This window comes from Streptomyces sp. NPDC048192, assembly GCF_043202415.1.
Classification (GTDB): domain Bacteria; phylum Actinomycetota; class Actinomycetes; order Streptomycetales; family Streptomycetaceae; genus Streptomyces.
In genome coordinates this window covers 111053-222378 of the sequence record NZ_JBIDAL010000007.1, presented here as the reverse complement: position 1 = coordinate 222378, position 111326 = coordinate 111053, and the positions used below count along the sequence as shown (strand labels likewise).

Annotated in this window: 103 protein-coding genes and 5 pseudogenes (2 of these 108 running past the window's edge); 47 read left to right on the top strand and 61 right to left on the bottom strand. The window is 73.4% G+C overall.

Going from position 1 to position 111326, the window contains the following annotated elements; all coding sequences use genetic code 11:
- The 7 genes from ACGFZN_RS16785 to betA form a co-directional block, all read right to left on the bottom strand.
- A protein-coding gene (locus ACGFZN_RS16785; protein WP_393859204.1) for an FAD-dependent oxidoreductase crosses the window boundary here: on the bottom strand, nucleotides 1-1966 show its 5' portion. 473 nt of this gene lie to the left of the window's left edge; the window shows 1966 of its 2439 coding nt (coding positions 1-1966); its start codon is at nucleotides 1964-1966; its stop codon lies beyond the left edge, outside the window.
- A 218-nt stretch (nucleotides 1967-2184) separates the two neighbouring features.
- On the bottom strand, nucleotides 2185-3153 hold the full coding sequence (locus tag ACGFZN_RS16780; protein WP_393859203.1) for an ABC transporter substrate-binding protein: 969 nt from the start codon (nucleotides 3151-3153) through the stop codon (nucleotides 2185-2187).
- Between the two features lie 13 nt (nucleotides 3154-3166).
- Entirely contained in the window at nucleotides 3167-5137 is a 1971-nt protein-coding gene (locus ACGFZN_RS16775; RefSeq protein ID WP_393859202.1) for an ABC transporter permease, read from the bottom strand.
- Entirely contained in the window at nucleotides 5137-6228 is a 1092-nt protein-coding gene (locus ACGFZN_RS16770) for a glycine betaine/L-proline ABC transporter ATP-binding protein (protein WP_393859201.1), read from the bottom strand. The genes ACGFZN_RS16775 and ACGFZN_RS16770 overlap by 1 nt, the downstream gene beginning before the upstream one ends.
- Before the next feature lie 21 nt (nucleotides 6229-6249).
- Nucleotides 6250-7719, bottom strand: coding sequence for an aldehyde dehydrogenase family protein (locus ACGFZN_RS16765; RefSeq protein WP_393859200.1), 1470 nt, complete (start codon nucleotides 7717-7719; stop codon nucleotides 6250-6252).
- 153 nt (nucleotides 7720-7872) lie between these two features.
- Nucleotides 7873-8709, bottom strand: coding sequence for a 5,10-methylenetetrahydrofolate reductase (locus ACGFZN_RS16760; protein ID WP_393859199.1), 837 nt, complete (start codon nucleotides 8707-8709; stop codon nucleotides 7873-7875).
- Between the two features lie 3 nt (nucleotides 8710-8712).
- Entirely contained in the window at nucleotides 8713-10383 is a 1671-nt protein-coding gene (betA, locus tag ACGFZN_RS16755; protein ID WP_393859198.1) for a choline dehydrogenase, read from the bottom strand.
- Nucleotides 10384-10535: 152 nt separating this feature from the next.
- Here betA and ACGFZN_RS16750 point away from each other — a divergent pair, with 152 nt between their 5' ends.
- Nucleotides 10536-11333: an IclR family transcriptional regulator gene (locus ACGFZN_RS16750; protein ID WP_393859197.1), complete on the top strand. Its 798-nt coding sequence runs from the start codon at nucleotides 10536-10538 to the stop codon at nucleotides 11331-11333.
- 81 nt (nucleotides 11334-11414) lie between these two features.
- On the opposite strand, the gene ACGFZN_RS16745 is transcribed toward ACGFZN_RS16750, so the two are convergent.
- The 9 genes from ACGFZN_RS16745 to ACGFZN_RS16705 form a co-directional block, all read right to left on the bottom strand.
- Nucleotides 11415-12548: an aromatic ring-hydroxylating dioxygenase subunit alpha gene (locus ACGFZN_RS16745; protein ID WP_393859196.1), complete on the bottom strand. Its 1134-nt coding sequence runs from the start codon at nucleotides 12546-12548 to the stop codon at nucleotides 11415-11417.
- Nucleotides 12549-12678: 130 nt separating this feature from the next.
- On the bottom strand, nucleotides 12679-13842 hold the full coding sequence (locus ACGFZN_RS16740) for an NAD(P)/FAD-dependent oxidoreductase (protein WP_393859195.1): 1164 nt from the start codon (nucleotides 13840-13842) through the stop codon (nucleotides 12679-12681).
- A complete protein-coding gene (locus ACGFZN_RS16735) occupies nucleotides 13839-14201 on the bottom strand; it encodes a bifunctional 3-phenylpropionate/cinnamic acid dioxygenase ferredoxin subunit (protein WP_393859194.1) in 363 nt (120 codons plus the stop codon). The genes ACGFZN_RS16740 and ACGFZN_RS16735 overlap by 4 nt, the downstream gene beginning before the upstream one ends.
- 254 nt (nucleotides 14202-14455) lie before the next feature.
- Nucleotides 14456-15088, bottom strand: coding sequence for an MBL fold metallo-hydrolase (locus tag ACGFZN_RS16730; RefSeq protein ID WP_393859193.1), 633 nt, complete (start codon nucleotides 15086-15088; stop codon nucleotides 14456-14458).
- Nucleotides 15088-16173, bottom strand: a complete 1086-nt coding sequence (locus ACGFZN_RS16725; protein WP_393859192.1) for an S-(hydroxymethyl)mycothiol dehydrogenase — start codon at nucleotides 16171-16173, stop codon at nucleotides 15088-15090. The genes ACGFZN_RS16730 and ACGFZN_RS16725 overlap by 1 nt, the downstream gene beginning before the upstream one ends.
- A gap of 194 nt (nucleotides 16174-16367) precedes the next feature.
- On the bottom strand, nucleotides 16368-16787 hold the full coding sequence (locus ACGFZN_RS16720; protein WP_393859191.1) for a CBS domain-containing protein: 420 nt from the start codon (nucleotides 16785-16787) through the stop codon (nucleotides 16368-16370).
- A 58-nt stretch (nucleotides 16788-16845) separates the two neighbouring features.
- Nucleotides 16846-17070 (bottom strand): DUF5133 domain-containing protein, encoded by a 225-nt coding sequence (locus tag ACGFZN_RS16715; RefSeq protein ID WP_393859190.1) that lies wholly within the window; start codon nucleotides 17068-17070, stop codon nucleotides 16846-16848.
- 202 nt (nucleotides 17071-17272) lie between these two features.
- Nucleotides 17273-17569, bottom strand: a complete 297-nt coding sequence (locus tag ACGFZN_RS16710) for a hypothetical protein (RefSeq protein WP_360569810.1) — start codon at nucleotides 17567-17569, stop codon at nucleotides 17273-17275.
- 88 nt (nucleotides 17570-17657) lie between these two features.
- Entirely contained in the window at nucleotides 17658-18779 is a 1122-nt protein-coding gene (locus tag ACGFZN_RS16705) for a CapA family protein (protein WP_393859189.1), read from the bottom strand.
- Between the two features lie 198 nt (nucleotides 18780-18977).
- Between ACGFZN_RS16705 and ACGFZN_RS16700 the strand changes: the two are divergent.
- A pseudogene (locus ACGFZN_RS16700) lies at nucleotides 18978-19794 on the top strand (SAM-dependent methyltransferase).
- Between the two features lie 76 nt (nucleotides 19795-19870).
- Here ACGFZN_RS16700 and ACGFZN_RS16695 read toward each other — a convergent pair.
- The 4 genes from ACGFZN_RS16695 to ACGFZN_RS16680 all read right to left on the bottom strand — a co-directional run bounded on the left by ACGFZN_RS16695 (nucleotide 19871) and on the right by ACGFZN_RS16680 (nucleotide 26202).
- Nucleotides 19871-22618 (bottom strand): bifunctional YncE family protein/alkaline phosphatase family protein, encoded by a 2748-nt coding sequence (locus tag ACGFZN_RS16695; protein ID WP_393859188.1) that lies wholly within the window; start codon nucleotides 22616-22618, stop codon nucleotides 19871-19873.
- 7 nt (nucleotides 22619-22625) lie between these two features.
- Complete coding sequence (locus ACGFZN_RS16690) at nucleotides 22626-23990, bottom strand: ABC transporter permease (RefSeq protein ID WP_393859187.1); 1365 nt, start codon at nucleotides 23988-23990, stop codon at nucleotides 22626-22628.
- Nucleotides 23987-25051 (bottom strand): ABC transporter ATP-binding protein, encoded by a 1065-nt coding sequence (locus tag ACGFZN_RS16685; RefSeq protein ID WP_393859186.1) that lies wholly within the window; start codon nucleotides 25049-25051, stop codon nucleotides 23987-23989. Before ACGFZN_RS16685 ends, ACGFZN_RS16690 begins: the two co-directional genes overlap by 4 nt.
- A 173-nt stretch (nucleotides 25052-25224) precedes the next feature.
- Nucleotides 25225-26202, bottom strand: a complete 978-nt coding sequence (locus ACGFZN_RS16680) for an asparaginase (RefSeq protein ID WP_393859185.1) — start codon at nucleotides 26200-26202, stop codon at nucleotides 25225-25227.
- 249 nt (nucleotides 26203-26451) lie between these two features.
- Between ACGFZN_RS16680 and ACGFZN_RS16675 the strand changes: the two genes are divergently transcribed.
- From ACGFZN_RS16675 to ACGFZN_RS16665, 3 genes are all read left to right on the top strand, one after another.
- Complete coding sequence (locus ACGFZN_RS16675) at nucleotides 26452-27678, top strand: glucuronyl hydrolase (protein ID WP_393859184.1); 1227 nt, start codon at nucleotides 26452-26454, stop codon at nucleotides 27676-27678.
- A 54-nt stretch (nucleotides 27679-27732) separates the two neighbouring features.
- A complete protein-coding gene (locus ACGFZN_RS16670; protein WP_393859183.1) occupies nucleotides 27733-28212 on the top strand; it encodes a diadenosine tetraphosphate hydrolase in 480 nt (159 codons plus the stop codon).
- 217 nt (nucleotides 28213-28429) lie between these two features.
- A complete protein-coding gene (locus ACGFZN_RS16665) occupies nucleotides 28430-29338 on the top strand; it encodes a hypothetical protein (RefSeq protein ID WP_393859182.1) in 909 nt (302 codons plus the stop codon).
- A 48-nt stretch (nucleotides 29339-29386) separates the two neighbouring features.
- On the opposite strand, the gene ACGFZN_RS16660 is transcribed toward ACGFZN_RS16665, so the two are convergent.
- Nucleotides 29387-29971 carry a hypothetical protein gene (locus ACGFZN_RS16660; RefSeq protein ID WP_393859181.1) on the bottom strand — a complete coding sequence of 195 codons (585 nt, stop codon included), beginning with the start codon at nucleotides 29969-29971 and terminating at the stop codon, nucleotides 29387-29389.
- Nucleotides 29972-30122: 151 nt separating this feature from the next.
- Between ACGFZN_RS16660 and ACGFZN_RS16655 the strand changes: the two are divergent.
- Together ACGFZN_RS16655 and ACGFZN_RS16650 are read left to right on the top strand one after the other, a co-directional pair.
- Nucleotides 30123-30233: pseudogene (locus ACGFZN_RS16655) on the top strand (alpha/beta hydrolase); the annotation flags it as partial.
- A gap of 78 nt (nucleotides 30234-30311) precedes the next feature.
- Nucleotides 30312-30593 (top strand): annotated as a pseudogene (locus ACGFZN_RS16650) (SDR family NAD(P)-dependent oxidoreductase); the annotation flags it as partial.
- A 140-nt stretch (nucleotides 30594-30733) separates the two neighbouring features.
- On the opposite strand, the gene ACGFZN_RS16645 reads toward ACGFZN_RS16650, so the two are convergent.
- Genes ACGFZN_RS16645 through ACGFZN_RS16630 form a run of 4 tightly spaced genes read right to left on the bottom strand, consistent with a single transcriptional unit; the run spans nucleotide 30734 to nucleotide 33543 of the window.
- Nucleotides 30734-31234, bottom strand: a complete 501-nt coding sequence (locus ACGFZN_RS16645; protein WP_393859180.1) for a hypothetical protein — start codon at nucleotides 31232-31234, stop codon at nucleotides 30734-30736.
- 58 nt (nucleotides 31235-31292) lie between these two features.
- Entirely contained in the window at nucleotides 31293-32150 is an 858-nt protein-coding gene (locus tag ACGFZN_RS16640; protein WP_393859179.1) for a biotin-dependent carboxyltransferase family protein, read from the bottom strand.
- Complete coding sequence (locus ACGFZN_RS16635) at nucleotides 32147-32794, bottom strand: allophanate hydrolase subunit 1 (RefSeq protein ID WP_393859178.1); 648 nt, start codon at nucleotides 32792-32794, stop codon at nucleotides 32147-32149. The genes ACGFZN_RS16640 and ACGFZN_RS16635 overlap by 4 nt, the downstream gene beginning before the upstream one ends.
- Nucleotides 32791-33543 carry a LamB/YcsF family protein gene (locus tag ACGFZN_RS16630; protein WP_393859177.1) on the bottom strand — a complete coding sequence of 251 codons (753 nt, stop codon included), beginning with the start codon at nucleotides 33541-33543 and terminating at the stop codon, nucleotides 32791-32793. The genes ACGFZN_RS16635 and ACGFZN_RS16630 overlap by 4 nt, the downstream gene beginning before the upstream one ends.
- Before the next feature lie 170 nt (nucleotides 33544-33713).
- Between ACGFZN_RS16630 and ACGFZN_RS16625 the strand changes: the two genes are divergently transcribed.
- The 4 genes from ACGFZN_RS16625 to ACGFZN_RS16610 are packed head-to-tail and all read left to right on the top strand — an operon-like array spanning nucleotide 33714 to nucleotide 37119.
- Nucleotides 33714-34433 carry a DUF969 domain-containing protein gene (locus ACGFZN_RS16625; protein WP_393859176.1) on the top strand — a complete coding sequence of 240 codons (720 nt, stop codon included), beginning with the start codon at nucleotides 33714-33716 and terminating at the stop codon, nucleotides 34431-34433.
- On the top strand, nucleotides 34430-35404 hold the full coding sequence (locus ACGFZN_RS16620) for a DUF979 domain-containing protein (protein ID WP_393859175.1): 975 nt from the start codon (nucleotides 34430-34432) through the stop codon (nucleotides 35402-35404). The genes ACGFZN_RS16625 and ACGFZN_RS16620 overlap by 4 nt, the downstream gene beginning before the upstream one ends.
- Before the next feature lie 36 nt (nucleotides 35405-35440).
- Nucleotides 35441-36091, top strand: coding sequence for a pyroglutamyl-peptidase I (pcp, locus tag ACGFZN_RS16615; RefSeq protein ID WP_393859174.1), 651 nt, complete (start codon nucleotides 35441-35443; stop codon nucleotides 36089-36091).
- Entirely contained in the window at nucleotides 36091-37119 is a 1029-nt protein-coding gene (locus tag ACGFZN_RS16610; protein WP_393859173.1) for a DUF2891 domain-containing protein, read from the top strand. The genes pcp and ACGFZN_RS16610 overlap by 1 nt, the downstream gene beginning before the upstream one ends.
- Before the next feature lie 21 nt (nucleotides 37120-37140).
- Here ACGFZN_RS16610 and ACGFZN_RS16605 read toward each other — a convergent pair whose 3' ends face one another.
- Nucleotides 37141-37812, bottom strand: coding sequence for a class I SAM-dependent methyltransferase (locus tag ACGFZN_RS16605; RefSeq protein WP_393859172.1), 672 nt, complete (start codon nucleotides 37810-37812; stop codon nucleotides 37141-37143).
- Between the two features lie 320 nt (nucleotides 37813-38132).
- On the opposite strand from ACGFZN_RS16605, the gene ACGFZN_RS16600 reads away from it, so the two are divergent.
- Both ACGFZN_RS16600 and ACGFZN_RS16595 read left to right on the top strand, forming a co-directional pair.
- Nucleotides 38133-39311 carry an MFS transporter gene (locus ACGFZN_RS16600; protein ID WP_393859171.1) on the top strand — a complete coding sequence of 393 codons (1179 nt, stop codon included), beginning with the start codon at nucleotides 38133-38135 and terminating at the stop codon, nucleotides 39309-39311.
- A gap of 105 nt (nucleotides 39312-39416) precedes the next feature.
- Nucleotides 39417-40286, top strand: coding sequence for a LysR family transcriptional regulator (locus tag ACGFZN_RS16595; protein ID WP_393859170.1), 870 nt, complete (start codon nucleotides 39417-39419; stop codon nucleotides 40284-40286).
- A gap of 52 nt (nucleotides 40287-40338) precedes the next feature.
- Here ACGFZN_RS16595 and ACGFZN_RS16590 read toward each other — a convergent pair whose 3' ends face one another.
- Both ACGFZN_RS16590 and ACGFZN_RS16585 read right to left on the bottom strand, forming a co-directional pair.
- A complete protein-coding gene (locus ACGFZN_RS16590) occupies nucleotides 40339-41331 on the bottom strand; it encodes an NADPH:quinone reductase (RefSeq protein WP_393859169.1) in 993 nt (330 codons plus the stop codon).
- A gap of 94 nt (nucleotides 41332-41425) precedes the next feature.
- A complete protein-coding gene (locus ACGFZN_RS16585) occupies nucleotides 41426-42622 on the bottom strand; it encodes an acyl-CoA dehydrogenase family protein (RefSeq protein ID WP_393859168.1) in 1197 nt (398 codons plus the stop codon).
- Between the two features lie 300 nt (nucleotides 42623-42922).
- Here ACGFZN_RS16585 and ACGFZN_RS16580 point away from each other — a divergent pair, with 300 nt between their 5' ends.
- On the top strand, nucleotides 42923-43309 hold the full coding sequence (locus tag ACGFZN_RS16580) for a DUF2267 domain-containing protein (protein WP_393859167.1): 387 nt from the start codon (nucleotides 42923-42925) through the stop codon (nucleotides 43307-43309).
- Nucleotides 43310-43388: 79 nt separating this feature from the next.
- On the opposite strand, the gene ACGFZN_RS16575 is transcribed toward ACGFZN_RS16580, so the two are convergent.
- Nucleotides 43389-44045, bottom strand: coding sequence for a dienelactone hydrolase family protein (locus ACGFZN_RS16575; RefSeq protein WP_393859166.1), 657 nt, complete (start codon nucleotides 44043-44045; stop codon nucleotides 43389-43391).
- 170 nt (nucleotides 44046-44215) lie between these two features.
- Between ACGFZN_RS16575 and ACGFZN_RS16570 the strand changes: the two genes are divergently transcribed.
- The 3 genes from ACGFZN_RS16570 (at nucleotide 44216) to ACGFZN_RS16560 (ending at nucleotide 47784) form a co-directional block, all read left to right on the top strand.
- On the top strand, nucleotides 44216-44674 hold the full coding sequence (locus ACGFZN_RS16570; protein WP_393859165.1) for a MarR family transcriptional regulator: 459 nt from the start codon (nucleotides 44216-44218) through the stop codon (nucleotides 44672-44674).
- Between the two features lie 51 nt (nucleotides 44675-44725).
- Nucleotides 44726-46447: an MFS transporter gene (locus ACGFZN_RS16565; RefSeq protein WP_393859164.1), complete on the top strand. Its 1722-nt coding sequence runs from the start codon at nucleotides 44726-44728 to the stop codon at nucleotides 46445-46447.
- A 155-nt stretch (nucleotides 46448-46602) separates the two neighbouring features.
- Nucleotides 46603-47784 carry a hypothetical protein gene (locus ACGFZN_RS16560; RefSeq protein WP_393859441.1) on the top strand — a complete coding sequence of 394 codons (1182 nt, stop codon included), beginning with the start codon at nucleotides 46603-46605 and terminating at the stop codon, nucleotides 47782-47784.
- A gap of 18 nt (nucleotides 47785-47802) precedes the next feature.
- Here the strand turns inward: ACGFZN_RS16560 and ACGFZN_RS16555 are convergent, their stop codons facing one another.
- The 4 genes from ACGFZN_RS16555 to ACGFZN_RS16540 form a co-directional block, all read right to left on the bottom strand.
- The gene (locus tag ACGFZN_RS16555; protein ID WP_393859163.1) at nucleotides 47803-48732 is read right to left on the bottom strand and encodes a carbohydrate ABC transporter permease; all 930 of its coding nucleotides are present in this window, start codon (nucleotides 48730-48732) and stop codon (nucleotides 47803-47805) included.
- Nucleotide 48733: 1 nt separating this feature from the next.
- Nucleotides 48734-49627 (bottom strand): carbohydrate ABC transporter permease, encoded by an 894-nt coding sequence (locus ACGFZN_RS16550; protein ID WP_393859162.1) that lies wholly within the window; start codon nucleotides 49625-49627, stop codon nucleotides 48734-48736.
- 34 nt (nucleotides 49628-49661) lie between these two features.
- Nucleotides 49662-51005, bottom strand: a complete 1344-nt coding sequence (locus ACGFZN_RS16545) for an ABC transporter substrate-binding protein (RefSeq protein ID WP_393859161.1) — start codon at nucleotides 51003-51005, stop codon at nucleotides 49662-49664.
- Nucleotides 51006-51136: 131 nt separating this feature from the next.
- Complete coding sequence (locus ACGFZN_RS16540) at nucleotides 51137-52966, bottom strand: glycoside hydrolase family 2 protein (RefSeq protein WP_393859160.1); 1830 nt, start codon at nucleotides 52964-52966, stop codon at nucleotides 51137-51139.
- Nucleotides 52967-53116: 150 nt separating this feature from the next.
- Here ACGFZN_RS16540 and ACGFZN_RS16535 point away from each other — a divergent pair, with 150 nt between their 5' ends.
- A complete protein-coding gene (locus tag ACGFZN_RS16535) occupies nucleotides 53117-54130 on the top strand; it encodes a LacI family DNA-binding transcriptional regulator (RefSeq protein ID WP_393859159.1) in 1014 nt (337 codons plus the stop codon).
- A gap of 15 nt (nucleotides 54131-54145) precedes the next feature.
- Here ACGFZN_RS16535 and ACGFZN_RS16530 read toward each other — a convergent pair whose 3' ends face one another.
- From ACGFZN_RS16530 to ACGFZN_RS16510, 5 genes are all read right to left on the bottom strand, one after another.
- Nucleotides 54146-55432 (bottom strand): phosphodiester glycosidase family protein, encoded by a 1287-nt coding sequence (locus ACGFZN_RS16530; protein WP_393859158.1) that lies wholly within the window; start codon nucleotides 55430-55432, stop codon nucleotides 54146-54148.
- Nucleotides 55433-55767: 335 nt separating this feature from the next.
- Nucleotides 55768-57948, bottom strand: coding sequence for an MMPL family transporter (locus ACGFZN_RS16525; protein WP_393859157.1), 2181 nt, complete (start codon nucleotides 57946-57948; stop codon nucleotides 55768-55770).
- A gap of 273 nt (nucleotides 57949-58221) precedes the next feature.
- Entirely contained in the window at nucleotides 58222-58881 is a 660-nt protein-coding gene (locus ACGFZN_RS16520; protein ID WP_393859156.1) for a maleylpyruvate isomerase N-terminal domain-containing protein, read from the bottom strand.
- Between the two features lie 10 nt (nucleotides 58882-58891).
- Nucleotides 58892-59323, bottom strand: a complete 432-nt coding sequence (locus ACGFZN_RS16515; protein WP_393859155.1) for a 5-carboxymethyl-2-hydroxymuconate Delta-isomerase — start codon at nucleotides 59321-59323, stop codon at nucleotides 58892-58894.
- A gap of 86 nt (nucleotides 59324-59409) precedes the next feature.
- Entirely contained in the window at nucleotides 59410-60261 is an 852-nt protein-coding gene (locus ACGFZN_RS16510; protein WP_393859154.1) for a helix-turn-helix transcriptional regulator, read from the bottom strand.
- Between the two features lie 87 nt (nucleotides 60262-60348).
- Here ACGFZN_RS16510 and ACGFZN_RS16505 point away from each other — a divergent pair, with 87 nt between their 5' ends.
- Complete coding sequence (locus ACGFZN_RS16505; RefSeq protein ID WP_393859153.1) at nucleotides 60349-61140, top strand: SDR family NAD(P)-dependent oxidoreductase; 792 nt, start codon at nucleotides 60349-60351, stop codon at nucleotides 61138-61140.
- An 18-nt stretch (nucleotides 61141-61158) separates the two neighbouring features.
- On the opposite strand, the gene ACGFZN_RS16500 is transcribed toward ACGFZN_RS16505, so the two are convergent.
- Nucleotides 61159-62031, bottom strand: coding sequence for an SGNH/GDSL hydrolase family protein (locus tag ACGFZN_RS16500; RefSeq protein ID WP_393859152.1), 873 nt, complete (start codon nucleotides 62029-62031; stop codon nucleotides 61159-61161).
- A gap of 369 nt (nucleotides 62032-62400) precedes the next feature.
- Here ACGFZN_RS16500 and ACGFZN_RS16495 point away from each other — a divergent pair, with 369 nt between their 5' ends.
- From ACGFZN_RS16495 to ACGFZN_RS16485, 3 genes are all read left to right on the top strand, one after another.
- The gene (locus ACGFZN_RS16495; protein WP_393859151.1) at nucleotides 62401-62850 is read left to right on the top strand and encodes an SPW repeat protein; all 450 of its coding nucleotides are present in this window, start codon (nucleotides 62401-62403) and stop codon (nucleotides 62848-62850) included.
- 109 nt (nucleotides 62851-62959) lie between these two features.
- On the top strand, nucleotides 62960-63418 hold the full coding sequence (locus ACGFZN_RS16490) for a hypothetical protein (protein ID WP_393859150.1): 459 nt from the start codon (nucleotides 62960-62962) through the stop codon (nucleotides 63416-63418).
- 110 nt (nucleotides 63419-63528) lie between these two features.
- Nucleotides 63529-64530: an NAD-dependent epimerase/dehydratase family protein gene (locus tag ACGFZN_RS16485; RefSeq protein WP_393859149.1), complete on the top strand. Its 1002-nt coding sequence runs from the start codon at nucleotides 63529-63531 to the stop codon at nucleotides 64528-64530.
- 53 nt (nucleotides 64531-64583) lie between these two features.
- On the opposite strand, the gene ACGFZN_RS16480 is transcribed toward ACGFZN_RS16485, so the two are convergent.
- Together ACGFZN_RS16480 and ACGFZN_RS16475 are read right to left on the bottom strand one after the other, a co-directional pair.
- Nucleotides 64584-65702, bottom strand: a complete 1119-nt coding sequence (locus ACGFZN_RS16480; protein WP_393859148.1) for a sensor histidine kinase — start codon at nucleotides 65700-65702, stop codon at nucleotides 64584-64586.
- 398 nt (nucleotides 65703-66100) lie between these two features.
- Nucleotides 66101-66832, bottom strand: a pseudogene (locus ACGFZN_RS16475) (response regulator transcription factor); the annotation flags it as partial.
- Nucleotides 66833-66943: 111 nt separating this feature from the next.
- Between ACGFZN_RS16475 and ACGFZN_RS16470 the strand changes: the two are divergent.
- Genes ACGFZN_RS16470 through ACGFZN_RS16460 form a run of 3 tightly spaced genes read left to right on the top strand, consistent with a single transcriptional unit; the run spans nucleotide 66944 to nucleotide 69011 of the window.
- Nucleotides 66944-67636: a glycosyltransferase family 2 protein gene (locus tag ACGFZN_RS16470; protein ID WP_393859147.1), complete on the top strand. Its 693-nt coding sequence runs from the start codon at nucleotides 66944-66946 to the stop codon at nucleotides 67634-67636.
- Complete coding sequence (locus tag ACGFZN_RS16465) at nucleotides 67633-68250, top strand: DUF2064 domain-containing protein (protein WP_393859146.1); 618 nt, start codon at nucleotides 67633-67635, stop codon at nucleotides 68248-68250. Before ACGFZN_RS16470 ends, ACGFZN_RS16465 begins: the two co-directional genes overlap by 4 nt.
- Nucleotides 68247-69011 carry a class I SAM-dependent methyltransferase gene (locus ACGFZN_RS16460; RefSeq protein WP_393859145.1) on the top strand — a complete coding sequence of 255 codons (765 nt, stop codon included), beginning with the start codon at nucleotides 68247-68249 and terminating at the stop codon, nucleotides 69009-69011. The genes ACGFZN_RS16465 and ACGFZN_RS16460 overlap by 4 nt, the downstream gene beginning before the upstream one ends.
- A gap of 313 nt (nucleotides 69012-69324) precedes the next feature.
- Here ACGFZN_RS16460 and ACGFZN_RS16455 read toward each other — a convergent pair whose 3' ends face one another.
- The gene (locus tag ACGFZN_RS16455; protein WP_393859144.1) at nucleotides 69325-70560 is read right to left on the bottom strand and encodes a molybdopterin-dependent oxidoreductase; all 1236 of its coding nucleotides are present in this window, start codon (nucleotides 70558-70560) and stop codon (nucleotides 69325-69327) included.
- 113 nt (nucleotides 70561-70673) lie between these two features.
- Here ACGFZN_RS16455 and ACGFZN_RS16450 point away from each other — a divergent pair, with 113 nt between their 5' ends.
- Together ACGFZN_RS16450 and ACGFZN_RS16445 are read left to right on the top strand one after the other, a co-directional pair.
- A complete protein-coding gene (locus ACGFZN_RS16450; RefSeq protein WP_393859143.1) occupies nucleotides 70674-72008 on the top strand; it encodes a hypothetical protein in 1335 nt (444 codons plus the stop codon).
- 162 nt (nucleotides 72009-72170) lie between these two features.
- Nucleotides 72171-75314, top strand: coding sequence for an amidohydrolase family protein (locus ACGFZN_RS16445; protein WP_393859142.1), 3144 nt, complete (start codon nucleotides 72171-72173; stop codon nucleotides 75312-75314).
- On the opposite strand, the gene ACGFZN_RS16440 is transcribed toward ACGFZN_RS16445, so the two are convergent.
- Entirely contained in the window at nucleotides 75311-76063 is a 753-nt protein-coding gene (locus tag ACGFZN_RS16440; RefSeq protein ID WP_393859141.1) for a class I SAM-dependent methyltransferase, read from the bottom strand. The two genes, ACGFZN_RS16445 and ACGFZN_RS16440, sit on opposite strands and share 4 nt — an antisense overlap.
- A 127-nt stretch (nucleotides 76064-76190) precedes the next feature.
- Here ACGFZN_RS16440 and ACGFZN_RS16435 point away from each other — a divergent pair, with 127 nt between their 5' ends.
- From ACGFZN_RS16435 to ACGFZN_RS16420, 4 genes are all read left to right on the top strand, one after another.
- The gene (locus ACGFZN_RS16435) at nucleotides 76191-77135 is read left to right on the top strand and encodes a TIGR01777 family oxidoreductase (RefSeq protein WP_393859140.1); all 945 of its coding nucleotides are present in this window, start codon (nucleotides 76191-76193) and stop codon (nucleotides 77133-77135) included.
- 88 nt (nucleotides 77136-77223) lie between these two features.
- Nucleotides 77224-78138, top strand: a complete 915-nt coding sequence (locus ACGFZN_RS16430; protein WP_393859139.1) for a TIGR01777 family oxidoreductase — start codon at nucleotides 77224-77226, stop codon at nucleotides 78136-78138.
- A gap of 148 nt (nucleotides 78139-78286) precedes the next feature.
- Nucleotides 78287-79156 carry a class II glutamine amidotransferase gene (locus ACGFZN_RS16425; protein ID WP_393859138.1) on the top strand — a complete coding sequence of 290 codons (870 nt, stop codon included), beginning with the start codon at nucleotides 78287-78289 and terminating at the stop codon, nucleotides 79154-79156.
- A gap of 84 nt (nucleotides 79157-79240) precedes the next feature.
- Nucleotides 79241-79474, top strand: coding sequence for a hypothetical protein (locus tag ACGFZN_RS16420; protein ID WP_393859137.1), 234 nt, complete (start codon nucleotides 79241-79243; stop codon nucleotides 79472-79474).
- 22 nt (nucleotides 79475-79496) lie between these two features.
- Here the strand turns inward: ACGFZN_RS16420 and ACGFZN_RS16415 are convergent, their stop codons facing one another.
- The 4 genes and pseudogenes from ACGFZN_RS16415 to ACGFZN_RS16400 form a co-directional block, all read right to left on the bottom strand.
- Nucleotides 79497-81194: an LCP family protein gene (locus tag ACGFZN_RS16415; RefSeq protein WP_393859136.1), complete on the bottom strand. Its 1698-nt coding sequence runs from the start codon at nucleotides 81192-81194 to the stop codon at nucleotides 79497-79499.
- 269 nt (nucleotides 81195-81463) lie between these two features.
- Nucleotides 81464-81826, bottom strand: a complete 363-nt coding sequence (locus ACGFZN_RS16410; protein ID WP_393859135.1) for an ArsR/SmtB family transcription factor — start codon at nucleotides 81824-81826, stop codon at nucleotides 81464-81466.
- A gap of 702 nt (nucleotides 81827-82528) precedes the next feature.
- Nucleotides 82529-83086 (bottom strand): annotated as a pseudogene (locus tag ACGFZN_RS16405) (TerD family protein); the annotation flags it as partial.
- 185 nt (nucleotides 83087-83271) lie between these two features.
- Entirely contained in the window at nucleotides 83272-84144 is an 873-nt protein-coding gene (locus tag ACGFZN_RS16400; protein ID WP_393859134.1) for a trypsin-like serine protease, read from the bottom strand.
- Between the two features lie 292 nt (nucleotides 84145-84436).
- Here ACGFZN_RS16400 and ACGFZN_RS16395 point away from each other — a divergent pair, with 292 nt between their 5' ends.
- Nucleotides 84437-84847: a hypothetical protein gene (locus ACGFZN_RS16395; protein WP_330341905.1), complete on the top strand. Its 411-nt coding sequence runs from the start codon at nucleotides 84437-84439 to the stop codon at nucleotides 84845-84847.
- Between the two features lie 65 nt (nucleotides 84848-84912).
- Here the strand turns inward: ACGFZN_RS16395 and ACGFZN_RS16390 are convergent, their stop codons facing one another.
- The 3 genes from ACGFZN_RS16390 to ACGFZN_RS16380 all read right to left on the bottom strand — a co-directional run bounded on the left by ACGFZN_RS16390 (nucleotide 84913) and on the right by ACGFZN_RS16380 (nucleotide 87972).
- Complete coding sequence (locus ACGFZN_RS16390; RefSeq protein WP_393859133.1) at nucleotides 84913-86163, bottom strand: hypothetical protein; 1251 nt, start codon at nucleotides 86161-86163, stop codon at nucleotides 84913-84915.
- Between the two features lie 117 nt (nucleotides 86164-86280).
- Nucleotides 86281-87036, bottom strand: coding sequence for a beta-glucanase (locus ACGFZN_RS16385; RefSeq protein ID WP_393859132.1), 756 nt, complete (start codon nucleotides 87034-87036; stop codon nucleotides 86281-86283).
- A 333-nt stretch (nucleotides 87037-87369) separates the two neighbouring features.
- Nucleotides 87370-87972, bottom strand: coding sequence for a hypothetical protein (locus tag ACGFZN_RS16380; protein ID WP_393859131.1), 603 nt, complete (start codon nucleotides 87970-87972; stop codon nucleotides 87370-87372).
- A gap of 315 nt (nucleotides 87973-88287) precedes the next feature.
- Between ACGFZN_RS16380 and ACGFZN_RS16375 the strand changes: the two genes are divergently transcribed.
- The 3 genes from ACGFZN_RS16375 (at nucleotide 88288) to ACGFZN_RS16365 (ending at nucleotide 90012) form a co-directional block, all read left to right on the top strand.
- Nucleotides 88288-89094: a serine hydrolase gene (locus ACGFZN_RS16375; protein WP_393859130.1), complete on the top strand. Its 807-nt coding sequence runs from the start codon at nucleotides 88288-88290 to the stop codon at nucleotides 89092-89094.
- A 242-nt stretch (nucleotides 89095-89336) separates the two neighbouring features.
- Nucleotides 89337-89750 (top strand): SRPBCC family protein, encoded by a 414-nt coding sequence (locus tag ACGFZN_RS16370; RefSeq protein WP_393859129.1) that lies wholly within the window; start codon nucleotides 89337-89339, stop codon nucleotides 89748-89750.
- 55 nt (nucleotides 89751-89805) lie between these two features.
- Entirely contained in the window at nucleotides 89806-90012 is a 207-nt protein-coding gene (locus tag ACGFZN_RS16365) for a hypothetical protein (protein WP_393859128.1), read from the top strand.
- 68 nt (nucleotides 90013-90080) lie between these two features.
- Here ACGFZN_RS16365 and ACGFZN_RS16360 read toward each other — a convergent pair whose 3' ends face one another.
- Nucleotides 90081-91598, bottom strand: coding sequence for a hypothetical protein (locus tag ACGFZN_RS16360; RefSeq protein WP_393859127.1), 1518 nt, complete (start codon nucleotides 91596-91598; stop codon nucleotides 90081-90083).
- A 328-nt stretch (nucleotides 91599-91926) separates the two neighbouring features.
- On the opposite strand from ACGFZN_RS16360, the gene ACGFZN_RS16355 reads away from it, so the two are divergent.
- From ACGFZN_RS16355 to hypA, 11 genes are all read left to right on the top strand, one after another.
- Nucleotides 91927-93030, top strand: a complete 1104-nt coding sequence (locus ACGFZN_RS16355; protein ID WP_393859126.1) for an FUSC family protein — start codon at nucleotides 91927-91929, stop codon at nucleotides 93028-93030.
- A complete protein-coding gene (locus tag ACGFZN_RS16350) occupies nucleotides 93027-94196 on the top strand; it encodes a PP2C family protein-serine/threonine phosphatase (protein WP_393859125.1) in 1170 nt (389 codons plus the stop codon). Before ACGFZN_RS16355 ends, ACGFZN_RS16350 begins: the two co-directional genes overlap by 4 nt.
- Before the next feature lie 183 nt (nucleotides 94197-94379).
- Entirely contained in the window at nucleotides 94380-95930 is a 1551-nt protein-coding gene (locus ACGFZN_RS16345) for a hypothetical protein (protein ID WP_393859124.1), read from the top strand.
- A complete protein-coding gene (locus ACGFZN_RS16340) occupies nucleotides 95917-96462 on the top strand; it encodes a hemerythrin domain-containing protein (RefSeq protein ID WP_393859123.1) in 546 nt (181 codons plus the stop codon). Before ACGFZN_RS16345 ends, ACGFZN_RS16340 begins: the two co-directional genes overlap by 14 nt.
- Nucleotides 96459-97550, top strand: a complete 1092-nt coding sequence (locus tag ACGFZN_RS16335) for a hydrogenase expression protein HypE (RefSeq protein WP_393859122.1) — start codon at nucleotides 96459-96461, stop codon at nucleotides 97548-97550. Before ACGFZN_RS16340 ends, ACGFZN_RS16335 begins: the two co-directional genes overlap by 4 nt.
- 52 nt (nucleotides 97551-97602) lie before the next feature.
- The gene (locus tag ACGFZN_RS16330; protein ID WP_393859121.1) at nucleotides 97603-99402 is read left to right on the top strand and encodes a nickel-dependent hydrogenase large subunit; all 1800 of its coding nucleotides are present in this window, start codon (nucleotides 97603-97605) and stop codon (nucleotides 99400-99402) included.
- The gene (locus ACGFZN_RS16325) at nucleotides 99395-99937 is read left to right on the top strand and encodes a NifU family protein (protein WP_393859120.1); all 543 of its coding nucleotides are present in this window, start codon (nucleotides 99395-99397) and stop codon (nucleotides 99935-99937) included. Before ACGFZN_RS16330 ends, ACGFZN_RS16325 begins: the two co-directional genes overlap by 8 nt.
- A complete protein-coding gene (locus tag ACGFZN_RS16320) occupies nucleotides 99934-100521 on the top strand; it encodes a DUF5947 family protein (RefSeq protein WP_393859119.1) in 588 nt (195 codons plus the stop codon). Before ACGFZN_RS16325 ends, ACGFZN_RS16320 begins: the two co-directional genes overlap by 4 nt.
- Nucleotides 100522-100542: 21 nt before the next feature.
- Nucleotides 100543-100749 carry a hypothetical protein gene (locus ACGFZN_RS16315; protein ID WP_393859118.1) on the top strand — a complete coding sequence of 69 codons (207 nt, stop codon included), beginning with the start codon at nucleotides 100543-100545 and terminating at the stop codon, nucleotides 100747-100749.
- A gap of 32 nt (nucleotides 100750-100781) precedes the next feature.
- The gene (locus ACGFZN_RS16310) at nucleotides 100782-100979 is read left to right on the top strand and encodes a hypothetical protein (protein ID WP_393859117.1); all 198 of its coding nucleotides are present in this window, start codon (nucleotides 100782-100784) and stop codon (nucleotides 100977-100979) included.
- 7 nt (nucleotides 100980-100986) lie between these two features.
- Complete coding sequence (hypA, locus tag ACGFZN_RS16305) at nucleotides 100987-101352, top strand: hydrogenase maturation nickel metallochaperone HypA (protein ID WP_393859116.1); 366 nt, start codon at nucleotides 100987-100989, stop codon at nucleotides 101350-101352.
- A gap of 20 nt (nucleotides 101353-101372) precedes the next feature.
- Here the strand turns inward: hypA and hypE are convergent, their stop codons facing one another.
- The 9 genes from hypE to ACGFZN_RS16260 all read right to left on the bottom strand — a co-directional run bounded on the left by hypE (nucleotide 101373) and on the right by ACGFZN_RS16260 (nucleotide 110405).
- Complete coding sequence (gene hypE, locus ACGFZN_RS16300) at nucleotides 101373-102452, bottom strand: hydrogenase expression/formation protein HypE (protein WP_393859115.1); 1080 nt, start codon at nucleotides 102450-102452, stop codon at nucleotides 101373-101375.
- A complete protein-coding gene (gene hypD, locus ACGFZN_RS16295; protein WP_393859114.1) occupies nucleotides 102445-103614 on the bottom strand; it encodes a hydrogenase formation protein HypD in 1170 nt (389 codons plus the stop codon). The genes hypE and hypD overlap by 8 nt, the downstream gene beginning before the upstream one ends.
- A complete protein-coding gene (locus tag ACGFZN_RS16290) occupies nucleotides 103611-103901 on the bottom strand; it encodes a HypC/HybG/HupF family hydrogenase formation chaperone (protein WP_076096141.1) in 291 nt (96 codons plus the stop codon). The genes hypD and ACGFZN_RS16290 overlap by 4 nt, the downstream gene beginning before the upstream one ends.
- Nucleotides 103902-103905: 4 nt before the next feature.
- On the bottom strand, nucleotides 103906-106251 hold the full coding sequence (gene hypF / locus ACGFZN_RS16285; protein ID WP_393859113.1) for a carbamoyltransferase HypF: 2346 nt from the start codon (nucleotides 106249-106251) through the stop codon (nucleotides 103906-103908).
- Nucleotides 106248-106970 carry a hydrogenase nickel incorporation protein HypB gene (gene hypB, locus ACGFZN_RS16280; protein ID WP_393859112.1) on the bottom strand — a complete coding sequence of 241 codons (723 nt, stop codon included), beginning with the start codon at nucleotides 106968-106970 and terminating at the stop codon, nucleotides 106248-106250. Before hypB ends, hypF begins: the two co-directional genes overlap by 4 nt.
- A 72-nt stretch (nucleotides 106971-107042) precedes the next feature.
- A complete protein-coding gene (locus ACGFZN_RS16275) occupies nucleotides 107043-107609 on the bottom strand; it encodes a hydrogenase maturation protease (protein ID WP_393859111.1) in 567 nt (188 codons plus the stop codon).
- Entirely contained in the window at nucleotides 107606-109312 is a 1707-nt protein-coding gene (locus tag ACGFZN_RS16270; protein ID WP_393859110.1) for a hydrogenase maturation protein, read from the bottom strand. The genes ACGFZN_RS16275 and ACGFZN_RS16270 overlap by 4 nt, the downstream gene beginning before the upstream one ends.
- Before the next feature lie 66 nt (nucleotides 109313-109378).
- Complete coding sequence (locus ACGFZN_RS16265; RefSeq protein WP_393859109.1) at nucleotides 109379-109747, bottom strand: low affinity iron permease family protein; 369 nt, start codon at nucleotides 109745-109747, stop codon at nucleotides 109379-109381.
- Nucleotides 109748-109874: 127 nt separating this feature from the next.
- On the bottom strand, nucleotides 109875-110405 hold the full coding sequence (locus tag ACGFZN_RS16260; protein WP_393859108.1) for a hypothetical protein: 531 nt from the start codon (nucleotides 110403-110405) through the stop codon (nucleotides 109875-109877).
- Nucleotides 110406-110639: 234 nt separating this feature from the next.
- Between ACGFZN_RS16260 and ACGFZN_RS16255 the strand changes: the two genes are divergently transcribed.
- Complete coding sequence (locus ACGFZN_RS16255) at nucleotides 110640-111131, top strand: DUF1360 domain-containing protein (protein ID WP_393859107.1); 492 nt, start codon at nucleotides 110640-110642, stop codon at nucleotides 111129-111131.
- A gap of 54 nt (nucleotides 111132-111185) precedes the next feature.
- Here ACGFZN_RS16255 and ACGFZN_RS16250 read toward each other — a convergent pair whose 3' ends face one another.
- Nucleotides 111186-111326 carry the final stretch of an MgtC/SapB family protein gene (locus ACGFZN_RS16250; RefSeq protein WP_393859106.1) on the bottom strand. It continues 597 nt past the right edge of the window, so 141 of the gene's 738 nt are visible here — the last part of the coding sequence; its start codon lies beyond the right edge, outside the window — the gene reads right to left on this strand; its stop codon occupies nucleotides 111186-111188.

Sequence of the window (111326 nt, the reverse complement as noted above, 5' to 3'; positions counted from 1 at the left end):
ACAGGGTGTCCCACAGCTTCAGGCCCTGGTCGGCGGTGGTGTACAGCTCCCAGCCCAGTTCGCCGACGTAGGACAGGCGCATCGCGGTGACGGGGACGGAGCCGATGTAGGCGCGCTTGGCGCGGAAGTACTTCAGGCCCTCGTTCGAGAAGTCCTCGTCGGTGAGCGGCTGCAGCGCCTCGCGGGCGAGCGGGCCCCACAGGCCGATGCAGCAGGTGCCGGCGGTGATGTCGCGGACCTGGACGCGGCCGTCGGCGGGCAGGTGGCGGGTGAACCAGTCGAGGTCCAGGTTGCCGTTGGCGCCGACCTGGAAGAGGTCGCGGCCAAGGCGGGCGACGGTGATGTCGCTGCGGATGCCGCCGTCGTGGTCAAGCAGCAGGGTGTACGTCACCGAGCCGACGGACTTGGCGACCTTGCCGGTGACCAGGCCCTCCAGGAAGTCCGCGGCGGCGGGGCCGCTGACCTCCAGGCGCTTGAGGGCGGTCATGTCGTAGAGGGCGACCGTCTCGCGGGTCACCTGGGCCTCGGCGCCGACGATCGGAGACCAGTACCGCGCCGCCCAGTCGTTGGGGGTGGGGATGTCACGGCCTTCGGTCAGGGAGGCGTTGGCCTCGTACCACTGGGGGCGCTCCCAGCCGTTCGCCTCCAGGAAGAACGCGCCGTGTTCCTGCTGGCGGGTGTAGAAGGGGCTGGTGCGGATCGGGCGCGGCTCACCCGACGGCTGGAGCGGGTGGAGGATGTCGTAGACCTCCGCGAAGTTCCGGCAGTCGCGGGCCAGGACGTACTCCGGGGAGAGCTGGTGCGGCTCGAAGCGGTTGACGTCGCACTCGTGCAGGTCGAAGGAGGAGCAGTAGCCGTCGACCAGCCATTCGGCGACGGCCCGGCCGACGCCCGCGGAGTGGGTGACCCACACGGCCTCGGCGACCCAGAAGCCCTTGACGTCGGGGGACTCGCCGAGCAGCGGGTAGCCGTCGGTGGTGAAGGAGAACAGGCCGTTGATACCCTCCTCGATCTTCGCCTCCCTGGCCGCCGGGAGCAGGGACTGCGTCTCGGTCCAGGCCGGCTCGAAGTCCTCCTCGGTGAACTTCAGCACCGAGGGCATCTGTTCGGCCGCGTCCACGGAGAGGATGTCGTCGGCGGAGACCGGCATGGGTCGGTGGCCGTAGTAGCCGATGCCGAGGCCGTCGAAGCGGTCGCGGTAGTACAGGTCGGCGTCCTGGTGGCGCAGGATCGGGCGGACCGCCTCCTCGGTCTGGCCGGCGAGGGCGGGGACCGGGCCGGTCCAGGCGAGCTGGTGGGCCAGCGGGGTCAGCGGCAGCGTCATCCCGGCCATGCGGGCGATCTTCGGGCCCCAGATGCCGGCGCAGCACACGACGATGTCGGCGTCGATCTCGCCGTGGTCGGTGACGACGCCGGTGACGCGGCCCTCGCTCTGCCGGATGTCGAGGACCTCGTGCCGGGCGAGGAAGCGCACGCCGCGCCCGGTGGCCCGGCGGATCTGCGCCTCGACGGCGAGGACGGCCTTGGCCAGGCCGTCGGTGGGGACGAAGAGACCGCCGAGGATCTTGTCGCGGTCGACCAGCGGGTGCCTGGCCACGCACTCGTCGGGGGTCAGCAGCTGCGCCTCGATGCCCCATGCGGTGATCCAGCCGTGCCGGCGCCGGATCTCCGCGAGCCGCTCGGGGCTGGTCGCGACCTCGAGGCCGCCGACCTGGAGGAAGCAGGGCTTGCCGTCGACGTCGAGGGAGCAGAACTTCTCGACGGTGTAGCGGGCCAGCTCCGTCATCGTCTTCGAGGCGTTCGTCTGGAAGACCAGGCCGGGGGCGTGCGAGCTGGATCCCCCGGTGGCCGGGAGGGGGCCCTGGTCGACCACGGTCACTTCGGTCCAGCCGCGCGCGGAGATCTCGTCCGCCAGGGCCGCCCCCACGACACCCGCTCCGATGATCACCACTCGGGGTCCCGCCATCGCCCAACCTCCGAACTTGAGACCGGCTCAGTTGCTGTCTACGCAACGTGATTCAGGTTACGCAACTCAATGTGCCTGTCGCCGCATGAGGGTGTCAAGGGGTCGGTGACGTCGGAAAACAGCCCGGAGAACGGCCCCGGGAACGGCAACGCCCGGCGGGCGGTGCGCACCTGCGCGCACCGCCCGCCGGGCGTCGTCGGCCGGTCTCTTCCGGTCCCCTACCGCTTCAGCCAGGCGTCGACCTTGTCGCGGTTCGCGTCGACCCACTTCTTGGCCGCCGCGTCGTCCGACATCTTGTCCACCGCGATGTACCGGGCCACGGTGTTCTGGTCGTCGTTGGTCCAGTGGAAGTTCTTCACCAGCTTGTAGGCGGGGCTGCCCGACTTGGCGAACCGCGCGCTGACGATCTTGTCCAGGTCGTAGACGGGATAGTCGCAGGCGATCTTCGCGGCGTCGGCGTCACAGCCGGCCGTGTACTTCGGCAGGTCGACCTTGACCAGCGGCACCTCGGACATGAACCACTGCGGTTCGTAGAAGTAGCCGATCACCCACTGCTTGTTCTTCTCGGCCGTACGGTAGGCCTGGATGAGCGCCGTCTCGCTGCCCGCGTACACCACCTTGAAGTCCAGCTTCAGGTTCTTCACCAGCGCCGCGTCGTTGGTGACGTACGACGGGTCGCCGTCGAGGAGCTGGCCCTTGCCGCCCGACTCCGAGGTCCTGAACTTGTCGGCGTACTTGTCGAGGTTCTTCCAGTCGGTGATGTCCGGGTGGGCCTTGGCGAGCCACGGCGGCACGAACCAGCCGATCACCCCCTTGTTGCCGGTCGATCCCGCCTCCACGGCGGTCTTCTGCTCGGTGATGTACTTCTTCTTCAGATCGTCGTGGCCCCAGTTCTCCAGGACGGCGTCCACCTCACCGGTCCCGAAGCCCTGCCAGGCGATCTCCTCCTTCAGGTCCTTCTTGTTGACCGTGCAACCGAGGTCGTGCTGCGCCACGTACGCGACGACCGCCGCGTCCGCCTCGTAGCCGACCCACGGGTTGACGGCCAGGTTGAAGGCGCCGCACTTGCCGTCCGAGGACGTGGCGCCGGCCGAGGTGCTGTCGCCGACCTTCGCCCCCGAGCAGGCCGTGAGGGTCAGGCCGAGGACGGCCGCAGCGGCCGCGCCGGCCCGCCAGTGATGTGCCATGGTGTCGTGCTCCTTATGCCCTGGTGCGTCGTGCCGCAGCCTGCGTGATCCGGTCGAACATGACTCCGAGCAGTACGATGGCGAGCCCCGCCGCCAGCCCCTTGCCGTACAGCTCTCCCTGCGAGAACCCGGCCACGACGTCGTAGCCGAGGGCGCCCGCCCCCACCAGGCCGCCCACCACGACCATCGACAGCACGTAGATCAGACCCTGGTTGGTGGCGAGGGTCAGCGCGCTGCGTGCCATCGGCAGCTGGACCTTGGTGATGATCTGCCAGGTGTTGCACCCGGAGGAGGTGGCGGCCTCCACGGTGGACTCGGGCACGTTCCGCACCCCGTCCGCGATGATCTTGATGGCGACGGGCGCCGCGTACACGACGGCCGCGACGATCGCGGTGAACCGGGTGGCGCCGAACAGGGCCAGGAACGGCACGAGGTAGACGAACGGCGGCATGACCTGGGCGGCGTCCAGGGTGGGCCGCACCAGCCGGTCCACCATCCGGCTGCGGCCCATCCACACGCCGAAGACGACGCCGAACAGCATCACCAGGACCGTGGCGACGGCGGTGGAGGCCAGCGTCGTCATGCCGTCGGACCACACACCCGTGCCGACCAGCAGCCCGACGCACACCGCGGCCGTCGCCGCGGCGCGCCGGCCGCCGAGCACCGCGCCGAGCGCGACCAGGGTGATGCCGACCAGCCACCACGGGGAGTCGGTGAGCAGCGTCTGGAACGGGTTGAGCAGACCGTTGGTGATGATGTTCCGCAGACCGTTGGTGATCCCGGACAGATGGTCCTGCAGCCAGGTGGTCGTGGTGTCGGCCGCGCTCGCGATGTGGCTGCCCGTGGCGCCGTCGCCCGGGAACTCGGCCGCCCAGACGTAGGTGTGGGACAGGTAGACCAGGACGGCGGCCCCGGCGCCGCCCGCCACCAGCAGCGGGCGGCGCCACCGCGACAGGCGGCCGCCGGTTCGGCGGGTCTCGGTGCGCGCGGCCGCCGCGGTGGTGACCCGGTCGAGCACGATGGCCATGACGACGATGGCGAGCCCGGCGTTGAACGCCGTGCCGACGTCGAGCGACTGCAGGGCCTGGACCACGGTCTTGCCGAGGCCGGGGGCGTCGATCAGGGCGGCGATGGTCACCATGGCCAGCGCGGCCATGATGGTCTGGTTGACGCCCATGACCACCGTGCGCCGGGACATCGGCAGCAGCACCTTCAGCAGTTGCTGCGACCGTGTGGTGCCGAGCGAGTCGGCCGCCTCGACGGTGGTCTTGGGTACCGAGCGGATGGCGTGCGCGGTGATGCGGATGGCGGGCGGCGCCGCGTAGATGACGGTGGTGATCACGGCGGAGGCGCCGCCGATGAGGAAGATCAGGGTCAGCGGGGCGAGGTAGACGAAGGTCGGCATCGTCTGCATGAAGTCCAGGAACGGCGTCATGATCCGGTTGAACCGGTCGGACAGGCCGGCCCACACGCCCAGCGGGATGCCGATGAGCAGCGCCACGAGGACCGCCGACAGGGTCAGCGCGAGGGTGTCCATGCTCTGCTGCCACAGGCCCTGGAGCCCGAAGAAGGTGAAGCCCGCTACCGCCAGCAGCGCGACCCGCCAGTTGGCCACGGCCCAGGAGACGTAGCCGGTGAGTCCGACGACGCCGAGCCAGCCGATCTGCGGCACCGGGCGGGTGCCGGTGGGCTGGGAGATCAGCGACTGGACGAAGGTGACCAGGTTGTCGATGACCAGCCGGATCTCGTTGAAGAAGTACAGGAAGAGCGGGTTGGAGTTGCGGTTGGCCCCGATGCTGTCGTTGAGGTCGTTCAGCCACCGGTGCAGTCCGGTGAGGTCGGCCGCGGCGAGGGCCAGGGTCTGCCAGCCGCGCAGTACGGCGAACAGCACCAGCCAGGCGAGCAGGATCGCGGCCACCACCATGGGGCGGCTGACCTTGTGGCGCATCGCCGCGACCGGCGCGGTCGCGTCGGCGGCGGCCATCAGGCACCGCCTTCCCGCCCGGCGACGACGGAGAGGATCTCCTCGTCGCCGACGATGCCGAGCAGCTTGCCGTTCTCCACGACCTTGACGGGCTTCTCGGCGGCGAGCACCGCGCGGGTGGCCTCGCGCACCACCACGTCCGGCCCCAGCTCGGGTCCGTCCAGGGCGTCGCCGGGCTCGGCGGGGCGCATGATCCAGCGCAGGGTGAGGACGTCACCGCGCGGCACGTCCTTGACGAAGTCCCGTACGTAGTCGTCGGCGGGGGCGCCCACGAGTTCGTCGCCGGTGCCGCACTGGACCGTCTTTCCGTCCCGCATGATCAGGATGCGGTCGCCCAGCTTCAGCGCCTCGGACAGGTCGTGGGTGATGAACACCATGGTCTTGCCGACCTCGTGGTGCAGCCGCACGACCTCGCTCTGCATGTCGCGGCGGATCAGCGGGTCCAGCGCGGAGAACGGCTCGTCGAAGAAGAGGACGTCGGGATCGCCGGCGAGGGCGCGGGCGAGGCCGACGCGCTGCTGCATGCCGCCGGAGAGCTGATCGGGGTAGGAGTTCTCGTATCCGGCCAGGCCCACCAGTTCGACGACCTCCAGGGCCTTGCGGGTGCGCTCGGCCTTGCCCATGCCCCGGATCTCCAGGCCGAACGCCACGTTGTCGACGACCCTGCGGTGCGGCAGCAGGCCGAAGTGCTGGAAGACCATGGAGAACTTGCTGCGCCGCAGCTCGCGCAGCCGCCTGGCGTCGGCGCCGCGGATGTCCTCGCCCTCGAAGACGACCTCTCCGGCGGTGGGTTCGATCAGCCGGGTGAGGCATCGCACCAGGGTGGACTTGCCGGAGCCGGACAGGCCCATGACGACGAAGACCTCGCCGGGCGACACGTCGAAACTCACATCCCGTACGGCGGCGGTGCAGCCGGTGCGGTCCATCAGCTCGCGGCGGCTGAGCCCGCACAGCTCCTCGGAGCCCGGCACCTCGTCGGCCTTGGGTCCGAACACCTTCCACAGCCGGCGCACGGAGATGACCGGCGTTCGCGCCTGGGGCTCCTGGGACGTGTCGCTGGGCGGCGACACCTCGGTCTGGGCTGGGGTCATGATCGGGCCTCTCTCGGGCGGTCAGCCGCGGAACCAGTGCTGCGGCCGGGGTTGGATGTTCTGCCAGACGTGCTTGGGCTCCCGGTACTCGTCGAGGCCGGCCGGTCCCAGCTCACGGCCCACGCCCGAGTGTCCGAAGCCGCCCCATTCCGCCTGCGGTACATAGGGGTGGTAGTCGTTGATCCACACGGTGCCGTGGCGCAGCCTCCGGGCCACCCGCTGAGCCTTGCCCGCGTCCTGGGTCCAGACGGCCCCGGCGAGGCCGTACTCCGTGTCGTTGGCGATGCGGACGGCGTCGTCCTCGTCGTGGAAGCGCTCGACGGTGAGCACGGGTCCGAAGGATTCCTCGTGCACCACGCGCATGTCCTGCCGGCACTCGTCCAGGACGGTCGGCGGGTAGTAGAAGCCGTGTGCCAGCGCGGGGTCGTCGGGGCGGGCGCCGCCGCAGCGCAGGACGGCGCCCTCGGCGAGGCCGGCGGCGACGTACGCCTCGACCTTCTCCCGGTGCTGTGCGGAGATCAGCGGCCCGGTCTCGGCCTCCGCGTCGAAGGGGCCGCCGAGCCGGATGCGCCGGGCGCGGCGTACGACCTCGTCGACGAAGGCGTCGTGCACCACGTCCTCGACGATCAGCCGGGCGCCGGCCGAGCAGACCTGCCCGGAGTGCAGGAAGACGGCGGTGAGCGCGAAGTCGACGGCCGTCTCGAAGTCCGCGTCGGCGAAGACCACATTGGGGTTCTTGCCGCCGAGTTCGAGGGCGACCTTCTTCACCGTCGCCGCGGCGGTGGCCATGATGCGCCGCCCGGTGTGCAGTCCTCCGGTGAACGACACCATGTCGACGGCCGGGTGCTCGGCGAGCGGCGCGCCCGCCTCGGCCCCGGCGCCGAGCACCAGGTTGGCCGCGCCGGCCGGGAGCCCCGCCTCCTGGAGGGCCTTCATCAGCAGGACGGAGGTGGAGGGCGTCAGCTCGCTGGGCTTGAGGACGACCGTGTTCCCCGCGAGCAGTGCCGGTGCGATCTTCCAACTCGCCTGTAGCAGCGGGTAGTTCCACGGGGTGATCAGTCCGCAGACACCGACCGGCTCATAGGTGACGCGGCTGAGTGCGTCGTCGCGTCCGGTGTCGACCACCCGGCCGGCGCTGGTGCCCGCGATGCCGCCGTAGTAGCGGAAGCAGGAGACGACGTCGGCGATGTCGTACTCGCTCTCCACCAGCCGCTTGCCGGTGTCGAGGGACTCGGCGCGGGCGAATTCCTTGGCGTCGCGCTCGATGACGTCTGCGGTGCGCAGCAGCAGTGCGCCGCGCTCACGCTCGGGGGTCCGCGGCCAGGGGCCGTCGTCGAAGGCCCGCCGGGCCGCGCCGATCGCCGCCTCGGTGTCGGGGCGGGTCGCCTCCGAGACCGTCGCGACCAGGGTGCCGTCGGCCGGACAGCGGATCTCCCGGTGGCCGCCGGCCACTGGAGCGCGCCATTCTCCGTCCACATACAGATCTGCCACGCGCTGCGCCCTTCGAGCGGAATTCGTTGCGCATCGTGCATCGAATTGCTTGTGGTGGAACACCATTGCGGAACGGGGTGACGCCGTCAAGAGGTCGGCATGTCTCGATTTCGCGCCCCCGGTCCGTTCCCGGGCCCGCCTGCCCGGACCGTGTCAGCCGGCCAGGCGGTCCAGTGCCGCACGGCGCCAACGCTCCGTCTCGGCAATCTGGTTGAAGGTGAACAGGTGCAGGCCTGCCACCGCGGTGGCGGGCGCGGTGAACGCCGGTGCGCCGCGGGTGAGCAGGCGCTCGGGGGCGTATCCCCCGGGCGCCGCGAACCGCAGGAACCAGGAGGGGTGCCGGGTGAGGAAGCGCGTCGACTCCCCCACCCCGATCTTCGCCGCCATCGACAGCAGCTTCGCCCGCTGCACGGGTCCGGCGACGCCCAGGTGCACGGGCAGCGCGACGCCGCGGCGCCGGACCCGGGCGAGCCAGTCGCCGAGCACGCGCGGGTCGAAGCACAGGTTGCTGACGATGTAGGTGGCGTACTCCCGCTTGTCCCACATCGACTGGATGGTGACGTCGTCGTGGATGAGCGGATGGCTCTCCGGATAACCGGTGATGCCGAGGTCGGCGAAGGGGCCGCCCGGGCCGGCGAGCGCACGCAGCACCGGCAGGGCGCCGTGGTACGGCCCGGCCGGCGGATCGGCGTCACCGGCCGGGACGAAGACGTCCGCCACGCCTGCCGTGCGCAGCCGTTCGGCGACGTCCTTCAGGTGTGTGTCGTCCCGCAGCAGCCGCGCGGGGACGTGCGGGACGACGCGGTACCCGTGCGCCGCGAGCCGCTCGGTGAGCAGCAGCGTCGGCTCCAGCCCCTTGACCGGCGAGGCCGTCACCGTGACCACGACGTCGCGGGGCACGTGTGCGAGGACCTTCTCCTCGGTCGCCTTCGCCGGCAGCACCTCGTAACGGACGCGGGTGAGCAGCCTCCGCAGGGTCTGGGCGCCCATGGTTCAGCCGGCCTGCTGCTGGGCGTCGCGGTGCCGGTAGTAGGCGACCTTGGACGGGGGCAGCGGCTCGTTGCCCAGGATGAGGTCGGCGGCCTTCTCGGCGATCATCATCACCGGTGCGTAGATGTTGCCGTTGGTGACATAGGGCATCACCGACGCGTCCACCACGCGCAGGCCGTCCAGTCCGTGCACCCGCATGGTCAGCGGGTCGACGACGGACATCTCGTCGGTGCCCATCTTGCAGGTGCAGGACGGGTGCAGGGCGGTCTCGCCCTCCCTGGCGACCCAGGCGAGGATCTCCTCGTCGGTCTCGACGGAGGGTCCGGGCGAGATCTCGCCGCCGTTGTAGGGGGCGAGGGCGGGCTGGTTGAGGATCCTGCGTGCCACCCGGATCGCCTCCACCCACTCCCGGCGGTCCTGCTCGGTGGACAGGTAGTTGAAGCGCAGGGCGGGCTTGACCCGCGGGTCCCGGCTCTTGATCTTCACCGATCCGATCGCGTCCGAGTACATCGGCCCGACGTGCACCTGATAGCCGTGGCCGCCGGCCGGCGAGGAGCCGTCGTAGCGGACGGCGACCGGCAGGAAGTGGAACATCAGGTTGGGGTACTCCACGTCCTCGTTGCTGCGGGCGAAGCCGCCGGCCTCGAAGTGGTTGGTGGCCGCGGGGCCCTTGCGGAACAGCCACTGCAGCCCGATGAGGGGGGCGCGCCACTTCGCCATGTACGGCTGCATGGAGACCGGCTGCGTGCAGGCGTACTGGACGTACACCTCCAGGTGGTCCTGCATGTTCTCGCCGACGCCCGGCAGGTCGTGCACGGCGTCGATGCCGAGGGCGGAAAGCTCGGCGGCGTTGCCCACGCCGGAGAGCTGCAGCAGCTGCGGGGAGTTGATGGCGCCGCCGCACAGGATGACCTCGCCGGCGCGGACCTGCCGGACGGCGCCCCTGCCGCGCCGGTACTCGACGCCGACGGCCCGCTTGCCCTCGAAGAGCACCCGGGTGACCAGGGTGCGCGTCTTCACGGTGAGGTTCGGCCGCTTCATCGCGGGGTGGAGGTACGCCTTGGAGGCGGACAGCCGGCGCCCGCGGTGGACGTTGCGGTCGAACTTGGCGAACCCTTCCTGCCGGTAGCCGTTGACGTCGTCGGTCGGCGCGTAGCCCGCCTCCCGGGTGGCCTCGAGGAAGGCGGTGAACAGCGGGTTGGTGGCGGGGCCGCGCTCCAGGACGAGGGGGCCGTCGTGGCCGCGGAACTCGTCGTCGGGGTCGGCGGCCAGGCAGTTCTCCATGCGGCGGAAGTACGGCAGGCAGTGGGCGTAGTCCCAGGTCTCCATGCCGGGCCCGGACGCCCAGCGCTCGTAGTCCATGGGGTTGCCGCGCTGGAAGATCATGCCGTTGATGCTGCTGGAGCCGCCGAGCACCTTGCCGCGGGCGTGGTAGATGCGCCGGCCGCCCATGTGGGGCTCGGGCTCGGACTCGTACTTCCAGTCGTAGAAGCGGCTGCCTATGGGGTAGGTCAGCGCGGCGGGCATGTGGATGAAGACGTCCCAGGGATAGTCGGAGCGGCCCGCCTCCAGGACCAGCACCCGGTTGGCGGGGTCGGCCGAGAGCCGGTTGGCCAGCGCGCTGCCGGCCGATCCACCGCCGACGATGACGAAGTCGTACTGCAAGTCAGCCATGGTGCCTCGTCTCGCTCGCGCCTTGTGATGTGCGGGGCATGCTATTACGGGTGCCGCTATACGCACCAGGTTGCGAACAACGCAACTTGTAAGATCTTTGTGCACGCCGCGTTACTTGCAGAGGTGTTGTTTACTCCGCGTATAGTTCCGCTATGAGCAACTACAGTCCGGATACCGAAACGCAGGGTTCACCGCCCGGCGGAGTGCAGTCCGTCGACCGGGCCATCAGCGTGCTGGAGATCCTGGCCCAGCGCGGCGAGGCCGGTGTCAGCGAGGTGGCCGCCGAGATCGATGTGCACAAGTCGACCGCCTTCCGCCTGCTCGGCGCCCTGGAGGCGCGCGGCCTGGTGGAGCAGTCGGGCGAGCGGGGGAAGTACTCGCTCGGCTTCGGCATCGTACGCCTGGCGGGCGCCGTCACGGGACGCATCGACATCACCCAGCAGGGCCGCGCGGTGTGCGAGCGGCTCGCGGAGGAGATCGGTGAGACGGTCAACATCGCCGTGATGCAGGAGCACTATGCGATCAACCTCTACCAGGTGCGCGGCCAGTCCGCCATCACCGCGCACAACTGGGTCGGCCAGCTGACCCCGCTGCACGCCACCTCCAGCGGCAAGATCATGCTGGCCCACCTGCCGGCCAGGGAACGCGCCGCGCTGCTCTCGGAGGCCGGCCTGAAGAAGCTGACCCCGCACACGATCACCGCGAAGACGAAACTGGAGAAGAACCTCTCCGAGGCCCGGGAGCGCGGTTACGCCTGGACGCTGGAGGAGCTGGAGATCGGCCTGCACGCCATGGCCGCCCCGATCCGGGACCGGGAGGGCCGGGTCATCGCGTCGATCAGCGCCTCCGGACCCGCGTACCGGTTCACCGAGGAGCGCATGCACGAGCTGGCTCCGCTGCTGGTCAAGGGCGCGGAGGAGATCAGCCACCGGATGGGATACCTCGGCTGACCGCCCCGTGGGCGACCGCCGTACGACCGCCCGAAGGCCCGCGTACGCCCCCCGCGCGGGCCACGGTCGCCCGCCGCCGCGTCACCGCGGCCGCGGCGTGCCGAGACGCTCGTTCACCCAGTCGTGGAAGGCGCCGATGTGGTGCTCACTGGGCACGAGCACACCGCCCTTGGCGTACATCCGCGAGCTCATCCCGGGCTGGGTGCGTTCGCAGGCGTCGAAGTCCTGGCGGTTGACCCGGTCGAACAGCTCCACCGAGCGGCTGACGTCCTTGCCGCTCTCCACGACGTGCGGCAGGTAGAGCCAGTCGCACTCGACGACCGTGCGGTCGACGGCCACCGGGTACATCCGGTGGAAGATCACATGGTCGGGCACCAGGTTGATGAACACCTGCGGCTTGACCGTGATGGCGTAGTAGCGGCGGTCCTGGTCCGCGGAGACCCCGGGGATGCGGTCGAGGCCCTCGGAGCCGTCCACGGTGAAGCCCTGGATCTCCTCGCCGAACTCCGCGCCGTGCCCGACGTAGTACTGGGCCGCGTAGCCGTCGGCGAACTCCGGGAGCACCTCGGTGAGTTCGGGGTGGATCGTGGCGCAGTGGTAGCACTCCATGAAGTTCTCGATGATGAGCTTCCAGTTGGCCTTCACGTCGTAGACGATCCGCCTGCCCACCGACAGGTTCGCGATGTCGTAGCGCTCGATCGACTCGGTGTCGCCCAGCCGCTCGACCACCGCCCCGATCACGTCCTCCTCGAAGGAGGGCGGGTTCTCCGCCAGGCACACCCAGACGTAGCCGAGCCATTCGCGGACGGCCACGCTCACCAGGCCGTACTCCGTGCGGCCCACGTCGGGCATCTTGGTCAGGTTGGGCGCCGCGACGAGCTTGCCGTCCAGGTCGTAGGTCCAGGCGTGGTAGGGGCACTGGAAGGCGCGCCTCACCTCGCCCGTCTCCTCGGTGCACAGCTTGGCGCCGCGGTGCCGGCAGACGTTGAAGTAGGCGCGGACGGAGTGGTCCCGGGCCCGGGTGAGGAGGATGCTCTCGCGGCCCACGTCCACGGTGCGGAAGGCGCCGGGCCTGGCCAGTTCGGAGGCGCGCGCGACGCAGAACCACATGGCCTCGAAGACGCGCTCCTGTTCCTGGGCGAAGACGGCGGGGTCCGTGTAGGCGGAGCCGGGGAGGGTGGCGATCAGGCTGTCCGGCAGGCTGGTCGAGGTCACGGTGCACTCCTCGGGGGAACGTCGTGGATCGGCAGGTCACGCGCCGGGAAGAGCGACTCCGGTCAGCGTTGTGTATGAAGCAACACTGCGTTCGATGTGCAACGCAGCATGAGGTGGCGCCGGGGTGGTGTCAAGACGCGGCGGCGGCGAACTGCTTGCGCCGGCGGGTGAACAGCCGCGGCTGGTTCATGCCGAGCACGGCGACCTCCCGGCCGTCCTTGCGGTAGACGGCCAGAAAGCTGCGGTCGTCGACCGAGCCCTCCTCGACCGTCACGCTGTCGGCGCCGGCGGCGTGCCCGACGAACTGGATCTTCACGCCGTACTGGTCGGACCAGAAGTACGGCGGCCGGGGCGCGGCCGGTTCGATCGCGCCGTGCGCGAGCAGCGCGGCGACGGCGGCGTCCGGGCGTTCCAGGGCGCCGGTCCAGTGCTCGACCCGGCGGTGGAGCCCGGTGTGCGGGTCGTACCAGTTGGCGCAGTCGCCCACGGCGACCACCCCGGCCACGCTGGTCCGGCCGTCGGCGCCGCACTTCACGCCGTTGTCGAGGGCGACGCCGGATCCCTCGAGCCACTCGACGCAGGGGCGTGCGCCGACGCCGACGACGACGGTGTCCGCGGGGACGGTGCGTCCGTCCTCCAGCAGCACGGCCTCGACCCGGCGCTCTCCGTTCAGCCCCTTGACCCCGACGCCGCACAGCAGGCGCACACCGTGGTCCGCGTGCAGGGCGGAGACGACCGCGCCCATGGTCTCGCCGAGCGGTCCGGCCAGCGGTGTGCGGGCCGCCTCGATCACGGTCACGTCGCGTCCGAGGGCGTACGCCGTGGAGGCGACCTCGGCGCCGACGAATCCGCCGCCGATCACCACCACCCGTCCGCCGCGGGCGAGGTCGCCCCTGAGGGCGCGGGCGTCGTCGAGGGTGCGCAGCACGTGGACGCCGGCCAGGCCCTCGGTGCCGGGCAGGGTGCGGGCGGCCGCGCCGGTCGCGATGACCACGCCGTCGGCGCGTACCGCACGGCCTTCGGCGAGCCGGACGGCCCGCTCGGCGCGGTCCAGTCCGGTGGCGCGGACGCCGAGCAGCCACTCCGCCCGCAGTTCGTCGTCGTCCGTCTCCAGCGCCAGGTCCGCTTCGCCGATGGCGCCGGCCAGGAACTCCTTGGACAGCGGCGGCCTGTCGTAGGGGCGGTGGGGCTCGTCGCCGACGATCACCAGCCGGCCGTCGTACCCCCGTTTCCGCAGCGAGCGCGCGGCCGACAGACCGGCCAGCGAGGCGCCCACCACGGCGACGGTCCTCACGCGGGGCCTCCGGCCAGGCGGGCGGCGACGCACGGCGGCAGGTTGGGCGCGTCGGTGGAGAGCCGCACGTAGATCATGCCGTCCTCGACGACGACCTCGTGGGTGCGGACGGGGAGCTTGGCCGGCGGTGCGTCCACGGCTCCGGTCCTCAGGTCGAACTTCGAGGCGTGCAGCGGGCATTCGACCTCGCAGCCCTCCAGCCAGCCGTCGGCGAGCGACGCGTCCTGGTGGGTGCAGGTGTCGTCGATGGCGAAGAGTTCGCCGTCGTCGGTGTGGAACACCGAGACGGGCGGGTCTGTGTCGAGCCGGTGGGCCTCGCCTCGCGGCAGATCCGCGAGACGGCACGCGGGAATCATCATGACACCTCGGTGCGTATAGCGAAACGGATTGCATTAAGCGCAACGCCAGTCTGGGGCCGCCCTGAAGGGATGTCAAGGCGTGCGCGAGGCGGTTCGCACGGCGCTTTCCGAGCCTCGTCCGGGCAGCCGGAAGCGCCCTCGAAAGCGCAGGTCAGCGGGCAGATCGACGACCTGTACGGGGACAGCGACGGCCCTGCCCCGGTGCCGTGACGCTTCGGTCCGTCACCGGGGCAGGGCCGTCGGCCGCCGGGCGGTCAGTGACCGCGTTCGATCCACTCCTGCAGATGCGGCGCCTCGGCGCCGATGGTGGTGGTGTCGCCGTGACCGGTGTGCACGACGGTGTCCTCGGGCAGGGTGAGCAGCCGCCCGCTGATGGAGCGGATGATGGTCGGGAAGTCGCTGTACGACCGTCCCGTCGCCCCCGGGCCGCCGGAGAACAGGGTGTCGCCGCTGAAGAGCGCGGAGAGCCGCGGGGCGTACAGGCAGACGGCCCCCGGGGCGTGTCCCGGGGTGTGCAGCACGGTCAGCTCCACGCCGGCGACGGACAGCCGCTGCCCGTCGGCCAGCTCGCCGTCGGGCGCCCGGTCGGGGTGGGTCTGTTTCCACAGCGGCAGGTCGTCGGGGTGCAGCAGGACCGGGGCACCGGTGCGCTCGGCGAGTTCGGGTGCGGCGTCGATGTGGTCGTTGTGGGCGTGGGTGCACACGATCGCCCGCAGCGCGCGTCCGCCGACCGCCCGGGCGACGGCCTCGGCGTCGTGGGCGGCGTCGATGACGACCGCCTCGGTGTCGTCGCCCACGATCCACACGTTGTTCTCGACGTCCCAGGTGCCGCCGTCGAGGGTGAACTGCCCGCTGGTGACGAGGCGTTCGATGCGCGCGCCCGGCATCAGAACACCACCACGGAGCGCAGCACGTCGCCGCCGTGCATCCGCTCGAAGGCCTTCTCCACCTCGTCCAGCTGGATCGTCTCGGTGACGAAGGCGTCCAGGTCGAGCCGGCCCTGCAGATACAGGTCGATCAGCATGGGGAAGTCACGGGAGGGCAGGCAGTCGCCGTACCAGGAGGACTTCAGGGCGCCGCCGCGGCCGAAGACGTCCAGCAGCGGCAGTTCCAGCTGCATCTCGGGCGTGGGGACGCCGACCAGGACGACGGTGCCGGCCAGGTCGCGGGCGTAGAAGGCCTGCCGGTACGTCTCGGGGCGTCCGACGGCCTCGATGACGACGTCGGCGCCGAAACCGCCGGTCAGCTCGCGGATCGCCTCGACCGCCTCGGTGTTCCTCGAGTTGACGGTGTGGGTGGCGCCCAGCTTCCTGGCGGTCTCCAGCTTGCGGTCGTCGATGTCCACCGCGATGACCTTCGCCGCGCCGGCCAGGCTCGAACCGACGACCGCGGCGGCTCCGACGCCGCCGCAGCCGATCACGGCCACGGTGTCCCCGCGTCCGACGTTCCCGGTGTTGATGGCCGCGCCGATGCCGGCCATCACCCCGCAGCCCAGCAGCCCGGCGGCGGCAGGCGAGGCGGCCCGGTCGACCTTGGTGCACTGGCCCGCCGCCACAAGGGTCTTCTCCGCGAAGGCGCCGATGCCCAGGGCGGGCGACAGCTCGGTGCCGTCCGCCAGGGTCATCTTCTGCTTCGCGTTGTGCGTGTTGAAGCAGTACCAGGGCCGGCCACGCAGACAGGCCCGGCAACTCCCGCACACCGCACGCCAGTTGAGGATCACGAAGTCACCGGGCGCCACGTCGGTGACCCCGTCGCCGACCGCCTCCACCACACCGGCGGCCTCGTGGCCCAGCAGGAACGGGAAGTCGTCGCTGATGCCGCCCTCGCGGTAGTGCAGATCGGTGTGGCAGACACCGCAGGCCTCGATCTTGACCAGCGCCTCGCCCGGACCCGGGTCGGGCACGATGATCGTCTCCAGACTGACGGGGGCGCCCTTGCTCCGCGCGACGACACCGCGGACCTGCTGAGTCATGGCCACTCCTCGGCTCACAGAGGGGCGAGATGTTGCCTATTACGGCACACCTCTCACGTTTCGCAACACAGCATCGCGGAGGCCGAAGCAGCGGTCAAGGATCCGGCACGAGGGAACAGGCAGCGGGCGGCAAGGCGGCACCCGGGGCCGGACGCGGTGACATCCGGTCCCGGGCGCCGGCCCCTGTGCCGCGCTCAGGCGTAGACGTGCTGCACGAATTCGGCCAGCTGGCCGCGGTCGAGGTGCCGGGCGATGTCGGTCTCGCTGATCATGCCGATCATGCGCTTGTTCTCGACCACCGGGAGACGCTTGATCTGGTGGCCCTCCATCTCCCGCAGCGCCTCCGAGATGTCGGCGCCCGCGTCGATCCAGCGCGGCGTCCCCTCGCACAGGTCGGCGCAGGTCATCCGCGCCGGGTCATGGCCCGAGGCGACGCACTTCACCACGATGTCGCGGTCGGTGATGATGCCGACCATCCGGTCGCCGTTGTCGGGGTCGCTGACCGGAAGCGCGCCCACCTCGTGGTCCCGCATCATCTGTGCGGCGCGGTCCAGCGTCTCGTACCGGGGGATCCACTGGGCCCCCGGGTGCATGATGTCCTTGGCAGTCGTCATCGCTCGTCCTTCCATGTGGAGCGCGCGGAGCGGCCGGGCGCGCGAGGCCCGGACGCCGTCAACGCGTCACGGGAGTACGCCGGTTCCGCTCGCGCAGATAGGTGACCAGATCGGTGCGCAGGTACCGTCGGGCGGCGTCGGCCGCCTCGCGTGGGGTGCGCTCGCCCATCAGCACGCACAGCGTGTAACCGCAGTCCTCGAAGGCCGCGCGGGTGGCGAGGTCGGCGGGCGCCGCGACCGCGGCCCGCTCGCACACCAGGTAGCGCCGCAGCTGACGGAACACTTCGGATCTGGACGGTAGCAGCATGACCCAGGTCACCGCCCCAGGGACTCGGCGGACTCTCCGACAGTGGTGACGCCGCTGCCACGGCGCAACGGCGCGCATCCTTCACCCCGAACAAGGCCTTCAGCCATCGTGCACCCGCCGTATGGCGATGTCTTGTTGGGCTTTCAATCGGTGGCCCGGCGAGTACCGGGGAGGTGGGTCATGCCGGTCCGAGCGTGGTCGTGTCCCGCGTCCCGCGCCGCCAGGGAGTGCGCGGGCGGCGGTGACGGCGCCGGTGCGCGGCGCTCGCCGACATCATGGCCAGCCCCAGACAGAAGATCAGCGCCAGCGCGAGGCCCGAGCTGAACAGCGCGAGCCCGTTCATGCTGGCGATGTCGTGACCGAGGACGGAAACGGTGTACTTGGGCCCGCCCGACAGGTTGCCGAGGATCGCCAGGGCCGTGAAGGCGCCCGCACCCGCGAGCAGGAGCAGTCCGAGGAACAGCATGCGAGTCATCTCCTCAGGAAACGTCTGCCGACGCCTCGGGTACCCGCGACGCCGAGCCCGTACCGCGCGCCATGCCGGCTCGGGCGTCCGGGGAGCACTACGCCGGCCCGCACGCGCGCCCTGTCCCGAGAACGAGCGTGCCGTCGGCCGTGAGGCCGATGCGGACGCCGTGGCTGACGCGGTCGAGGGTCGAGCGCAGCCAGGCGCGGTCCTGCTCGCCGGCGGACTCCAGCCGCATCCGCCGCGCCTGGAGGGGGAACATCCGCAGCCCGGCCAGGGCGCCCGTGTCCGCCTCCACGGAGACCAGGTAGCCGAGCCGGAGGTCGTCGCGGTACTCCTCGTAGCCGGTGATGCCCTCGTAGTCGTCGATGAAGTCGCCGCAGCCGTAGAGGATCAGCCGGTCCCGGTACACCTCGACGGGGCGGGGGTGGTGCGAGGAGTGCCCGTGGACGACGTCGACGCCGCCGTCCACCAGGGTGCGCGCGAAGCGGATCTGCTCGCGGGGGACGCCGTAGCCCCAGTTCGACCCCCAGTGCACGGACACCACCGCGATGTCGCCCGGGCGCCTCGCCCGCCGTACCCGCCGTACGCAGGACTCGGCCGCCGCGGCGGACGGCTCTCGGAGGAAGGCGACGCCCGGCCGGTCCGCGGTGGCGGCCCAGTCGGGCGGGATGCCGCTGGACAGGGCGCCGAGGGCGAAGACCAGGACGCGGCGGCCGGGGCCGGCGGGGACCGCGGCGGGCGCGAAGGCCTGGTCGGCGTCGCGTCCCGCGCCCACGGCCCGCAGGCCCGCGCCGGCGAGCGAGTCGAGCGTCTCCTCCAGGCCGGGCCGGCCGAAGTCCAGCACGTGGTTGTTGGCCAGCACGCACACATCGGGCCGGGCCACCGTCAGGGCGGGCAGGTTCGCCGGGTGCATCCGGTAGTGCACCGCCTTGCCCGGCGCGAACGCGTCACTGCGGGTGACGGCCGTCTCCAGGTTCACGATCCGGGCGTCCGGGGCGGCCTCGTCCAGCAGCCGCAGCGCCTCGCCCCACGGCCAGGCGGGCGCGACCGGTGCGGGAACCGGGCCGCCGGCCGCTTCGGCCAGCTCCACGTAGGAGCGGGCGTCCGTCACCCAGCCCTCGCACAGCACCGGGTCTCCCGGATGCGCGAGGATCTGGTCGACGCCGCGCCCCAGCATCACGTCACCGCAGAGAAACAGCGTCACCACGCCGCCCATGTCCTCCACCCTAGGCGGCTCGGCCCGGGGTGGGGACGGTGTGCACCGCGGGCGTCGTCGGCCGACGGTACCGCGGCCGGGGTCGTCGTGGCCCGGGTTCCCCGAACTCACGGGCGAGCAGCGGACGTTGGGACGTAGGTTGGGCGGTGAACGATCGACACCACGATCCACGCCATGGACGAAAGACGGACCCGCCTGATGACCGACCCCACGACGACGCCCGAGCCGCCGATCGGCCAGAAGATCGACACGTCGGTGCCGCACTCCGCCCGCATCTGGAACTACTGGCTCGGCGGCAAGGACAACTACCCCGTCGACGAGGCGGCCGGTGACGCGTACACCGCGGTCTTCCCCGGGATCGTGACCATCGCCCGCAGCAGCCGCGCGTTTCTGCGCCGCACCCTCACCTATCTGGTCCGTGAGGCGGGGATCCGCCAGTTCCTGGACGTCGGCACGGGGCTGCCGACCGCCGACAACACCCATGAGGTCGCCCAGCGGCTCGCTCCCGAGTCGCGGATCGTGTACGTCGACAACGACCCGATGGTGCTGGCGCACGCCCGCGCCCTGCTGTGCTCCACCCGGGAGGGCGCGACGGCGTACATCGACGCCGACGTGACCGAACCGGACCGGATCCTCGAGGCCGCCGCCGGGACACTCGACCTCGGCCGTCCGGTCGGGCTCGTCCTCAGCAACATCCTGGGACACGTGGCCGACCACGCCCGGGCGCGCGCGATCGCCGGCCGCCTGATGGACGCCCTGCCCTCCGGCAGCCACCTCTGCGTCAACGACGGCTCACGCGGCGTCGACCCCGTCTTCGAGGAGGCCCAGTACGGCTAACAACCGCAGCGGCGCCGTCCCGTACCACCTTCGTACCGTCGCGGAGATCACCGCGTATTTCGACGGCCTGGAACTCGTCGATCCCGGCGCCGTCTCCGTCACGCAGTGGCGCCCGGACCCCGGCTCCCGCGCCCCGGAGATCATCGCGGAGCACGGAGGCCTGGCCCGCAAGCCGTAGCCGCGCGCGCCGGTGAACGACGAGGACCCCCGGCGGGCGCATGGCCTGCCCGGGGTCCTCGGCGCATCAGGGCGCGTCAGCCGTCGGACTCCGCCGACGGGATGTAGGCACCCGGCACGTCGTTCGGTGCGTAGATCTTCTTCTCACCGGGGTACGGCGTCTTCCAGTTGTGCGTCATGTACCAGGTGTAGTGGTTCATCTGGGCCGGGTTGGCGAAGTCGGGGATGGCGTGGGAGCCGGTCAGGTGCTGCTTCGACTTCCAGCCGTCCCACTCGGCGGCCAGCTGCTTCATGTCCGCCGGGACCTTCGTCGCCGGGACGGCCGCCGCCTTCGGGTCCTGCGCCGCCGGGGTGTCCGTGCCGCAGGCGGGCGGGGTCTTCAGGCCGTCGGTCAGCGAGGTCCGGTTGGGCTGCGCCGTGAACGGCGTGTAGTCCGGGCGCCGGGTGAAGGCTCCGCGCATCGGAGTGGCCGCGCTGTCCTTCTGGTTCATCGGGTGGATCCCGAGGATCTGCTCGATGGTGCGGATCATCGTGATCTGCGAGTAGTAGTGGCTGTCGACGGCGCCGTGCTGGGCCCAGGGGCTGATGATCTGGATCGGGGCGCGGTGGCCGTCGACGTGGTCGAGACCGGCCTGGGAGTCGTCCTCGACGACGAAGATCGCCGAGTCCTTCCAGTACTTGCTGTGCGAGATCGTGTCGACCATCTTGCCGACCGCGAGGTCGTTGTCCGCGACCTGCGCCGCCGGGCTCGCCGGACCACCGGTGTGGTCGTTGGAGAGCCAGAACATGTTCAGGTTCGCCGGACCGTTCTTCTCGAAGTCCTGCTTCCAGATCTGGTACTTGTAGACGTCAGGGACATCCAGGTCGAACATCGGGAAGCCGGGCACGGACACGGAGTTGAGCGACGGTATCGCCGAACCCGTCTGGATGGGGTAGGCGGTGGGCCGGCCCGTCGCGTCCATGTTCTTGGCGTCGCAGTACAGGTTCTGCCAGGTCGCGCCGGCCGGCTTGGTCTCGGCCGACTGGAACTCGCCGAAGTCCCGCACCGTCTTGCCGGCGGCCTGCGCGCCGGTCCACAGGAACCCGGACTTCTGGTGGCCGAGGGCGTCGTTCTCGGTGTCGTAGCTGCGCTGGTACTCGCCCGCCGAGGACTCGGTGTACTCCGGGTCGTCGGCCTGCATCAGCCAGTTGTGGCCCTCGGCGGAGTTGGTGCCGATGTCGTACGTGTTGTCGTACAGGCCGAACTGCTTGGCCAGCGCGTGCTGGTTCGGCGTCACGTTCTCGCCGAACTGCGTCACCGACGGGTCGCCGTTGCCCTGCGGCATGTCGCCGAAGACCTGGTCGTAGGTCCGGTTCTCCTTGACGATCAGGAAGACGTGCTTGATCGTCGACGGGTCGCCGAGCCGCTGCGGCACCGCCACCGGCTGCGCCTTGGCGCCGCCCTTGGCCACGGACACCGAGCCGGGCGTCCAGCCGTTCTGCTGGAAGACCTTGGCGGTCTGGGCCCGGATGACGCTGTCGTCCGGCAGGGTGAACCGGGTCAGGCTCGAGGTGGTGTCGTGCGTGCCGTGGCCGCCGGCGGTGGTGGGGCGGCGGGCGTCGATGCCGCGGGTGTTCGAGACCAGCACCTGGTCGCCGACGGTCGTGATCTCGGAGGGGAAGTAGTCCGTCGGCAGCAGGCCGACGTAACTCACCGGCTCCAGCGGGCTCTTGTACCGGTAGACGGCGACCGCGTTGGCGCGGCCGAGGGTCACCAGCAGGCGGCCGTCGTCGGTCAGGGTCACCGCGTTGGGCTCGTAGCCGACCTTCGCCTCCGGCCACGGCTGGGTGTCGATGGTCTGGACGACCTTGTTCTTCCGGGTGTCGATGACCGACACGCTGTTGTCGGCGGTGTTGGTGACGAACAGCGCCTTGCCCTTGGCGTACAGCGCGGTCGGGTGCAGGCCGACGTCGATGCTGGACGGGGCCGCGGCCGGGTCCGCGAGGTCGATGACGCTGACCGTGCCGGTGGTGGTGGCGCCGGTCTTCGGGTCGGCCGGCACCTGGGTGCCGTAGGAGTTGATGGTGGTGTCGCCGGCCTTGGCCGGGCGGCCGCCCTCGTTGCTGACGTAGAGCTTGTCGCCGACCTGGACCAGGTCGCGCGGCGCGTTGCCCACGCTCCAGCTCTGCTTGACGGCGCCGGTCGCCGTGTCGATGGCGACCACCCGGTTCTGGCCGTTGACCGCGGAGTACACGGTGGAGCCGTCGGCGGAGAACACCGCCGCGCCGACCAGGGCGTGCTTGGAGCCGTCCGCCGGGATCTTGACGGCCACCGGGTTGGCGACCGTGCCGTCCGGGTTGACCGTGAACTTGGTGTAGCCGTCGGTCTGGCCCAGCCACAGCTGCTTGCCGTCGGGCGAGTACGTGGGGCCTTCCTGGCCCACGGAGTTGCTGCTCAGGCGCGGGCTCGACGTGGCCGCGGTGCCGACGACCTGCTGCACCTTCCAGTTCTTGACGTCGACGATGGCCAGTGCCGCACCGCCGTCGGTGACCGAGGCCGCGACGTGGGTGCCGTCCGGGCTGGGCGAGGACGACATGATCTTGCCGTTGTCGATGACGAGGCGGTCGCCGTAGGGGGCGATGTACTGGTCGCTGGAGATCACCTGGCCGCGGTCGGTCGTCTGGCCGACCTGGTCGGTGCCGAACTGGTGGGTCTGGGCGTAGCCGACGCCGGCGGTGACGGCGAGGACCACGGCCGTGGCGCCCACCGTGAGGGCGCTGCGGCGCCCACCTCGTCTACCGCGGAACGCCGTCTGCTCGGATCGGCGGTGGCGGGTTACCTGCATGGGAGAGTCATCCCTTCGAGGGGTGGAGAAGTTCGACGTTGCCGTCGAACTGCCAAAGTGGGTTCGGTGCGTCGCCGGTCGGGGTCCGCACCAGGAAGTAGCCGTTCACTTCCTTCGGTCCGTCGCCGTCGGCGACGAACCGCCCGTCTGAGGTGACGTCGAGCTGGTAGACGGCCGTCCCGGTGGCCTCGACGCCGGGCAGATGCCAGGACACGACGCAGCGCCAGTCGTTGCCGGGTCCCTCGGCGGCGACCCGCACGCTGCCCTTGTCGCAGGAGGCCGTGGCCTTCAGCTGCGCTTCGGTGACCGCGGGGCGGTGGAGCTCCTCGGTCTGCAGGCGGTAGAGGTGGGCGAACTCCGTGGCGAGCGAGCGCTGCACCTTCTCCTGCGTGATGCCGGAGCCGGTGGCCCCGGTCGCCGGGGCGAGGACGGCGACGGTCACGCCGGTCAGTGCCAGCAGCGGCAGGAGACCGGCGGTGACCGCGCGGCGTCCCAGTCCGTCGGCGGTCACGTGCGTGAAGTCCCGCCGCAGGAACAGCAGGTACGCCAGCGTGGTGGCCACCACGGCCCACACCAGGCCGACCCCCACACCGATGAGGAGCGGGCCGAGCTGCGCGGGACTGGTGAACAGCCCGTTCCAGGCGATGAAGGCGTAGCCGGGCAGGGAGAGGCGTACGGCGACGGGCAGCGGCAGCATCTGGGCGAGCTGCATCGCGAGCGCGACGACCGCGGGCAGCAGCAGCCCCATCGGGGACCGCCCCAGCACGATGGAGCCGAGGAGCCCGATCGCGGCGAGGGCCAGGGTCGGGGCGAGGACGCACAGCCAGGCGAGGGCGACCCTGCCGGCCGCGTCCGATGGCGTCAGCTGGTGACCGTCGAGGCCGACCAGCGGTCGGCTGCCGACAGTCACGAGGCCGCCGGCCGCGCTGGAGCAGGCCAGCCCGGCCACGAGCAGCACGATGACGGTGAGCCCGGCCAGCGCCTTCGCCACGAAGATCCTCCGGGGCGAGCGGACCGCCACGAGCAGGTGCCGCCAGGTGCCGAGCCGGTCCTCGGAGGCGAACACGTCACCGGCGACCACCGAGGTCAGCAGCGGCAGCGCCCAGGTGCCTGAGAAGCCGAGCATCACCAGCGGCCCGGCCCATCCGGTGGCGAGCATCCAGCGGCCGAAGAGGGTGTCCGAGGGGAGCGTGCTCTGCTGGCCGACCGCCGCGACGAACAGACCGGGTGCGATCCAGCAGGCGAGCACCAGCAGCCGGATCCGCCATTGGGAGACGAGCTTGACCAGTTCGAAGCGGTAGCCCCGGGCAACCGAGACACGTGCGGAAGCGGTGGTCCCTTCGGGGGCGGGTGCGGTCGCGGTGGCGGTCATCGGCCGGCCTCCTGCTGCTGGGCGTGGGTGCGCCGGGCCGAAGCGCCGGATTCCTGTCGCGGTACGGCCGCTGAGGCGGGCCGGCTCGTGCCGGGCTCCGCCTGCCCTGCACCTGAATCCGCCCTTTCCCCGTCACTCCCCTGATGCTCCGTCAGGGCCAGGAAGGCCGCTTCCAGCGGGGAGACCACGGGGGCCAGTTCGCGCAGGGCGATGCCCGACCGGACGAGCCGCACCACGAGCGCGTCGAGGTCCGGCACCAGGGCGCGTACGACGAGCACATCGTCGGCGCCGGGACGCCCCTGCTCGACGAGGCGGATCCCGGGCGTGTCGGCGGCGATGCGGCGGGCGTCCTGCGGGTCGGAGGCGATCAGCCGGTAGTCGAGTTCCCGGCTCTCGGCGGCCAGTTCGCGTACGGGGCCGGAGAACACGACCCGTCCGGTGGCGAGGATGGTGACGTCGGAGCACAGCGCTTCGAGGTCGTCCATGCGGTGGCTGGAGAGCACGACGCCGGTCCCTTCCGCGGCCAGCCGGGTGAGGACGCCGTGGACGTGCTTCTTGCCCGCCGGGTCGAGGCCGTTGGACGGCTCGTCGAGCACGAGCAGCCGGGGCTTGGTGAGCAGGGCGGCGGCGAGCCCGAGCCGCTGCCGCATGCCGAGGGAGAAGCCGCGGATCCGGTCGTCGGCGACATCGGTGAGCCCGACCTCGCCGAGGACGTCGTCGATGCCGGCCGTGCGCGCGCCGCCGCGCAGGGCGGCGAGCGCGGCGAGGTTCTGCCGGGCGGTCAGCGACGGGTAGAGGCCGGGGCCGTCGACGAACCCGGCGACTCCGTCGGGGGCGGCGTACGTCCGGCCCACCGGCGTGCCGAGGATCTCCAGCCGGCCGCTGTCGGCCACGGCCAGCCCGAGCAGGAGCCCGAGAAGCGTCGTCTTGCCGGCGCCGTTCGGGCCGACCAGGCCGTGGATCCGTCCCTGCGCCACATCCAGATCGATCCCGTCGAGAGCGACGACATCACCGAAGCACTTGGTGATCCCGCGAGCCCGGACGGCCAGGAGTGAGTCCATGAGCCCCTTCTTTCGAAAGCCTCATGGACCCTAGGGAGAGCACACCGTACGCACAGGAAGCGTCAGTTGAACGCTCACGGAACGGAAGAAAACAGCAGTCCACCGGGTCCCGGGCGGCAAGGCCGCCGCAGCCCCCGTGGCCCTGTGACCCGGTGACGCGACGTCAACGCAGGTCAGAAGACGGCACGCACCTCCCCCACCTCCTCCCCGCGGCCCAGCACCGGCGCACGGCCGACGCGCTCCAGGACGGGCGCCGTGACTCCCATCAGCCGCAGCGCGCGGGCCAGCACGGGGCCGAGGGCCCGGACTCCGCCGTCCTCGATCTTGAGGGCCAGGGCACGCCCGTCGGGCAGGGCGAGGCCCTGTACGGCCTCGGCGCCCACCTTCGCCAGGACGCCCGGTATCTCCCGCATGAGCCAGGTGTCGTGGCGGTGGGTGCCCGCGACGTACTCGGGGTGGGCGCGCATGGCGTCGGCGACCCGCTGTTCGGGGGTGCCGGGGGCGGCGAGGACGAAGGAGCGGAAGGCGCGGGCGAGTCCGGTCAGGCTGATCGCCATCAGCGGCGCCCCGCAGCCGTCCACACCGACGGCGGCCACCGGTTCGCCGGCCGCGTCCTCCACGGCCGTGCGGATGACACGCTGGAGGGGATGCGCCGGGTCGAGGTAGGACTCCAGCGGCCAGGCGCGCAGCGCGGCGGCGGCCAGCATCGCCGTGTGCTTGCCGGAGCAGTTCATGGCCACTCGGTCGCGCCGGCCGCCGGCCGCGAGGCAGGCCTCCTGCTCCTGCTGGTCCAGGGGGAGCGCGGGCGGGCACCGGAGGTGATCGGGGGTGAGCCCGTGCTCCTTCAGCATCGTGCGCACCAGGTCGCGGTGGAACGGTTCCCCGGAGTGGCTCGCGGCGGCCAGTGCCAGCCGCTCGCCCGCGAGGTCCAGGCCGGCCCGCAGCATGCCCGCCGCCTGCATCGGCTTGTTGGCGGAGCGCGGGAAGACGGGGGACGTGACGTCGCCGATCGCCCACTCCACCGACCCGTCCGCGGCGAGCGCCACCACGCTGCCCCGGTGGCGCCCTTCGGTGAATCCGGAGCGGACGACCTCGGCGAGGACCGGGGCGCTCGGCGTGCTGGCGGTGGGGGTCGTGGCGGGCTGAGTCATCGGCGGGTCACCTTCCTGACGGAACCGGGGCCTGACGGGGCGGCCCGCACGGCATGTCCCGGGATCGCCGGGCACACGGCCGGATGAGCGGGTGCTGCGCACGCTACCCGCGGCCGCTCCTCGGCCGGCAGGCGGGCCCGGCCACCTTTATTCACGAACATGAACATCACACACATGGCTGTACGCGCGGGCGTCCGCCGTGCCAGACTCCCTCAACGTCCCTGCGGCACCGCTGACTTGGAGGCGTCCATGAGCATTCCCCGGCGCACCGTGCTCACCGTGGCGGCCGCCGCCACGGGCACCGCCGTCGCACCCGCACAGGCGGCTCAGGCGTCCGGCGACCCGGTCCCGGCGCCCACCGTGCGGGCACTGCGCGCCGCCGCCGACTACGCGGTGGAGAAACTGCGCGCTGTCGCGCCCGGGGTGACGGGCTTTCCCGTCGGCACGAAGGCCGAGAAGTGGGTCTACTCGCAGGGCGGTGACTGGGTCGGGGGATTCTGGCCGGGGACGCTGTGGATGGCGTACCTCCACAGCGGGGACGGCGTGTTCCGGACGCTGGCCCTCGACTCCGCCCGCCGGCTCGCCCCGCGCCGGTACGACACCACCACCCACGACCTCGGATTCCTGTTCACCCCGTCCTGGGTCACCGCCTGGCGGCTGACCGGCGACGACTACTGGCGCGCGGGCGCGATCGAGGCGGCCGGCTCGCTCATCCGGCGCTACAACCCCCGCGGCCACTTCATCCGGGCCTGGGGAGCGCTGGACGACCCGGTCGACGCGGGCCGGGTCATCATGGACACCATCATGAACCTCGACCTGCTGGCGTTCGCCAGTCGGCAGACGGGAGACGACAGGTATCTCCGCATCGCCGTGGAGCACGCCCGGACGGCCCAGCGGGTCTTTCCCCGCCCGGACGGCTCGACACTCCACGTCTTCGACTTCGACCCCAGCACCGGCGCCCCGATCGGCCCCGGCACGGTCCAGGGGTACAGCCCGGATTCCTGCTGGTCCCGCGGACAGGCCTGGGGCATCTACGGGTTCACCACGATGTACCGCCGGACGGGAGACCGGCAGTTCCTGACCACGGCGTGCAGACTCGCCGACTTCGCGGTCGGAGCGCTGAGCCCGGACCACGTCCCCGTGTGGGACTACCGCGCACCCCAGGCGCCGTACGACGTCAAGGACGCCTCGGCCGGTGCGGTCATGGCCTGCGGGCTGCCGGACCTGTCCGCCGCGGCCGGCCGGCCCGGCTACCGGCAGGTGGCCCTGCGGATCCTCACCGCGCTGGCGCAGACCTGCCTGACCCGGACCTCCACCCGCGCGCAGGCGGTCGTCGCCCGCTGCACCCGCAACCGGCCGGCCGAGGACGGAGTCGAGATCTCCCTCCCCTACGCCGACTACTACCTGCTGGAAGGCATCCTGCGCGTGCTGCGGCCGCGGGACGTCGACCGGGCGATCGACCTGTCGGCGGTCTGAGGCGGCCACCCGGCTCACTCCTCCGCCGTCAGGGACAGGCCGTAGGTTGGGGCGATGAGCGACGACTGGCGTGACGACCGGATCGGGGCTGCCCTGCGGGGCGCGAACCCGACGGTGCTGCGACGGCTGGAGGCGGGCTTCGCGGCGATCGGGGACGTGCAGTTCCTGCCCGGCTACTCGGTCCTGCTGGCCGACGAGCCGGGTGTGGAGCGGCTGTCCGACCTGCCCAGGGCGAGGCGGCTGGCGTTCCTGTCCGACATGGAGCGGCTCGGCGAGGCCGTGGAAAGGGCCTGCCGGCGCCTGGATCCCGCCTTCCGGCGGGTGAACCTGGAGATCCTCGGCAACACGGACCCGTTCCTGCACGCCCACGTCTGGCCCCGGTTCGAGTGGGAGCCGTCCGAACTGGTGGGCAAGCCGGTGTGGCTGTACCCGCCGGAGCGGTGGCGCGACGAGCGGTTCGCGCTCGGTCCGCGGCACGACGCACTGCGGGACGCGATCGCGGGCGAACTGGACCTGACTGCCCCGGCCGCCTGACGCACGTGTGCGCCGGCCGGACAGCGGGGAGGTATGTCCGTGTTACACCCCTGTGACAGCGAACGGACGATTCGAAGATCCGGAGCTGTCAGGCTCTGCCTGGAACAGAGCGGCAGACCATCGCGTGGCCTTCAGCCGACAGGGCGCCGACCGAGCGGCTCTGACACACAAGCAACCGTACGACCCGACCAGTCGACGTTCCTGGGGGAATGCACTCATGACCACCCGCACCCGCACCGTGGCGGCCGCCATCGCCGTGGCCGCCGCCGTCACCGGTTCCGCCCTGCTGGGCGTCACCGGCGCCGCCTCGGCCGCCACCGGTGCCTCGCACGGCACCCTGACCATCAGCAACGGCACCCGGTACGTGCTGATCAACGGCCACAAGGTCGACTTCAAGGTACCCGTCCGCGACCTCGCCTGGTCCCCGGACGGCAAGAAGGCCGCCTTCGTGGACGGCTCCGGCAACCTGGACATCGCCGGCCCCGACGGCAGCGGGCGTGTGGTGGTCGCGAAGAACCCGGGCAACCAGAACTGGTCCCACCCGACCTGGCAGGTGGCCGCGAAGGACACCCGCTACAACATCCCCGCCAAGGACAACCTCATCTTCGCCGCCCGCGCCAAGGGCGTCTCCCGGCTGAAGTACATCTCCGCCAAGGCCGTGCACGGCACGCCGAAGACCCTGCCCCTGAACGGTTCCCCCGACCCGGACGGCGCGGTCCCGCAGACCGGTAACGTCTGGCCGAACGCGGCCGGCCACTACGGCACCTCGGTGTACGCCAACGCCGACACCGGCGCCGTCTACATCCGCGACGACTACCTGCGCCAGCAGGGCGGCAAGCTCGCCAAGGGCTCCCAGCCGGCCCTGTCCCCGAACGAGGAGGAGGTCGTCTTCGTGCGCTCGGTCGCCGGACACGACCACGTGCTGGTCGAGGACTTCATGCACGGCAACCACGTCAAGGACCTCACCCCGCACGCCACCACCGACTACACCGAGCCCGCCTGGTCCCCCGACGGCAGGACGCTCGCGGTGCGCACCCCGTCCGGGACGGTGACCCTGCCCGCCGACGGCTCGGGCCATCCGACGAAGGTCACCTCGACGGTCGGACTGGCGGCGTACCGCCCCTGACACCGTGTCGGGCGACGGGCCGGGCGCGTCCGGGGCGCGGAGTACGGGTCACTTCGCGGTACGGGCGAGCTCGGCCCGCAGCTCGTCCAAGTGGGCGTCGGCGGTGTCGTGCGGCAGGAACTCGACCACGTCGAGGAACCGGAAGAGCACCCGGCTGGCGGTGACGGCGTACTCGTACGCGCCGAAGCCCACCACCGCGCCCATCGTGCCCCGCACCGCGCCCCGCACCACATGCGCGGTCAGGTCGTCCGGTTCCTCCGCCGACATGCCGCGCCGGGCGTTGGGCCGGGCCAGATACGGGCACACCATCGACGCGTACAGCATGCACGCGCGGTGCCCCGGCCCCTCCAGGGTCGGCGCGAGATTGCGGTAGGGCCGCCCCGCGGCCAGCGCCGCGCCGATCGCCGCGCTCTCCGCGGCCCCCACCACCCGCCATACCGGGCCCTGCGGCATGCCCTGGTTGCACACCGAGCACAGCCGTCCGCGGGCGCACGCGGCGCTGCGTTCGTAGTCGGTGAGCGCGAACTGCGGCTCCTCCCCTTCCCAGGGAGTGATGGCCGGCACCGGATACCCGCGCGCGTCACGGGGCCGTGCCTCGACCGCCGCCGGCATGGGAACGCTCTCGAATCGCACAGCCAATGCCTACCAGCACCAGCGGCTCCCGGCCAAGGCGGGGCGGAGCGGACGGTACGTCAGGCGGTGCTGCTGTACCACCTGCACGGCGGCGGAATGATCACAGGCAACGCGTGGTCCGTGCTGCCGCGGCTCCTGCGCGAGTCTCTGGGTGGCGACGCGCGCGGCCGGCCTGGGCGCCGACTCCGATCGCACCGTCGTCGGCGGGAAGAGCGCCGGCGGCGGGGCCTTCGCTCTGCTCACCCGTGGCCGTCGCGGCCCCCGCCCGGCCGGGCAGCTGCTGCTGTGCCCGATGCCGGACGTCCGACGCGACGGCGTGGCAGACGCCGCTGCACGACCAGTACGGCGGGCGGTGAACAGCCTGACCGAGTCGGCCGCCGTGACGTACGGCCCCGAGGGCATCCGCGTCAACGCGATCGCGCCCGGCGACACGCTGACCGAGATGATCCGGGCCTGGGAGGCGGAGTCCCCCGGGCTGCAGGACCGGCTCACGGCGCTGACCCCGCTGCGCCGCGGGGCCGCCTCGGACGAGATCGCCGAGGCCGCCGCCTGGCTGCTCAGCGACCGTGCCTCCTTCGTGACCGGGACGGTGCTGCGGGTCGACGGCGGCGCGCGCGCCTGAGCACGCCGGGCGCGGGCGTCAGCACGGCGCCGCCGGCCTGTCCGTGCTGCCCCGGCCATGTCGACGTGGGGTCGGCCGAACTCCGCGTCTGGACGGGCGCCTTGCACTGCTTCGGCGCCCGTCGCCCCCCGCGGTGGACCTCAGCGTGGGCGCCTGCGACGCCCGCATCCGCCGGCTGCGGGGCGTCCTCGCGTGGACGTGATGGCGCCGTAGGTGACCAGGCCGTAGGCGAGGTGGGGCAGCGCGTCGGCGGTCCAGTCGGCGGGCGACCAGGTGCGGGGGTCGCTGACTCCGAGGGCGGCCATCGGCGCGTCGGTCAGCGTCATGGCCAGGGCTCCGGTCAGCACGCCGCCGAGGCAGGGGTGCGGGCGCAGACCGGCGCGGTGGAGCAGGGCCATGGCGGCGCCGGTCCCGACTCCGACGGCGATGCCCGCGAGCGCCCCCAGTCCGGAGAGCCGGTTGTCCCGTTCCTCCCCGTCCGGGATCCGGAGTCCCGCCTTGGTGGTGATCTTGTCCACGACGGCCTGCGGGGCGCCGCTCGACGGGCGGCCGCGCAGCGCCATGTCCAGATAGCTGACGGCGTTCAGCGCGGTGGTGCCGGCGGCCCCCGCCGCACAGCCGCGCGCGAGGCTTCGGAACATGTCGCTCCGGGTCCCCGGCCGCGCCGTGCGCCAAACGGTGCCGCCCCCACAGGCGCCGTCATCCCGGCGTGAAGCGGACCGGGGTGCCCGCCGTGGCCTGCGCGGCCGCGGCCAGGGCGTCCTCGGGGACGACCCCGATCACCGGATAGCCCCCGGTGGTGGGGTGGTCGTGCAGGAACACCACCGGGCGCCCGTCCGGCGGGACCTGGACGGCGCCGAGCACCATCCCCTCGCTGGGCAGCTCGCCGGTCGAGGCGCGTTCCAGCGCCGGTCCCTCGGTGCGCAGGCCGATGCGGTTGCTGTGCTGCGACACGCGGTAGGTCGCCGAGGCGAGGGTGCGCAGCGCGGCGGGGGTGAACCAGTCGGCGCGGGGTCCGAGTGTGAGCGGCAGGGTCAGTTCGGCGGGCGGCGCCGGCCAGGGGGCGCCGTCGGGAAGCGCGGGCAGCGGGGCGGGGGTGCCCAGCGGGAGGACGTCGCCGTCGCGCAGGGGCGCCGGGCCGAGCCCGGAGAGCAGGTCCGTCGAACGGCTGCCGAGGACCGGTTCGACGGCGATGCCGCCGGCGGCGGCGACGTACGCGCGCACCCCCGCGGTCACCCCGCCCACGTTCAGCACGGCGCCCGCGGGCACCCGTACGGGCACGCCCCAGGCCACCGACCGGCGGTCGACGGTCACCGGGCAGGGCGCGCCGCCCACGACGACGGTGAGGGCGCGGTCGGGGCGCAGGGCGCAGCCGGTCAGGGTGGTCTCCAGGACGGCGGCGTCGGGGGTGTTGCCGAGGAACCGGTTGGCCAGCCGCATCGCGGGAGCGTCCAGGGCGCCGGAGCGGGGGACGCCCAGGTGGGCGTGGCCGCGCCGGCCGCCGTCCTGGACGGTGGTCAGGGCGCCGGAGCGTACGACGGCGAGCTTGGCGGTCATGGTGTGCCGCCCTCCGGCGTGAAGCGCACGCGCGTGCCCGGCGTGAGCAGGGCGGGTTCCTCGCGGCCGAGGTCCCACAGCGGGGCCGGGTCCGGCATGGTGCCGATGAGCTGCCAGCCGCCGGGGGTGGCCCGCGGGTAGACCGCGCTGTAGGGGCCGGCGAGGGCGACCGCGCCGGCCGGGACCCGGGTGCGGGGGGTCTCGCGGCGCGGCACGTGCAGCTCGGGGGGCAGTCCGGTGAGGTAGCCGAAGCCGGGGGCGAAGCCGCAGAAGGCGACGCGGTAGGTGTAGGAGGAGTGCCGGGCGGCGACCTCGCCGGCGCCGACGCCCCACAGTTCGGCCACCCGCGCCAGATCCGGGCCGTCGTAGCGCACGGGGATCTCCACGAGTCCTCCGGTGTCGGCGGGGTGGGCGGGCACGTCCCATGCGGCGATCCTGCGGGCCAGTTCGCCGGGGCGGGCGACGCCGTCCAGCAGGACGGTCCGGGCGCCGGGCACGATCTCCTCGATAGGGGGCAGGGTTCCCGCGGCGCGGCGCCGCAGCAGCTCGGCGTGGAAGGCGGCGGTGCGCTCGGCGTCCGGCAGTTCGACGAGCAGTGCGTGCCGTCCGGCGGGGCGCACGTCCAGGGACCGGTCGTCCGTCATGCGAACGCCCCGACCTCGACCCCGGCGGCGTCGAGGGCCTCGCGCACCCGCGCCGCGATCCGGGCGGCGCCCGGCGTGTCGCCGTGGACGCACAGGGAGCGGGCGGCCACCGGGACCGTCGTACCGTCCGCGGCCTCGACCGCGCCGTCCACGGCGAAGGCGAGGGAGCGCCGGATCACCGCGTCCTCGTCGGTCACCACGGCGCCTGGTTCACGGCGCGGCACCAGGGTGCCGGCGGGGGTGTAGGCGCGGTCCGCGAAGGCCTCCGGCACGGCGGTCAGGCCGGCCTCCTGCGCGGCGGCCAGCAGGCGGGAGCCGGGCAGGCCGAGCACCGGCAGGGCGCCGCCCGCGAGGCGGACGCCGGCCACGACGGCCGCGGCCTGCTCGGCGTCGTGCACGGTGCGGTTGTAGAGCGCGCCGTGGGGCTTGACGTAGGCCACGTCGGCGCCGGCGGCCTGGGCGAAGACCCGCAGCGCGCCGATCTGGTAGGCGACCTCGGCCGCCAGCTCCTCGCCGGGCACGTCCATGGCGCGGCGGCCGAATCCGGCCAGGTCGCGGTAGGAGACCTGGGCGCCGATCCGGACGCCGCGCCCGGCGGCCAGGTCGCAGACGCGGCGCATCACGGAGGGGTCGCCGGCGTGGAAGCCGCAGGCGACGTTGGCGCTGGTCACGACGGAGAGCAGGGCGTCGTCGTCGGTGAGGGTCCAGCGGCCGAAGCCCTCACCGAGGTCCGCGTTGAGGTCGATCACATTCCGAACCTAATCGATTGTTGAACGATCCGACAAGAGATGGATTTACCGAACGCCCCCTTGTTCGATCGTTGAACGATCCCCTAGGGTCCCTGCATCCCCCACGGATCCGGGGTCCCGGATCCGTGCCACCCGGGCGTCGCGCCCGCACAACCCCAAAAGGCCACCGCATGATCGTTCTGCTCGGCGTCGTCGTGGTGATCCTCGGATTCGTCACGCGCCGCAATCCCGTCCTCGTGGTGGGCGTCGCCGGTGTCTTCACCGGGCTGATCGGCGGAATGAACCCGCTGCAGGTCCTGGCGGCCTTCGGCCGGTCCTTCGCGGACAGCCGCTCGGTCACCGTCTTCGCCGTCGCCCTGCCTGTGATCGGTCTGCTGGAGCGCTACGGCCTGCGGGAACAGGCCCGCAGGCTCATCGCCCGGCTCGGCGCGCTGAGCACCGGCCGGTTCCTCACCGTCTATCTGCTGGTCCGTCAGGTCACCGCGGCGTTCGGCCTGACCAGCATGTGCGGGCCGGCGCAGACCGTGCGGCCGCTCGTCGCGCCCATGGCCGAGGCCGCCGCCGAACGCTCGACGGGTGCGGCGCTGCCCGAGCGGCTGCGGGAGAAGGTGCGCTCCTACTCCGCGTCCGCCGACACCGTCGGCGTGTTCTTCGGCGAGGACTGCTTCGTCGCGATCGGCTCCATCCTGCTGATCACCGGATTCGTCAACTCCACCTACCACCAGAACCTGGAGCCGACCCAGCTGGCCCTGTGGGCGGTCCCGGTCGCCGTCTGTGCCTTCCTGATCCACGGCGCCCGGCTGCTGCTCCTGGACCGCCAGTTGCAGCGCGAGATGGCGCTCGCCGCCGCCGAACACGACCTGCCGCTGCCGAAGGAGAGCAACAAGTGATCAAGGTCGAATGGCTGTACTGGCTGGTGGGTCTCGTCTTCGTCGTGATGGCCGTGCAGATGGCGGCCGACCGCAGCAACCCCAGGCGGTGGACCTCCGCCGCGTTCTGGGGCCTGCTCGGGCTGACCTTCCCCTACGGCACCGGGGTCGCCAACGCCACCGCGAAGAACGGCGGCTGGACCCTGCCCGCCGAACCGCTCGGCGCCGCGGTCCTCGCCCTGATCGTGCTCGCCGGCTTCAACTTCCTCGGCAAGGGCGTCCCCGTCACCAGCACCGCCGAGGAGCGCGAGGCCTCCGCCACCCGGCTCGGCAGCCGCATCTTCGTCCCCGCCCTGACGATCCCGCTCGTCGCCATCGTCTGCGCCTCGGTCCTCGACGACTCGGGCCTGTTCGAGACCGGCAAGGCCACCCTGATCGGGCTCGGCATCGGCTGCCTCGTCGCCCTCGGCGTCGGCATGCTGGTCACCGGCGAGCGGAAGCTCTCCGTGCCGCTGCACTCCGGGCGTTCCATGCTCGAGGCGATGGGCTCCGCCCTGCTGCTGCCCCAACTCCTCGCCGTACTCGGCTCGATCTTCGCGCTCGCGGGCGTCGGCACCCAGGTCGGCAAGGTCGTGCACGACGTCCTGCCGGACCACTCGAAGTACCTCGCCGTCCTCGCCTACTGCGTCGGCATGTTCCTGTTCACCGTGATCATGGGCAACGCCTTCGCCGCGTTCCCGGTGATGACCGCGGCGATCGGCTGGCCCGTCCTCATCCAGCAGATGCACGGCGATCCCCCGGCCGTCCTCGCCGTCGGCATGCTGGCCGGCTTCTGCGGCACGCTGTGCACGCCGATGGCCGCCAACTTCAACATCGTCCCGGCGACCCTGCTGGAGCTGAAGGACCAGTACGGCCCCATCAAGGCGCAGATCCCGACGGCCCTGCCGCTGCTGGTCTGCTGCACGGCGCTCATGGCGTTCTTCGCGTTCTGACCGGCTCCGGCCACCGCACCCCAGGAAGGTAGTGCCATGACCCGCGTGCTCGTCACCGGCTTCGCCCCCTTCGACGGCCAACAGGTCAACCCGTCCTGGCAGGCGGCCTCGCTCGTGGCCGCCGAGCCGCCCGCCGGGTTCACCGTCACCGCCGCCGAACTCCCCTGTGTCTTCGGCGAGTCCATCCGGGCCCTGCGCGACGCCGTCCGCGCCGCCGAGCCCGACCTGGTCCTGTGTCTGGGCCAGGCGGGCGGCCGCCCCGGCGTCAGCGTCGAACGCGTCGCCGTCAACGTCGACGACGCCCGTATCCCCGACAACGCGGGCAACCAGCCCATCGACGAACCCGTGGTCCCCGGCGGCCCCGCCGCGTACTTCTCCACGCTCCCGGTGAAGGCCTGCGTCGCCGCCCTGCGCGCGGCCGGCGTGCCGGCAGCGGTGTCCAACACCGCCGGCACGTTCGTCTGCAACCACGTCGCGTACGGCCTCGGTCACCTCATCGCCACCGAACTCCCGCACGTCCGCGGCGGTTTCGTGCATGTGCCCTGGGCGCCGGAGCAGGTCACCGACGGCACCGCGCCCGCCCTGGAGCCCGCCACCGTCGCCCGCGGACTGCGCGCGCTGCTGCCGGCCGCCGCCCGCACCCCCGCGGACGGCGATTTGAAGGTCACCGAGGGAGCCACCCACTGATGCCGCTCGCCGCGCACGCGGCCGGATTCGCCCGGCTCGCCCTGGCCAACATCACCCGCGAGTACCCCCACTCCCCCGCCCACCTGATGACCTCGCCGGACGAGGACGTACGGCCCAGCGCCCTGCACCCTGCCTTCCACGGCTCCTACGACTGGCACTCGTCGGTCCACATGCACTGGCTGCTGGTCCGCCTCCTGCGCCGGCACGGCGCCACACCCGCCCTGCCGGACACCGCGCCGGTCACCGACGTCCTCGACCGGCACCTCACCGACGCGAACATCGCCGTCGAAGCCGCCTACCTGCGCGGCCATCCCTCCTTCGAGCGGCCGTACGGCTGGGCCTGGCTGGTGGCGCTCGCCGCCGAATGCCGGGCGTACGCGGGCCCGGCCGGGGCCCGCTGGGCCGCGGCGCTGGCGCCGGCGGTCGCCGCCGTCGACGCCCTGCTGACCGAGTGGCTGCCGAAGGCCACCTATCCGGTGCGCCACGGCACCCACCCCAACAGCGCCTTCGCGCTGGGCCTCCTGCTCGACTCGGGCGAACTGCCCGCCACGACCGCCGAGGCCGTACGGCGGCGGCTGCGGGCCTGGTTCGCCGACGACCACGACGCGCCCGCGCACTGGGAACCGTCCGGCCAGGACTTTCTGTCCCCGGCGCTGACCGAGGCCGACGCCATGCGCCGGGTGCTCGGCGGGGAGCAGTTCGCCCGGTGGCTGGACCGCTTCCTGCCCGCGCTGCGCTCCGGCGCCCCCTGCCCGGTGCTGGAGGTGCCCGTCGTCTCCGACCTGACCGACCCGCAGATCGGCCATCTGCTCGGGCTCACCCTCAGCCGGGCCGCCGCCCTGCGCTCGATCGCCGCCGCGCTGCCGGACGGCCCGGTGCGCCGGCGTCTGGCCGAGGCCGCCGACGCCCACCTGGCGGCGGGGCTGCCCGCCGTGCGACGCGAGGACTTCACCACCGACCACTGGCTGGCCACCTTCGCGGCGCTGGCCCTCGACGCCGGGCCGGGTCACACCGCCGGGTCCTGCTGACGTCCGGCGGCGCGGCATGCCTCAGGGACGCTCGGCCGGGCGGGAGAGCATGGTCATGGCCGCGAGCCAGCCGCGGATGCCGGGGCGGTCCAGGTTGATCTCGATGGTGGCCGGTACGGCGAAGTCGAGGTGCAGCGGGCCGGCGAAGGTGTCCGTGAGGTCGTCCCGCGTCAGCCGGTGCGGCCCCGTGGCGCCGGGTGTACCAGGCTCCCGGTCGCTGAAGCACAGCAGGAAGTAGCGGCCGCCGGGGCGCAGCACGGCGCGCAGGCCACGGGTGAAGGCGGGACGGTCGTCCGCGTCGAGCATGTGGAACATGCCGCAGTCCAGCACGGTGTCGAACCGCTCGCCCAGGTCCGCCAGCCTCCGCGTGTCGTGGTGCAGGAACCGGGCCCGCAGGCCGCGCCGGCACGCCTTGTCCCCGGCGACGCGCAGCGCGGTGTCCGCCAGGTCCACGCCGGTGGCGTCGAGCCCGAGGCCGGCGCACATCAGCACGTGCTCGCCGGTGCCGCAGCCGACGTCGAGCACCCGGCCGCGGACGGCCCCCGACCGGGCGAGGGCGAGGAACGCCGGCTGGGGGCGGCCGATCTCCCAGGGCGGCCGTCCGGCGTAGAGGGCGTCGAGCCGCTGCGAGGACGCCACCGCGTCCGCCTCGTCCTGTGCGTCCGGTGCGTCCCGTTGATCGGGTCCGGCCATGGCGACGACCTCCCTCGGTGGGCGTTCCCTTACACCGACGGTAGGCGCTCCTGCCCACCCGGTCACGGCGGCCCGGCGGCGCGGAGGCCGGCCCGCCTTCTGCTCGTTGCGCCGCATACCCGTGCTCATCTCCGATCGCGATGACCGCGATCGCGAACCATCGCGGCCGGACGGGAAGCACAGGGGCGGTCCCGTTGCTGGTCCCGTAGGAGCGGCCAGGAGGCCGCACGGCTCCCGCGACGAAGAAGGTCCCCGTGCCCCAGCCATGCGAAGTAAGGACGTCACACCGGCGTGCGACCGGCGCCGGGCCCGCCCACGGTGTGCCGGGCCGGCTGATCGCGCTGCTGGCCGTCGCCTCCGGCATGACGGTCGCCAACCTGTACTACGCCCAGCCCCTGCTCTCCTCGCTGCGCGAGGTGTTCCACACCAGCACCGCGGCGGCCGGCTGGCTGATCACCCTCACCCAGGTCGGCTATGTGATCGGCATGCTCTTCCTGGTGCCGCTCGGCGACCGGCTGGAGAAGCGCGGCCTGATCACGGTGCTGCTGGCGGTCACCACCGCCGCTCTCCTGACGGCCGGGCTGGCCGGGAACTTCCCCACTCTGCTGATCGCCTCCCTGGTCGCCGGCGCCACCTCGGTCGTCGCCCAGATCCTGGTCCCGTTCGCCGCGAGCCTCGCGCCCGACCACGCCCGCGGCCGGATCGTGGGCCGGGTGATGAGCGGGCTGCTCACCGGGATCCTGCTCTCGCGCACCCTCAGCGGTCTGGTGTCCGACACCGCCGGCTGGCGCGTGGTCTACCTGGGCTCGGCCGGCCTGATGGCCGTGCTCGCCGTCGCCCTGCGCTCGGCCCTGCCCCGGCACGCGCCGACCACGGCCATCCCGTACGCCCGGGTGCTGCACTCCACCGTGCTGATGCTGCGCATCCACCCCGTGCTGCTGCGCCGCGCCCTGTACCAGGCGGCGATGTTCGGCGCGTTCAGCGCCTTCTGGACCACCGTCTCCTACCTCCTCGCCGGTCCCGGCTTCCACTACTCCGCCCTCGGCATCGGCGTGTTCGCCCTCGTCGGGGCCGCCGGTGCGGCCGTGGCCCCGCTGGCCGGACGGTGGGCCGACCGGAACCTGACCCGGCCCATGACCGGCGCCGCGTTCGTCCTGGCCGCGCTGGCCTTCGGCGTCGCGGGCGCCGGCCGGCACCACGTCGTGCTGGTCGCCCTGGCCGCCGTGCTGCTCGACATCGCCGTGCAGGCCACCCTGATCCTCGGCCAGCACACCATCTACCAGCTCGACCCCGACGCCCGTGCCCGCCTGAACAGCGCCTTCATCGCCACGTTCTTCCTCGGCGGCGCCGCCGGCTCCCAACTCGGTTCGCTGACCTACCACTCCGGCGGCTGGACGGGGGTGACGGCGCTCGGCGCGGCCCTGCCCGTCGCGGCGCTGCTGTACTGGCTCACCGAGCACCGGAAGACGGAGCGCAAGCGCGCCCGGGACACCGCGTAGGGGCGTCCCGCGCACGGCGGGCGGCGTCCGGACGTCACCGGTCCGCATACGATGCAGCGGAGATCCCCGGCCCGCGGACGGGCACGGCGTCACCTGGAGCGGATGATGGACCTGCGGCAGATGGAAGTCGTCGTCGCGGTGGCGGACGCGGGCGGGTTCACGGCGGCGGCGCGGCGGCTGCACGTCGTCCAGTCCGCCGTCTCGGGCACGGTCCGCGCCCTCGAACGGGAGCTGGGCACCGCGCTGTTCACCCGGAACACCCACCGCGTGGCGCTCACCCCGGCCGGCGAAGCCTTCGTGCCCGCGGCACGGGCCGCCCTGCGCGCCGCCGAACTGGCGCGTGAGGCCGTCGACGCCGCGAAGGGGGAGCTGCGCGGCCGGGTGACCGTCGGCATCATGCAGGGCGTCTGGGCGGGACTGCACCGGGCGCTGGCCGCGCTGCGGGCGGAGCATCCGGGGGTGGTGGTCCGGCTGCGGCAGGCGGCGGTGACCGACATCCGGCAGGCCCTGCGCGAGGGCACGGTGGATCTGGCGGTGGTGGCGCTCGACCGGCAGCAGCAGCGGGGGCTGGTGACCCGGCTGCTGTCGCGCGAGGAGATGGTCCTGGTCGCCTCCCCCGGCCGGGACCTCGCGGCGAGCGCCCCCGAGGGCGCCGTCGAGCCGGACACGGTCGCCCAGTTGCCGCTGGTGGACTTCACCCCGGGCTGGGCGATCCGGCACGCCGTCGACCGGGCCTTCCGCGCCGCCGGTGTCGACCGGGTAACGACGTTCGAGGTGAACGACATCGTGGCGGCGTCCGAACTGGTCCGCGGCGACCTGGGCGTCTGCATCATGCCCCCGTCCATCGCCGGCCGCTTCCCGGACCTGGCCACCTACCGCTTCGCCCGGCACGCGCCGAGCTGGAAGGTGATGGTGGTACGGCCGCACGGCGATCCGCCCCCGGCGGTCGCGGCCCTGCTGCGGCACGTCACCTGACACCGGGCAGCGCGGCCGGCCGTGCCTCCCGCCGGGGGGTGCGGCGCGGGAGTCAGCCGCCGGCGGCGAGGTCGGTGCGCAGGACGGCGCGGCGGCCGTGCAGTTCGCCCTTCTCCATCCGGGCGTGCACGTCGGCCGCCGCGCTCAGCGGGAAGACCTCTATGGTGCGGGACCGGAGCACACCGCGGCCCAGCAGGTCGTTGATGTACGCGGCCGCCTCGGCGAGTTCACCGGTCGTCGCGTGGGAGATCACGAAGCCCACGACGGAGCGGTCGTTCATGTACAGCGCCCCCGCGGGCAGCACGGGCCGGGTCCGGGGACCGGCCAGCAGCACCGCGCGGCCCCTGAGGGCGAGCAGATCGACCCAGGTCTCCAGGTCGTTGACGCCCGCCGTGTCCAGGTACAGGTCCAGTCCCGACGGCGCCGCCGCACGGGCCCTCTCCGTCAGGTCCGGATCCCGGTAGTCGAACACCTCGGCCGCGCCCAGCTCCGCGCAGTACCGCACGTCCCGCGCGGCGGCCGTGGCGAGGACGCGGGCGCCGGCCCGCACCGCCATCGTCACCAGCGCGCTGCCGACGTTCCCGGCGGCACCCGCGACCAGCACGGTCTCGCCCACATGGAGCCGCCCGTGCACGAACAGGGCCAGATAGGCGGTCGCGGCCGGGTGGAACACCGCCACCGCGGCGCACGGGTCGACTCCGTCGGGCAGCCGGTACAGCCGGTCGGCCGCCACCACCGCCTGCTCCGCCGCCGCGCCCTGCCGTCCGCCGTGCCCGAGGCTGTTGCACCACACCCGGTCCCCGGTGCGGAAGCCGGTGACGCCGGGGCCCGTCTCCGCGACCGTGCCGACCAGGTCGCGGCCGACCACGAAGGGGAAGTCGACGTGTGTGCGGAAGGTCCCCGAGCGCACGAGGGTGTCCACCGGGTCGACCGCGGTGGCCAGGACGTCCACCAGTACGTCGGTGGGTCCCGGCCGGGGCGGGGCGATCTCGCCGTACCGGATGACGTCCGGGGATCCCAGCTCCTCGATGTACGCAGCGCGCATGGCACCCCATGGTTCCATCTCCGCCCCGAACCGGGCCCGACCGATCCGGCCACGTGTGCCGGATGCGGGCGGGCCCGGTCGACGCCGGGGGAAGTCAGCGCCCGGGCCCGGCGCCCTCCACGCCCAGCGCCCAGGCGCCGTAGGCCGACCCGGCGGTCTCGAAGGAGAAGATCACGTGGGAGGCCGCGGTGCTGACGTCGCGCCAGAAGCGCTGGACCGGGTCGGACTCGAAGTGGCCCGTCGTCCCGGTGGCGCGGAAGAGCCGTTCCACGGCCGACACCGACAGTTCGACCGCGAGCGCCAGGTCCCGCGGTCCGCGCACCGCCGCCTCGCCGTCCCTGGTGGCATCGGCGCCGTCGGCGACCCGGGCGGCCCGCTGGACGAGGAGTTCCGCGGCGTCCACCTCGGCGGCCGAGCGCGCCAGGTCGGTCTGCACCGACGGCTTCTCGCGCAGCGGGGCGCCCCGCCGGTCGGTGCGCCGCATGGTCTGCTCGGCCGCGGTCCGCACCGCCCCGCGGGCGGCGCCCACCACGGGGACGGCGAGCGGCAGCGCGTTCACCTCGTGGACGGGCACCGTGTGGCAGCGGGCCGTGGAGGCCGTGGCGCGCCCCGCGTTGATGTCGAGCCTCGACAGCGTCAGATGCTCGGGCACGAAGACATCGTCCAGGACCATGGTGTCGCTGCCCGTCCCGCGCATGCCCAGCGTGAACCAGGTGTCCTTCACGGTGACGTCGGCCCGCGGCACCGCGAAGAACCGCACCTCGCCCCGCCCGTCCGGGCCCGCCTTGCCGGGTACGGCGGAGCAGGCGAAGACCCAGTCGGCGAACCGGATCCCGCTGATGTACTTCCACTCGCCGGTGAGCCGCCAGCCGCCGGAGACCCGCTCCGCCTTCCCGGCCGGCATGAGCGCGCCCGCCATCAGGGCGTCCGGCCCGTCGGCCCAGAGCACGGCCTGTCCCTCCGGCGGGAGGTACGCCCCGTACCGGGCCGCGTAGGCGGACAGCGAGGCGGCCCAGGCGGCCGAGGCGCAGCCCTCGCCGACCAGGGTCACCGCCGAGGTCATGTCCGCGAAACGGCCTTCCGCGCCGCCGTAGGCCGCGGGGACGAAGTGCCGGGCGAATCCGGCCGCCCGCACCGCCTCGACCACGTCCGGCGCAAGTCTCCGGGCGGCCTCCGTCTCGTCGCTGCACCGCGCCGCGATCTCGGCCACGCGCGGAGCGCCTGCGACGACCGCCGCCACGCCGGACTTCTCGGCGATGACCGTCGCCGTGGCTGTGCTGTCGCTGAGCATATGTTCGCCACCTCCGTCGGGATGACGGCAGTCTCCCCGGCGCCGCCCGCGACCGGCGGCACCCGAGCCGTGACCTGCGCGTCAATCACCCGACCGGCTTCCCCTCCCCCCCGCCGCACGGACGCACGGCGGCGGGCCGGACCCGTCGCGCGGGCGCACGGCAGCGCTCGGCCTCCCGCCTCGGCGGCCGGAACCTACAATGACGACATCACCCTGTCCGTCGTCCGCCCGACGGGGCCCACGGCGGCCGGGAAGGGTGCGGCTCACCGTGATGGCCTGCGACGACAGTGGGAGGCCGCCGTGCAACTGGAAGAGTTCCTGGCCCAGGTCCGCGACCGCGGGGAGTATCGCAGCCGCGAGGAGGCCGAGCACGTCTGCGAGGCGGTCCTGTGGGCCCTCGCGACCCGGATCGCCCCCGAAGAGGCCGACGAGCTGGCCGCCCGGCTGCCCGCCCCGCTGGACGAGGCCCTGCATCTGGAGCGGGGCCGGCCCGAGACGTTCGACTGCGACGAGTTCCTGCGCCGGGTCTCCGTGCAGACCGGCGCCCGGCCCCGCACCGCGGAATGGGACGCGGACGCCGTGCTGTCCACGGTCGCCGACGCGGTGCCGGACCGGCAGCTGGAGGAGCTGCTGTCCCGGCTGCCGGCCCGCTACGCCGAGTTCTTCGGCCGCTCGAGTCCGGGCTGACGGGACTCGGGCCCGAGCGGACGGGCGCGGCGGCGCCGGGCTGACGTCCTGGCGGGCGGGGCGGCTTGGTGCTCGGCCGTCAGGCGTGCTGTGCGGTCAGCCGCTCCTCGCACCACCGCCTGGCCACCTCGGCGACCTCTTCCAGGGCGCCGGGCTCGCCGAACAGGTGGGTCGCCCCCGGAACGACGTGCAGGGTGTGCGGGACCCGCAGGTACCCGGCCGCCTCCTCGTTCAGCTCCTGCACCTGCTGGTCGTGGCCGCCGACCAGGAGCAGCACCGGGGCCCGCACCCGTCCCAGGGCGTCGCCCGCCAGGTCGGGGCGGCCGCCGCGCGACACCACGGTCAGCACCCTGTCCGGACGCTCGGCCGCCGCCACCAGCGCCGCGGCGGCACCCGTGCTGGCGCCGAACAGGACGACCGGGAGGCCCCGGGTGTCCGGCTGGGTGTCCAGCCAGTCGATCGCGGCCACGAGCCGCCGGCCCAGCAGCGGGATGTCGAAGCGGTGCTCGCCGGTCACCGCGTCGTGCCGCTCCTCCCGCTCGCTGAGCAGGTCCATCAGCAGGGTGCCGAATCCGGCGGTGCGCAGTTCGGCGGCCACCATCCGGTTGCGCGGACTGTGCCGGGAGCTGCCGCTGCCGTGGGCGAAGAGCACCACGGCGCGCGACGCCGAGGGAACGACGAGGTCACCGGGGAGAGTGGCGTCGGTGGTGGGCACCAGAACCATGTCGGAGATCATCGCAATCACTTCTTCCACGCCGCCGGCGACAGCGGATCGCGTGAGTTCGGGTGTCCCCCGCGTACCCACCATATCCAGCACCATCTGTCCCGTCCCGCCCGGAATGACCCCGGGCATGTCGAGGCATCACAGGGATTGATGCGCCTTACACGTACATGCATAATGCGCTTATGCATAAGCGGGTCGTCGACCCGGCCGGCGCAGCGGACGCGCCGGCCGAGCACCTGATGCTCGCCGTGGAGGAGATCGTCCGGTACGTGGGCCGCAGCGCCACGACCGGCGGGCTCAGCACCGCGGCCTCGTCCGCGCTCAGCCGCCTGGGACGCGAGGGAGCCCAGCGGCTGACCGAACTGGCGCGCGCCGAGAACGCCTCCCAGCCCAACATGACCCAGCTCGTCACCCGCCTGGAACGGGCGGGACTGGTACGCCGCACCGCCGACCGCACCGACGGCCGCGGCGTGCTGGTGGAGGCGACCCCCGACGGGCTCGACGTCTACCGGCGGCGCCGGGCCGAGCGCACCGACGCCCTCGCCGGACTCCTCGGGGAGCTGACCGAGCCGGAGCGGCACGCCGTGGCCGTCGCGCTGCCCGCGCTGGCCCGGGCGATCCGGGACCGCCGGGCGCCCTGAACCTGCCCGCCCCTCGCACCGTCCCCGCCAAGAACTGGAGATGAAGCGGTCATGAGCGCACCGCACGGAAAGACCGCCGGCCCGTTCCGGCAGCCGAAGGCCGTCTGGGCCGTGGCGTTCGCCTGCGTGATCTCGTTCATGGGCATCGGCCTGGTCGACCCGATCCTGCCCGCCCTCGCCGAGAGCCTGCACGCCTCGCCCAGCCAGGTCTCCCTGCTGTTCAGCAGCTATCTGATCGTCACCGCGGTGGCGATGCTGGTGGTCGGCTGGTTCTCCAGCCGGTTCGGCGCCAAGCGCACCCTGGTCATCGGCCTGGCCGTCATCGTGGTGTTCGCCGCGCTGGCCGGCTCCTCGGGCTCGATCAACGGGATCGTCGGCTTCCGTGCGGGCTGGGGCCTGGGCAACGCCCTGTTCATCGCCACCTCGCTCGCGGTCATCGTCGCCTCGGCCAGCGGCGGCTTCGGCGGCGCGATCATCCTCTACGAGACCGCACTGGGCCTCGGCATCGCCGTGGGGCCGCTGCTCGGCGGCGAGCTGGGCGCCATCAGCTGGCGCGGCCCGTTCTTCGGCGTCGCCGTCCTCATGTCCATAGCCCTCGTGGCGACCCTCGCGTTCGTGCCGTCACTGCCCAGGCCCGCCCGGCGCACCTCCCCCATGGCGCCGCTGAAGGCGCTGCGCCACCGCGGCCTGCTGACCATGGGCATCATGGCCCTGCTCTACAACTGGGGCTTCTTCACCATGCTCGGCTACGCCCCCTACCCGATGAAGCTGAGTGCCCACGAGCTGGGCCTCGTCTTCACCGGCTGGGGACTGCTGGTGGCCGCGTTCAGCGTGTTCTTCGCCCCGCGCCTGCAGGCCCGCTTCGGCACCGCCCCGGTCCTGTACGCCAACCTCGCCGGCCTCGGCGTGGTGATGGCCGTCATCGCCGCCGGTGTGCGCACGCCCGCCGTGGTCATCGTCGCCGTCATCGTCAGCGGCGCCTTCATCGGCATCAACAACACGCTCACCACCCAGGCCGTCATGCTGGTCTCCCCCGTGGAGCGTCCGGTCGCCTCCTCCGCGTACGGCTTCCTGCGCTTCATCGGCGGCGGCCTGGCGCCGTACGTCGCCGGCAAGCTCGCCGACGCCACCGACCTGAGCGTGCCGTTCTACCTCGGCGCCGCCACCTTCGCCCTGGCCATCCCGGTGCTGGCCAGTGGGCACGGCCTGCTGCGCCGGGCCGAGACGGACACCGGTGACGGCGAGCCGATGACGCCCACGCTGACCCCCGTGGGCCGCCCGGCCGCCCCGGGCACACCGCCGGTCGTCGTCGCCGTGGGCGCGCACGACCGGGCCGCCGCCATCGTGGACGCCGCGGCCCGCCTCGCCCAGGACACCGCGAGCCCGCTGGAGGTCGTCCACGTCCAGCGGACGGCGGTGGTCGAGGAGCAGGCCGCCGAGACGGAGACCACCGAGCACGCACGCGCCGCCGTCACCGCGCACCTGGACCGGCTCGCCGGCCGGGGCATCGCCGCCACCGGTCAGATCCTCACCAGCGTCGGCGACCACGCGGCCGCCGGCCGCGTGCTGGCGCAGCACGCGGCGCGGGTGGGCGCCCGCGCCATCGCGGTCGGCCGTTCCCCGCGCGGTCCGCTCGCCCAGTTCGCCGACGGCAGCCTGACCACCGCGCTCACCCACAGCGCCCCCTGCCCGGTCGTCCTGGTCGACGCCGGCCACACCCCCCGCCCCCTGACCCCGGACACCCTGGCGGAACTGCGCGGCACGGCGGCCTGACGACGGTCCGGCGCCTTCGATGACGCCGTACACCGCCGTCTGCGCGGCGGAGTGCGGCGCACCCGCAGGTCGTTGCCCCGAGCGCCGCGGCTCGGCCATGCGGCGGGTTCCGGTTTGCGCTCGGGTGGGCCGCCGCTCATGGTCGGAGGGTGAGCATGTCCTCCGCGCTGCGGTCGCCCGACAGCCCCCGCGACGCCGGCCGCGGTCGGGTGGAGGGTCCTCCGGGAGTGCTGCGGGCCCTCGGTGTCTTCGCCGTCGTCCGGCTCGCCGGGCTGGTGCTGCTGGTGATCGTCGACGCCGTGGCCGGCCGCCCGTTCGGCAAGAGCCTGGTCCATGCGTGGGACTCGGTCTGGTACCTGCACATCGCCGAGCACGGCTACGGGACGCAGCTGCGGATCACCTCCACGGGCGCGGTCCAGACCGACTGGGCGTTCTTCCCGCTGTACCCGGGGCTCGTCCGCGCCCTGCGCGGACTGCTGCCCGTCTCCACGGGGGCGGCCGGGCTGCTGGTCGCCTGGGCTGCCGCGGCACTCGCCGTCCACGGCATCTACACGGTCGGCCATCATCTGCACGGCCGGCGCGTCGCCACCGCTCTGGTCGCCCTGTGGGCCGTACTGCCGCCGTCGGTCGTCCTCACCCTGGCCTACACCGAGCCGCTGTTCACCGCGTGTGCCGCCTGGTCCCTGTACGCCGCGTTGCGCCGCCGCTGGCCGGCCGCGGGCGCGCTGGCGATGCTGGCGGGGCTCACCCGCCCCACCGGCATCGCGGTCGCCGTGGCGGTGGCCGCGGCAGCCGGGCGGGAGGTCGTACGGCAGCGTGGGCGCGCCTCGCCGGGGCTGCTGGCCGGGGTGGTCCTCGGTCCGCTGGGGTGGGCGGGTTATGTGCTGTGGGTGGGACGGCAGACCGGGGACCTGGCGCGCGGCTATCTGCACGTGCAGAGTGCCTGGAACTCCCGGCTGGATCTCACGGTGGGGCCGCTGCGGTTCCTGGCGTCGATGCCCCTGCAGGGCAGCTGGGTGACCTATCCGGTGGCCCTGGTGCTGGTCCTGGCCGCCGTCGTGTCGTTCTGCGTGCTGTGCCTGGACCGCACCCCGCTGCCGCTCGTGGTGTTCGCGGGCGCCCTGCTCCTGATGGTGGTCGCCGTCTCCGGCCCCTTCTCCTCCAAACCGCGCTTCCTGCTCCCGGCGTTCCCCCTGCTCATCCCGCCGGCCCGCGCCCTGGTCCGGGCCTGGCGCACCGGCCCCTCCCCCCGCGCCCGCCTGCTGTGCGGGGCCCTCGCGGCCCTGTCCGTCATCTACGGCGCCTACCTGGCGTCCCTCGCCAGCCAGCCGCTGTGACCACGCCGGCGCGTCGGCTCACTGGCCGCCGAGGCCGGTCGTCGCGACGGACTTCACGATGTGCCGCTGGAAGAACATGAAGACCACGACGAGCGGCAGCGCCGCCAGGACGGCCGAGGCCATCGACTGGGCGTACTGGATGCCGTAGGCGTCCTTCACGGAGGTGATGCCGACCGGCAGGGTCATCAGGTCCGGGTCCGACGTCGACACGAACGGCCACAGGAAGTTGTTCCACGCCCCGATGAACACGAAGATCGCCACGGCGGCGAGCATCGGCCGGGACAGCGGGAGCAGCACCGACCAGAAGATCCGCCAGTGGCCCGCGCCGTCGATGCGCGCCGCCTCCTCCAGCTCGCGGGGCAGGGAGTCGAAGTGCTTCTTCAGGATGAAGACCATCACCGGCGCCACGGTCTGCGGCAGGATCACCGCCGCGTAGGTGTCGACCAGGTGCAGGCTCAGCATCTGCTGGAACCAGGGCACGATGAGGAGCTGCGGCGGTACGACCACGGCGGCCACGGTGAGCGCGAACAGCGAGCGGCGGCCCGCGAACCGGGTGCGGGAGAAGGCGTACCCGGCCATGGCGGAGACCAGCACGGTGATCACGGTGACGGCGGCCGCGACGAGGAAGCTGTTGAGCATCCACAGCGGCAGCTCCCCGCGGTCCCAGACGGTGCTGAAGCCGTGGAAGGTCAGGCCGTGGCGGGGCCAGAACCAGTGCACCGGATCGCTGGCGTCCTGCTCGGACTTGAAGGCGGTCAGCAGCGCCCAGGCCATGGGCAGCAGCCAGACCAGCGCCAGCAGCGACAGGGCGGCGAGGGCGAGGACGCGCGCGGTGCGGCTCTCGCCCAGGGAGAGGTGCGCGGCACGGCGTCGTACGGCCGCCTCCCTCGCGGCGTACGGCGCGCGGGGCGCGGGTGCGGTGCGGACGGGCAGGTCGGTGGAGGCCATGTCACTTCTCCCGGCGGCGGAGGGCGGCGTACTGGGCGGCGGAGGCGAGGACGACGAGGGCGAAGAAGATGTAGCTGATCGCCGAGGCGTAACCGAGCCGGTAACCGGTGAATCCGACGTCGTAGACGTACTCGACCACCGGACGCGTGCTGCTGTCCGGGCCGCCCTTGGTCAGCAGGTACACCTGGTCGAAGACCTTCAGCGAGGCCAGGATCTGCAGCACCGTGACGACGGCGGTGATCCGGCGCAGCTGGGGCAGGGTGATCGACCACAGGCGCCGCCAGGCCCCGGCGCCGTCGATGGCGGCCGCCTCGTACAGATGGTCCGGGATGGACTGCAACGCGGCCAGGTACAGCAGGAAGTTGAAGCCGACGGTCCACCACAGGGTGGTCAGGACGATCGCCCACATGGCCACGGACCGGTCGCTGAGCCAGGCCACCTGGCCGAGGCCGAGTGCGTGCAGCAGGTGGTTGTAGAGGCCGAGGTCGGGCTGGTACAGCCACACCCACAGCAGGCTGACCACGCCCACGGGCAGCAGATACGGGGCGAAGAACGCCAGCCGCCACACCCACTGCCCGGGCAGGCCCGTGTGCACGAGCAGGGCCATGCCGAGGGCGACGAGGACGAGCGGCACGGTGGACAGGACGGTGAACCACACGGTGTGGCCCAGGGCCCGCCACATGTCCGCGTCCTTCAGGGCCTCGGTGAAGTTGTCGAGGCCGACGAAGGACGGGGCGTGCGCCGACAGGGAGGTGTCGGTGAGGCTCATCCACAGGCCCTGGGCCAGCGGCCAGAGCATGAAGACGGCGAACAGGACGAGGAAGGGGAGCGCGAAGAGCAGCCCGGGCGGGAGCAGCCGGCGCGCCGGCAGTGGGGCGTTGCGGGGTGAGGACATCGTCGTGCCTCCTGCGCGGATGGTCCGCAGCCGGTCAGGCCGGGCTGGGCTTGGAGAGGAAGGTGTTCAGGCGCCGCACCATGGCGCGGGCCGCGCGGTCGGGGGCGAGGCCGTCGAGGAGGGCCTGCTGGAGGACCTGGGACATGGCGTTCTGGAAGTCGGATCCGGCGCCGGCGAACCAGACGGCGGGGTCGAGCACGACATGGCTCGCCGCCTGTGCGTAGTGGGCCTGCGGTTCGAGGTTCCGGTACGCCTTCGTGCGGGTCACCGGGCGGTAGGCGGGGATGTGGCCGGCGGTGGCCCAGATCTGGCCGGCCTTGAGCAGGGCGGCGACCGCGCGGTGGGCGCGGCGGCGGTGCCCGGGATCGGGGTGCGGGTGGTGCGGCAGGACGAAGGAGTGCGAGTCGGCGTAGACGGCCGGGGTGCCGAACACGGTGGGGAACGGCGCCGCTCCCACGTTCTTGTCGGCGGCGCGGAAGGTGGCCAGCTCCCACTCGCCCGACAGGATCATGGCGGTCTGCCGGTTGGCGAACGCGGCGATGGCGGCGGCGTAGTCGAGCTGCCGGGGGTTGACACGGCCGTCGACCAGCTTGGCCATGAAGGCGATGACCTCGGCCATGCGGTCCTCGTCGACCTCGGCGGGGCCGCCCGCGGGGAGCCGGAAGGCGCCTCCGGTCTGCCGGTACAGGCCGTAGAACAGGCGCCAGCCCTGGGCGGTGTCGGTGACATAGCCGAAGGCGATGCCCTGTCTGCCCGACGCCCTGGCCAGTTCCCGGCCGGCGGCGAGGAACTTGTCGGGCGAGTCGAACGCCTCCGCGTCCAGGGTGCCGTCCTTCTTCAACAGGCCTGCCTTGGCGGCCGGTTCGGGGTGGAAGAAGACGATGAAGGGGTGGGTGTCCAGCGGCACCGCGTACGTCCTGCCCTCGAACTGGGTGCGGGACCACACCGCGTCGGCGAAGTCCTCGCGCCGGATGCCGTACTCGGCCAGGGTGTCGAGGTCCCAGGGGTCGAGCAGCCCCGTGGGCGCGTAACCGGCGAGGCGGGACATGTGCGCCACGGCGACGTCGGGACCCCGGCCGCCGGCGGAGGCCATGGCGAGCTTGGTGTAGTACGGGGTGCCCCACTCCAGGACGGTGCGCTGGATGCGCGTGCCCGGCATGTCGGGCCGGGCGGCGCGCACCATGTCGTTGAGCAGGCCGCCGTCGGCGCCGCTGAACAGGTCCCACAGGCGGACGGTGGAGTCGTCGGCGGCGAGCGCGGATCCGCAGCCGGAGAGCGCGCCGGCGCCGAGGACGGCTGCTGCGGAGGCGAGGGCCGCGGTCAGGGCGCGGCGCCTGGTCGGGCCGGGTGGACCGACGGGTGCGGGGATGCCGGTCATGGGGCTCCTTTCCCGGGGCGGTGGGGGCGGCGGACGTAGTGTGCGCCGGCCTCACCACCCTCACGGAACATACATCGATGTAAATCTCGGGCAGGGGTGTGCTGCCTCCGCTCACGCGGAAGGCGGCGATGTCAGGGCGTCGTCCTCTCGAAGGCCGCGGGGCGGGTCTGGGCGTCCCTCAGCCGGGCGGTGTCGACCTTCTCGGAACGGTCGAACCGGTAGACCCCGTTGCGCTCCTGGAAGACGTCGGTGAGCTGGGTGTAGCAGTAGCCGAACATGTCCGGGTCGTCGAGCAGCACGCCGGTGAGGCCGGTGAAACGCTCGACGAAGTCCTTTGCGCTGCGCGGTCGTTCGCCGTACCCCCAGGAGCTGCCGGGCTCGTTCCCGGCCGCCTCGGACGCCGCCTCCGGGTCCCACCAGATGCCGCCGAACTCGCTGCAGAAGTAAGGCTGTCCGCGGTAGGGCACCGACCACGGCCGGCCGTCCGGCGCCGCGTTGACGTACGGCCTTCCCTCGGCGAGACCGCTCATGGTCTTGGCGAGGACGGCCGGGTCCTGCTCGTAGCAGTGGGAGTCGTACACGTCGGTCTCGGCGACCCGGTGGGCGTATCCGGAGGCGTCGATCACCGGCCGGGTGGGGTCGGCCTGCTTGGTGGCCAGGAACATGGCCCGCGTGACGTCGTCGAGCTGGGTGATGCGGTCGTGCAGCGGCTGGTAGGTCTCGTTCAGCGGGCACCAGCCGACGATCGAGGGATGCGAGTGGTCGCGTGCCAGGGCCTCCAGCCACTGGGCGACGTACGAGGCGTCGGGGCGCTGGTTGTCGTCGCGGACGCCGACCTCGCAGCCCCAGTCGCCGAACTCGCCCCAGACCAGGTACCCGAGCCGGTCGGCGTGGTAGAGGTAGCGCTCCTCGAAGACCTTCTGGTGCAGGCGGGCGCCGTTGAAGCCGGCGGCGAGGCCGAGTTCGATGTCCCGGACCAGGTCGGCGTCGCTCGGCGCGGTCATCAGGCCGTCCGGGTAGTAGCCCTGGTCGAGGACGAGGCGCTGGAAGACGGGCCGCCCGTTCAGCAGCAGCCGCCTGCCGTCGACGGCGACCGAGCGCAGGCCGGCGTAGGAGCGGGCGCTGTCGACGACCGCGCCGTCGGCGTCGAGGAGGTCCAGGGTCACGTCGTACAGGTGCGGGTCCTGCGGGGACCAGGGGCGCACCCGGTCGGCGGGCAGCGGCAGGACGAGCCGGGGGCACAGGTCGAGATCGGCGCGGGTCTCGGCGCCGACGACCTCCCCCCGCTCGTCGGCGAGGGTGGCGCGGACGCGGTGGCCGGGCCGGTTGGCGGTCAGCGGGAGGTCCAGGAAGAAGGAGCCGGACGCCAGGTCCGGTGTGATGCGGGGCCGCTTGAGGGCGGCGGCGCGCGGGACCGCTTCCAGCCACACCGTCTGCCAGATCCCGGTGGTCCGGGTGTAGTGGCAGTGGGAGTTGGCGTACCAGGTGGACTGCTTGCCGCGCGCCTGCACGCCGTGCCTGCTGTCCCGGGCCCTGACGACGATGGTCACCTCCTGCCCCGCGGCGGCGACTTCGCCGAGGTCGGCGGTGAACGGGGTGAAGCCGCCGCGGTGCCGGGCGACCTCGGTGCCGTCGGCCCAGACCGTGGTGTCGTGGTCCACGGCGCCGAAGTGCAGCAGCACCCGGGCGTCGCCCCAGGCGGCGGGCACGGTCACGGTCCGCCGGTACCAGACCGCCTCCAGGAAGTCCGTCTCCCCGATCCCGGACAGCGTCGACTCCGGGCAGAACGGCACGAGGATCGTGCCGGTGAGTTCCCGGTCCGTCAGGCCTCGCTCCAGGCCGGTGTCCGACCGGTCGATCTCGAACTGCCACTCGCCGTTGAGATTGAGCCAGGCGTCGCGCACGAACTGCGGCCTGGGGTGTTCGGGACGCGGCACGTCCGGGGCGTGCGGGACAGGCATGGGGCTCCTCGCCTAGGCAGGTGCGGATCGGTGCGGGACACATGGCACCATGGGATTACATCGATGTAAACCCGTCGGGAGAAGATGACCGGGCCCGCAATCGATTCGTGACGGTCGGTACGATCACGGCAGGCGGAAGGATGGAGCAGCGTGGCGGCCAGACCGAGGATCAAGGACGTGGCGGAGTACGCCGGCGTCTCCCCCAAGACCGTCTCCAACGTGATCAACAACTTCGAGCACGTCTCGGAGCGGACCCGCGCCGCCGTCCAGGAGGCCATCGACGCCCTCGGCTACCGGGTCAACATCGCCGGGCGGCAGCTGCGCCAGGGCCGCACCGGCATGATCACCCTGGCGGTCCCGGAACTCGACGTCGCCTACTTCGCGGAGCTGGCCAAGCACGTCATGGCCGAGGCCGGCCGGCGCGGCCGTACGGTCCTGCTGCACCAGACCGGAGCGGCACGCGACCGGGAACTCGCGGCACTGCACGGCTTCGACGCGCAGTTCTCCGACGGCGTCATCCTCAGCCCGCTCTCCCTGCTCCCCCGCGACCTCGCCACCCGGGACCGGCGGCTGCCCGTCGTGCTGCTCGGGGAGCGCTCGGCCAAGGGCGGCACCGACCACGTCGGCATCGACAACGTCCTGGCGGCCCGCGAGGCGACCGAGCACCTGCTGGCGCGGGGACGCAGGCGCATCGCCGTCATCGGCGGCGCGCTGCGCGGCCCGCAGGGCACCGACCGGCTGCGCACCGAGGGCTACCGGGAGGCCCTGAAGGCGGCCGGACTGCCCTTCGACGCCGGGCTGGTGGTGCCGGTGGAGGCGTTCCACTGGCAGGACGGTCTGCGCGCCGCCGGCGCACTCATGGCACGGGAGCAGCGGCCGGACGCGTTGCTGTGCCTGAACGACCATCTCGCGCTGGGCGCCCTGCGCGCCCTGCACGAGCACGGCTGTTCGGTGCCGGGAGACCTCGACGTGGTCGGCTTCGACGACATCGAGGCCTCCCGGTTCAGCGTGCCCAGCCTCACCACGGTCGCCCCCGACAAACGGGAGATCGCCCGGGTCGCCGTGTCGCTGCTGCTGGAGCGGATCGACGACCCGGACACCGCTGCCGTGCGCGACCATGTGGCCGGGCACCGGGTCATCGTGCGGGAGAGCACGGGAGGTTGAGCGGCGGCGGCGCGCTCAGCCCTCGGCGGGACGGTACGGGCCGGGCACGAAGACCAGGGCGTCGCCCACGGCGCGTTCGGCGGGCCCGCTGGGGTGGTTCACCAGGACGCCCTCGACGGACAGGGTGGTGGAGCCGCCGCCGTCCAGGTTGACCGCGTCGGTCAGGCCCAGCGCGTCGGCGACCGCCGCCGTCTCGGCCATCGTCGTGCCGACGCTGGTCGTCATGCGTCCGTCGACGGTCGCCAGGACGATCCTGCCGTCCCGGGTGGTGCCGGCGATGGTGCGCGGGTTGCGGTCGAAGAAGCTGCCCGAGCCCGCCGGCACCACGATCCGGCCGTGCGCGGTGAGCCGGTAGCGGCCGTTGACGCCGAACAGACCCGGGTGGACGGGAACGCGCCGGCCCTGCTCGTCGGTCAGCACGGAGTCGGTGCGCAGGCAGCCGCCGTCCACGGTGCGCAGCAGGGCCGCCGCGCCGGCGCCCGTGGCCTGGACCGAGGTCTGGCCGGCGGCCAGCTGTGTGCCGCGCGTGCGCTGCGTGCGGACGACGCACCCGTGCCGGTCGAGGACCGCCTCGACGCCCGCGCCGGAGGGCGTGGAGGCGGCGAACTCGGGGGTGAAGCGCACGACGTCACCGGCGGCGGTGCACTGGGTGGGATCCGTCAGACCGGCGCAGGCCGCCGGGACGACGGGCGGATGGTTGATGTACGTCAGCGGCAGCGTGGCGCCGGTCCGCCGGTTGTGCAGGCTGCCCGACCAGCTCAGCCTGCCCATGACGGCGCGGTTGCCGGGCGCGTCCAGGACGAAGTCGGCCTCCGCGGTGTCACCGGTGGGCTCGCTGAGCAGCCGCCCGTCGTAGAGACCGAGCCCCACGGGGTCACCGGGAGAGTCCTGGCTGGCGGTGAAGGTGAAGAAGGAGCCGTTGACGCCGGCCAGGGCGCCGGAGGACCGGACGAGGTCCGTCGTCTTCTCGGTGCGGGCCAGGTCGGGGCCGTACGTCGCCCGCAGGTGGCCGCGCGCCGTGCGCGGGTCGATGGTCAGGACGTCGACCGTCCAGGGGCCGCGCGTGGTGGTGTTGATCTGGTCGGCCGGGGCGGGCTCGGTCCCGCGGACGATACGGGTGAGGGTCACGCCCTCGGCGAGCGTCTGCGTCGTGCGGGTCTCCGTCAGGCCGGGGTCGCCGAGCGGGAGGGCCGGCTCGGCCGCGGCGGCCCGGCCGGCGGGCGGCGCGAGCAGCAGCAGTAGGGCGGCCGCCGCGAGCGCGGCCACGCGTACGGGCCCGGGTCTGTGCGAGGTGGATGCCATGCCGTGAGGGTGCTCGGTGTGGCGGACGATTACCCGTGCGGCGGTTGATGTGCCGGTCCCGGTTGGGTGAACGACCGGTGATGCGGGGTGGGTTGGGAGAGCGGGAGGGAACGGCATAGCGCCGGAGCCGTCGGGGCAGTGCGGCCTGCCGCACGGAGAGCACCCCGCACGGCACCGGAGCACGCGGATCCCGGCCCGGTCGGCCCCGGCAGCCCGTGCGGCGCCCACGCAACCGGCGGCCGGCGCCGCGGTGTCGACTCGCGGACGCCGACGGGGAGCCCCGCCGGGCCGTCCTCGCCCGGCAGAACTCCCCGTCAGTCACCCGTCCGTTTCCGCTAGTTGCGGCGTCCCGCGGGATCGTGGGCGGCCGGGTAGTCGCCGCTGACCGCATCCGGGGCGGACCCGCCGGACCCGGCGTCCGTCACCTCGGCGCGGTCCCCGTGCCCGGGCCACCACGCGGCGTGGCCGATCAGCGCGGTGAGGCTCGGGGTGAAGAACATCGCCATGACGAAGGCGGCGACGGCGATGCCGAAGGAGACCGCGAAACCCATCTCCGTGAGCAGCGAGTTGCCCGCCAGCATCATCGTGGCGAAGGTCGCCGCCAGGATGAAGCCGGCCGCGGCAACGGTCGGCCCGGCGTGCCGCAGTGCCATGCCGGCCGCCTCGCGCGGCTCGCGGCCCTCGCGGGCCTCCTCCCGGAGCCGGGCGATCATGAGGATGTTGTAGTCGGTGCCGATGGCGACGACGAACAGATACATGATCACCGGGAGCATGAACATCAGCCCCGAGTGGCCCTCGCCCTTCTGGAAGATCCACACAGTGGCACCGAGGGTGGCGCCGAACCCGAGGCCCACCGAGGCCATCAGGTACCAGGGGGCGACCACGCTGCGCAGCAGCAGGCCCAGAATGATCATGATGAGGACGGCGGCCACCGGGAAGACCGTCTTGTAGTCGTGGTTCACCGCGGTGTTGATGTCCTTGTAGATCGAGGACATGCCGCCGACGAGCGCCTTGGTGCCGTCCGGCGCGTTGGCGTGGGCGACGTCGCGCACCTTGCCCACCGCGTCGATGGCCTTGTCCGTCGACGCCTCGTACTTGAGGGTGACGGTGAAGTCCGCGGTGGTGCCGTCCTTGTTGAGCTGTGTCATCCGGGCGCTGGCGACGCCGTCCACGGCCCCGAGCTTCTGCGCGTAGACGGCGAAGCCCGACTTGTCCAGCGGCTTGCCGTCGCTGCTGGAGAGGTAGACGTCGGTGGGCGCCGCGGCACCGGCCGAGTACGCCTTCTGCATCTGGTCCTGGACGACCATGGACTCCTTGGTCTTCGGCATGGAGCCCGAGGCCAGGTCGAACGTGGCGTGGTAGCCGAAGATGCCGACCGACAGCGCGAGCAGGACGAGACCGGACAGCCCGGCGGTCAGTGCGGGGCGGCGCTGCACCCCGCGGCCCAGGGCGGCGAAGCGGGCGTTCTCCGGTTCCTTCTGCCAGGACTTCGACGGCCAGAAGACCTTCGGCCCGATCAGCGACACCACGGCCGGGATCAGGGTCAGACCCGCGACGAGGGTCGCGCCCACCGCGATGGCGAGCGCCGGGCCCATCTGCTTGAGGAAGCCGAGGGTGGACAGCACCAGCGCGAGGAAGGCGATGATGACGGCCCCGGCCGCGGAGGCGATGGCCTCGCCCACCCGGCCGACCGCGTTGATCATGGCCTCCTTGGACTCGTCACCGGCGCGCAGCCGTTCGCGGTAGCGGAACATCAGGAACAGGAAGTAGTCGGTGCCCACGCCGAAGAGGACGACGATGAGGATCGACGAGATGGAGCTGTTCGCCTGGAGGTCGAACAGCTTGGTGGCGTAGGCGATCAGGCCGTTGGCGACGGCCGAGACCAGGCCGATCAGCACCAGGGGCAGGACGGCCAGGATCGGCGCCCGGAAGATGATCAGCAGGGTCACCAGGATGATCGCGAAGGTGCCGAAGCCGATCAGCGCCTGGCCTCGCTTGGACGAGTCCTGCTGGTCGAGGGCCTGGGCGGCGGAGCCGCCGAGCTTGACGTCGAGATGTGTGCCCTTGGCCAGCTGCTTGACGTCGTCGCGCAACACCTTGGCCGCGTCGGCCTGTTTGGGCTGACCGGCGTTCTTGCTGTCCATCTGCACCAGGGTGAGGGCGTACCTGCCGTCCTTGGACGGCGGGCCGGGGACGACCTTCTGCACCTGGTCGATGTGCTTGCCGCCCAGCTCGGTGGTGATCCGGGCGACGTCCTTCTTGTCGGCGGCGGTCAGCCTGCCGCCGTCCGTGCGCTGGTACAGCGCGATCGCGGACGGCGTGAAGGCGCTGGGGAACGCCTTCTGCTGGAGATCCGCCGCTTTGATGGACTCGTAACTTTTCGGCAGGAAACTGCTCTCGTCGCTGTTCGAGGGCAGACTCGGCGCGGTGGCGACGATCGCCACCGCGGCGATCAGCCATGCCACGATCGTCCACACGGGATGTCGGACGACGGTGCTGCCAATTCGTCGGAACATGCGGAAGGTCCTCCTGGGCAGGAAGATCACCGCAGCCCGGGGAGCGGTCCCTGGCATCGGCGACCCAGAACGGCACGTACGTGACGGACCGGTTGGATGGTTGTCTTGTGGGCCACATGGTAGTGACCCGGCGCGAAGATCATCTCATCAGGTGGTCCGGGGTTCGAGTGAGTTTCAAGCCCACGGCGGACGGGGGCGTACAGAGGAACGCGTGAACTCCCCTGGAAGAGGGCGGTTTCCGGCGCGGGAGACGGCGGAGCGGACGGCGCCCGCTCAGCCGAGGACGAACGGCAGCCGGCCGGCCACGTCGCCCAGCGCGGCACTTTCGGCGTCGCTCGGCGCGCGGCGTCCGGTGCCCACCAGCAGCGCGTCCGTGTCGGAGAAGGAGCCGGGGAACGCGGTCCCGGTGATCTCCTCCAGCAAGGCGCGCGCTGCCGCGAGGGTTTCGGCGGGCGGCCCGGCGACCGGCCCCGTCGGCAGATGGGCGATCAGGTCGAGGTAGTGCAGGGTCCACTCCAGCACGTACGCGGTCAGATAGTCACCGACGGTCAGGACGTCGTCGCGGGTGCGGACGCGGGCGGCCGGGTCGGCGAGTGCGGCGGCGCGGCCCGCGGCCGAACCGACGTCGTCCAGGTGGAACTTGAGCAGGCGGGGCTCGCCGTAGGCGGCGGCCAGCCGGGGTATCAGGGCGTCGAGGGGGTCGTCCCCGGTCGGCGGATCGACGAGCCTCCAGTAGGTGGCCGCGTCCACGGTCGGTTCGGTGCCGGCCGGCGTCACCAGGGTGATCAGGACGTCCTGGGCGTCGATGACCAGGTGGCACACCAGGTCCCGCACCAGCCAGCCGGCACAGCCGGACGGCCGCTCGAAGTCCTCGTCCGGGAGTTCCGCGACCGCGGTGCGCAGTGCCGTCCAGGAGTGTGCGAAGAGGTCCACCGGCGGCACGCTAGTGCGGCCCGGTCCGGCGGACAATCGCATTCGGGCCTTCCCGGCCCGGCTCCCCCGGCCGGCTCAACCGCGCCGACGGCGAGAGCCGGTAGGAGGCGGCGAGGTCGCGCACCTCCACCGAGAGGAACACCCGCTCCCGGTCACCGTCGCCGGCGGGCAGATGCTTGCCGAGCAGGGCGAGCACGCTCTCGGACAGGCGCGCCTTGCGCGCCTCGGAACGGCCGGGCATGAGGCCGACTTCCACGTGGACGAAGAAGGCCTGGGTGCCCGGTGCGTCCCCGACGTACGTCTCGGCCGGCCGCAGCAGTGTCTTGCACACCCCGGAGGTGCCCGACTCCTCCACCACGAGCGGGTGCAGTTCCGCCACGAAGGCGCGGGCGTCGAACGCTCCGGCCAGCCGGGAGGAGTAGTCGATGGTGAGGTGCGGCATGGGAGGGCGGCCTTTCACGGTTCCCCGTAGTTACTTCGGGCAACTATTTTCCCTCATGCCGCGAGGCGCCGTACGGCGGGTCCGGTTCAGCGGGCGGTGTCCATGCGCTGGGTGCCGAGCACCGCCAGCAGTCGCAGCGCCTGATCGGACGGCGTGCCGGGGACGGCGGTGTAGATCACGACCTGCTGGTCCCGGCCGGTGATGTCGAGGGCGTCGCAGTCGACGGTGACCGGCCCGACCAGGGGGTGCCGGAAGGTCTTGCGGTGCGCGGGCTGCGCGTCCACGTCATGGGAGTCCCACAGCCGGGCGAACTCCTCGCTGTTGGAGCGCAGTTCACGGACCAGACCGGCCACTTCCGGGTCGTCGGGGTAGCGGGCGGCGGCCGTGCGCAGGCGGTGCACCGCGTGCCGGGAGAACGCCGCCACGTCGGACACGCCGTACAGCCGCCGCTCGCCGGGGCGCGGGCCGAGGAAGGCGCGGCGCGCGAGGTTGCGGTCACGGCGGGAGAGGGCCGAGAAGTCCTCCATCAGGGCGGCGGCCAGCTCGTTCCAGGCGAGCACCTCCAGGGTGGCCGAGGTGACGAAGGCGGCGGACTGCGGCAGCCGGTGCACCAGGTCGAGGATGCTCTGCCGCACCTCGCGGCAGGGTCCGGGCGCCGGGGCCGGCGGGGTCCCGGCGAGCAGGTGCAGGTGCTCGCGCTCGGCGTCCGTGAGCCGCAGGGCGCGGGCCAGCCCGGCCAGCACCTCGCGGGACGGGCGCGGGCCGCGGGCCTGCTCGAGCCGGGTGTAGTACTCGGTGGAGATGAACGCCAGCTGCGCCACCTCCTCGCGCCGCAGGCCCGGTGTGCGGCGGCGCGGCCCCGCGGCCATGCCCACGTCGGCGGGGCTGATCCGCTCGCGCCTGCTGCGCAGGAAGCCCGCCAGTTCTGCTCGGTCCACGCCTCCAGTGTGCGCGGTGGCCGGGCCTGCGATCCAGGTACTGGCGGTGCCTGGATGACTCCCGCCGGTGGACGCAGGCTCGCTGCCATGGACGACACACCGAGCAAGGACACGTCCGGGCGGGGACTGCTGGCCGGCAAGGCCGCCTTCGTCTCCGGCGCCGGGCGCGGCATCGGCGCCGCCGCCGCGCGGCTGTTCGCCCGGGAAGGCGCCCGGGTCCTGCTGGCGGCCCGCACGGAGGAGCAGCTGAAGGCGGTCACGGAGCAGGTGCGGGCCGCGGGCGGCACCGCGGACTACGTGGTGTGCGATCTGGCCGACACCGCGAGTGTGCGGGCCGCCGTGGACCGTACCGTGGACCTCTACGGCCGCCTCGACGTCGCCTTCAACAACGGGGCGGCCATCCAGTCGCCCGGTCCCATGGACGAGTTGCCGGAGGCCGACTTCGACCGCCTGTACACGGTGAACCTCAAGAGCGTCTGGCTGGCCATGGTCGCCGAGGTCGCCGCCATCCGCGCCACCGCCGGGACCGGCGCCATCGTGAACAACTCCTCCATCGGCAGCCTGCGGGGCAACCCCGAACTCCCGGCGTACGGCGCGATGAAGCGGGCGGTGAACAGCCTGACCGAGTCGGCCGCCGTGACCTACGGCCCCGAGGGCATCCGCGTCAACGCGATCGCGCCCGGCAACACGCTGACCGAGATGATCCGGGCCTGGGAGGCGGAGTCCCCCGGGCTGCAGGACCGGCTCACGGCGCTGACCCCGCTGCGCCGCGGGGCCGCGCCGGAGGAGATCGCCGAGGCCGCCGCCTGGCTGCTCAGCGACCGTGCCTCCTTCGTGACCGGGACGGTGCTGCGGGTCGACGGCGGCGCGCGCGCCTGAGCACGCCGGGCGCGGGCGTCAGCCGAGGCCGAGCACGCTCATGGTGCGCTCCGCCATGCGCTGCTCGCCGAGCGCGTTGGGGTGGACCGGGACGAGGTTCTGCCCGAACAGCAGCGGTTCGATCCACCGGGTGCCGGCGGCCTGGCACGCGTCGTGACCCTCCGACGCCTGGGAGAAGTCCACGAACGTGGCGCCGGTCTCCTCCGCGGCGCGCTGCACGACCGCGTTGAGATGGGCCTGGAGGGCGTGCACGTACGGCACGTCGCCGGAGGCGATCGGCAGCTTGGCGAAGCAGGACGGATCCGCCTCGGCGGGTGTGATCCAGGGGTAACCGAGCACGGCGACCCGGGCATTGGGGGCCTTGGCGCGCACGGCGCGCAGCGCGTTCTTCAGCGCGGGGTAGGTCTTGGCGTCGATGGTGTCGTCGAAGGAGGAGCCGTAGAGGTCCTTGCAGGGGCTGCCCTGACCCGCGCTGAGCAGGCCCGCGCTGCCGCAGGCCAGCATGGCGCCGATGAAGGTGTTGTTGTCGTTGCCGCCGATCGTCAGGGTGATCAGGTCGGTGTCCGCGCCGACCGCGTCCGCCTGCGGGGCGACCCCGGGGTACTGCGACGAGGTGAAGTCCTTGGTCTGGGCGGCGCCGCAGGTGACGTCCGTCAGCCGGGCGCCGGTGCGGGCGGCCAGCACGTGCGGGTAGTTCGCCGTGGAGCGCAGACAGATCAGGTTGCTCGTGTCAATGGGCACGACGCCGGAGCCGGCGCTGTAACTGTCGCCGAGGGCGACGTAGTTCAGGGTGGTGGAGGCCTGGGCGGGGGCGGCGGTGAGACCGAGGACCAGCGCGCCGGCGAGCGCGGTCGTCGCGGCCATGACACGGCGCAGGGCGGACTTGGGCATGGGCGTGGGGCTCTCTCTTCTCGGGACGGGGACACCGGGGGCGGGCACGGGGATGCCCGCACGGGCCCGGTGCGTGAGAACGCGGCGGCTCAGAGCGTGCGGCGGTGCCGGCCGTCGGGGCGCGGGCGTGGGGCACCCACCACAACGGCCGTGACGTGCTGTTTCGCGGGGTTACCGCTGGTCCTACCGATAAGTAATGTGCGGGCGCCGCAGCGCGCAGTCAACGCTGTTGACAGAGATTCTTAGAACCTCGTCCGTCACTGTGACCCACATCACTGAGCAAATACGGGCAAAAGCCGCTAATTCCCCCATGTGGGGGAACGCGTCGTGACACAAGGACACTACGGACATGCAGAGGAGGCGGCCGAGATGTCGTATCCGCAGCACTCCACCGGGATGTCCGGGCACCCCGAGATCGCCGAGATGCGGGAACGGCTCGAGCGTACGGCGTCCAGCAGCCAGGCGATCATGGTCGAGGGCCTGATCCTCCTGGCCGGTGTGTACGCCGCCATCTCGCCCTGGGTCGTGCACTTCGCGGCGACCAACCCGAACATCACCGTGAACAACCTGATCGTCGGCATCACCGTGGGCCTCATCGGCCTGGGTCTGGCCCTGGCCCCGGAGCGGATGTTCCGCCTGGCCTGGGTGGTCGCGCCGTTCGGCGTGTGGCTGCTGATCTCCCCCTGGGTGGTGACGGCCACCCACGGCGCACGCGCCGGCATCATCTGGAACAACTGCTGGCTGGGCGCCATCACCTTCCTGCTGGGCTGTGCGGCCATGGGGCTGACCGTGGGTCTCGCCCGCCGCGCCCCGCGGTGACCATCTGAAACCGACCGCGTGCCGCGGCGGCGGACACCGCCGCGCGGCACGCCCGGCCCGGCCCCGAGGCCGCCGGGGGCCGGCCGCAGCGACCGAGGGGGTGGCAGCGTTGAAGAGGCCTCGGAGCACGCGGGTGCGCGGCTGGCGGTGGCGCCGGAACCCGCTGCGGCGGCGCAGCGATGTCGTCGACGCCTGGCTGCTGCTCGCCGCCTGGACCGTCGCCCTGGTGTCGGGCCTCGTCGTGGGGCTGCTGACCGCGGACGCCGTGGGCCACATGACGCCGCGGCCGGCCCCGTCCCGCCCCGCCGCCACGGCGCTGGTGGACCCCGAGAGCGCCCAGTCCCCGAGCCCGCGGGGCGCAGGCGACGCGCCGCAGCCCCGGCATCCCGCCACCGGGCAGTCGCCGGGCGGGAGGGCCGTCGCCGCCCTGATGGCGGCGGCGGCGACCGGCGGCCTGGTGTGGGCGGGGACCCGGGCGGTGCGCAGCCGGATCGACGAGCGGCGCATGGAGCAGTGGGCCGCGGCGTGGGAACGGTTCGACGCGCACCGGGGCCCCAGGACGGGCTGAGCCCGGACCGGGGGCGGGCTCGGCCGCACCTCTTGCGGAGTGTCTTACCGAGTGGTGACGCACCGGCCGTGCCGCCCGCCACCGGTGCCGGCCGCCTCTAGCGTGGCCGTATGCGTGTACTGGTCACCGGCGGTGCCGGGTTCATCGGGTCCCATGTCGTCGAGGCGCTGCGGGCGAGCGGGCACGAGCCGCTCGTGTACGACGTCCGCGACGATCCCGGAGCGGACGTGCGCGACCCGGCGGCCGTCGCCCGCGCGCTGGCCGGTGCGGACGCCGTCTGCCACCAGGCGGCGATGGTCGGCCTCGGCGACGGCGTCGCCGACGCGGCGGAGTACGTCTCGCGCAACGATCTCGGCACGGCCGTGCTGGTCGCGGCCATGGCCCGGGCGGGGGTGCGGCGGCTGGTGCTCGCGGGCTCGATGGTGGTGTACGGGGAGGGACGGTACGCGTGCCCGCGGCACGGGGTCGTACGGCCGGGCCCGCGGGCCGTGGCCGATCTGGACGCGGGCCGGTTCGAGCCCTCCTGCCCGCGCTGCGGGGCGGAGTTGAGCCCCGGCCTGGTCGGCGAGGACGCCGCGCCCGATCCCCGCAACGTGTACGCCGCGACCAAACTGGCCCAGGAGCACCTGGCCGCCGCCTGGGCCCGCAGCACCGGCGGTTCGGCCGTGTCGTTGCGCTACCACAACGTGTACGGGCCCCGGATGCCCCGGGACACCCCGTACGCGGGTGTCGCGTCGTTCTTCCGCTCGGCGCTCGCCCGCGGCGAGGCCCCGCGGGTCTTCGAGGACGGCCGGCAGCGGCGGGACTTCGTGCACGTCCGGGACGTGGCCGCGGCGAACGTGGCGGCCCTGGAGGCGGAGCCCGCACCGGGCGTGCTGACGGCGTACAACACCGGCAGCGGCGAGCCGCGGACCGTCGGCGAGCTGGCGCGGGCACTGGCCGGTGCGTGCGGGGGTCCGGAGCCCGTGGTCACCGGGGAGTACCGGCTGGGGGACGTACGGCACATCACCGCCGACTCCTCGCGGCTGCGGGCCGACCTGGGCTGGAAGCCGCAGGTCGGGTTCGCCGAAGGCATGCGGGAGTTCGCCGGGGCCGTACCTCGTGATGAGTGACCGCGCGGGCGCCGCCGTCTTGGGCCGCTGCGAACGGGTACGGCGCCCGGGGCTCAGGGCGCCGGCGCCGGTACCGGCAGTGTCACCTCGAAGCGGCACCCGCCGGGGATGTTCCGCACGCTGGCCCGGCCCTGGTGGGCCTCCACGATGCCCCGCACGATGGCCAGGCCGAGGCCCGCGCCCGCCGGCGGGGTCCGGGCGTCGGTGCCGCGCCAGCCGGTGTCGAAGACGCGCGGCAGGTCCTCCTCGGGGATGCCGCCGCAGCCGTCGGTGACGGACAGGACCACTCCGTCGGCGGTGCGCTCGGCGGCCACCGCGACCGTGCCGTCGGCGGGAGTCCGGCGGATCGCGTTGACCAGGAGGTTGCCGAGCACCCGGGTCATCTCCTTGCCGTCCACCTCCACCGGCACGGGTTCCACGCGGTCGCCCACGAGACGTACGCCGTGTTCCCGGGCGAGCGGGTCGGCGCCCGCGAGTGCGTCGCCGACCAGGTCGTACAGGGAGATCCGGGAGGGGCTGAGCGGGAGGGTGCCCGCGTGGATGCGGGACAGTTCGAAGAGGTCGCCGACCATGTCGTTGAGCCGTTCGACCTCGGTGCGGATCTGCTTGAAGTAGCGGTCCGGGTCGGCGGCCACGCCGTCCTCGAGCGCCTCCGACATGGCGCGCAGTCCGGCCAGCGGGGTGCGCAGGTCGTGCGAGATCCAGGCGACCAGTTCGCGGCGGGACTTCTCCAGCGCGCGCTCCCGCTCCCGGGATTCGGCGAGCCGCGCGCTGGTGGCGGCCAGCTCGCGGCTGAGCGCGTCCAGTTCGGCGGTGGCCGGCCCGTGCGGGGCGGCAAAGGCGCCGGCGTCGCCGAACGAGCGGGCCGCGTCGGCCAGTTCACGGCTGCGGGCGGCCACCCAGCGGCCCAGGAGCAGCGCGGTGACCAGCGAGACCACGGCTGCCATGGCGACGACCGTGGTGACCACGCTCAGGTCGTGCGAGGACAGGAACATGGCCCAGGCGACGGCGAGCGTGCCCGCGAGCATCGCGACGACGCCGACCGACGCGACCACGGCCATGGAGGCGGTGAGCGAACGGCGCCGGAGCAGCCGCAGCAGCCCCGCTCCGGCGGCACCCGCGGCCGCGGCGCCGGCGAACGCGTACAGGGCGATGAGAAGAGTGGCCCGCATGCTCAGCCCACCGCCTCGCCGGCACCGAAACCGCGCTGGGGGCCGGCTTCGGCGCCGGGCTGGGAGCGGGACGCGGTGCCGTTTCCGAAGGCGGGCACGGAGTGGGCCTCGGGGCTGGATTCCGTGCCGGTCTCGAAGGCGGGCACGGAGTGGGACGGCAACCCGGTTTCCATGCCGGGCCGGGATCCGGACCCCGAGGCGGTTTCGAAGCCGGACGGGGAGCCGGGATCGGTGCCGGTTCTCGAGCCGGGCTCGGAACCCGATTCGGCGCCGGTCCCCAAGCCCCGCTCGGCACCGGTACCGGAGCTGGATCGAGAACCGGGCTCGGAGTTCTGCTCGGAACCAGTCCCCAAGCCCCGCTCGGCCCCAGTCCTCAAGCCCCCCTCGGCGCCGGTGTCGGCGCTCGTGTCGGCCGTCGGTTCGAAGCGGTAGCCCACGCCCCAGACCGTCCGGATCAGCCGGGGGCGGGCCGGGTCGTCCTCGATCTTGCCGCGCAGCCGCCGGACATGGACGGTGACGGTCGACAGGTCGCCGAAGTCCCAGCCCCACACCTCGCGCATCAGGTCCTCGCGGCTGCAGGCGCGGCCCGGGTGCCGCAGGAAGAACGCGAGGAGGTCGAACTCCCGCAGTGTGAGGGCGAGTTCACGGCCGTTCTTGGTGGCCCGGCGGGCATCGGGGTCGACGCGGAGCCCGGCCGCGGCCAGCCGGTGCCCGGTGGCGGCGGGGCGGCTGCGGCGCAGCACGGACTCCACGCGCAGGACGAGTTCGCGGGGGCTGAAGGGTTTGGTGACGTAGTCGTCGGCGCCCACCTCCAGGCCGAGGATGCGGTCGTCCTCGTCGCCGCGGGCGGTGAGCATGATGACCGGCACGGGCCCGCCGTCCCGCAGCCGCCGGCACACCTCCAGTCCGTCCATGCCGGGCAGCATCAGGTCGAGCACCACCAGGTCGGGCCGGTGCTCGGCGGCGCGGACGAGGGCGGTCGGGCCGTCGTCGGCGCGGTCGACCACATAGCCGGCGCGGTGCAGGTATCCGGTGACGATCTCGGCGACGGTCGGATCGTCGTCCACGACCAGGATCCGGGCCGTCGCGCCGGCGGCGTCGGTCCCTCGGGGCTCGTACGGCGAGTGCATGCCTCCAGCCTCGCACCGCGTGCCCGCCGCCGCGGGGCCGCGGGCCGGGCGTCCGCGTTTCGTAAGGACCATGAGTCCGATTCGCCCGATCCACGTTCGTAGGGTGAAACCGTGACGACCACTTCTGCGGACGTCGACGTGGTGCTGCCCTGCCTGGACGAAGCCGGTGCCCTGCCCTGGGTGCTCGGCCGGATCCCGGCCGGCTGGCGCGCCCTCGTCGTCGACAACGGTTCCACCGACGGCTCCCCCGGCATCGCCCGCGCACTCGGCGCGACGGTGGTGCACGAACCGCGCCGCGGCTTCGGCGCCGCCTGCCACGCCGGACTGACCGCGGCCACGGCCGACATCGTGTGTTTCTGCGACTGCGACGCCTCCCTCGACCCCGCGCAGCTCGTGCCCTTCGTACGGGAGATCCGGGACGGCGCGGCCGACCTGGTCCTCGGCCGGCGCCGTCCCGAGGGCCGCGGCGCCTGGCCCGTGCACGCCCGCGCCGGCAACCTGGCGCTGGCCCGGATGCTGCGCCGCCGTACCGGTCTGCGCCTGCACGACCTCGGTCCCCTGCGGGCCGCCCGCCGCGAGCCGCTGCTCGCGCTCGGCCTCACCGACCGGCGCAGCGGTTATCCGCTGCAGATGGTCGTCCGCGCGGCCGACGCGGGCTGGCGCGTCACCGAGCGCGACGTGCCCTACCGGCCGCGCACCGGCGCCTCCAAGGTCACGGGCACCTGGCGGGGCACCTGGCAGGCCGTGCGGGACATGAGCCGCGTGCTGGCGGAGACCCCGGCCGGCGGGGAGCTCGTACGGTGACCACGCTGCTCGTCATCGCCAAGGAGCCGGTGCCGGGCCGGGTGAAGACCCGGCTCACCCCGCCGTTCACGCCGCGGCAGGCGGCACGGCTCGCCGAGGCGGCGCTCGTGGACACCCTGCACGCGGTGGCCGCGGCACCCGCGACCCGGCGTGTCCTCGTCCTCGACGGCACGCCGGGCCCCTGGCTGCCGCCCGGCTTCGAGCTGCTGCCGCAGTGCGCGGGGGGACTCGACGAGCGGCTGGCGGACGCCTTCGCGCACTGTGCCGGGCCGGCGCTGCTCATCGGCATGGACACCCCGCAGGTGACGCCCGAGCTGCTCGCCGTCGACTTCGCGGGCTGTGACGCGTACGTCGGTCCGGCCGAGGACGGCGGCTTCTGGGCGCTGGGCCTGGCCCGGCCCGACCCCGCGCTGCTGCGGGGCGTGCCCATGTCGACGCCGGTGACCGGGGCGGTGCAGCGGGAACGGCTGCTCGCGGCCGGGCTGCGGGTGCGGGAGCTGCCGCGGCTGCGGGACGTCGACACCGCCGACGACGCCCGGGCCGTCGCCGCGCTGGCCCCGTACGGCCGGTTCGCGGCACAGCTCGACCGCTGCGCGCCGGCCGGTCCGCGATGACGGGCGGCTCCGTCGCCTGGGCGGCCGCCGATCCGTACTCCGCCGCGCTGCGCAGCGGCCGCGGCCCGCTGTTCCTGCGCCGCACCGACGGCTGGCTGCTGCCGCTGGAGGTGGAGCGCTGGTGCGCCCGCGCGGACGCCGTGGACCGGGCGGTGCTGGACCGCTGCGAGGGCGCCGTCCTGGACGTCGGCTGCGGTCCGGGCCGGCTGGTGGCGGAGCTCGCCGCCCGGGGCCGTACCGTGCTCGGCATCGACGTCAGCGAGGCCGCCGTCGACCACACCGTCCGGCTCGGCGGACAGGCGCTGCGGCGCTCGGTGTTCGAGCCGCTGCCCGGCGAGGGCCGCTGGGACACCGTGCTGCTGATGGACGGCAACATCGGCATCGGCGGGGAGCCGGCCGCCCTGCTCGAGCGGGTGGCCGCGCTGCTGCGCCCCGGCGGACTGCTGATCGCCGAGACGGTGCCGGGGCACGTCGACGAGCGCGCCCGGGTCGAGGTGGTCGACACGGTCGGCGGCGCCGGTACCGCCGGCGCCCCGTTCCCGTGGGCGCGCCTGGGCACCCCGGCCCTGCTGCGGTACGCGCGCGGGGCCGGGTGGCGTCCGGCCGCTCAGTGGTCCGCGGGCGCCCGGTGCTTCGCCGCCCTGCGCACCCGCAGCACGCGCAGCACCAGCAGCAGCGCCGAGCCGCCGAAGAGCACGGCGGTGATCAGCAGCCAGCGGGTCAGGAAGCCGTCCGGGGAGAGTCCGGTCGCCGACCGGTAGCGCCGGGCCGTCATCCCGCTGATCAGCGGGAACCAGACGAGCAGCAGCAGTCCGGACAGCAGCGCGGGGACGCGCACGTACGGCGTCCGGCCGCGCCGTCCGGCCGCCCCGAGACCGCGGACGACGGCCCGGTCGGCCACCGTGTACAGCGGCAGCAGCACGAGGTCGTGCAGCAGGGCGGCGCCCACGATCCACAGCGCCACCCCGAACCAGTCGCCGGCGAACAGCCGGATCCCGGCGTAGGCGGCGAGCGCGAAGGAGCAGGCGAGCAGCACCAGTTGGAGGGGACTGCCCAGGCTCGGGCGTCGCGGCATCACAGGTCTCCGAAGGTCAGTCGGGCCACCCATTTGGTGTTCATCACCCCGGGCGCCGCGGGGACGATGATCCGTGCCGGGTGGCCGTGGTCGGGGGAGAGTTCCTCGCCGTTGACGAAGAGCGCGAGCAGGGAGCGTCCGTCGGCCACCTGGTTGGCGCGCAGGGCCGCACGGCGGAAGGCGCCGTGCCGTTGCAGGGACTCCACGAGGACGTCCGGCGGATCGCCGTCGTAGCCGACGAGCGCCGCGAGGTCTCGCAGCCGTACTCCGCGCCACCACTGGTCGGCGGTGGACCAGCCCTCCACGCAGGCGATGGGCAACGAGGAGCTGTGCTGCGGCAGTTCGAGCAGCTGGGCGCGGCTGAGCCGGACGGTTCCGGTGCGGCCGGTGACGACGAGCCGCCAGGCGTCCTCGTGCCTGTCGGCCGCCGTGATGCCGGCGTAGGCGGCGGTCTTGTTGATCTGGAAGCCGTTCGGGCCGCCGCCGGGGTCGGCCGTGCCGTGGGGCGCGAGCAGGGCCGTACGGCGGAAGGGGCCGCCGAGGCTCTGCCCGACCGTGGTCAGGAACAGCAGCAGAGAACCGCCGCCGACCAGGCCCAGCGCACCTCGGCGGGAGGTGGTGGGCGCGTCGGGGCGCGGGGCGACCAGGTCGCCGGCCTCCGGCCGCCGTCTGCCGCGTACGGTGCGCACCGCGGCCGGCGTCTTGAGGGCCGCGTGGGCCAGGAACGCGGCGAAGAACACCCAGGCGCCGTAGAAGTGCAGCGGGTAGAACGAGCCGGGGAAGACGTAGTCCAGCTGGACGTTGAGGACGCCCGTGGTGAACTCGAACAGCCCTCCCCCGACCAGCAGCACCAGGGAGAGCCGTTCCAGGGCGTGGGCGAGGGAGCGGGCCGGCGGCAGGGTGAACAGCCTCGGCACCACCGACCACAGCTTGGCCAGCAGGACGGGGACCAGGGTGATGCCGAGCGTCACGTGGACGCCCTGGGTGAGCCGGTACAGCCACACCGGGCCGGTGGGCCAGGCGAAGAGGTAGAAGCCCAGGAGGCCCTTGTCCGGTGTCTGGTCGTTCACCCGCGCCAGGCCGGGGTTGTAGGCGGCGTACGACACCAGGCCGGTCACGAACAGGACGGTGATGCCGGCGAGCAGCACGAGGCCGAGCACCGAGGTGAACCAGGGGCCGCGCAGCGGGCTGCGCCAGAAACCTGGGGAAGTGGGAAGCCGGGGGTGATCGCGCATGTCCCGACCGTAGGCCGCGACACCCCCGGGAAAGGGCCTGCGACCGGTGACGAAACGCTGACGTCCGGCCCGCGCGGCGGCCGTGTGCCGCTCCCCCGGCCTAGCGTGCCCGTGTGACCCGATCTCTCCGCCGTGACCTGTACGCCGCGTGCGCCGCCGCCCTCCTCGTGACGGCGGCGGTCGTCGTCGGCCGGCACATCCAGGACACCCGCCGCACCCTGTTCGTGCACTGGCCGCCGCTGTTCGCCGACTGGGAACCGCATCTCGGGCCCGGCACACCGGCGGCGCTTGCGGTGGCGGCGGCCGTCGTGGCGTACGGCCCCGCCGTGGCGGCCCGGCTGCCCTGGCGTGCGCTGCTCGCGGCGGCCTGGGCGAGTGCCCTGGCCTGGATCGTGTCCCTCGCCCTGGTCGACGGCTGGCGCCGGGGCATCGCGGGCCGGCTGACCACCCGCAACGAATACCTGAGGGTGATCGGCCGCTTCCACGACATCCCGGCGGCGCTGCGGGACTTCACGCACCACATCGTCAGCGGGACACCCGACCCGTGGCCCGCCCACATCGCCGGCCATCCGCCGGCGGCGACGCTCACCTTCGTGCTGCTGGACCGGATCGGGCTGCGCGGCGGCGGCTGGGCCGGGATGTGGTGCATCACCGTCGGCGCGACCGGGTGCGTGGCCGTGCTGGTCGCGCTGCGCGCGCTGGCCGGCGAGGCGCTCGCGCGGCGTGCCGCGCCGTTCCTGGTGCTCGCCCCGGCCGCGGTGTGGCAGGGCGTCTCCGCCGACGGCTACTTCGCGGCCGTCGCCGCCTGGTCCCTGGCGCTGCTCGCCCTGGCCCTGACCCGGCGGTCCCACGGGTGCGCGGCGGCCTCGGGGCTGCTCTTCGGCCTGACCTGCTACCTGTCCTACGGGCTCACGCTCTTCGCGCTGATCGGCGCGGCCGTCGTCGTCCTCGTCCGCGACGGACTGCGGCAGCGCCCCGCCCTCCTGCTGTCCCTGCCGGCCGGACTCGCCGTGTTCCCGCTGGTGTTCACGCTCGCCGGTTTCGACTGGTGGCACGCCTACCACCTCCTCGTCACGCGCTACTACCAGGGCGTCGGGGGCACCCGCCCGTACGGCTACTGGGTCTGGGCCAACCTCGCCTGCACCGCCGTGATCACCGGCCCGGCGACGGCGGCGGGCCTGCGCCGGACGACCGCGGCCCTGCTTCCCGGATCCGGCGCCGGGCGCCTGCCGGAGACGCCCCTCGCCGTCCTCGTCACCGCGGCGCTGCTCGCGCTGCTGATCGCGGACCTGTCCGGCATGAGCAAGGCGGAGACGGAACGCATCTGGCTGCCCTTCGCCCTCTGGCTGCTCCCGGCCTGCGCCCTGCTCCCCCGCCCCCGCCCGTGGCTGGCCGCCCAGGCGGTCCTGGCGCTGCTCCTCAACCACCTGCTGCTGACCGGCTGGTGAGCCTTCCGGCCGCGCCCGGCCGCGGGAGTGACGCACCGTGACCGCCGGCCGGTCCGGGCGTTGCCCTGGACGTGGCACGCGGCCGGCGTGGCCGGGATCGCGTACTGGTGCGGGACACGCCGATGCCACTTCGCTGGACGGGGACGGCAGGAAGGACAGGGCATGGCTTTCGGCGGGATCGGCCGGCGCGGGTTTCTGGGGACGGCGGCGGGAGTGGTCACGGCGGTCTCCGCGGGGGCGGCGGCAGCGGCGCCCGTGAGGGGGCCGGGCGGCGGCGCACGGTTCGTCACGTACACGCGGATCACCGGGGGTTCGGTGACCGGCAGCCGGGCCGGCGGCGATCTGATCGCCGAGGTCCAGGGGGTGCTGTGGCGGGTGCCGCGGGGCGGCGGAGCGGCGGTGCAGGTGACGGGCTGGGAGCTGGAGGCCACCCGCCCCGCGCTGTCGCCCGACGGCAGGACGCTGGCCGTGGTCGGGTATCGCGGGGGCGGCTTCCATCTGTGGGCGCTGCGGCCGGACGGCGGCGGACTGCGGCGGTTGACGGACGGGCCCTGGGACGACCGCGGGGTGGCCTGGTCGCCGGACGGCACACGGCTGGCCTTCTCCTCCGAACGCGGCGGCGACGCCACGACCGGTTCCTCGTACGGGCTGTGGGTGCTGGACCTGTCCGACGGCCGGCTGCGGCGGCTCACCGGCGGCGACTTCGAGGACTTCGACCCGGCCTGGTCGGCGGACGGGCGCTCACTGGTGTGCGTGCGCGCCGCGCACACGCCGGGCGGCGGCAACGACGGGGGGCGGTCGCTGGTCCGGGTGCCGGTCTCGGGCGGCCCGGCCGAGGTGCTGCGCACGGTGGCCGAGGGCCGGCTGCTGTGCCCGTCCGTGTCGCCCTCGGGCCGCATCGCCCATCTGCAGCTGACCGGCGCGGGCAGTCCGGCGCTGCCGGCCGACGCGGCCTGGCTGATGGTCGACGGTCAGGCCGTATCGAAGGACGAGGACCTGGCGGCCGCCCCGCCCTGCTGGCTGGGCGAGGACGAGCTGCTGTACGTCGGTGACGGCCGGATCCGCGTCCGCTCCCTCGCCGGCGCCTCGGCGCGGGAGGTGCCCTTCACCGCCCGGATGCCGGTGCCCGCTCCGTCCCGGCGACGGCGCCGGGCGCCGCTCGCGCCCGAGTCGGCGTTCCCGGTGCGCGGTCTGCACCGGCCGGCCCTGTCCCCGGACGGGCGCAGCGTGGCCTTCGTGGCGCTGAACGCGCTGTGGCTGATGCCCGTCGGCGGCACCCCGCGCATGCTGCTGCGGGCCGCCGGCGTCCACCTGGTCCAGATGCCGGCGTGGGCGCCGGACGGGCGCAGCGTGCTGTACTGCACCGACCGGGACGGGCTGGTGGCCGTGCGCCGTCACCACCTGCACAGCGGTGCCGACGAGCCGTTGACCGGGGGCGGCCGGCTGTATCCCGCGCTGTCACCGGACGGCACCCGGCTGGCCTGCCAGGACGTGTCCGGGAACCTGCTGGTGCGCACCCTGGCCACGGGCGCCGAGGAGGTGCTGGCCCGGCCGCTGGCCACCGACGGGCCGCCCGGCGCGCCCACCTGGTCGCCCGACGGACGGTACCTGGCGTTCTGCGACCGCAACCGGCTCAACCGGCGTTTCCGCGAGGGATACAACCTCATCCGCGTCATCGACACGCGCACCGGCGGCGAGCGCCGCCACCTGCCCGCCGAGCACCAGTCGCTGTCCGACCGGGTCGCCTCCGGGCCGGTGTGGTCGCCGGACGGGCGCTGGATGGCGCTGGTGGCCGAGTCCGCCCTGTGGCTGCTGCCGGTGACGGCCGACGGCACCCCGGCCGGTGCCGCCCGCCGGCTCACCGACGAGCCGGCCGACCACCCCAGCTGGTCGGCGGACTCCGGCGCCCTGCTCCACCTGTCCGCGGGCCGGCTGCGCCGGGTCTCCGTCGCCACGGCACGCGCCCGCACCCTCCCGGTGCGCCTGACCTCGCGGCGCGGCGCGACCGCCCCGGCGGAGCCGCTGCGGATCCACGCCGGGCAGCTGTGGGACGGCACCGGCGCACCGCCCCGGCACGACGTCGACATCCTCGTCAGCGGCACCCGCATCACCGCCGTGGAGCCGCACCGCGCACGGCGTCCCGGACACCGCACCCTCGACGCCTCCGGCCGCACCGTCGTCCCCGGTCTCGTCGACAGCCACACCCATCCGTACACGGCGACCTACGGCGCCCGGCAGAGCCTGACGACGCTCGCGTACGGCATCACGACCACCTTCTGCCTGGGCGGGCCGCTGTACGACGCGGTCCGGCTGCGGGAGGCGGCCGCGGCCGGTGCCCTGCTCGGCCCGCGGCAGCTCGCCTCCGCCGAACTGATCGACGGCGCGCGGACCGCGTACAGCATGGGCCGCGCCCACCGCACCCGGGACGGTGTCCGGCGCACGCTGCGGCGGGCCGCCGCCCTGGACGTCGACTTCGTGAAGACGTACGTGCGCGCCCCGGGCGACGTCATGGCCGAGGCGGCCGGGGCCGCCCACGCGCTGGGCGTGCCCAGCGGCAGCCATCTGTGTGCGCCGGGGCGGGCGGCGGGCCAGGACCTGACCACTCATCTGCAGGCCACGCAGCGCCTGGAGTACGGGCACGCCGTCACCCCGCTCGGCCGCGTCGGCCAGGACGTGGTGCGCCAGTACGCCGACGGCTCCTTCGCCCTGATCATCACGCCGTTCAGCGCGCAGATCCTGCTCGCCGCGGATCCCGGGCTGGCCGAGGATCCGCGGGTGACGCGCCTGATGCCGCCGTGGGACACGGCCGCCGTGCGCGAACGCGCCCGGACGGCGCCGACGCAGGCGCAGCGGCGGGCCCTGGCCACGGAGATGGCGGACTACCGGCGGCTGGCCGCGCACGGCGCCCGTATCGCGCTGGGCACCGACGCGCCCCTGGTCCCCGTCGGTCTCTCCCTGCACCTGTCCCTGCGCGCCCTGCACGCACACGGCTTCACGGCCGCCGAGGCCCTGCACACCGCGACGCTCGCGCCGGCCCGTCTCTTCGGTCTGGACGACGATCTCGGCACGGTCGAGGAGGGCAGGATCGCCGACCTCACGCTCGTCGACGGCGACCCGTTCTCCGACTTCGACACCCTGATCGACGTGCCGGTCGTCGTGCACGACGGAGTCCCGTACACCCAGGGCGAGTTGACGTCGGCCCACCGGTCCGCCGCCGTGCCCGAGCCGCCGCCGGGCATGTCCTGGCCGCAGGTGGCCGACCGGCTCCGGCGCGGCTCGTGCTGCCATCCCGGCGCGGACGGCTAGGGCGCCACCGGAAGCCGGTACACCGAGACGTGCGAGCGCGAGTCGGCGGTGAACTCGGCGCCGGACCAGTCGGCGTGCCGGGACTCCAGATCGAAACCGGCCAGCCGGGCCATGAGGTCGAGTTCGGACGGCCAGATGTAGCGGTGCGGGCTGCGGTACAGCCGGGCCTCCTGCGTTCCGCCGCCCCCGTCGAAGTGGAAGTGGTGCGACACCACACGCTGGTTGAGGATGTCGTAGGTGTCCAGCCCGATGTACCCGGGGTCGGTGCGCCACACGGTGGCCTCCTTGCCCGGGGGCAGCGTGCGCAGCTCGGGCACCCACAGCTCGATCACGAACCGGCCGCCCGGCGCGAGATGCCGGGCGGCGTTGCGGAAGCACTCGACCTGTTCGGCCTGGGTGAGCAGGTTGGAGATCGTGTTGTAGACGAGGTAGACGAGGCTGTACGTCCCCGGGGCGCGTGTCGTCGCCATGTCGCCCAGGACGACGGGGATCGCGGCTTCGTCGGCCTTGGTCCGCAGTTGCTCGATCATCGGCCCGGACAGCTCGATGCCGGTGACGGGAACGCCCCGTTCGGCGAGCGGGACCGCGACCCGGCCGGTCCCGATCGCGAACTCCAGGGCCGCTCCGCCCTCCGCCAGCTCGGCGAGGCGGGTCACCGTGGGCGTCAGCACCTCGGGCGCGAACATGCCGGTGCCGGGCGTGTCGTACCGCTGGGCCGCGGCGGTGTCCCAGATGTTCTCCTGCTCCATTGCGCCAACGCTCGTCGTGTTCGGGCGGGTTGTCCAGCGAATTACCGGCACCGCAGGGCCGCCGTCCCCCTCTTTTGAACACGTTCAAAAGAGGGGGTAGTCTGAGCGCATCAACTCAGGGGGCTCGATGAAGGTGATTCTGCCGGGGGGAACCGGACAGGTCGGGACGATTCTCGACCGCGCTCTGACGGCGGCCGGCCACGAGGTCACCGTGCTGACCCGGCATCCGGCGCGCGAGCGGCAGGTCGGCTGGGACGGCACGTCGCTCGGCCGCTGGGCCGAGGCGATCGACGGCAGCGATGTCGTCGTCAACCTGGCGGGGCGCAGCGTCTCCTGCCGCTACACCCCCGAGAACCTGCGGGCCATGATGGATTCGCGGGTGGACTCGGCGCGCGTGGTGGGCGAGGCGATCGCCGCCGCGTCGCGTCCGCCGCGGGTGTGGCTGCAGATGAGTACGGCGACGATCTACGCCCACCGCTTCGACGCGGCGAACGACGAGGCGACCGGCGTGATCGGCGGCGCGGAGCCGGGCGTCCCCGGCTACTGGTCCTACAGCGTCGACATCGCCAGGAACTGGGAACGCGCCCAGGCCGAGGCGTCGGTGCCGGGAACGCGGAAGGTGGCCCTGCGCAGCGCCATGGTGATGAGCCCCGACCGCGGAGGCGTCTTCGACGTCCTGCTGGGACTGGTACGGCTGGGGCTGGGCGGTCCCGTCGCCGGTGGCGCCCAGTACGTGTCCTGGATCCACGACACCGACTTCGTACGGGCGATGGAGTTCCTGATCGACCGGGACGACATCGAGGGACCGGTCAACCTCGCCTCCCCCGGCCCGCTCCCGCAGCGGGACTTCATGCGGGCGCTGCGCGCGGCGCGGGGCGTTCCCGTGGGGCTGCCGGCGACCCGGTGGATGGCGGAGCTGGGGGCGTTCGCGCTGCGCTCGGACACGGAGCTGCTGCTCAAGAGCCGCCGGGTGGTCCCGGGCCGGCTCCGCGCGGCCGGGTTCGACTTCGCGTACTCCGACTGGCCGCCGGCCGCCGTGGACCTCGTACGCCGGGTGAAGGAGTCCCGGTGACGCGGGCGGTTGCTTGAAACTGCAAGCAGCCGGGGTATCGTGCGGCACGGCAGGCAGGTGAAGCACGCACCCCCCTCTGGAGGACGCCATGCGCGTCGCGATCACGGGATCGACCGGGCTCATCGGCTCCGCCCTCGCCCGTTCCCTCCTCGCGGACGGCCACCAGGTGGTCCGCCTGGTCCGTGGCCGCTCCGGCGCCGCCCCGCACGACGGCAGCGTGTGCGCGCACTGGGATCCGGTCGCGGGCCGGGTCGATCCCGGTGCGCTGGACGGCGCCGACGCGGTCGTCCACCTCGCCGGCGCGGGAGTCGGCGACAAGCGGTGGACCGCCGCCTACAAGCGGGAGATCCGCGACAGCCGGGTGCGCGGCACCGACGCCGTCGCGCGGGCCTGCGCCGCGTGCGCCGACCCGCCGCGCGTCCTGGTCTCCGCGTCCGCGACCGGCTACTACGGCGACACCGGCGCACGCGCCGTGGACGAGAGCGAGCCGGCCGGCGACGACTTCCTGGCCGGCGTCTGCGTCGCCTGGGAGGCGGCCGCCGACCCGGCCCGGCAGGCCGGCATCCGGGTGGTGCACCCCCGCACCGGCCTCGTGGTCTCCGCCGAGGGCGGTGCCTTCGGCCGGCTCTTCCCGCTCTTCCGCCTGGGTCTGGGCGGCCGGCTCGGATCGGGCGACCAGTACTGGCCGTTCATCTCGCTGACGGACCAGGTCGCGGCCCTCCGCTTCGCCCTCACCACCGAGGAGCTCTCCGGTCCGGTCAACTTCACGGCGCCGGAACCGGTCACGAACCGCGAGGTGACCCGGGCCCTGAGCCGTGCCGTGCACCGGCCGGCCCTCGCCGCCGTGCCCGCCTTCGCCCTGCGCGCGGCGCTCGGCGGGTTCGCCGAGAGCATCACCTGCAGCGCGCGCGTCGTACCGGCCGCCCTGCTGAGGGCGGGCTTCGCCTTCGCCCACCCGACGATCGACGGCGCGCTCGACTCGGCGCTGCGACCGGCCGGTTGACGAAAGGCGGGGCGGGAGTGGAGAAGGGCGCGGGCAGCCGGACCCGCCCGTGGCAGCGCGTGCGGGAACGTCCCGCGCGCGGGACCATGGTCGCCGGGCGGGGCCCGGATGACGGGTCCGCCGGAAGACGGGCGACGAGGAGGACGCCGTGTGCCGACTGTTCGGACTGACCAGCGCCCCGCTGCGCACGCACGCCACGTTCTGGCTGCTGGACGCGCCCGACAGTCTCAGCGCGCAGAGCCACCGCGAACCCGACGGCACCGGTCTCGGGGTCTTCGCCGCGGACGGCACGCCCAGTGTGCACAAGGCGCCGATCGCCGCCTACGAGGACCGGGCGTTCGCCCGGGAGGCCCGGGAGGTGGAGTCGGCCACCTTCCTCGCGCATCTGCGGTACGCCTCGACCGGGGGCCTGGACCTGCTCAACACCCACCCCTTCGCGCAGGACGGGCGGCTGTTCGCGCACAACGGGGTGATCGAGGGGCTGGACGAGCTGGACCGGCATCTGGGCGGGGATCTCGCGCTGGTACGCGGGGACACCGACTCCGAGCGGTTCTTCGCCCTGGTCACGCGGGAGACCACGGCGCACGGCGGGGACGTGACCGCCGGCCTGGTGGCCGCGGCGCGCTGGGTCGCCGCGAACCTGCCCCTCTACGCCCTCAACGTCGTCCTCGTCACCGCCGGGGAGCTGTGGGCCCTGCGCTATCCCGCCACCCACGAGCTGTACGCGCTCCAGCGGCCGGCCGGCGGGCCGCACGGGGCGCGGCAGCTCGACCACGCCGGCCGGGACGGTCATCTGCGGGTGCGCTCGGCGCATCTGGCCGAGCGTCCGTCGGTCGTCGTGGCCAGCGAGCGCCTGGACGACAACCCGGGCTGGCGGCTCCTCGCGTCCGGCGAACTGCTGCACGTCGGCCCCGAGCTGCGGATGACCTCCCGCATCGCCCTGCCCGATCCCCCGGCCCGCCCGCTGAGCCTGTCGGACCTGCACCCCGCCGCGGCCGCCTCCCAGCGGCCCGCGTAGCCGCGGGGACGCGGGTGCGTGCGGCGGACAGCCGGTGACCGGGCTCACCAGACCGACACTTGCGCAAGCCGTAAACTTTTCGCCGTGGAGACTACCGAGGTGACGGGTTGGGAGACCGCCGTGCTCGAGGGAGGGCCGGCGGACGGGCTGCGGATGAAGGTCTCCGGCCGGCCGCGCGTGATCCAGGTGACGTACCCCTGCCGGATCGAGGCCGCACCGCCCGGCGGCGTACGCGCCGAGGCGGTGTACGTCTACCGGCGTGACTACGGCGTCACCGACGAGCCCCTGCGGTACGGCTTCGACATCGCCAGTCCCTGACCGGCGCGGCGGGCCGCGCCGGTCACTCGTCGGAGTCGGGCTTGCCGCGCGCCGCCGCGTACGCCTGGGAGGGCGTCATGGCCACGCCGTTGAGGCTGACCGTCTTGTACGGGCTGACCTTGGCGCAGGTCTTGGCCTGGTCGGCGGTCGAGGCGTGGGCGCCTCCCACGGCCGTCTTGGTGTCGGCCGGGGAGCTGCCGCCCGGGTAGCTGGTGCCGCTGGTCCAGTCGCTTCCGATGACCAGGGTCAGACCGGTGCCGGTGCCCTGCTTCAGATGCGAGGTGGGCAGTCCGAGCGCCTTGGCGACGGTCGTGGCCTGCGCCTTCTGACCGGTGCCGTAGGTGAGGGTGGTCGTCGTCGCCGGGCTCGGCGCGTTGGCCGTGGTGGTGCCGGAGCCGAAGCCCTGGTCGGTGAGCCCGGTCGCGATGGCCGAGGCACGGCCGGTGACCGCGGTGCCGTTCTCGACGGTGACGGCGATCTGCGAGGCGGGCACGGCCGGGGCGGTGGCCTTCGCGGTCGCCGAGGCCGCCGTCGACTTCTTGCCGGAGCCGGTGGTCAGCGACTGGTCGTCGGCGATCGTGGCGAACAGGGTCTTGGCGCCCGGACCCACCACCACCCGGTCCTTGTTGTCCGGGTCGGGGGCCGTCTGCATCGTCGTGAACGTCATCCGCTTCGTCGGCACCTTGTTCACGTCCGCCGCGAGCGAGATCAGCTTCTTCACGCTGCCCAGGCCGTCGTCCACGGTCAGCGCCTTGGTGGCGGCGTCGGCCAGACCGTAGACCGCGGTGGGGTCGGTGAGCGTGCCCGCGCTCTTGAACTTGCGGATCATCGCGCTGAGGAAGATGTGCTGCGAGATCGTACGGCCGAGGTCGCTGCCGTCGCCGAAGCCGTGCCGGGAGCGCACGAACTCCAGCGCGCCCTCGCCCTTGAGGGTGTGGGTGCCCTTGGACAGCTTCAGGTGGGAGTAGGTGTCGTACACGTCGTCGCTGACGCACACGGAGACGCCGCCGATCGCGTCGGACATCTTCACGACACCGGAGAAGTCGAGCTTGACGAAGTGGTCGATGGGGATGCCGGTGAGCTGGTGGACGGTGGCCACCTGGCAGGCGGGACCGTACTGCAGGGCACTGTTGATCTGGCCGTAGTAGCCGGAGGTGGACCGGCCGGACTCGCTGTCCTTGCAGGCCGGGACCTGGGTCATGGTGTCGCGGGGGATGCTCATCACCGTCGCGTTGGAACGGTCCGCGGATATGTGCACCACCATCTCCACGTCCGCGTTGCTGCCGGTCTGCACCCCGGTCTTCGAGCAGCCGCCGCCGAGCTTGCAGTCGGCCGCGTTGGTGCGGCCGTCCGAGCCCATCACCAGGATGTTGATCGGGGTGCGGCCGAAGGCGTCGGCCTTCTCGCTGCCGCCCTTGCCGTCGAGCGAGACGCTGTGGATGTTGCCGTTCAGGTGTTCGTAGAACCACCAGCCCGCGCCGGCGGTGACCACGATGACGACCGACATGCCGATGCCGAGGCCCTTCAGGACCTTCGTGGCACGGCCCACCGGACGGGCCCGGCGGCCCCTTTGGCCGGCGCGCCCGCGGGCGGCCGCCCGGGCCGCCGCCCGGCCGCCCGGCTGACGCGTCCCGTCGGGCTCGACCACCCGCTGTCCCGGCACCCGCGCGCTGCGGCTGCGCGTGGCCTGCCCGGCGGGCCCGTCCCACGGGTCGCTCATCTCCCACTCCCATGAACGGTCCGGCGGGGCGAAGCCCGTGGCTCCGCCTTGCTTGCATGGTTGCGCAATCTAACAAATCTGGGGTCCGAACAGCACAAATACACACACGCTTCACCGGCGAGGCACCTCGTGGCGCCGCCGTGCGGACCGCAAACGGTATGGCAGCCGGAGTTTACGCGCCTTCTATAAGTGTTCTGTATGAACGTGTGACCCTCGCCACACTGGAAGCGCCCGGCGCCGCGTCGCCGACGGCCCCTGATACGGCGTGCTCAGCCACTGCTCCGGCGCAGCGGGCGGACCTGGACCGGCTCCCGCGCGGAGCGTGCGCTCAGCTGCTCCACCATCACGCGGACCAGCGCCACCACGTCCGGGTCGCCTATGGAGTAGACCTGCCGCCGGCCCTCCCGGCGCGAGCCGACGAGTCCGGCCAGCTTCAGTTTCGCCAGGTGCTGGCTGACCGCGGGCAGCGCTCCGCCCACCCGGTCGGCGAGATGCGTGACATCGCTCTCACCCTCCGACAGGGCCCACATCAGATGCAGCCGGGCGGGGGAGGCGAGCAGACCGAACGCCGCGGCGGCCTCGGCGAGCACCTCGGCGGACGGATCCTCGAAGCCCGCGGCGTTCTCCGGCACAGTCCTCTCCCGTCCCCGCCTCGCCGTCACCGGCGACTCCTCTGCGCCCACCCACTGTAGGCGCCCGGTCACGGCGGCGGGCCTGGCCGGGACGGCCCGGACTCAGTCCTCGTAGAAGTTGTTGACCACGACGTCCGGTTCGTCGTCGTCGAACGCCTCGTTGAGCAGCGCGCCGCCGATGAGGCCCGCCGCACCGGCGCCGATGAGCGCGCCCGCGCCGAAACGCCGGCCGCCGCCGTCGTGGTGGTGGTGATGGTCGTGGTCGGCGTACGGCTGCGGGTATCCCTGCTGGGGGTAACCCTGCTGCGGATAACCCTGCTGGGGCGGCGTGTAGAACGGCGGCACCGTGGTCTGCACGCGCTGAGCACAGGCCGCGCAGGTCTGGACGGGCCGGGGCACGCCCCACTGCGGGGACCAGGTGACGGTCGTCGTGCCGGGGCCGTGGTGGGGGTCGAAGAAGCAGGTCACGCTCGAACTCCCGGTGGGGTACGGGGATGCGGGGAACGCCGGGTCCGGCACGGGGGCAGCGGCGGCCGGCGGGTTCGGTGGGACGGGCGGCCGGTACGGATCGGCGGGCGGCCGCGCCGCGGGGGCCGGGTAGGGAGCGGCGGGCGGCTGCGGTTCGGGCGGCAGGGGTGCGTCCGCGTGCGCCGCCGGTGCGGCGGCGGGGGCCGGCGCCGGGACCGGGGAGGCGTCCTCGGGCACGGTCACGCCGTAGTCGGCGGCGATGCCGGCGAGGCCCGCGGCGTAGCCCTGCCCGACGGCGCGGAACTTCCACTCCGCGCCGTGCCGGTACAGCTCGCCGAAGACGAGCGCGGTCTCGGTGGACAGGCCGCCGGAGGCGAGGTCGTAGCGGGCCAGCTCGGTGCCGTTCTCCTGGTCGAGGACGCGGATGTGCGCCCGCCGCACCTGGCCGAAGGACTGGCCGCGACTCGCGGCTTCGTAGAGCGACACGGGAAAGACGATCTTCTCCACCTCGTCCGGGACCCTGGTCAGGTCGACCTCGATCCGCTGGTCGTCGCCGTCGATGGGCGCGCCGCTGCCGCGGTGGCGGACCGAGCCGTCGGGGCTGGTGAGGTTGTTGAAGAAGACGAAGTGCCCGTCGGAGAGCACCTTTCCCGTCCGGTCGCACAGCAGGGCGCTGCCGTCCAGCTCGCAACCGGTGTTCGCCTGCCAGCCCAGCCCGACCGTCACAGCAGTCAGACCGGGGGCCTGCTTGCTCAGCGACACATTGCCGCCCTTGGTCAGGGACACACCCATCGACGTCCTCCGCAGCCGTTCACACTCAGCACGTCCATCATGATCGACGTTCCGGGACCCCTTCGAGTTCCCCGGTCGTGCCCTGTGCTGATCACCCGGGCGGCCCGATCGCCACCGCGGTCGTCACCGCGTCCCGTGCGGGCAGGAAGGAACGACGCCCCGCGCTCGGCGTGGGGCGTCGGCCGTCAGGGCAGCTTCACGAACGGCGCCAGGAAGGACCGGGCTCCCGGTGTGTCGAGGCGGTAGGCGACGTTGGTGGCGTAGCAGGGGGTGTCTCCGGTGATGGTCGTGGCGGCGAGGACGTTCCTGCCGCCGGCGACCATGAAGTTGGGGCCGCCGGAGTCGCCGTAGCAGGCGCCGCCGTTGCCCTGCGGTGCCGTCATGGCGAGCCGCACCCAGGACGGGTTGAGGGCGTCGAAGGTCAGGGGGGCCTTCATGCGGACCCCGCCGCCGGGGTGGGTCTGGCCGCCGGGCCCGTTGACGGCCTCCTGGGTGCCGTACCCGGCCACGAACCAGTCGGTGGAGTTCAGGCCCTGCGGTGCGAGCGTCCCCAGCTGACCGGCCGTCGGCAGGGCGGCCGGGGTGAAGGACCAGCGGGCGGCGACCTTCGCCGCGGGCAGTTCGATCACCGCGATGTCGTGCGGGTCGGAGGCGGGGCCCGGATAGTCGGGGTGGGTGTGCGCGACGCCTTCGACGGCGACCGCGTTCGCCTGGGCGGCGGGGTCGCCCGGGTACTTCTTCGCGGCGGCGTCGAGCCCGGACTGGACGTCCTGGTCGAGCGAGACGTAGAAGCGGACGCCGGCCGGCCAGTCGCTGGTGCAGTGCGCGGCGGTCAGGAAGGTGTCCGCGTCGATCATCGTGCCGGAACACACCCAGTCGACGCGGTCCGGGGTCGCCGGGTCGTTGTCGTCGTCCCAGGTGGCCACGAGCGCCCCGACCTCGGTGCGTTCGGGTGCGGGCGTGGCGTTGTAGGAGTTGATCGCGGAGGAGGGCAGCGCGACGGCGAGCACGGTGGCGCAGGCCGCGGCGGTGACGGCGGTGACGCGTAGGGCGGTCAAGAAGAACCCCTTCACTGGATGTGTGGGACAGGTGTTCTCCTGTGGGAGGTAGGAGCATTGAAGTGGCCGGGGCGGCCCGGGGCAAGACGGCGTGCCTCCTGATCTCGCCGCGGGGTCCGGCGAGTTGCTCTTGCACTTCTTCCCGCGGCCCGTGGGACGGCAGCGCCTCTTTTCATCCCTACGGGTGAATCGGCGGATGGATGTCCGGACTCCTCCTGCTCTGTGCGGTGTGCTGAGCCACGCGGGCCTGACGCCGTCGCAGGCCGGCCGGAGACAGGAGGGGGCGGGACGTATGCGTGGCTTCGTTCTGTGCGCGTGGCTGCTGACCGCCGGACTCGGCGGATACCTCGCCACGGTCTGGGTGCGGCACGGCGGTCTGCGGCAGCGCACGCCCGGTGTGACGCGCCTGCCGCTGTGGCTCGTGCTCGGGCATGTGGCCCTGGCCGTGGCCGGGCTGGCCGCCTGGACCGCCTATGTGGTGGGAGGCGTGCGGAGTTCGGCCTGGGCCGCGTGCGCGGTGGTGCTGATCGTGGCGGCGTTCGGCTTCATGATGCTGCTGCGCTGGCTGCCCAGTTCCGGCCGCCATTCCCACGGGGCCGCCACGGCCGAGCGGCACTTCCCGCTCACGGCCGTGGTCGCCCACGGCACGGCCGCCGGCGCGACCGTGCTGCTGGTGCTCCTCGTCGTCCTGCGCAAGGCGTGAGCCGTACGGCTCACGCCCCGGCCGGGTTCACCGTGCGAGCCGTAGGGCTCACGCCCCGGCCGGGTTCACCGTGCGGACGGCCGGCGGCGCACGGCCGCCAGCACCAGGCCGCCGACCGCCGTCACGGCCACCGCGCCCGCGGCCAGCACCGGAATGCCGTCGCTGCCCGTCGCCGCGAGGCTGCCGCCGGAGCCCGACGCTCCCGACGTTCCGGACGTCGCCGAGGCCCCCGTCGTGCCCGTGGTACCGGTCGTGCTCGTGGATCCCGTGGTGCCCGTGGTTCCCGAGCCACCGGTCGACTGGCCGTGCGGGTCGTTGCCCCCGCTGCCCGAAGCGGTGCCGCCGTCGCCGGAGTCGCCGCCGTTCGTGCCGCCGCCGGAGGTGCTCGTGCCCGGCTCGCCGTCGCGGGTCACGTCGACGTTCAGATAGGCCGTGTCGTTCGCCGGATTCCCGTCGAAGTCCGGGTGGATGCCGTACACGGAGCTGACCGCCACCTCGCCCTGGGTGTCCCGGGCCTTCTTGCCGATCCTGAGGACGAACGTGTAGTCGAAGGACTGGCCGACCTCGAAGGTGTGGTCCGCGGGTGAGCACACGTACACGGCGTGACCGGGCTCGGACGGTCCGGTCGGGCCGTCGATCGCGAACGGCAGGCAGTCCTCGGGCACGTCGACGGCCACGGTGCCCTTCGGGATCCGCACCATGAGGGCCGGCTGGTCGTCGCTCTGCTGGTTCCGGACCCAGCCGGGGCCGTCGTTGCGCAGCGTCGCCGTGACGCTCACCCTGCTGCCGGGCGCGCCCTCGGCCAGGTCGCCCTCCGCGTGAAGGTCGGCGGTGTTGTCCGCGGTGAGGTTCAGCAGCCGGTAGCTGTCGTCGTAGCCCTCGCCCGGAGCCGCGCCGGTGGGGCTCGTGCCGTACTCGACGGACTCCATCAGGGCCTTGGGCAGCGTCGTGAAGCGTACGGGCACGGTGACGGAGGCGCCAGGCTCGACCACCGTGTCCAGCCGGCACAGCGCCTGCCTGACCTGGTCGGCGTCCGTGGAGTACGTGCACCCGTCGACGTGCGCCGGGAAGTCGAGGCCGCGGGTCAGCCGGACCCGGAAGGTCAGCCCGTCCGCGGCCGCCGTGCCCTTGTTGGTCACGGTGACGGACCGGTCGTACACCTCGCCCGGCTTGGGCGCGGCGGCGGGCAGCGCGGAGACCACGAGATCGGGGGCGGGGTCCTCGGCGTGCGCCACGGGTGCGGCGAGCAGCGGGAAGCCGATTCCGATCGCGGTGGCGGCCACGCGGGTCGCGGCGGGGCGGAACGCTGAGCGCACGACGGGACTCTCCTCGGAAAGGCGCAGGGCACGACCCGGCCCGTTCAGGGCCGGCTGATCATGTACTGGACACGCGAGGAGGGCCACAGGTTGTACGGAGCACCGAGGCCGGACCGCTCAGGGTGTGCCGCGGGTGTGCTCCGCCTCGTCGGTCACGGGTCCCGGTCGCCGCGCAGGCCGGCGTACGACCAGGCTGCTCACCTCGAAGGACATCTCGGTCGTGCCGGCCGCGGGCGCCGGGTGGTAACGGCCCGCGCACACCGACAGGTTGACGATGAGACAGGCGTGCCAGCCGTGGCCCACGCCGCGGTGGTCCGCGAAGACCGGCGCCCCGTTCACCGACCAGACGACCGAGCGCGGCCCGAACTCGGTGCGCAGGTCCAGCCACGCGCCGGGGCGGACGGCGGCATCCCGGAAGGAGTGGCCCGCGCCGCGCACGTGGTTGCCGAACTCCAGCACGTCCGGGTGGTCGGGGTGGTACTCGAACACGTCGATCTCCTGGTCGCCGTCGCGCCAGGTCCAGATCGCCGGCCACGCCCCGACCTCGCACGGCAGCCGTACCCGCGCCTGGAGGATGTCTCCGGAGCGGACGGTGAACGCCTCCGCGCTGCCCTCGGTGGTCAGCAGGCCGGTGTCCCAGTAGCCGTCCGGCCGGCGGGTGGCCCTGAACACGCCGGAGCGGGAGTAGGCGGCGTCGGGCACCAGGTGGTCCAGCTTGTCGTCGCCCGGGTTGACCGGGCCTCCGTCCGGATACGCCCAGCTGCGGCCGGCCACCCATTGCCGGGCGGAGCCGAAGTCGGCCGTGAACACGACCTCCGTGTGCGGCGGTACGCGCGGGGGCGGCAGCGGGTTTCCGGGAGTCGGTCTGTCCATGACCGATGTCTGACCTGCCCGGGACGGAACATGCGCCCGGCGCCCCGTGCGGCGCCGGAACGACCCTTTCGGGTGACCACTGCGGCGGGAATACGGCCGCGAAACGTCACCAGGCCTGGTGGGACGGCGGATTCCGTGGTGTGCTGGTGGTGGCGGGAAGGACCGAGAACAGACGCGGGGAAGCGGCTCACGGCCGTGCACCGCGCAATCCGGATCCGCGAGAAGCGGGTGGCCCTTCCCGCCCCGGCACGCAAGCCGTCCGCACGCAAGCCGTCCGCCGTGCCGTGCGCGCTTCCCGGCCCACGCCGTGCGGCGACTCTCCGCAGGCGCGGGTCAGCCGCGTCCCCCGCTGAGGTTCCCCCACCGGGGTCCGATCTGCTTCCACTCCTCGTCCCACTCGGCCATGCGCCGCTTGATCAGCCGGCCGCGGACCACCCAGCCCGCGCCCCAGACCGCCGCGGCGGCCGACGGGGCGACGAGCACGCCGGTGAGGGCCGCCTGCAGGTCCGCCGCGGCGCCGGTGACGGGCGCGGAGACCACATGGCCCCCGCGGTCGGTCCACACGGTCACCTGGGACCCGGCGGGAACCCCGGGCAGGACCTTCGCCCGGTCGGTGTGCACGGCGCCGTGGGCGTCCGTCCAGCGCACGGTGGCCCAGACCCGCCCGTCGGCGTAGCCCGACCCGGAGGCCGAGGTCCGCGCCGCGCCGTCGGTGACCACGGCGGACACCGCGTGCACCTGCGCCTGGCGGGCGGAGAAGGCCGCGCCCGCGGTGCCGGCCGCGGCGAGCCCGGCCGCGGCGCCGCCGAGCACGGCCAGCACCCAGGTCACCAGGACGATCCAGGCCTCGACGACGTCGCTGTGCCGCCTGAGCGGGTTGCTGCGCCAGCGCCACAGCCGCACAGGTGTGACCGTCGTGGGAGGTGTCCGGGTCATCGTCACCGCCTCCTTACACGCACCGACGGCTTCGTCGCCTCCACTCCGCGTACCCCCTCGCCGGGCGGAGTGCGCCGGGCGGGCGGCGAGCGGGCTCGGGGCGGTCTCCCGGACCCGGCCGTCGAGTGTCACCCCACCATCGTGCACCTCAATTGGGATGTCGGCGGGGTGAGTACCCAAGAGGCTCGCGAGCAGGGCGGGCCGGTTCAGCGGCGCCCTGTGGCTCCGGTGGCACTTCTCACAATTCGCCCGGAACGGGCGTGATGGTGACCGCGGCCACGTCGGCGAGCGCGCGTTTTCTCTACGTTCGTGACCATGCCGTTTCACCTCTCCCCCGCTTCCGCACGCTCACGGGCCGGCGTCCTCCTGGCCTCGGCCGCGGCCCTCGGCTCCCTCGGCGCGCTGCACCCCGCGCCGGCCGCGGCCGCTCCGGCCGCATCCCCGCACGTCACGGCAGCCGTCCTGGACCTCGACGGCTCCGGCCGCACCCCGGTGGTGCACGGAACGGACAGCGCGTACGACACCGCGAGCATCGTCAAGGTCGACATCCTCGCGGCGCTGCTGCTGAAGGCGCAGGACGCGGGACGGCAGCTCACCGCCGAGGAGCGCGGGCACGCCGAGCCGATGATCGAGCGCAGCGACAACACGGCGGCCGACGCGCTGTGGCGGGAGATCGGCCAGGCCTCCGGGCTGGCGGCGGCCAACAAGCGGCTCGGGCTGACCTCGACCACGGGCGGGTCCGGCGGGAAGTGGGGCCTGACCCGGACGACCGCGAGCGACCAGATACGGCTGCTCAGGGACGTCTTCGACGGCACCGCGGCGTCTCCTTCCGGATTCGCCGGCCTGAACACGCGCTCCCGTGCCTACGTCCGCACGCTCATGGGCCGGGTCCTGCCCGAGCAGAGCTGGGGCGTCCCGGCCGCCGGTGCCTCCGGGACGCCGCGGGCGCTGAAGAACGGCTGGCTGCAGCGCACCACCACCGGCCTCTGGGACGTCAACAGCATCGGACAGGTCACCGTGAAGGGACACCGGTACCTCGTAGCCGTCCTGTCCAACGGCAGCGCCTCGATGAGCACGGGGGTCTCCCTGGTGGAGCGGACGGCACGCGCGGCCGTCGCCTAGCGCCCCAGCGGACGCGCCCCTCGACGCCGTACCGCGTGGGCCGGTGTGACGCGTCTGTGCCAGTCGACGGACACGGCCGTGACGTGCCACCGCGGAGCCGACGCGCGTGGCCATCGCCCTGGGGATGTGATCCGGGGGGCTGCGCCGGACCGCCGGCGGTGGCGGCGTGGGGAGGACTTTTCGGGCGCTGCGGACGGGGCACGCGGTGGGGACAGGACTTCCGAGCGGAGGGCGGTATCAGCATGAGCGAGTACGAATGGTCCCGCACGATGCCCGCACAGCCCGAGCAGGTCTTCGACCAGGCGGCCAACATGGGCCAGCTCGACGCATGGCTCCCGGACGCCGTGCACGTGGAGGCCGAGGACCCGCCCGCCGTCACGGTGCACGAGGACCGCTACGGCCACGACATGCCCGCCCTGCTGCGGGCCGAGCCCGACCAGATGCGTCTGGAGTGGGGCACGCGCGAGCAGGGCAGCTACACCGGCTGGCTGCAGGTGTCCGGCATCGGCAGCGGGGCCAGCGAGGTCACCGTGCACCTGTCGTTCTTCGACACCGATCACGATCCCGGTGAGGAGGCGGTGTTCCGCGCGCTGGACAGCAGCCTGCGGCGCCTCGAGGAGCAGGTGCGCCTGCGCGTGGACAACCCTTCCGGCTAGGTGCCGGCCCCGGTGGGGGCCGGCTGTTGCCGCCGGAAAGCGCTGGGGAGCCGGAGTGATCGTCGTGCCTGAACCCGGCAGCAAGAAGTACGACACCCGAAGGGCGCGGCTGCGCAAGGACGCCGAGCGTTCCGGCGTCTCCGACCAGGACGCGAACGCCGTCGCCAACGAGTCCCTGCAGCAGGACGAGGGGTTGCGGAGCCGGGGCCCGAAGACGGAACGCGGCCGCGGCCCCAAGGGCGAACGCCCCGAGAACGAGTAGACGTGCTCAGGGCCTCCCCGGACGCACCGGGGAGGCCCTGAGCCGTCCTCGCCGCCGACTGCTCTCCGTCACCGACCGGACCCGAACGTCCGGGTCGTGTAGGCGCACTCCGTGTAGATGTACCCGGGGCGCAGTGCGGCCGTGTCGGAGGCCGGGGTCGCGGTGCTGCCGCCGTTCGGCTTGTGCACGAAGTAGGTGGTGCCCGCCGGGAGGCTGATGGTGCGCTGCGGATAGTGCCGGGAGTTGTCGCTGCACGGCTTGAAGCCGGTCGTCAGGGTCTCGGCGAGGGTGTACGCCGCGCAGCCGCCGCAGGCCTTGAGGGTGAAGCTGCCGGTGACGGGGCCCGTGTAGAGCACGGTGATGTCGTGCGGGCTCGCGTTCTTCACCGTCACGGAGATGCCGCCGCCGGAGGCGGTGGTGGGCAGCTTCCTGCCGGCCTCGGGGAGCGTCTGGGCGACCTCGGCGGCTATGGCGATCTTCTTGGCGCGGGCGGCGTTCCGGGCGTTCCTGTTGTCGGCGACGAACTGTTCCATGGTCGTGCGGGCGGCGTCGAAGTCGCCGTCCTTGTACTGGTCGACGCCGCAGGCGTACTCGCCCGCGCCGCCGCTGCGGCCGGCCCGCCCGGCCGCCCTGGCCAGCGTGCCGTCCGCGTCGCCCGACGACTTCGCCAGTTGCCCGATCCGGGTGTCGAGGTCGCGCAACCGCTGGACCGCGGTGCAGGGTTCGCCGCCGCCGACGGCCTTCTCCGCCCGCCGTACCGCCGCCTCGACGGCCGGGGACACCTTGGCCGCCGCACCGGACCGCGGGAAGGTGTCCAGCAGGTCGCCGAAGCGGGCGTCCCAGTCCGTCCCGCCGGCGGTCAGGCGCTGCGCCCCGCACTCCCACAGGGAGTTGGCGAGCCGGTCGTCGGGCCAGCTCGCCAGTGGTCCGAGCCGGTCCTTCGGCAGGGTGCCGGGCACCGTGCGCAGGTACTTCAGCGGCTCGACGGCCTCGCAGTAGTCCTGGCGGCCGTAGGCCGCGCCGACCGTCGTGTAGTAGGTCCGCAGGCTGCCGGGAAGCCGCCGGGCGGCGCGGGAGCCGGCGTGGTGCTCGGCGAGATCGCGGTAGACCTCCAGCGCCGACCGGTAGCCCGGCTCGGCGGACGCGAACGGCCGCCGGCCGCTCGTCGCCACCAGCCGGTCGGCCGTGTCCAGGCGGCCGAGGAGCGCCTGTTCCACCGCCTCGTGGTGAGCGTCGCGGTACCACAGCGCGCCGCCCGCCGGCACGGCCAGCAGCACCACGCCCAGCAGCAGGGCGAGCGGCGCCCGGGGCGGCCAGGACAGCCGGGTGCGCAGTCCGGCGACCCCGCCGTGGAGGGCGGCGAGCAGCAGGACGAGGGCGTAGCCGGCGAGGGCCGCCGACGGGACGCCGTCGGCGTCGGCGGGCAGCGCCACCAGCAGCAGGACAGCGGTCGCCGTCCAGCACGCGGCCATGAGCGCCCACCGCCGAAGCAGCGCGTAGCCGAGCCCGAGGCCACTCGCGTTGAGCAGGGCGACCGCGGCGGCGCGCCATGCGTCCGGCGGCGCGGGCGGCGGGCTCGTCGGCATGGGCGGGATGGGCGGCGGCACCGGGAACCCCCGGCTCGGACCGTACGGACCTCCGGACATGCGCGCTCCCCCCCGTCAGCGGCGCCCCCCATGGCCGCGGATCCGCAGTGTACGGGCCCGCGCACCGGCGGGACAGAGGCGCGAACACCCGCCCCGCTGTTGAGACTTGAACAGGCCGACGCATAAGGAGGTCCTTGACCGTATCTCCCTGCTCCTTATTTGCCTCATGACCCTTTTGTCCGATTATCCTGGGCGGCCGTGCCCGGTCGGAGAGGTCCGGCGGCATCCGACGGCATCGACGGCATCCGAGGGAAGGAACGCACGGGACATGCTCAGCGCGCGGTTGCCCGCTCTCCTGGCACGGATCGGACGGGCCGGCGGCGCCGAGGCCGCACGGGCGGCCGTGGCGGCGGGGCTGACCTGGCAGGCCTGCGCGAGGCTGCTGCACATCCCCGCGCCGTACACGGGTGCCGTCGCCGCCGTCCTCGTCGTGGAGGCCACGGTGGCGGCCACGGTCTCCGCCGCCGCCCGCCATGCCACCGGATGCCTGCTCGGCGCCCTGCTCGCCGTGCCCGCGGCGCTGTACGCGAGACCCGCCATGGCAGGTCTGGCGCTGGTCGTCTTCGCCTCCGCGCTGCTGGCCCGGCACCGATTCCTCGGGCATCACGGGCTGCATGTGCCGATGACGGCGCTGCTCACCTTCGCCCTGGTGCGCGGCGGCCACCCCGGCGAACTGGCCGCGCACCTCGCCGAGATCATGCTCGGCATCGGCTTCGGGCTGCTGTGCGGCGTGCTGCTGTTCCCGGCCGTGCGGGTACGGTCCGCCGAGCGGGCCCTCGAGGACCTGCGCCTGCGGGTCGCCCGCTGCCTGGACGGCCTCGCCGACGCCGTCCTACGCCGGGAGCGGCCGCGCGGCGTCCTCGGCCCCGCCTGGGAGGACGACCTCGGTACGGCCCTGGTCCGGGCCCGCGCCGCCGTGGACGAGGCGCACGAGAGCCTGCGCTGGAACGTGCGGCCGGCCGCCCGGCGCCGCCGCTGGCACCTGGACCACCGGGTGCTGCGCATGCTGACCGGCGTCGCCGGGCAGGTCACGGCGGCCGGCCGGCTCCTCGACGCCCACCCGGGCGCCGCCGGGGACTCCCGGCACGGCTCCGCCTTCGCCCAGCCGTACGCCCGTCTGCTGCGGACGACCGCCCTGTGCGCCTACTCCTGCCGCGGCGGCCGGCCGCACCCCGCCCTGCCCGCCGCGCGCCAGGCCCTCGCCCGGCTCGGCGCCCACGGCTGCGATCCCCCGGACGGCGACGGCGGCCCCGACCAGCGTCTGCTGCGCCCCCTGGCGTCGGCCCTGACCTGTCTGTCGGCTCCCCCGCCCGCTCCGCCCGCCCGCCCCCACCGGCTCCTCGACCCGCTACGGCACGGACCGCGACGATGACCACACACACTCCCGAACTCCAGGACGCCCTCACCGGCACCGCGAGCACCCCCGGCCCCGCGGGCCGCGGCACCGGCGCCCGCGCGCTGCCGGCCACGGCGCCCGTGCTGCTCATGGTGGTCGTCGCCGTCACCGATCTGCTCACTCCGGACTGGCTGCACGTCTCACCGGCGATGGCCGCCGTGCCGGTGCTGGCGGCCGTGCTGCTGCCGTGCCGGGCGACGGCGGCGCTCGCCTGCGGGGCGCTCGCGATCACGGGGCTGCTGCAGTGGGACGCCGGCAGCTGCGGGCACCCGGACGCGGACGTCACCCTCGGCACACTGTTCGTGGTCGGCCTCACCTCGCTGGCCGCGTGCTCGCTCAGACAGCGCCGGGAGCGGCAGCTGCGCCAGGTCCGCTCGGTCGCCGAGACCGCGCAGCGCGCCCTGATGCACCCCCTCCCGCACCGCATCGGCTCGCTCGCCCTGAGCGGGGTGTATCTGCCGGCCGAGTCGGAGGCGCGCATGGGCGGTGACTTCTACGAAGCGCTCAGCACGCCGTACGGCACCCGGCTCGTGATCGGCGACGTACGGGGCAAGGGACTCGAGGCCGTCGGCGCCTCGGCGACCCTGCTCGGCGCCTTCCGTGAACTGGCGTATCAAGAGCCGTCGTTGACGAAGGTGGCGGAGCAGCTCGACGAACGGGCCCGGCGGCGGATCGCCGCCCTCGACGGCACACCGGACGACCCGGGACCCGACGGCCCGGCCGCGCTGTTCGCGGAGCGGTTCGCGACGGCGCTCCTGGTGGAGTTCCCGCCCGGCGAGAGCGTGGCCCGCCTCGTGCACTGCGGGCACCCCGAGCCGTACGTCGTCCACGCCGGCGAGGCACGGGCGTACGAGCCCGAGCAGCCCGGCGCGCCGCTCGGCCTGGGCGACCTGCTGGCGGCCCGGCCACCGTCCCGGACCGTGCCGTTCGGACCGGGCGACCGCCTCGTGCTGTACACCGACGGGTTCGTCGAGGGCCGCGACCGCTGTGGCCGCTTCCACGACCTGGCCGCCTCCGTGCGCGTGCACGCCGGCCGGCCGCTGGAGGCGATGGTGGCCGCCCTGCGCCGCGGCCTGCTGCACCACGTGCACGGCGACCTGGACGACGACGCGGCCCTGGTGGTCCTCGAACGCCTGCGGTGAGGAAGCCGGCTCCCAGGGCGCGCCCACGACACTCCCCCGCTCGTCACCCAGCGTGACGTCAGGCCCTTCCGGGCTCTCGTTTTCCCTCGCCTGGCGCAATGGCGCTGCGCCGGAGGAGCGCGGTTCTGTGACCGGTGTGACGGTGGTGGAAGGAGTGGGGCAGACCTGCGACGAGGAGGCGGCATGCCCGACGGAAGCGGCGAGGGCGGAGCGGCGCGCACGGCCGTGCTGGACGACCGGTGCGCCGGCGTGCCGCGCGGCCCGGCCGGTGACGGTTTCGGACAGCTGGGCGCCGTCGCGGACGCCGTGCTCTACGAGGGATACCTGCTCTACCCCTACCGCCGGTCCTCACCGAAGAACCGGGTCCGCTGGCAGTTCGGCGTCCTGCTGCCCCGCGACTGGGTGGAGCGGGACGGACCGGTCACGCCGGGGATCTCCGGCTCCGCGGACTCCTGGTACCAGCAGACCGAGTGCCTGCTGCGCGCACGGGACGCGGACGCGGTCGTACGGGTGCGGGTGCGGTACCTGCAGATGCAGGACAAGCAGGTCGAGGCGGCCTGTCCGGACGGGGAGCACCGGCCGGTGGAGTCGCTGCGCACGGCCGACGGCACCGCACACCTGTCGTTCGAGGAGGCGGTGCCCCGCGAGCACGAACTGGTGTTTTCGCTCCGCGAGTTGACGGGCGGCGTCCGTACCGCCCGCGTCGTGGCGGCGGCCGGCACGGACACCGGGCCGCTGCCCGAGGGCGCGGGCCGGACCGTGCGGCGGCGCCGTGAGGTGCGGGGCGCCGTCACGGTGGTGGCGGAGCCGCTGGCACCGGAGCTGTACCGGCTGCGGGTGCGCACCGAGAACACCGGCGAGGCCGCGGACCCCGGCTCCCCGCGCGGCGAGGCGCTGCGGCAGGCGCTGATCGCCACACACACTCTGCTCGGCGGGGACGGCGTGGAGTTCGTGTCCCTGATCGATCCGCCCGCAGCGCTCGCCGAGCACGCCCGGGACTGCCGTAACGCGTTCACGTTCCCCGTGCTCGGCGGCGCGGCCCAGGAGGGCGCGACCGGCGCCATGATGCTGTCCGCCCCGATCATCCTGCCGGACCGGCCGCAGGTGGCGCCGGAGAGTCCGGGCGACCTGCACGACGCGGCGGAGATCGACGAGATCCTCACGCTGCGCACCATGCTGCTGACCGACGAGGAGAAGGCCGAGGCACGGGCCACCGACCCGCGGGCCGCGCAGATCGTGGACCGGGTGGAGGCGATTCCCCGCGAGGTGTTCGAGCGGCTGCACGGCGCGATCCGTTCCCTGACGCCGGCGGCCCCGCCGGCCGAAAGGCCCTCCTGGTGGCAGGAGGGCGCCGACGACGGCCTGTCCCCGGCGACCGACACGGTGCTCGTGGACGGGGTGCGCGTCGGCGGCGGCAGCCCGGTGCGGCTGCGCCCGCGCGGCCGGGGCGCCGACGCACAGGACATGTTCCTGGCTGGCCGCACGGCGCGGGTCGCGGCGGTCTTCCACGACGTGGACGGCAGCGTCCATCTTGCGGTCACGGTCGACGACGACCCGGCCGCCGAACTGCACGGCTGGTACGGCCGTTTCCACTACTTCCGGCCCGACGAGGTCGAACCCCTCGGCCCCGCCGGCCCACCGGGCCCGGGCCGGCCACTGCGGCCGCAGCCCCCGCGGCCCCCCGAGCGTCCGGCCGGCCGGCCGGAGGAGGGACGGTTCGATGGACGCCCTTGACGTCCTGACGCACGACCACCGGATGGTCGAGCAGTTGTTCCGCGACTACCGGGCCGCGGCCTCGGACCGGCAGCGGCGCGGCGTCGTGGAGCTGCTGGTGCGGGAGCTGTCCAAGCACGCGGCGCTGGAGGAGATGCATCTCTACCCGCTGGCCAGGAAGGTGCTGCCGGACGGCGACCGCGAGGTCGACGAGCACCTGAGCGAGCACATGGGGGTCAAGCAGATCCTCCTCGACCTCGACCGGCTCGGCGAAGGCGACCGGCGCACCGGCGAACTGGTCGAGCAGCTGCGGCACGAGGTGGCGGAACACATCCGGGAAGAGGAGGGCACCCTCATGCCACGGCTGCGGCAGCACGTGTCGCAGCCCGACCTGGACCGGCTGGGCCGGCTGATCGCGCAGGCGAAGGCGGCCGCACCGACCCGCCCGCACCCGAACGCCCCCGACCAACCGCCCGCCCTGACCTTCGCGGCCCCGGTGGCCGCGGCCTACGACCGACTCCGGGACCGACTGCAGCGGAGGCCGAGGACATGACCACGCAGAGCGGCACCACCGAAGTGACCCGCGAACCCAGCCGGGCGAAGGCGCGCGGGGACGGATTCGACGAGATCCACATCCTCTGGATCTCCGAGGGCATGAGCTGCGACGGCGACACCGTGTCCCTGACGGCCGCCGGGCAGCCCGCCATCGAGGACCTGGTGCTCGGGCTCATCCCGGGCCTGCCGAAGGTGAACCTGGTCAACAAGGTGCTCTCCCCGAGCCTGGGCGGCGAGGACTTCCTGGCCCCCTACCGGGCGGCGGCGCGCGGCGAGTTGTCGCCGTTCATCCTGGTCATCGAAGGCTCGATCCCGAACCAGAACATCATCGACGGCGACGGCTACTGGACGTCCTTCGGCAACGACCCGGACACCGGTGAGCCGCAGACGCTGAACTGGTGGATCGACCAACTGGCGCCGAAGGCCTGGGCGGTGGTGGCCGCCGGCACCTGCGCGGCGTACGGCGGCATCCACGCCATGGCGGGCAACCCCACCGGCTGCATGGGGCTCGCGGACTACCTCGGCTGGGACTTCAAGTCGCAGGGCGCGCTGCCGGTGGTGAACGTGCCCGGCTGCCCGATCCAGCCGGAGAACTTCATGGAGACCCTGATCTGGGTGCTCTACCACGCGGCCGGGGCGGCGCCGCCGCCCCCGCTGGACCACATGCTGCGTCCGCAGTGGCTGTTCGGCAAGACGGTGCACGAGGGCTGCGACCGGGCCGCGTACTACGAGCAGGCCGACTTCGGCAAGGACTACAACTCCCCCAAGTGCCTGGTGAAGACGGGCTGCTGGGGTCCGGTCGTGAACTGCAACGTGCCCAAGCGCGGCTGGATGGCGGGCATCGGCGGCTGCCCGAACGTGGGCGGCATCTGCATCGGCTGCACCATGCCCGGGTTCCCGGACGCGTTCATGCCGTTCATGGACGAGCCGACCGGCGGTGCGCTGTCGTCCTCGCTGATCAAGCCGTACGGCGCGGTGATCCGCCGGCTGCGTGGGCTGACCAACATCGCGGTCAACCGCGAACCCAAGTGGCATCACAACGGTCCGGAACTGACCACCGGTTACGACCCGCACTGGCGTGCCTGACGGAAGGCCACCACAGACCCATGTGTACGACGAACGAGGGGCAGGAACCAGGATGACCACGACCGAGGACACCACGCGGGCCGGTGACCGCAAGCCCGCGCAGATCGTGGACATGTCCTGGGACCCGATCACCCGGATCATCGGCAATCTCGGCATCTACACGAAGATCGACTTCGCCAACCAGGAAGTCGTGGAGTGTCACAGCACCTCGTCGCTCTTCCGCGGCTACTCGGTGTTCATGAAGGGCAAGGACCCGCGCGACGCCGGGTTCATCACCTCGCGGATCTGCGGCATCTGCGGCGACAACCACACCACGTGCTCCAACTACGCCCAGCAGATGGCCTACGGCATCAAACCGCCGCCGATGGCCGAGCACATCACCAACCTCGGCGAGGCCGCCGAGTACATGTTCGACCACACGATCTTCCAGGACAACCTGGTGTTCGTGGACTTCTGCGAGGCGATGGTCAAGGCCACCAACCCGGGACTGCTGGCCCGCGCCGAGCGCACCGACGCGCCGCGCGGTGACATCCACGGCTACCGGACCATCGCCGACATCATGAAGGCCTTCAACCCCTTCGAGGGCGAGGTCTACAAGGAGGCGCTGAAGGTCAGCCGGGTCACCCGGGAGATGTTCTGCCTGATGGAGGGCCGCCATGTGCACCCCTCCACCCTGTATCCGGGCGGGGTCGGCACCATGCCGCAGCCGAACACCTTCACCGACTACCTCGCCCGGCTGATGCGCGTCATCGACTTCGTGAAGAAGGCGGTGGCGATGAACGACGACGTCTTCGACTTCTTCTACGAGGCCCTGCCCGGCTACGAGGAGGTCGGCAAGCGCCGGATCCTGCTGGGCTGCTGGGGCGCCTTCCAGAACCCGGACGTGGTGGACTACCGCTACGAGAACATGAACACGTGGGGCAAGGCGATGTACGTCACCCCCGGCATCGTCGTCGACGGCAAGCTCGTCACCAACAACCTGATCGACATCAACCTCGGCCTGCGCATCATGCTGGGCAGCTCCTACTACGAGGACTGGGTGAACGAGCAGCCGTTCGTCACCCACGACCCGCTCGGCAACCCCGTCGACATGCGCCACCCGTGGAACCAGACCACCGTGCCGGTGCCGCAGAAACGGGACTTCGGCGACAAGTACAGCTGGGTGATGAGCCCGCGCTGGTACCACCCGGAGACCGGCCAGCACCTCGCCCTGGACACCGGCGGCGGCCCGCTGGCCCGGCTGTGGTCCACCGCGCTGAGCGCCCTGGTCGACACGCCGTACGTCAAGGCGACCGGCAGCAGTGTGCGGATCACCCTGCCGAAGGGCGAGGCACTGCCGGAGACCACGCTGGAGTGGCACGTCCCCAAGTGGAGCAACACCATCGAACGGGACCGCGCCCGGCCCTACTTCGTCGCCTACGCCGCCGCCATGGCCCTGCAGTTCCTCGAGGAGGCGATGGGGCTGCTGCGGGCCGGCGAGACGAAGATCTTCACGGACTTCGAGGTGCCGGACGAGGCGATCGGCTGCGGCTTCCACGAGGCGGTGCGCGGCGTCCTCTCGCACCACCTGGTGATCAGGGACAAGAAGATCGCCAACTACCACCCGTACCCGCCGACCCCGTGGAACGCCAGCCCGCGTGACAGCTTCGGCACCCCGGGCCCGTACGAGGACGCCGTGCAGGGCCAGCCGATCTTCGAGGAGAACGGCCCGGACGACTTCAAGGGCGTCGACATCATGCGCACCGTGCGCAGCTTCGACCCGTGTCTGCCGTGCGGGGTGCACATGTACGTGGGCAAGGGCAGGACGCTGACGACGGTGCACTCGCCGACGTACGGGGCCGGCCATGGGTGACGGCCCGCGGCTCGCGGATCCGGAGGTGGAGGCGCGGCTGGCCCGGCTGGACGAGCTGCTCGCCGGTCTGGAGTCCGCGCCGGGGCCCGCCGGGGCCACGGCCGTCGAGGCGGTCCGGGTGCTGACCGAGGTGTACGGCGAGGCGCTGGCCCGCGTGCGGGACCTCGCCGGTGAGCGGCTGTCCGGACAGCTGGCCGGGGACGAACTGCTGGGGCACCTGCTGGTGCTGCACGGGCTGCACCCCGAGCCGCCCGCCCGCCGCGCCGCACGAGCGGTCGACCGGCTCCGGCCCGCCGTGCGCGAACGGGGCGGCGACGTGGAACTGGTCGGCGTGGAGGGCGAGGTGGCCCGGGTGCGGGTCAGCGAGGCCGGCGGCTGCGGTTCCGGCTGCGGTGGCGGCCCCACGGTCGCGGACGCGGTCCGGGAGGCGGTGCTGGCCGCCGCGCCCGAACTGACGGCGGTCGAACAGCTGCCGGCGCCGTCCGCTCCCGCCTTCGTCCCGCTCGACACGGTGCTGGTACGGGAGGCGCGGTGAGCGTGGACGGCGCGCTGGCCCGGGTGATCCGCTCCGCCGCCGGACGGGACGGCCCCGAGCGGTGCGAGCTGTGCGCACAGCCCGTGCCTGAGGAGCACCGCCATCTGTACGCCGCCGAGCGCGCGGAGCTGCTGTGCGCGTGCGGGGCGTGCGCGGTGCTGTTCGCCGGGGACGGCGCGGGCGGCGGCCGGTATCTGCTGGTGCCGCGCCGGCGCGTGCGGCTGGAGCCGGTGGACACCGCCCCGCTCGGGGTGCCGGTGGGGCTGGTGTTCTTCGTGCCGCGGGCCGACGGCACGGTCACAGCGCAGGGCCCGAGCCCGGCCGGTGCCATGCGCTGGGAGGTCGACGCCGGCCGCTGGGCGGGGGTGTGCGCGGCCTGTCCACCGCTGGCGACCATGGCGCCGGAGGTGGAGGCTCTGTTGGTGAACACCGTGCGGGGCATGGACCACCACTGGATCGTGCCGGTCGAGGACTGTTTCCGGATGGTCGCGCTGGTCCGCCGGGAGTGGCGGGGCCTCGCCGGCGGGGGCCGGGTGTGGCCGGCCGTCGAGCGGTTCTTCACCGAGCTGACCGAGCGGTCGTGAGGACCGGAGAGGAGAACAGTCATGAGCGCCATCCGGGTGGGCCGCCCCCAGGTGAAGCCCGACACCCCGACACACGTGCGCGGGCTGCACCAGGGCAACAAGGGCCCGTACCAGCACCAGACCGGACACCACGGGGACGGCACCTCCGACGCGCGCCGCTCCACCGGGATCCACTGGAAGCGGCACAACGCCATCATGAAGATCATGCCGAACATCTCGCCGGGATGACCGGCGGGATGCGCAAGCGGAAGGGCATCGGGATGGGAAAGCGACCAGCGGCAAGGAGTTGCGGCGCGGCACGCACGGGGACGACGGCACAACGGGTGCTGCTCGCCCAGGGTGTGCTGCTCGGCGCCGTCACGCTCGCGCTGTTCGTCCGGGAACTGCCGGGCATCGCGCGGGAGGTGCGCATCTGGCGCATGAGCAATCTGCGCTCCGGCGCCAAGCGTCCGCGCTGAGCCGGCCGTGCACGAGCTGTCGATCGCTACCGCGATCGTGGAACAGGCCGGCGCACTCGCCCGCGCGGACGGGACGGACTCCGTCTCGGCGGTGACCGTCCGTGTGGGCGAGCTGGCCGGCGTGGTGCCCGACGCGCTGCACTTCGCCTTCGAGGTGGCCCGGCAGGACACCGCGCTCGCCGCGGCCGAGCTGGTCGTCGAGCAGGTCACGGCGCGCGCCTGGTGCGCGCCGTGCGCCGAGGAGTTCGCGGTGGGCATGCCGCCGTTCTTCTGGTGCCCGCGCTGCGACCGGCCCTCCCAGGAGCTGCGCAGCGGCCGGGAGCTGGAGATCACCGAGGTCCGGCCCGCGGCACCGAACCCGGCCCCGCGCTGAGGGCGGGGCCGGGGCGGGGCTCAGCAGATGCGGGGCAGTTGCTCGCCCAGCGGGAGGTCCACCACCCGGGTGCCGCCGAGACCGGTGGCGACGACGACCATGCCCGGGTGCTCCGCCACGCACTCGCCGATGAGGGCGGCGCCGGCGCCCTGCGGGTGTGCCCGCATCGCCGCCAGCACCGCCTCGGCGTGCTCCGGGGGCACGAAGGCGACCAGCCGGCCCTCGTTGGCGACGTACAGCGGGTCCAGGCCGAGGAAGCCGCAGGCGTTCTGCACCTCCTCGGGGACCGGGACGGCCCGCTCCCGCAGGCGGACGCCGGTGCGGGAGGCGCGGGCGATCTCGTTCAGGGAGGCGCCGAGGCCCCCCCGGGTCGGATCCCGCAGCACGTGGACGTCCTTCGTGACCGTCAGCATGGCCGCCACGAGGTCCGCGAGGGGCGCGGTGTCCGAGGTGATCTCGACGCCGAACTCCAGGCCCTCCCGCACGCTCATGACCGCCACGCCGTGCAGGCCGATGGGTCCGCTGACGATCACGGCGTCGCCGGGCCGGGCGCGTTGCGGGCGGATGTCGACCCCGTCCGGTACGAGGCCCACGCCGGCGGTGGTGACGTAGACGCCGTCGCCGTGGCCGGACTCCACGACCTTGGTGTCGCCGGTGGCGACGGTGACGCCCGCGGCCTTCGCCGCCGCGCCGACGGCCCGCGCCACCCGGCCGACGACCTCGAGCTCCACGCCCTCCTCCAGGACGAACGCCGTCGACAGGTAGGCGGGCCGGGCGCCGCTCATCGCCAGGTCGTTCACCGTGCCGTTGACGGCGAGGTCGCCGAGGCTGCCGCCGGGGAAGAACAGCGGCCGTACGACGTAGGAGTCGGTGGAGAAGGCGAGCCGGGCGCCGCCCAGGTCGAGGACCGCGGAGTCGGTGAGGGCGGCGAGGAAGGGGTTGCCGTAGGCGGGGGCGAAGACCTGCTCGATCAGTTCCGCGGACAGGGCGCCGCCGCCGCCGTGCCCCATGACGACGACCGGCTGGTCGCGCAGCGGCGCGGGGCAGCTCCAGTTCGCCGGGTCGACGGCCTCCGTCCCGGGCGTGGCGGTGTCAGCCAACGGGGTTCATCTCCTCGTACGAGACCTGCGGGGCTTGCGGGACCTGCCCGGCGGGCGCTCCCTCGGGCGCCGGGGCGTTCATCCGGCGGTACAGGTAGTAGGCCGCGCAGGCACCCTCGCTGGAGACCATGGTGGCGCCGAGCGGGGTGCGCGGGGTGCAGGCCTTCCCGAACGCCTCGCACTCGGTGGGCTTGATCAGTCCTTGCAGCACCTCGCCGGCGCGGCACACGGCGGGCTCCTCGGTGCGGATGCCGGTGACGTCGAAGCGGTGCTCGGCGTCGTAGGCGCGGTAGGCGTCGGACAGCCGCCAGCCGCTGGCGGGGATGCGGCCGATGCCCCGCCAGTTGCGGTCGGCGACCTCGAACACGTCCTGAAGCATGCGCAGGGCCGCCGGGTTGCCCTCCTCGCGCACGGCGCGCGGGTAGGCGTTCTCCACCCGGTGCTCGCCGCGCTCCAGCTGGTGCACGGCGCGGCGGATGCCCTCCAGGATGTCCAGCGGCTCGAAGCCGGTCACCACGATCGGCACCCGGTGCTTGTCGGCCAGCGCGGGGTACTCGGCCGTGCCCATCACGCTGCACACGTGCCCGGCGGCGAGGAAGCCCTGCACCCGGCACTCCGGCGCCGTCATGATGGCCTCGATCGCGGGCGGGACCCGGACGTGGGAGACGAGCAGGCTGAAGTTGTCCAGGCCCAGGCGGCGGGCCTGGTGGACGGCCATGGCGTTGGCCGGGGCGGTCGTCTCGAAGCCGATGGCGAAGAACACCACCTGCCGGCCGGGGTTCTTCCGGGCGAGGTCGAGCGCGTCCAGCGGTGAGTAGACGACGCGTACGTCGCCTCCCTCGCCCTTGACCCGGAACAGGTCCCGGTCGGTGCCGGGCACGCGCAGCATGTCCCCGAAGGAGCAGAAGATCACCTCGGGCCGGGCGGCGATGTCCAGGGCCTTGTCGATGACCTCGAGCGGTGTGACGCACACCGGGCACCCGGGCCCGTGGATCAGCTCGACGTTCTCGGGGAGGAGTTGGTCGATGCCGTGGCGGATGATGGAGTGGGTCTGACCGCCGCAGACCTCCATCAGCGCCCAGGGCCGGGTGACCGTGGCGCCGATCTCGTCCAGCAGCCGGCGCGCCAGCTCGGGGTCGTTGAACTCGTCGATGTACTTCACCGCGCCTCACTCCCGCTCTCCTGCCGGGCCGCCTGCTCCCAGGCGTCCCCGAACTCCTCCTCCAGCAGCCCCAGTTGCTCGAACAGCTCCAGGGACGCCCGCGCCGACTCCTCGTCCAGGCGCTGCAGCGCGAAGCCGACGTGGACGATGACGTACTCCCCCACCCGCACATCGGGCAGGTACTCCAGGCACGCCTGTTTGCGCACTCCGCCGAAGTCGATCAGCCCGGTGAGGGGGTCGGCGCGATGGTCGATGGACACGACCTTGCCGGGCACTGCCAGACACATGGGGTCACTCCGTCTCGTGAGGGGTTGCCGTTCCCGCGACCATGAGCTGGCCGAGCGCCAACCCGCCGTCGTTCGGGGGGACTTCGCCGTGCCGCAGGACCGTGAAGCCGTCCTGCGCCAGCAGTGCGGCGCACTCCTCCTCCAGCAGGCCGTTGGCGAAGACGCCTCCGGTCAGGGCGACCGTGGTGAGGCCGGTCTCCGCGCGGGCTTGCCCGCAGACGCCGGCGACGGCCCGTGCGGCGCCCCGGTGGAAGCGGGCCGCGAGGAGCGGTGCGGGGGTGCCGCGCCGCCGGTCGTCGAGGAGGGCGCGGAGCATGGGCGCCGGGTCGATCTCGCCGTGCCGGGTGAGCCCGAAGGGGTAGGCCCCGCGGTCGGCGTCCACGGCCTCGAGCGCGACGGCCTCCAGCTCCATCGCGGCCTGCGCCTCGTACTCCGCCCGGTGGCACACGCCGGCCAGGGACGACACGGCGTCGAACAGGCGGCCCATGCTGGACGTCGGCACGCAGGCCAGCCGCCGCTCCAACTGCCGCTGTAGCACGGTGAGTTCGGTCGGGGTGCAGGCCCGTACGCTCGGCAGGTCCGGTTCCCAGGGCAGCCCGGCCGCCCACAGCCGGGCCAGCGCCAGCCGGCAGGGGTTGGCCACGCCGGCGTCGCCTCCGGGCAGCGGGGCGGGGCTCAGACGGGCGAAGCGCCGGTGGCCGGTGTAGTCGGCGACCAGGATCTCGCCGCCCCACACCGTGCCGTCGTCGCCGTATCCGGTTCCGTCGAAGGCGACGCCGATCACCGGCGTGGTGCCGTCCAGGCCGCCTTCCGCCATCGCGGAGGCGATGTGCGCGTGGTGGTGCTGGACCAGCCGCAGGGCGCCGTGCGGCAGCCGGGCGGCACGGGCGCGGGCCCGCCGGGTCGAGTGGTAGCCGGGGTGCCGGTCGGCGGCGACCAGCGCGGGAGCGACTCCGGTCAGGCGGGTCAGGTGCCGTTCGGCGCGTTCGGCGGCCTCCAGGGCGGCCAGTTCGCCCATGTCGCCGATGTGCGGCCCGAACCACGCGTGCTCGCCCTCGGCCAGGCACAGCGCGTTCTTCAGGTCGCCGCCGACCGCGAGGACGGGCGGCACGGGCACCGGGAGCCGCAGGGAGCGCGGGACGTAGCCGCGGGAGCGCCGCAGGACCTGTTCGGTGCCGTCGGGGCGGACCCGCAGCAGGGAGTCGTCGCACGGCGAGGCGATGGGCCGGTCGTGGGTGAGCCAGGCGTCGGCCAGCCCGGCGAGCCTTTCCAGGGCCTCGGCGTCGTCGGTGACGATGGGTTCGCCGGACCGGTTGCCGCTGGTCATCACGAGGATCCGGGGGCCGGGCGGGTCACCGGGCAGGCCGAGGAGCAGGGTGTGCACGGGGGTGTAGGGCAGCATCACGCCCACGTGCGCACTGCCCGGGCAGACCTGGTCGGCGAGGCGGAGGCCGTCGGCCGGGGTGCGCCGGCGGAGCAGGACGATGGGGCGCCGGGGGCTGGTCAGCGCGCGCCGTTCGGCGCTGGAGACGGCCGCGATCCGCTCGGCGGCGGCGAGGTCGGCGCACATCACCGCGAACGCCTTGCCGCCGCGTTCCTTGCGGGCGCGCAGGGTCGCCACGGCCCGGTCGTCGGTGGCGTCGCAGGCGAGGTGGTAGCCGCCGACGCCCTTGACGGCGACGATCCGCCCGGCGGTCAGCAGCGCCCGTGCCGTGGCGAGGGCGTGCGCGTCCCGGGCCGGGCGCAGGCCGCCGAGGCCGGGGACGAGGGTGAGCCGGGGCCCGCAGCCGGGGCAGGCGACCGGCTGGGCGTGGAAGCGCCGGTCGGCGGGGTCGCCGTACTCGTGGGCGCAGGCGGGGCACATCGGGAAGCCGGCCATCGTCGTGGCCGCGCGGTCGTACGGCATCCCGGTGGCGATGGTGAAGCGCGGGCCGCAGTGGGTGCAGGTGACGAACGGGTGCCGGTGCCGGCGGTCGGCCGGATCGGCCAGCTCGCGCAGGCAGTCGGCGCAGGTCGCGGTGTCGGGCGGCAGCTCGGTGCGGCCGCCGGCCCGCTCGGTGGAGCGGATGGCGAAGGGACCCGCCTCGCCGGTGGCGGGCAGGTCCTCGCCGGCGATGCCGGTCACGGTGGCCAGGGGCGGCGGCTGCTCCGCCAGCGCGGCGCAGAACCGCTCGACCTCCCGCGCCGGCCCCTCGACCTCGACGATCACGCCGTCGCCGGTGTTGCCGACGAACCCGGCCAGGCCCAGGCCGGCGGCCAGCCGGTGCACATGGGGCCGGAAGCCGACGCCCTGCACGGTGCCGCGCACGGTGAGCCGGCGGCGCACCAGGCCGGTGGCGGGGGCCGTCATACGGCGGGGGCGGGCGCGGTGTGGTGGTGGCCGTGCGGACGGGGGGCGAGGGGCGGGCGGTGGAGCGTGCCGTCGCGGGCGGCGAGGGCGCGGTCGAGGAGGGTGCCGACGCCGGCGCCGGTGCGGGCACAGGACCGTACGATCTCCACGCCCGGGTTGACCCGGTGCACGTTCGCCCGGAAGACGGCCTCGTCGAAGCCGGCCGGCTCGGCGAGGTCGGTCTTGGTGACGACGACCAGATGGGCGGAGCCGAACGCGGTGGGGTACTTCAGCGGCTTGTCCTCGCCCTCCGTGACCGCCATCAGCACGACGCGCAGCGTCTCACCGAGGTCGTAGGCGGCCGGACAGACGAGGTTGCCGACGTTCTCCACGAAGAGGACCGCGGTGTCCTCGGGCAGCCAGCCCGCCAGCCGGGCCCGCACCTGCCGGGCCTCCAGGTGGCACAGCCCGTCGGTCAGCACCTGCTGGACGGGGGCGCCGGAGCGGGCCAGCCGGACGGCGTCGTTCTCGGTGGCCAGGTCCGCGGTGAGCGCGGCCACCGGCACCTCGCGCTGCACGGCGCGGGCCAGGACCCGGCCGAGGAGTTCGGTCTTGCCGCTGCCGGGGCTGGACAGCAGGTTCACGACGGTCACGCCCTGCCGGGCGAGATCGGCGCGCAGCTCGGCGGCCAGGTCGTCGTTCTTCGCGAGGACGGCCTGCTTGACGTCGGACCCGCACATGGGCGCTGCTCCTCGGATGCGGCGGTGGAGCCCGGGCGCGTCCCTGCGGCGCGGGCTCCACCGATCTTCCGCTCAGCCGGCCGCCGTACCGGGCAGCGCAGCCGGGTGCGGGGGCCCGGATTCCACCGGGCAGCCCAACGGGGGCACGGGCGCGCGGGGGTCGGCGAGCAGGGCCGGGATCAGGGTGTGCAGCGCGTCCACGGTCCGGGGGACGGCTTGGGCGACCGGTGCGCCGAGTCCGGGCAGGATGTCCTGGTCGGCGTCGGGCAGCACGCCGGGCTCGCAGGCCAGCACCAGGACCCGGGGCAGGGGTTCCTCGCCGAGGTGCGCGGCCAGGGCGAGGACCTTCGCCGGGTCCATGCCGTGGGCCTCGGGGACGACGTCGCCGCCGGGCGGTTCGGCCTCGATCAGGAAGAGGGTGCCCGGGGGGTGGCCGCGGCGGGCGGTGTCGACCAGGACGGCGGTGTCGTACCCGTCGAGCAGGTCGTAGGCGAGGTCCATGCCGCGGATGCCGTAGTCGCGCACCCGTACCTCGGGCGGCAGCGGGCGTGTGGCGAGGGCGCGGATCACCTCGGGACCGAAGGCGTCGTCGGCGAGGAAGATGTTGCCGACGCCGGCCACCAGCAGCCGCGGCGTCACCGGAGGGCTCCGGCGGGCGGGGTCAGGGGCCGGGGCGAGCCGGACGGGGTCTTGCGGACGAAGGCCGAGCGCAGGGCGTGATAGGGCGCCTCGGGGTCGTGGAAGATGGTGTGCATCCGGGCCAGTTCGGCCTCGCGGTAGGCGGCGAGCGGGGGTTCCTGCTCCTCCTCCGCGCGGGCGGCCTTGGCGGCGATCCGCGCGTCCAGGAAGGGCGAGACGGCGAGTTCGGCCGCCAGCCGCCGCACCTCGGCAGGGAAGGCGCCGGGCGCGGCCGGCACGAGGCGGTCCACGAGCCCGAGCCGCTCGGCGGACGCCGCGCTCACGGGCAGGGCCTCGGTGGTCAGCCGGCGGGCGGTCTCCGGTCCGACGCGGCGCGGCAGGCTGTACGTCCAGAACTCCGAGCCGTACAGGCCCATGCGCCGGTAGTGCGGGTTGAGGACGACGCCGGTGCGGCACCACACCTCGTCGGCGGCGAGGGCGAGCATGACGCCGCCGGCCGCCGCGTTGCCGGCGAGCGCCGCCACGACCAGCCGGTCGGTGGTGCGCAGCACCGCCTCGACCAGGTCGTCGATGGCGTTGAGGTTGACCCAGGACTCCTGGGCCGGGTCGGCGGCCGCCTCGATGACGTTGAGGTGGATGCCGTTGGAGAAGAAGTCGCGGTCCCCGCCGAGCACGAGGACGCGGGTGGGCCGGGTGAGCGCCTGCCGGTAGGCGGCGAGCAGCCGGCGGCACTGGTCGGTGCTCATCGCGCCGCCGGGGAAGGAGAAGGCGAGGAAACCGGTGTCGCCGTGCTCCCGGTAGCGGATGTCGGTCCAGGTCCGCCGCTCCTCCGGCAGCTCCAGGGGGGCGGGGTCCTCCGGGAGCCCGAGGGAGGGTTCCCAGGCGGCGAGGACGGAGGCGGCCGGGCGGCGGAAGGGCGCGGGGTCGCCGGAGCTTTTGCGGGGGCGGAGTTCCGGGATCCACACCGCGCCGTCGCGGGTGGCCCGGCACACGGCGCCGGCCCGAAGGGCGAGGAGGTCTCCGGGGCGGCCGCGCAGCCGGTCCTCGGGGTGCCCGCCGTGCAGGAACACCTCCCGGCCGAGGAGGTCGTCCAGGACGCCCGGCTGGGAGTCGGCGCCGCGGAGTCTGCGCAGGACGGTCGCGGTGTCGTCGCGCTCCCAGTCGATCCGCCGCCGCTCCTGCCGGAAGGCCCCGCGCCAGACCACACCGACCGAGTCGTCCGTCTGCGGCCGGGGCTTGTAGGAGCCCTCGGCGTAGCGCCGTACGGCGGTGAGGACGGCGGTGACGGCGGCGTCGGAGACCTCGTTGCGGTACAGGTCGCTCTTGCCGGCGGCCGGTACGGGGAACGGCTCCGCCGCCCAGACCGGGCCCGCGTCCATCACCGCCTCGGCCTGCAGGACCGTCACGCCCCACTCCTGCGCCCCTTCGGCGACGGCCCAGTCCAGTGAGGACGGGCCGCGGTCGCCGGGCGGTCCCGGGTGCACGATCAGGCAGGTGTTCTCGCGCCACAGGTCCTCGGGCAGCGCGGTCCTGAGCATCGGCGCGATGACGAGGTCCGGCCGCAGTTCGCGCACGGCGGCCCGGACGGGGTCCGGGCCCTGCGAGGCGAGGACGACGTCCACGCGGTGCCCGTGGTCCGTCAGTTCGGCGAACACGCGCTGGGTGAGGCTGTTGAACGCGCTGGCGACGAGCAAAATGTCCATGACACGGCATCGTCGTCCCTGTCCGGGGCGGCGTGAAGCACCGCCGCGCCGATTCGTCCCCCTCGCTCAGGTCTCTTCCTCCATGCGGATCGCGTTCCGCAGGTCCTCGTAGGCCCGGCTCCGGTCGTCGGCGTGGGCCTCCAGCAGGGCCCGGGCGATCGCGTCGAGCTTGCGCTGGATGGCGTGCTCGGCCCGCACCTCGGCGTTCTTCAGCAGGGCGAGGAGCAGCAGGGTGACCGCGGTCATGGACTCGCCCGCCAGCAGCAGCAGTTCCAGCCGCAGATGCGCGACGTGCGCGGCGACGAAGAAGCCGACGAGGCACAGGCACAGGAGGAAGAACACCGGCGAGCTGGTGAAGTTGGACGCGTACTCGGCGAACTGCTCGAACGGGCCGCGGCGCGGTCCGCCGCGGTGCACGGGGTTCTTGAAGGTCATGGCCGGGCCTCACCTCACGGCGGACGGATCCGGACCCGCTCCGCAGTACCCCGGGGGAGGGCGTACGACACGACCGGCGGTCCCGCCGGCGCGTACGGCGCCGGGGCCGCCCGGCGGGCCGACAGGCTCAGGCGGCGAGAGTGCGGCCGGGGCCGAGGCGGTCGAGGAGCGCGTCGAGGTGCAGCTCGGCCACAGGGGTGAGGAGGTCGGGGTGGCGCAGCAGGGCGGCGGCGCGCCGGTCGCCGTCGTCGGGGTCGAGCAGGCGGCGGAACTCGGCCGTCGTGCCCGAGGCGTGCTCGCCCTCGGCGAGCGCGGCGACGGCCAGCCGGGCAAGCTCGGGATCGGTGAGCAGGCCGGCCGCCCAGCTGGCCACGACCTCGTCCACCCAGGTCCGCCAGGCCCAGTCCTCGTCCGCGCCGTCCTCGCCGGTCCGCTCGGCTCCGGTGATCCAGTCCAGCCGGGCGGCGCCGCCCGGTCCGGCCATGGTGACCAGGGCCGCGTCCATGTCGGTCGGGTAGCGCAGCCACGCGGCGACGGTCACGGCCTGCCGGGCCTGCACCTCGCACAGCGCGGCGGCGAGCGCGCCGCCGCTGGGCGGATAGGCGGCCGTCAGCCAGCGCGCCGTCGCGGCGATGAGGGGAGACAGATCTGTGAGCACAGCCGGGCCGTCCGAGGGGCGAAGGGGGAAACAGGAGCTCCACGCAACGGTAGCCCGGCACGCGGCGTCGCCGGGAGGGAGTGCGAACCAGGTCATATGTGGCATCGCCCACGCCGGCGGGCGACTGCTTCCCCCGCCCGGCGCGCCGGGACGGCCGGTCCAGTCGGGTGTCGCCGTCGCGCCCCGGGGAACTCGTCGCGGGCCACACAGGCACACTCAACGGAGGTCAGGGGCATGACGACGGACGCCGGGCGGTACGACGACCACAGCGACGTCCCTCTGGGCGGGTACGCCACGCTCGCCTCCGTCTTCGCGTCCGGCGCCGGGGCCTTCGCGCTGCTGGCCCGGCGCCGGGGTGTGCGGCTGCCGGAGACGGTGCCGCCGTGGGACGTCGTCCTGCTGGGGACGGCGACGTACAAGGCGTCCAGGCTGCTGACCCGGGACAAGGTCACGAGCTTCCTGCGGGCGCCGTTCACCCGCCGCGCGGGCCAGGGAGAGGCGAACGAGGTCATCGACGAACCGCGGGGCGACGGGCTGCGGCGGGCCGTGGGCGACCTGCTGTGCTGCCCGTTCTGCACCTCCGCCTGGGTCGCGGGCACCCTGGCCTGCTCCTACACGGCGACGCCCCGCCTCACCCGTCTGGTCTGCGGCGGCCTCGGCGCGCTGACGGTCGCGGACTGGCTCCAGTACGCCTGGACGTGGACCCAGCAGGCGGCGGAGAGCTGAACCCCCGGTGCGAGGCGGCCGCCTGTTGCGGGGACACGCGAGACGCCGTGCGGGCTAGGCGTCGTCCGCGGCCGCGCTCACCTCGACGTCGATGACACCCTCCTCCTGGAACAGCTCCGACGCCAGCCCGGTCGGCTCGCCGGCGCCCTCCAGTTCCAGCAGCACGCGGGCCGCGTCGTCGGTGCGGCCGGGCGG

Bases quoted from the DNA above. Each gene is read 5' to 3' on its own strand.
- ACGFZN_RS16780 (WP_393859203.1), bottom strand. From the start codon at position 3,153: ATGGCACATCACTGGCGGGCCGGCGCGGCCGCTGCGGCCGTCCTCGGC.
- ACGFZN_RS16775 (WP_393859202.1), bottom strand. From the start codon at position 5,137: ATGGCCGCCGCCGACGCGACCGCGCCGGTCGCGGCGATGCGCCACAAG.
- ACGFZN_RS16770 (WP_393859201.1), bottom strand. From the start codon at position 6,228: ATGACCCCAGCCCAGACCGAGGTGTCGCCGCCCAGCGACACGTCCCAG.
- ACGFZN_RS16760 (WP_393859199.1), bottom strand. From the start codon at position 8,709: ATGGGCGCCCAGACCCTGCGGAGGCTGCTCACCCGCGTCCGTTACGAG.
- betA (WP_393859198.1), bottom strand. From the start codon at position 10,383: ATGGCTGACTTGCAGTACGACTTCGTCATCGTCGGCGGTGGATCGGCC.
- ACGFZN_RS16750 (WP_393859197.1), top strand. From the start codon at position 10,536: ATGAGCAACTACAGTCCGGATACCGAAACGCAGGGTTCACCGCCCGGC.
- ACGFZN_RS16735 (WP_393859194.1), bottom strand. From the start codon at position 14,201: ATGATGATTCCCGCGTGCCGTCTCGCGGATCTGCCGCGAGGCGAGGCC.
- ACGFZN_RS16730 (WP_393859193.1), bottom strand. From the start codon at position 15,088: ATGCCGGGCGCGCGCATCGAACGCCTCGTCACCAGCGGGCAGTTCACC.
- ACGFZN_RS16725 (WP_393859192.1), bottom strand. From the start codon at position 16,173: ATGACTCAGCAGGTCCGCGGTGTCGTCGCGCGGAGCAAGGGCGCCCCC.
- ACGFZN_RS16720 (WP_393859191.1), bottom strand. From the start codon at position 16,787: ATGACGACTGCCAAGGACATCATGCACCCGGGGGCCCAGTGGATCCCC.
- ACGFZN_RS16710 (WP_360569810.1), bottom strand. From the start codon at position 17,569: ATGACTCGCATGCTGTTCCTCGGACTGCTCCTGCTCGCGGGTGCGGGC.
- ACGFZN_RS16705 (WP_393859189.1), bottom strand. From the start codon at position 18,779: ATGGGCGGCGTGGTGACGCTGTTTCTCTGCGGTGACGTGATGCTGGGG.
- ACGFZN_RS16695 (WP_393859188.1), bottom strand. From the start codon at position 22,618: ATGCAGGTAACCCGCCACCGCCGATCCGAGCAGACGGCGTTCCGCGGT.
- ACGFZN_RS16690 (WP_393859187.1), bottom strand. From the start codon at position 23,990: ATGACCGCCACCGCGACCGCACCCGCCCCCGAAGGGACCACCGCTTCC.
- ACGFZN_RS16685 (WP_393859186.1), bottom strand. From the start codon at position 25,051: ATGGACTCACTCCTGGCCGTCCGGGCTCGCGGGATCACCAAGTGCTTC.
- ACGFZN_RS16680 (WP_393859185.1), bottom strand. From the start codon at position 26,202: ATGACTCAGCCCGCCACGACCCCCACCGCCAGCACGCCGAGCGCCCCG.
- ACGFZN_RS16675 (WP_393859184.1), top strand. From the start codon at position 26,452: ATGAGCATTCCCCGGCGCACCGTGCTCACCGTGGCGGCCGCCGCCACG.
- ACGFZN_RS16670 (WP_393859183.1), top strand. From the start codon at position 27,733: ATGAGCGACGACTGGCGTGACGACCGGATCGGGGCTGCCCTGCGGGGC.
- ACGFZN_RS16665 (WP_393859182.1), top strand. From the start codon at position 28,430: ATGACCACCCGCACCCGCACCGTGGCGGCCGCCATCGCCGTGGCCGCC.
- ACGFZN_RS16645 (WP_393859180.1), bottom strand. From the start codon at position 31,234: ATGTTCCGAAGCCTCGCGCGCGGCTGTGCGGCGGGGGCCGCCGGCACC.
- ACGFZN_RS16640 (WP_393859179.1), bottom strand. From the start codon at position 32,150: ATGACCGCCAAGCTCGCCGTCGTACGCTCCGGCGCCCTGACCACCGTC.
- ACGFZN_RS16635 (WP_393859178.1), bottom strand. From the start codon at position 32,794: ATGACGGACGACCGGTCCCTGGACGTGCGCCCCGCCGGACGGCACGCA.
- ACGFZN_RS16625 (WP_393859176.1), top strand. From the start codon at position 33,714: ATGATCGTTCTGCTCGGCGTCGTCGTGGTGATCCTCGGATTCGTCACG.
- pcp (WP_393859174.1), top strand. From the start codon at position 35,441: ATGACCCGCGTGCTCGTCACCGGCTTCGCCCCCTTCGACGGCCAACAG.
- ACGFZN_RS16610 (WP_393859173.1), top strand. From the start codon at position 36,091: ATGCCGCTCGCCGCGCACGCGGCCGGATTCGCCCGGCTCGCCCTGGCC.
- ACGFZN_RS16605 (WP_393859172.1), bottom strand. From the start codon at position 37,812: ATGGCCGGACCCGATCAACGGGACGCACCGGACGCACAGGACGAGGCG.
- ACGFZN_RS16595 (WP_393859170.1), top strand. From the start codon at position 39,417: ATGGACCTGCGGCAGATGGAAGTCGTCGTCGCGGTGGCGGACGCGGGC.
- ACGFZN_RS16590 (WP_393859169.1), bottom strand. From the start codon at position 41,331: ATGCGCGCTGCGTACATCGAGGAGCTGGGATCCCCGGACGTCATCCGG.
- ACGFZN_RS16585 (WP_393859168.1), bottom strand. From the start codon at position 42,622: ATGCTCAGCGACAGCACAGCCACGGCGACGGTCATCGCCGAGAAGTCC.
- ACGFZN_RS16575 (WP_393859166.1), bottom strand. From the start codon at position 44,045: ATGATCTCCGACATGGTTCTGGTGCCCACCACCGACGCCACTCTCCCC.
- ACGFZN_RS16570 (WP_393859165.1), top strand. From the start codon at position 44,216: ATGCATAAGCGGGTCGTCGACCCGGCCGGCGCAGCGGACGCGCCGGCC.
- ACGFZN_RS16565 (WP_393859164.1), top strand. From the start codon at position 44,726: ATGAGCGCACCGCACGGAAAGACCGCCGGCCCGTTCCGGCAGCCGAAG.
- ACGFZN_RS16560 (WP_393859441.1), top strand. From the start codon at position 46,603: ATGTCCTCCGCGCTGCGGTCGCCCGACAGCCCCCGCGACGCCGGCCGC.
- ACGFZN_RS16555 (WP_393859163.1), bottom strand. From the start codon at position 48,732: ATGGCCTCCACCGACCTGCCCGTCCGCACCGCACCCGCGCCCCGCGCG.
- ACGFZN_RS16550 (WP_393859162.1), bottom strand. From the start codon at position 49,627: ATGTCCTCACCCCGCAACGCCCCACTGCCGGCGCGCCGGCTGCTCCCG.
- ACGFZN_RS16545 (WP_393859161.1), bottom strand. From the start codon at position 51,005: ATGACCGGCATCCCCGCACCCGTCGGTCCACCCGGCCCGACCAGGCGC.
- ACGFZN_RS16540 (WP_393859160.1), bottom strand. From the start codon at position 52,966: ATGCCTGTCCCGCACGCCCCGGACGTGCCGCGTCCCGAACACCCCAGG.
- ACGFZN_RS16530 (WP_393859158.1), bottom strand. From the start codon at position 55,432: ATGGCATCCACCTCGCACAGACCCGGGCCCGTACGCGTGGCCGCGCTC.
- ACGFZN_RS16525 (WP_393859157.1), bottom strand. From the start codon at position 57,948: ATGTTCCGACGAATTGGCAGCACCGTCGTCCGACATCCCGTGTGGACG.
- ACGFZN_RS16515 (WP_393859155.1), bottom strand. From the start codon at position 59,323: ATGCCGCACCTCACCATCGACTACTCCTCCCGGCTGGCCGGAGCGTTC.
- ACGFZN_RS16505 (WP_393859153.1), top strand. From the start codon at position 60,349: ATGGACGACACACCGAGCAAGGACACGTCCGGGCGGGGACTGCTGGCC.
- ACGFZN_RS16500 (WP_393859152.1), bottom strand. From the start codon at position 62,031: ATGCCCAAGTCCGCCCTGCGCCGTGTCATGGCCGCGACGACCGCGCTC.
- ACGFZN_RS16495 (WP_393859151.1), top strand. From the start codon at position 62,401: ATGTCGTATCCGCAGCACTCCACCGGGATGTCCGGGCACCCCGAGATC.
- ACGFZN_RS16485 (WP_393859149.1), top strand. From the start codon at position 63,529: ATGCGTGTACTGGTCACCGGCGGTGCCGGGTTCATCGGGTCCCATGTC.
- ACGFZN_RS16480 (WP_393859148.1), bottom strand. From the start codon at position 65,702: ATGCGGGCCACTCTTCTCATCGCCCTGTACGCGTTCGCCGGCGCCGCG.
- ACGFZN_RS16460 (WP_393859145.1), top strand. From the start codon at position 68,247: ATGACGGGCGGCTCCGTCGCCTGGGCGGCCGCCGATCCGTACTCCGCC.
- ACGFZN_RS16455 (WP_393859144.1), bottom strand. From the start codon at position 70,560: ATGCGCGATCACCCCCGGCTTCCCACTTCCCCAGGTTTCTGGCGCAGC.
- ACGFZN_RS16445 (WP_393859142.1), top strand. From the start codon at position 72,171: ATGGCTTTCGGCGGGATCGGCCGGCGCGGGTTTCTGGGGACGGCGGCG.
- ACGFZN_RS16440 (WP_393859141.1), bottom strand. From the start codon at position 76,063: ATGGAGCAGGAGAACATCTGGGACACCGCCGCGGCCCAGCGGTACGAC.
- ACGFZN_RS16435 (WP_393859140.1), top strand. From the start codon at position 76,191: ATGAAGGTGATTCTGCCGGGGGGAACCGGACAGGTCGGGACGATTCTC.
- ACGFZN_RS16430 (WP_393859139.1), top strand. From the start codon at position 77,224: ATGCGCGTCGCGATCACGGGATCGACCGGGCTCATCGGCTCCGCCCTC.
- ACGFZN_RS16415 (WP_393859136.1), bottom strand. From the start codon at position 81,194: ATGAGCGACCCGTGGGACGGGCCCGCCGGGCAGGCCACGCGCAGCCGC.
- ACGFZN_RS16395 (WP_330341905.1), top strand. From the start codon at position 84,437: ATGCGTGGCTTCGTTCTGTGCGCGTGGCTGCTGACCGCCGGACTCGGC.
- ACGFZN_RS16385 (WP_393859132.1), bottom strand. From the start codon at position 87,036: ATGGACAGACCGACTCCCGGAAACCCGCTGCCGCCCCCGCGCGTACCG.
- ACGFZN_RS16380 (WP_393859131.1), bottom strand. From the start codon at position 87,972: ATGACCCGGACACCTCCCACGACGGTCACACCTGTGCGGCTGTGGCGC.
- ACGFZN_RS16375 (WP_393859130.1), top strand. From the start codon at position 88,288: ATGCCGTTTCACCTCTCCCCCGCTTCCGCACGCTCACGGGCCGGCGTC.
- ACGFZN_RS16370 (WP_393859129.1), top strand. From the start codon at position 89,337: ATGAGCGAGTACGAATGGTCCCGCACGATGCCCGCACAGCCCGAGCAG.
- ACGFZN_RS16360 (WP_393859127.1), bottom strand. From the start codon at position 91,598: ATGCCGACGAGCCCGCCGCCCGCGCCGCCGGACGCATGGCGCGCCGCC.
- ACGFZN_RS16355 (WP_393859126.1), top strand. From the start codon at position 91,927: ATGCTCAGCGCGCGGTTGCCCGCTCTCCTGGCACGGATCGGACGGGCC.
- ACGFZN_RS16350 (WP_393859125.1), top strand. From the start codon at position 93,027: ATGACCACACACACTCCCGAACTCCAGGACGCCCTCACCGGCACCGCG.
- ACGFZN_RS16345 (WP_393859124.1), top strand. From the start codon at position 94,380: ATGCCCGACGGAAGCGGCGAGGGCGGAGCGGCGCGCACGGCCGTGCTG.
- ACGFZN_RS16340 (WP_393859123.1), top strand. From the start codon at position 95,917: ATGGACGCCCTTGACGTCCTGACGCACGACCACCGGATGGTCGAGCAG.
- ACGFZN_RS16335 (WP_393859122.1), top strand. From the start codon at position 96,459: ATGACCACGCAGAGCGGCACCACCGAAGTGACCCGCGAACCCAGCCGG.
- ACGFZN_RS16330 (WP_393859121.1), top strand. From the start codon at position 97,603: ATGACCACGACCGAGGACACCACGCGGGCCGGTGACCGCAAGCCCGCG.
- ACGFZN_RS16325 (WP_393859120.1), top strand. From the start codon at position 99,395: ATGGGTGACGGCCCGCGGCTCGCGGATCCGGAGGTGGAGGCGCGGCTG.
- ACGFZN_RS16315 (WP_393859118.1), top strand. From the start codon at position 100,543: ATGAGCGCCATCCGGGTGGGCCGCCCCCAGGTGAAGCCCGACACCCCG.
- ACGFZN_RS16310 (WP_393859117.1), top strand. From the start codon at position 100,782: ATGGGAAAGCGACCAGCGGCAAGGAGTTGCGGCGCGGCACGCACGGGG.
- ACGFZN_RS16290 (WP_076096141.1), bottom strand. From the start codon at position 103,901: ATGTGTCTGGCAGTGCCCGGCAAGGTCGTGTCCATCGACCATCGCGCC.
- hypF (WP_393859113.1), bottom strand. From the start codon at position 106,251: ATGACGGCCCCCGCCACCGGCCTGGTGCGCCGCCGGCTCACCGTGCGC.
- hypB (WP_393859112.1), bottom strand. From the start codon at position 106,970: ATGTGCGGGTCCGACGTCAAGCAGGCCGTCCTCGCGAAGAACGACGAC.
- ACGFZN_RS16270 (WP_393859110.1), bottom strand. From the start codon at position 109,312: ATGGACATTTTGCTCGTCGCCAGCGCGTTCAACAGCCTCACCCAGCGC.
- ACGFZN_RS16265 (WP_393859109.1), bottom strand. From the start codon at position 109,747: ATGACCTTCAAGAACCCCGTGCACCGCGGCGGACCGCGCCGCGGCCCG.
- ACGFZN_RS16255 (WP_393859107.1), top strand. From the start codon at position 110,640: ATGACGACGGACGCCGGGCGGTACGACGACCACAGCGACGTCCCTCTG.